Source organism: Streptomyces typhae, assembly GCF_009755605.1.
GTDB lineage: Bacteria > Actinomycetota > Actinomycetes > Streptomycetales > Streptomycetaceae > Streptomyces > Streptomyces typhae.
Window position 1 is genome coordinate 1 of sequence record NZ_WPNZ01000007.1, and the last position, 115343, is coordinate 115343.

Genomic DNA, 115343 nt, shown 5'->3' on the forward strand with positions numbered 1-115343 from the left:
CAACATATCTGGCGTTGACTTTTGGCACGCTGTTGAGTTCTCAAGGAACGGACGCTTCCTTTGTACTCACCCGAGAGACTCTCTCAGGCTTTCCTCCGGGCGCTTCCCTTCGGTGTTTCTTTTTGTTTCTCTTGTTCCTGCGTTTCCCACTCTACCAGATCCGTTTTCCGTTCCGTTCCCGGTTCGGATTTCATTTCCGGTGGCCGTTGGAGGGCCTTTTGCCTTTCGGCGGTTCCGACTTTATCAGAAGTTTTCGGCCGGTCTGACCGGCTCAACTTTCCGAGTGATCGGGAGTGGCTTCTCGATGAATGAAATTCAAGAAGCAGGCAGATGTTAACTGCCGCCGCTGGAGCTGTCCAGCTCTAGGCAACTGTTCGAATCTACCTCCCCGGATCGGTCGTGTCAACGACTTTTCTGGGGCGACGAGGAGACTAGCAGGTCAGATGCGTCGTGCGCACATCACGCAGCGGTGGGGACCGTGGCGCTGCGCTCGGACTCGTCGACGTCGCCGGTCTCACCGGCGCGTGCGGCCCTGCCGCCGAGGACGTACACGTACGCGAGAAACGCCAGTTCCGCGACGACGCCGATGCCGATGCGCGCCCAGGTGGGAAGGCCCGAAGGGGTCACGAAGCCTTCGATGGCGCCGGAGATCAGCAGGACGAGGGCCAGGCCGATCGCCATGCCCAGGGCGGCGCGACCCTCTTCCGCCATCGCCGTGCGTCGCGTGCGCGGGCCCGGGTCTATGAGGGTCCAGCCGAGGCGCAGGCCCGTACCGGCCGCCACGAAGACCGCGGTCAGTTCCAGGAGGCCGTGCGGAAGGACGAGCCCCAGGAAGGTGTCCAGGCGTCCCGCGGAGGACATCAGGCCGATGCCGACGCCCAGGTTCAGCATGTTCTGGAAGAGGATCCAGATGACCGGGAAGCAGAGGAAGGCGCCAAGGACCAGGCACATCGCCGCCGCTTGCGCGTTGTTCGTCCACACCTGGGCGGCGAACGAAGCCGCCGGGTTGCTGGAGTAGTACGTCTCGTACTCGCCCCCGGGGCGCGTGAGGTCGCGCAACTGGGAGGGGGCGGCTATGGAGGACTGGACCTCCGGGTGCGTGCCTATCCACCAGCCGAGCACGGCGGCCAGCACCGCGGACAGCAACGCCGTCGGCACCCACCAATGGCGGGAGCGGTAGACCGCCGCGGGGAAACCGTGCGTCAGGAAGCGCGTCGCGTCCCTCCAGGAGGCGCGGCGCGCCCCCGTCACGGCACTACGCGCGCGTGCCACCAGCTGGGTGAGCCGCCCGGTCAGCTGGGGGTCCGGAGCACTGGACTGGATCAGCGAGAGATGGGTGGCCGTGCGCTGGTAGAGGGTGACAAGCTCGTCGGCCTCCGGGCCGGTGAGCCGGCGCTGGCGGCGCAGCAGGGCGTCTAGACGGTCCCATTCGGCCCGGTGGGCGGTCACGAAGACGTCGAGGTCCATCAGGTCGGCTGCTCCTCGGCTTCTCGGCTTCTCGTACTGCTGCTGCGATTGCTGGAATGACGCGATCCGCGGTCATTTTGGGCACCATCCATAGTCAGCTTGGCAGACTGGCTGTTCCGGGGCGGCTATGAGGATGGGCGGCAGGCGTGAACGATCTGGTGACGGGCGAGGCGGTGGCCCTGGAACTGCGGCCGGCGAAACTGCCGAGCCGTGCCCTTGCCGTGCTCATCGACATGGTCGTCGCCTGGTCGGCCTACCTTGCCGTGACGCTCGGTCTCCTCGCCGCGGCGGGATCGCTCGACGACGCGGCCGTCGCCGCGATCGCGGTGTCGACGTTCGTTCTGGTCCTCGTGGGCGTGCCGATCGCGGTGGAGACGCTCAGCCACGGGCGTTCGCTCGGGAAGCTGGCGTGCGGGCTGCGGGTGGTGCGGGACGACGGCGGGCCGATCCGGTTCCGCCACGCACTGGTGCGCGGGGCCGTCGGGGTCGTCGAGATCCTGCTGACTTTCGGAGTCGTCGCCTGCATCGCCTCGCTGGTGTCGGCGCGCGGGCGACGGCTCGGGGACGTTTTCGCGGGCACGCTCGTCGTGCGGGAGCGGGTGCCCACGAGCCGGACCGAGTACGTGCCCGCGCCGCCGCCGTGGCTGGTCGGACGGTTCGCGGAACTGGACCTGTCCGCGGTGCCGGACGGATTGTGGCTGGCCGTACGGCAGTACCTGACCCGGATGGGGCAGCTGGATCCCCAGGTCGGCTGGGCGATGGCCGAGCGGCTCGCGAACGACCTGGTGGCACGGACCGGGGCCCCGGCACCGGAAGGCGTGCCCCCGGCCGCCTTCCTCGCCGCGGTCGTGCAGGAACGGCAGGCCCGCGAGGCACGGCGCGCTTTCGGCGCCACGGGTACGCCGGGATTCACGGCAGCGCCTGGCTATCCGGCCGACCCCGGTGCCCCCGGTGCCCCCGCACCGGCGCCCACTCCATTTCTGGCACCTCCAGCCCAGCAAGCAGCTCAAGCACCCCAGTCCCCACAGGCACCTCAGGCACCACAGTCACCTCAAGCACCTTCAGAGGCTGAGCATCCCGGCCGCCCCGCCACTGGGTTCGTGCCGCCCGCCTAGGCCCGGCCTCGGCGGACGTCAGGCGAAGACCGACGGTGGTGACTCGAGGTTCTCCAACTCGATGCCGGGGGCCGCGAGGACCACGTCGCCGGTGAGGTGGACGGTGTGCTGCTCCCCCGTGTCCAGGGCTGTGACCTGGTATTCGTCCACGGTCAGAGGGCCGTTGTCAGTGGCGTGTGCTTCTCTCTTCAGCAGGGCCCAGGACTGGTCGAGGGTGCGGGGGGCGAGGACCGGGTCCGTGAAGGCGACCAGGCGTACGCGGGTCGCGGGGGAAGCGGGGGCGAGCCGCAGCAGCCGTGCCGTGGCGACGAGAAAGGCGGGGGATGTGCCGGTGAACGCGTGGGCGGGGGCGCTGTTCTCGGTGGCGTGCGCGCCGGAGGGGTCGGTGCGGACCCAGGTCACGCCGTCGAGGGCGGCCGCGCGCACCTGCCAGTCACCGGCGTGCAGTTCGAGACGGATGGGACGGCCGAGTTCGTCGAGGGCCAGATCGACGGAGCCCTGGTGATCGCCGGAGGGGGTGGTGCGCCGGGCGACATAGCGCCAGCCGGAGGGGCCGGGGGCGCACTGGAAGTGTTCTTCACCGAGGGGGGTGTGATCATGCGGATCGTGCAGCGAATAACGGCCGCGGGGCATGGTGCGTGGTCCTTGTCGGGGGACGTGGCGTAGGGCAGCCGGAGCCGGGGCCGCTACGGAGGCAGGCCCCCGCCGAGGTGGGCGAGGGCCTGCCGGAGCGACGGGTACGTCACCGTTGCCGGTGCCGCCGTCGGATCAGTAGCGGTAGTGGTCCGGCTTGTACGGGCCTTCGACCTCGACGCCGATGTACGAGGCCTGCTCGGGGCGGAGCGTCGTCAGCTTCACACCGAGGGAGTCCAGGTGCAGTCGGGCAACCTTCTCGTCGAGGTGCTTGGGCAGCACGTAGACGCCGATCGGGTACTCCTCCTGCTTGGTGAACAGCTCGATCTGGGCCAGGGTCTGGTCCGCGAAGGAGTTGGACATCACGAAGGACGGGTGACCGGTGGCGTTGCCCAGGTTCAGCAGGCGGCCCTCGGACAGGACGATGAGGACCTTGCCCTCGGGGAACTTCCAGGTGTGGACCTGCGGCTTGACCTCGTCCTTGACGATGCCGGGGATGGCGGCCAGGCCGGCCATGTCGATCTCGTTGTCGAAGTGGCCGATGTTGCCCACGATCGCCTGGTGCTTCATCTTGGCCATGTCCGAGGCCATGATGATGTCCTTGTTGCCGGTCGTGGTGATGAAGATGTCGGCCGTCTCGACGACCTCGTCGAGCGTGGTGACCTGGTAGCCGTCCATCGCCGCCTGAAGGGCGCAGATCGGGTCGATCTCGGTGACGATCACGCGGGCGCCCTGGCCGCGCAGGGACTCCGCGCAGCCCTTGCCCACGTCGCCGTAGCCGCAGATGACCGCGGTCTTGCCGCCGATGAGGACGTCGGTGGCGCGGTTGATGCCGTCGACGAGCGAGTGGCGGCAGCCGTACTTGTTGTCGAACTTCGACTTGGTGACGGCGTCGTTGACGTTGATCGCCGGGAACAGGAGGGTGCCCTCGCGCTGCATCTCGTACAGACGGTGCACGCCGGTCGTGGTCTCTTCGGTGACGCCGCGGATCTCCGAGGAGAGCTGGGTCCACTTCTGCGGGTTCTCGCCCAGCGTGCGGTGCAGGGTCTGGAGGATGACGCGGTGCTCGTCGGACTCGGCGGTCTCGACGGCGGGGACCTTGCCGTCCTTCTCGTACTGCACACCCAGGTGGACGAGGAGGGTGGCGTCGCCACCGTCGTCCAGGATCATGTTCGGGCCGCCGGTGGGCGTGTTCGGCCAGGTCAGGGCCTGCTCCGTGCACCACCAGTACTCCTCCAGGGTCTCGCCCTTCCAGGCGAAGACCGGGATGCCCTGGGGGTTGTCCGGGGTGCCGTTCGGGCCGACGGCGATGGCCGCGGCGGCGTGGTCCTGGGTCGAGAAGATGTTGCAGGAGACCCAGCGGACCTCGGCGCCGAGGGCGACCAGGGTCTCGATGAGGACGGCGGTCTGCACGGTCATGTGCAGCGAGCCCATGATGCGGGCGCCGGCCAGCGGCTGGCTGGCGGCGAATTCCTTGCGGATCGCCATCAGGCCGGGCATCTCGTGCTCGGCGAGGGTGATCTCCTTGCGACCGAAGTCGGCGAGGGAGAGGTCGGCGACCTTGAAGTCTTGGCCGTTGGCGGCAGTCATTCTGAGCTGCTCCTCGTGGTAGATCGAGGGTGGGCATGGCTGACCTGCGGCGTCGGGGCACAGAGCAGCACCGGCGCGCGCAGTGCAGTCCGTCGGAGGCCCTCTCTCCCTCGGCCGGTCCAGGAGCGAACCGCCCGACCGCCATCAGCAGCGACGTCTGGCACTGTCACGAATCTACACCGATTGGCCCAGTGAGCCCCAGCCCGCCTCGGCGGGGAGTGCGGCCGGATCGAGGTCTGCGCGGCGGTACGGAGACCTTGATGGGCCGGGATCTGCGCGCGTTGGGACCTGCTTGTGTCTGCTGCGGGAGGCCTGGATGTCGTGGGCGTGTGCGCGGTGGTGTTCGGCCGAGGTGTGAGCAGATCCACGTGACCGCGTGACCTGTCGGGCCGGGAGCTGGTGCGGGCCGGAGGCTGCCGCGGAGGCCGTGCTGGGCCGTGTTGGGGCTTCTGCGCGAGGTTCGGTGAGGTCGGTCGGGCTCGCCGTGCGGGCGAAGGGTCCCGGGTTTGTCGTGCGTGCGAGGGGCCCCGCACCTGTCTTGTCCGGTGCGGGGCCCTTCGTCTCGTACAGATTCCGGTTGCCGGGCGTCGGGGCTGTGACCGCCCGTTCCGTCCCTGGCGGGCCGGGTGCCCACGGGGACGGCCGGAAGTGGTGCTAGTGGTCGGTCTGCGGGGAGCCGCCCGGGGTCTTCGCCGGGGAGCCGCCCGGGGTCTTCGCCGGGTTGGTGCCTGCTGCTGCCGCTTCCTCGCTGTATATGTCCGGCTCGAGGTAGATGACGCGGGCGATGGGGACTGCATCGCGGATGCGGGCCTCCGCGGCGTTGATGGCGTCGGCGATCTCGCGGGCCGTGTCGTCGTGCTGGACGGCGACCTTGGCGGCGACGAGGAGTTCCTCGGGGCCGAGGTGGAGCGTGCGCATGTGGATCACGCCGGTGACGGTGTCGCCGTCGACGAGGGCCTTCTCGATCTCGGCGACCTCTTCGGTGCCCGCGGATTCGCCGAGCAGCAGCGACTTGGTCTCGGCCGCGAGGACGACCGCGATGAGGATGAGCAGCACACCGATGCAGAGGGTGCCGATGCCGTCCCAGACTCCGTCACCCGTGGCGAGCGCGAGGCCGACGCCGCCGAGCGCCAGGACCAGGCCGACGAGCGCGCCGAGGTCCTCCAGGAGCACGACCGGCAGCTCGGGCGCCTTGGCCCGGCGCACGAACTGCGTCCAGGAGAGCTTGCCGCGCAGGGCGTTGGACTCCTTGATGGCCGTACGGAAGGAGAAGGACTCCGCGATGATCGCGAAGACCAGGACGCCGACCGGCCAGTACCAGTGTTCGAGCTCGTGCGGGTGCTTGATCTTCTCGTAGCCCTCGTAGATGGCGAACATGCCACCGACCGAGAACAGCACGATGGAGACCAGGAACGCGTAGATGTAGCGCTCGCGGCCGTAGCCGAAGGGGTGTTGCGGGGTCGCCTCGCGCTGTGCCTTCTTGCCGCCGAGGAGCAGCAGCCCCTGGTTGCCGGAGTCGGCGAGCGAGTGCACGCTCTCGGCGAGCATCGACGACGAGCCACTGAAGAGGAACGCCACGAACTTCGCCACCGCGATCGCGAGGTTGGCGGCCAGTGCCGCCACGATCGCCCTTGTTCCGCCTGACGCACTCATGTGTGCCCGAATTCCCTTCGCCTGCGTCACTACTACTCGTTGCGCGCGACTGGTCGTTGCGCACGGCTGCCCGTTGCGCACGACTACCCGTTGCGCGCGGCCTGGCACTGCTTTGCCGGGCCTTTGCGGTGGGTCATTGTTGCAGTACGGGACGCGTGCGGGGGTTCAGGCCACCACAGTGGCGCGGAAAACCGTGCCGGTACCGGATACTTCGGCCTTTTCGCCCGCGGGGACGAACGCGGACTGTCCGGGCGTCAGGGCGATGTCGCCCGCGCGCACCGTGCCCGCGGTGCAGAGCAGGATCTGCGGGGTCCCGGCGGTGAGGTCGTGGGCGGCGCCGCCCTCGGCGAGGACGAAGCGGGAGAGGCGGAACTCGTCGATCGGGGTGTCGTAGACCTCCTCGCCGTCCGGGGAGGCCTCCGGGCGGAGGATGCCGGGGTCGGTGGCCTCGAAGCGGACGATGCGCAGGAGTTCGGGTACGTCGACGTGCTTCGGGGTCAGGCCGCAGCGCAGCACGTTGTCGGAGTTGGCCATGATCTCCACACCGAGGCCTTCGAGGTAGGCGTGCGGGACGCCGGCGCCGAGGAACAGGGCCTCGCCGGGCTGCAGCCGGACGTGGTTGAGGAGCATCGCGGCGATGACGCCGGGGTCGCCCGGGTAGTCGCGCGCGATGGCGGCGTACGGGGCGTAGGTGCCGCCGATGCGCTCGGCGGCGGCCGCGGCGTCGGCGACCGTCTTCGCCATGTCGTCCGGGTCGGCGGTGAGCACGGCTGTCAGGACCTCGCGCAGCGCGCCCTCTTCGGGCTTGGCGCGCAGCAGGTCCACGTACGGTTCGAGGGAGTCGACACCGAGGCCCGAAAGCAGTTCGGCGGCGGCGGCGGGCGCGCGGAAGCCGCACAGTCCGTCGAAGGGCGTGAGCGCGCAGATCAGTTCGGGCTTGTGGTTGGCGTCCTTGTAGTTGCGGTGCGGGGCGTCGATGGGGACGCCGCGGCGCCGCTCGTCCTCGTACCCGTCCCCGGCCTCCTCGCGGTTCGGGTGCACCTGGAGGGAGAGCGGGGCGCCCGCGGCGAGGATCTTCAGGAGGAACGGGAGGCGCGGACCGAACTTGGCGACGGCGCGCGGGCCCAGCTCGCGCGCCGGGTCCTCGTCGATCACCTCGTCGAGCGGGCCGCGCTCGGTGCGCGAGGGTGCGCCCGGGTGGGCGCCCATCCACATCTCGGCCTGCGGCTCGCCGGTCGGCTCGGTGCCGAGGAGCTCCGCGATGGCGGTGGTGGAGCCCCAGGCGTAGGGGCGGATGGTGTTGGTGAGGCGGTCCACGGAGAGGGTCTCCCTTATGGATACGTGCGGGGGCGCGGGGTGCGCGGCGCGCGGCTGTGTGGGGTGCGCGGCGTGCGCGGCCCGCGGCTGTGTGGGGTGCGCGGCGTGCGCGGCCCGCGGCTGTGTGGGGTGCGCGGCGCGCGGCTGTGGGGGGCTCGGGCGCGCGGGGCTCGGGCGTCCGGGTGGTGCCGCTTGTGCGTGCCGGTGGCTGTGGCGGGGGTGACAGCCGTGGCGGCGGTGTCGGCAGGGGCGGTGCTCGTGTCCCTGCCGGCGCCGGAGTTCAGGCCGATGTCGGTACCCGGGCCTGCGGCGGTGCCTAGGCTGATGTCGGTACCCAGGCCTGCGGCGGTGCTGTTGTTTGCGGTGGTGCCGAGGCCGGGGGCGGTGGCCCGGCCTGCGGCGGTGTCCTGGTTTGCGGTGGTGCCGAGGTCGGGGGCGGCGCCTCGGTCCGTGGCAGTGCCCTCGTTTGCGGCGGTGCTCGAACCGGAGGCTGCGCCCCGGCCCATAGCAGTGCCCTCGTCTGCGACGATGCCCGAACCGCAGGCTGCGCCCCGGCCCATAGCAGTGCCCTCGGTTGCGACGATGCCCGAACCGGGGGCTGCGCCCCGGCCCACGGCACTGGCGGTGCCCGTACCCGTGCCTGCGCGCTCGTCGGGCGACGGCGTGCAGGCCGGGTGGTGCGGCGTCGGCGCGTGGGATGCGTCGGTGCCGCCGGGCGGCGTCGTCGTCATGATCCGTCTCCGGAGGCGAGCGCCAGGTAAACGGCCGCGAAATCCGTGATGGCGATCAGTTCGGCGAGGCGTTCCAGGTCGCTGCCCTCGGCCGGTTCCAGCTCGCTGAGCGCCACGTCGTGGCCGTGGGCGAGTTCGCGCGCGGCGGGAGCCGCGGTCAGGCCGCCGAGGTCGGCGGGCTGTTCCCGGAGCAGGACCACGCGGGCGCGCAGCCGGGCCGGTTCCTCGACGCGGTCGCGGAAGAAGTCGTCGCTGTCGGCGGCGCCCGCCGGGCCGCCCGCAAGGAGCGCGGCGTGCGCGGGCAGCGCCTCGGGCAGCTCCGCGGCGAGCGCCGGGTGCCCCGCGAGCTCGGCGAGCGCGGCGGCGAAGCGGCGGCCCGCCATGCCCGCGCTGTGGCCCTCGGTCCAGATCAGCGGCAGCGACTCGGAGAGTTCGGCGGCGAGGGTCTTCGCGGGGTTGCTGTACGTCGCGATGGCCGGGCCGCAGCGCTCGGCGGCGGCGTCCAGGCGGTCGGCGACCTTCTGCAGCGCCTCGACGGGGGCGGCGATCAGGCCGGTGCGGTCGAGGAGGACCAGCAGCGGCGTGAGCAGCGCCCACAGGGTCCCGGGGGCGGCCGCGGGGGCCTCCGGCGGGTCGTTGTGCGGGGAGGTCAGGGGGCCACGTTCGTCCGGCACACGGTGGGCCGCGCCGACCGTTGCGGGGCCTTGCGGGGCTGCGGGGTCCTGCCCGGGGCTGCCTGCCGGCGGGCTCTGCGGGGACTCCGGGCCCTGAGGGGACGCGGGGTCTCCCTGGGCGGAGCCTGCGGAGTCGTCGCGGGCGAGGAGGCGGCTGTCCGCTTCCCCGTACGTCGTCGTCCCTCCGTACGCCGTCACGCCCGGCGCCAGCGCCATCGGGACCGCCAGGCCGTGCGAACCGGTCACGCTCTCGGCCAGGGGCGAGCGGGCCGGGGCGATCGCGACGACGGTGCAGCCGCGGCGGTAGGCCTGCTCGGCGAGGAGCGTGAGCCCTGGTTCCGTGCCGTCCGGGGTGACGATGAGCAGCAGGTCCACGGGCCCCGTCCAGCCCGGCAGCGCCCAGCGCAGGGCGCCCGCGGCGGGGGCCACGCCCGTGGGGGCCAGGCGCACGACGGGACAGCCGGTGCCCGCGAGGGCGCCGACGAGGTCGGCGACGCCGGTGGCCGCGGTGCCCGGACCCGCGATCAGGACGGCGCGGGGGCGGCCGTCGGGCTTGAGCTCCGTGAGGCCGGACTCCGTGGCGTGCCGGACCGCGGTCCGTACGCGGGCGCCTGCTTCGGCGGCGCCGCGCAACAGGTCGTGCAGGTCCGCTCGGGCCAGGGCCTCGGGGGCGTCTAGGAGCGACTCGTCGAGCATGGGGCGGCCTCCGATCGCCGTGCGCGGCAGGGGTGTCCCTTCCAGGGTGCCCCTTCTCAGATCGTCATCCGGTTCTCCGGTCGGATCGACATCCGGTCCTCAGATCGACATCCGGTTCTCCGGTCGAATCGTCTTCCGGCTCTCAGACCGTCATCCGGTCCTCAGAGTCGTCATCCGGTTCAGAGCGTCATCCGGGGCGGCGGGCCTCGTCGACCAGGAGGACGGGGATGTCGTCGCGGATCGGGTAGGCCAGGCCGCACTCCGTGCCCTCAGCGGTGCAGATCAGCTCGGTGTCCGTCTCCTTCAGGGGGGCGTGGCAGGCCGGGCAGGCGAGGATCTCCAGGAGGCCGGCTTCGAGCGGCATGTGCGGGTCCCTTCGGGGTGGTGTGGGCGGGGGTTTGTGGCCTGGTCAGCGTACCGCCGGGGGCGGGGGTGGGCTCGGGTGAGGCCGGGCTGCGCCCTTGCCTGCCCCGGGGCGGGGCCGGGCCGGTGCGGCGGGTGCGGGCCGGTGGGTGTTTGTGCCCACCCGTTCCGCCGTGCGGAACGCCTGCCCACAAACGCGGCGGACAAGGGGTGCGCCCCAGCAGAACACGGGCCCACAAACACGGCGGACAAGGGGCGCCCCCAGCAGAACGCCCCCACAGCAGACATCCGGGCGTGCCCCAGCCCCTCTCGGGATCGGAGGTCAGCCCCTGATGATCTTCAGAGCCTCGTCGCGTACCCGGTGCATCGTGGGTTCGTCGCGGGCCTCGGCGTTGAGGCGGAGGAGGGGCTCCGTGTTCGAGGCGCGGACGTTGAACCACCAGTCGGTGGCGGTGACGGTGAGGCCGTCGAGTTCGTCGATGGTGACGCCGTCCTGGCCCTCGTACGCGGTCCTGATGGCGGCGAGGCGGGCCGTCTGGTCGTCGACCGTGGAGTTGATCTCGCCGGAGCCCGCGTACCGGTCGTACTGCTCGACGAGGGCGGAAAGCGGCCCCTCCTGACCGCCGAGCGCGGCCAGCACGTGCAGTGCCGCCAGCATGCCCGTGTCCGCGTTCCAGAAGTCGCGGAAGTAGTAGTGCGCGGAGTGCTCGCCGCCGAAGATGGCGCCCGTCTTGGCCATCTCCTCCTTGATGAAGGAGTGGCCCACGCGCGTGCGCACGGGCGTGCCGCCGTTCTCGCGGACGACCTCGGGCACCGACCAGGAGGTGATCAGGTTGTGGATGACCGTGCCCGAGCCGCCGTGCTTGGCGAGTTCGCGGGCGGCGACCAGGGCGGTGATCGCGGACGGCGAGACCGGGCCGCCGTCGCCGTCGACGACGAAGCAGCGGTCCGCGTCGCCGTCGAAGGCGATGCCGAGGTCGGCGCCCTCGGCGCGCACGCGCTCCTGGAGGTCGACGATGTTGGCCGGGTCGAGCGGGTTGGCCTCGTGGTTGGGGAAGGTGCCGTCGAGCTCGAAGTACATCGGTACGAGAGTGAGGGGCAGGCCTTCGAAGACCGTGGGTACGGTGTGGCCGCCCATGCCGTTGCCCGCGTCGACGACGACCTTCAGGGGGCGGATGGCGGTGAGGTCCACGAGGCCCCGCAGGTGCGCCGCGTAGTCCTGGAGGGTGTCGCGGCTGGTGAGCGTCCCCGCCGTCGCTGCGGGTGCGGGCGCGCCCTCCTCGGACCAGCGCTCCACCAGGGCGCGGATGTCCGCGAGACCGGTGTCCTGGCCGACCGGGGCGGCGCCCGCGCGGCACATCTTGATGCCGTTGTACTGGGCGGGGTTGTGCGACGCGGTGAACATCGCGCCCGGCAGGTCGAGGGCGCCGGAGGCGTAGTAGAGCTGGTCCGTCGAGCAGAGGCCGATCTCGGTGACGTCGACGCCGAGTGCCGCCGCTCCGCGCGCGAAGGCGCGGGACAGGCCGGGCGACGAGGGCCGCATGTCGTGGCCGACGACGATCGCCGTCGCGTCCGTCACCCGGACGAAGGCGGCGCCGAACAGTTCCGCGAGCGACTCGTCCCACTGGTCCGGGACCACCCCGCGCACGTCGTAGGCCTTCACGAGCTGGGACAGATCAGCAGTCACGGCCAACCCTCTCTGCAAAATTCTGGGAGCTCGGCAAGCCCTCGTCGATGGCAACGAACTTCGTCGGTGGCAACAAACTACCCGGAACACCGGAACGGAAGCCGCCCACCGGAACGGAAGCCGCCTCAGGGCAGCACCTTGCGCGGTACGTCGCCCTCCTTGCCGGCGAGTCCGACGGTCGCGCACCGCGCGAACTGCGTGAACTGCGCACACCGCGCGAACTACGTGAAATACGTGAACTACGCGAGGGAGGTAAGAGCACCGTACGCAGAGAGGGAGGAACGCCGTACGAGGCGTGTGAGGCGTGTGAGGCGTGTGCCTCAGTTGTCCGGTGAGCGCAGCACCCGCAGATGGCCGCGGCGCGCGACCTCCATGGGGTCCGCCCCGCGGGGCCCGCTCCCGCCGGCCTCCGCCGCCCGCTCCTGCGGACGCGCCGCCTCCCGCACCGCGTTGGCGAGTGCTTCGAGGTCGTCGCCGCTGGGGCGGGCGGGGCCCGAGCCGTCGGCGAGGCGGACGACCTCCCAGCCGCGCGGCGCGGTGAGGCGCTCGGAGTGCTCGGCGCACAGGTCGTAGCAGTGGGGTTCGGCGTAGGTGGCGAGCGGGCCGAGGACCGCGGTCGAGTCGGCGTAGACGTACGTCAGCGTCGCGACGGCGGGACGGCCGCAAGCGGTGCGCGAACAGCGACGTACAGGGCTCACGACGTTGGACGGTACCGCACTCTTGAGCGGGCCGCGACGACTCTCCCCGAGGTCACTCCCCCGTGTCGTGCTGTGATCCCGCACACAGGGACTTTCGAGGGTACGCCCGCTGACCTGCGCGGACGCAAGGGGCCAGAGGGGCGGGCGGTGTTGGACGCGATCACTACATGGTGCAAATCCTGCCAATCGGAGCGAGCTCGGCGGTCCCGGATAGATGCGCAATCGAGCCCGAGCTTGGCCGGAATGGTCAGGAAGCGACATGCCGCGCTCCGTACGGAAAGGGCGATCTCGGGGACTACGCTTCCCCAGTGATGGAAGACCCCGTACAACCCCGCCCCGCCGAGCCGAGGCCCCGCCGACGCGACCGCCACGGCAGGGGCATGCGCGGCCCCGTCGCGCCTCCCCAGGTGCCGCTGTCCGCGAGCCGCGCGGAGGCGTTCACGGACCTGGTGCAGGACTCCGTGGAGCGTCTTGAGCGGCGCTGGCCGCAGCTCACCGAGATCGACTTCCTGGTGCTCGACGTGCCGCCCACCGTGACCGAGGACTCCGGTGGCGCGGGTGCCGCCCCCGGCGACGAGGGCTGGGAGGCCGACGCCGTGCCGCTCGGCGGCACCATTTCGGCCTCCGACGGCAGGCCCGCGCGGGTCGTCATCTACCGGCGGCCCGTCGAGATCCGCACCAAGGGGCGCGACGAGCGCGCCGCCCTGGTCCACGAGGTGGTCGTGGAGCAGGTGGCGGAACTGCTCGGGCTCTCGCCGGAGTCGGTGGATCCGCGGTACGGCGAGGAGTAGGGCGGACCGGACCGCCCGTACCTGCTTCCGCCTTCTGTAAGACCCCGAAAAGACCCCGAAGCCCGCCTACTTCTGCAGCACCCCCAAGTCCTGCTCGGCCGTCGGCACCGACACCGTCCCCTTGTCGTCCGGCAGCGTCTGGACCGTGAACATGGGGATGCCGTTCTCTGGCAGCTCCAGCATGCGGGCGGCGTGCACCGGGCCGCCGGACTCCTGCTCAACAGTGAGGGCGTAGGACCCCTTGAGGCCGGACGGCACCGGCGGGTCGATGCCGAGCGTCGTGCCGCCCTTGACCGTGTACGACTTCGTGACGGGCTCCCCCGCCTCCGTGCCGGCCGACGCCGTGACCTTGACGCGGGCCGTCTCACCGGGGGCCACGAGGGAGAGCGTGGCGCCCTTGGCGCGGTTGTCGGCCGCGGTGGCCCGGTCGCCGACCGGGGCGGTCGCGGGGATGAACGCCGTCTCCTGCTTGTCGCCCTTGCCGCGGGTCACGCGCAGCGCGGCGACCACGGGGGCCGCCTCGTCGGCGGCGGTGGGCGTGAGGAGCAGCGAACCCGCCTCCCCCTTCGTGACGTCGTCCAGGTCGACGGCGGCCGTCATCCCGGCCTTCACATGCAGCGTCTCGTGCCCGGCCGGGGTGATCGGGCCCGTCGGCGAGGCCAGCCGCACCTTCAGGTCGGCGTCGGCCTCGCCGGGCGCGAAGGCGACCAGGCGCACGGACGTGGCGTCCTTGGGGATGCCGGGCAGGACCAGGTCGGGGGCGGGGTCGGCGGAGGCGGGCAGCCAGTCGCCGCCGAGATCGTCGTCCGCGGAGTGCACGGCGGCGGCCACGCGCCCGCTGCGCGCGACGACGTGCGTCGTGACGTCGTCGTACGGCTTGCCCGCGAGCGTGGAGAGCAGCACCGGGACGCTGGAGTGCGGCTGGATCTGGATGGACTGGCCGACGTCGGCCTTGATCGTGCCGTCGCGGCCGTACAGCTCGACGTCGACGACCGCCGCCGCGTCGTCCGGGTTGGTGAGGTGGATGTAGTCGCTGCGGCCCTTGGCGGTGCTGGTGCCGGGGAACCAGAACTCGCTGTCCGGGGCGACGCAGTGGGCGCCCAGGAGGCCGCGCCCGGCGCCGGCGCTCACCGTCGTGGTCTGCTGGACGGACCAGCCGGGCGCGAGGGCGCCGTCGGCGGCGCCGACGAGCGCGGGCGCGTCCGCCCCCGACTCCTCCCCGGTGACGGGCTTGCCCGGTGACTTCTGGGTCAGGAACGGCTTGACGTCCTTCGCCTTGCCCTCGTCGCCCTGGTGCGCGTCCGTCAGCGCCTTGGGAGCGGGGCGGAGCACGGCCGAACCGCCGCCCGCGGCACCCTGCGAGACGGGCGTGAAGGCCGTGTACGTGGTCTCGGCGAGGTCCGAGGTGCTGGGCTCGGGGCACAGCAGGCTGGTGCGCTCCACGGGTAGCCGCCTGGCCGTCTTCGCGGGGCCTTCGTCCTCGGAGCCGGTGACCGAGGCGAAGCCGGTGAGGGCGGCTAGGGCCGCCGCGACGGCGATCAGGGACACGGTGCTGCGGTTCACTGCCGGCTCCCGTCGGGGTGCTCACTGTCGGTGCCGTGCGGGGGCCGCTGCGGCATCGGCGGGGTCTCCTGCGTGTAGGGGGCGCCACCCGGGCTGCCGGGGGGCGCGGGAGGTACGGGCGGCACGGGAGCAGCAGGAGCCGAAGGAGTCCCAGGAGCGGCGGGGGCGCCCTGTCCGTAGGTCCCGGCCTCGTACGCCTGGCCGTAGCCCTGCTGGTCGCCGCCGTACATCCCGCCGTAGGCGTACGGGTCGTACTGGCCGCTGTGCGCCGGGCCGCCGGGGTCCGTGCGGTAGGGGTCGGCCTGGTACGGCTGCTGTCCGTAGGGGTCGTACTGGTCGGCCCCGCCGGGCTGGTCGGAGCCGTAGGGCTGGTCGGTGCCGTAGGGCTGGTCGGTGCCGTAGGGCTGGTCGGTGCCGTAGGGCTGGTCGGTGCCGTACGTGCCGTGGTCGGCGCCCGTCGGCGCGGGCTGCCACGGCTCGTGCCCCGGGGCCTCCGGGGTGTGCTGGGCGGGGACGGCGCTCACGCCGGGCTCATGGGAGTCCCCGCGCGCCCCATGCCCACGGTGTGCGCCGTGCGCCCCACGCCCTCCGTGCGCGCCGTGCGTCTCATGCGCCTCGTGTTCGCCGTACCCGCCGCCGTGTGCACCGGGCTCCCCGGGCTCCCCCGGTGTCCGGGGCGGGGCCTCCTGGGCGGCCTGCTCGCTCTGGGCGCGCAGCCTGCGGGCGCGGCGGCCCTCGCCCGCGACGGCCTGGGCGGGCACCACGGGCTCGTCGGGCAGGTCGTCGTCGACGTCGCGGCGGCGCCCCGGCAGGGCGAGGACCACCAGGACGACGGCGAGCGCGCCCTGCGCCCACAGCCAGGCCGTGTGCGCCATCGACCGCTCGTACGTGACGTCGAGGTGGCCGCCGGACGCGGGCAGCTCGAAGCCCTGGGCCCAGCCGTCCACGGTGGTGCGGGTCAGTGCGTGGCCGTCCAGGGTGGCCGTCCAGCCGGGGTCGGCCGCGTCGGCCAGGCGCAGGACGCGGCCCTCCTCGCCGTCAGGGATGGAGGTGTGCAGTTCGACCGGGCCCGCGGCGACCGGCTCCGGGTCGCCGGACTTCGGCACGACGGCGGCGCGCGCGACCTGCCGGTCCACGCGCCACAGGGCGCTGCCGTCCTCCTGGCTGAGCCGGGTCAGACCGGGGGTCGCGTCGAGGGTGCGGCTCAGGCCGCGCGCGGCTCCGTCGCGGACGAGGACGTAGCGCACCGCGTAGCCGCCGAGCTGGTCGGCCTGGTCGGCGCCGGAGCCCGCGAGGAGCCGGGCGACGATCCGGTCGAGCCGCCCGTGGGTGCCGTCCGCCGCGGCGATCTCGGCGTCGCCGAGGCGGGCGCCGGAGCCACGGACGAGCGTGTACGCCACCTCGGCGGGCGAGGCGCTGTCCAGGACGAGGGTGCGGGCCTGGTCCTCGGTGCCGCTCTCCTCGGCGACGAAGGCGGGCACCTGCACCGGGTCGCGCCGCTCCAGGGGCCCGTCGGCACCGGCGATCATCCACCCGGCGGCGGCGACCAGCGGTCCCAGGGCCGCGGCGAGGGCGATGAGCGCGGCCACCGGCTGCCGCCAGCCGAAGCTCAGCTCGGCCACGCGCGCGCGGGCACCGTCGGCGCCGAGCGCGGCGGCGGCGAGCAGTGCGATGCCGTACGCGAGCGTGGCGGGGCCCGCCCACACCGAGCCGTCGGCGAGGACCGCGAAGAGCAGGGCGACGAGGGCCGCCGCCCAGGCGGTGCGGACCGCCGTCTGCCGCTGGCCGCGGAGCAGCGCGCCGAGCGCGGCGAGGACGACGCCGAGAAGGAGCAGCCCGCTGACCGTGCCGGGCCCGCCGGGGCTGGCGCCGAGCAGGTCGAGCGGGGACGCGGCGCCCTTGCCGTACGCGAGTCCCGCCTCCTTGAAGAAGCCGGACGGCAGCAGGGAGAGCGACCAGGGCGCGAGGAGCAGCAACGGGGTACCGAGTGCGGCGAGGACCCGCAGGGCGTACGCGGTGATGTCGCGGCGCCGCACGGCGAGCAGGGCCAGGCCGAGGACGAGCGCGATGGGCCACACGATCGGCGTGAAGGCCGTGGCGACGGTCAGGAGCAGCGCGTACGCCCAGGTGGCGCGCCAGCTGCCGCGGGCGCCCTCCGGGGCGGCGAGGCCGCTTGCCGCGACGCCCGCGCGGGCGATGAGCGGCAGCAGGATCGCGAGCACGGCGGTGCCGATGTGCCCGCCCGCGAGCGCGCCGGTGGCTGCGGGCAGGAAGGCGTACGCGACGGCCGCCCAGGCGCGCAGCAGCCGGGACTCCACGAGCGGCCGGGAGGCGAAGTACGCGGCGATGCCCGCGAGCGGCACCGAGCCGACCAGGAGCACCGTGACGGCGAGTCCCGTGGACCCGAGGAGCAGGGAGGACAGGAGGGCGACGATCGCCACGTACGGCGGTGCGGCCTCGGTGCTTCCGATGCCGACCGGATGCCAGCCGTCCAGATGGCGCGACCAGAGCGCGGAGGCGTCGGCGGGCGCGGGGAGCAAGGCGCCGCCCGCGAGCGCGCCCCCGCCGAGCAGGGCGCGGCAGGCGACGAGGGAGATCAGGAGCAGGAGCAGGAAGAGCACGGGTCCCGGCTTGCGGGCGATGCGCTTCAGGCGGGCGAACTGCTCGATCTCCAGGAAGTCGGCGTCGTCGCCGCCGGGGCCCGACTCGACGGCGCCGTGCCGGCCCGCGGCGGACGCCTCGGTGTCGGAGTCGCCGACGAGATGGCCGGCGACCTGTTCCACGGTGGCGCGGACGGTGGCGCCGGGTGGCGGGAACAGCGGCCGCATCTCGCCCGCGTCGACGGCGGGCCTGCCGCGCTTCTTGCGTCCCACGAGGATCCGCTCGGGCCGCAGCAGCGTGCTGAAGAGGCCGGCGACTTCGTCGAGGGCCTGTCCGGGGGCCTTGCCGACGAGGTAGGCGAGCGTGCGCAGGACCGTGCCGACGACGAGTCTGACGAGGACCCAGGGGAGGACTGTCGTACGGGAGTTGACCAGGAGGGTGTAGGCCGCGCCTGCCTTGTCGACGCGGTGCGGCGAGGAGGCGGTGCGGCCGACGCAGTCGACGGTGCGGCGCTCGCGCGAGGCGGCCTCGGCGTGCCGGACGACGGCGTCGGGGGCGACCAGGACGCGGTACCCCTCGGCGTGCGCGCGCCAGCACAGGTCGACGTCGTCGCGCATGAGGGGCAGCCGCCGGTCGAAGCCGCCGAGCCGCTCGAAGGCCTCGCGCCGGATCAGCATGCCGGCCGTGGACACGGACAGGACGGGGCGCACGTGGTCGTGCTGGCCCTGGTCCTGCTCGCGCCGGTCGAGGCCGGTCCAGCGGCGGCCGGAGTGGGCGATGGAGACGCCCACTTCGAGCAGTTGCCTGCGGTCGTACCAGCCGCGGAGCTTGGGGCCGACGATGGCGATGTCCTGCGGGTCCTGGCCGAGTTCCCGCTCGTTCTCGACGGCGCGCAGGAGCTCGGCGAGGGCGCCGGGTTCGGGCGCGCAGTCGTCGTGGAGGAGCCACAGCCACTGCTCGGGCTCGCCGTGCGGCAGCTCCGGCATGTCGTACGTCTCGTCGCGCCAGCTGCGGCTCACCGGGTCCCAGCCGCTGGGGCGCTTGAGGTAGGGCAGGTCATCGGGCGTGAGCACGGCCGCCGTGCGGACGGCCTCGTCGACGGCGGTGCCGAAGCCGGAGCGGCGCGCGAGGTGCAGCACCCGGTCCTGGCCGAGGGCTTCGGTGAGCAGGCGGGCGGAGTCGTCCGCGCTGCCGGTGTCGGCCGCGACCGCGTTCTGGACGGGGCGGTCCTGGCCGAGGAGTCCGGCGACGGCGTCGGGCAGCCAGCGGGCACCGTCGTGGGAGACGAGCACGGCGGTCACGACATGCCGTGGGAACTCGGGCGGGTTCCCGGAGTCGAACCCGGCCGCGCGGGACGGGTCGAACCCGGCGGCAGCGCCTACGTGGCCTGCCGGGTGGCTGTGCACGGACATCGAGGTACGGGCCCCGGTTCGCTGGACTGCGGTGGACGCCCGCGCTCCGTGAGGAGGGTGTGGCGTCTCGGACGGGGCCCCACACTAACGGCTGGCACCACAACAGCCCGCCGCCTGTGGATAACCCTTGGGCGACGGGCTGTTCGTGGTGTGGGTGGTGCGGTGCTGCGGGGAAGGTGTGCTGTCGCGGGCCGGCCGTATGGTTTCCGGCCGAACGGCCCGCGGGCCGGGGGTCAGACCGCCGCCTTCTTCAGGCGGCGGCGTTCACGCTCCGACAGACCGCCCCAGATACCGAAGCGTTCGTCGTTCGCGAGTGCGTATTCAAGACATTCCGAGCGGACCTCGCAGGCGAGGCAGACCTTCTTGGCCTCGCGGGTGGAGCCGCCCTTTTCGGGAAAGAAGGACTCGGGGTCGGTCTGGGCGCACAGTGCGCGCTCCTGCCAGCCGAGTTCCTCGTCCGCGTCCTCGACCAGCAGTTCCTGAACCAGCTCGGTCATCTGCGCCCCTCGTCCGTCTTCGCGTCCCCGTCGTGCTGCCGTTACCGATTTCGGCTGAACGACACGAGTGAAATTACAAGTGCGCCGATCCGGGCCAGTCAAGCCGAGATCTGCTATTGGGCCCCTTATTCACTCTGCGGAACCAAGGCTTTGCGGAAAGTGTTCAAATCTACCTAAACCATGACATGCGTCGGCGACCCGTCCAGCACCTGCCCCGCAATGAGCTCTCCATGACAGGGACGCCACGACACTCACACCCGTTGCATCGGACGAAACCGAAGCGAACCGGATCACATTCGGATCACAGGATCACAACGGCGGTCGAGCGCCGGTTGACGCGCCGGTTGACGCGCCCGCGAGCGCCGGATCATGCGGCTTGTGTCCCCGGAACGACTGCACAAACCTTTCGCCGGGACGGGGAACCGGATGAGGTGAAACATGGTCCACATTTCGGACATAGAGTTGACAGCAGAGGTGTGAACCGCTGTCCTGGTGGGCATGCTCGCGAACTTGGCGCTTTCCGCGACCCGCCCCGGCGGGTCCTCCGGTGCTGCCCCCGCGCGCGGTCTGTGTAGCTGTCCCTGTATCTGCGCCTGTCCCAGCTGTTGAGGCCACCCGCCTCCGGCTGCTGAGCGCATCTCCTCCCTTTGCACCCCTCTGCTCCTCGCGCCCTCCACCGGGTCCTCGCGACCCCGCACAGGGCCCGTACGCCCCTTTCCTGCGACACCCCAGCACTCACACGTTGAGGAACCACCGCACCATGAACAGCGACAGCGACCTCCAGATCGCCGGCGACATCCTCGAGGTCCCGCACCTCCTCCAGCCCGCACGCGAGCACCCCGTCACCGTGGCCGAGTTCGTCGGCCTGGCCCGCGCCATCGCCGCCGACCGCTCCCAGTGGGAACACCTCGTCGAGTACGACGCCGCCAGCCGCTGGTACCACCGCCTGCGCAGCGGCCCCGGTTACGAGGTGTGGCTCCTGTCGTGGGTGCCCGGCCAGGGCAGCGGACGGCACGACCACGGGCGCTCCAGCGGCGTCCTCACCGTCCTCCAGGGCGAGTTGACGGAGCGTACGGACCGGGGCACGCGGGCGCTCGACGCCGGCGCGCAGCGCGTCTTCGCGCCCGGATACGTCCACGAGGTCGTCAACGACGCCCTGGAACCCGCCGTGAGCCTGCACGTGTACTACCCCGGCCTGACCGAAATGCCGATGCACACCGCCCGCTGCGAGGCGCGCGCGCCGCAGGATCCCGTGACCGCCTGACACGATGTCGTACCCGCCTGCGATGCTGGGCGCATGCGCATTGTGGTTCTGGCCGGCGGCATCGGCGGCGCCCGTTTCCTCCGCGGCCTCAAGAAGGCCGCGCCCGACGCGGCGATCACGGTCATCGGCAACACCGGTGACGACATCCACCTGTTCGGCCTGAAGGTCTGCCCCGACCTGGACACGGTGATGTACACGCTCGGGGGCGGCATCAACGAGGACCAGGGCTGGGGGCGGGCCGACGAGACCTTCAGGGTCAAGGAGGAACTCACGGCGTACGGCGTGGGACCCGGCTGGTTCGGGCTCGGGGACCGGGACTTCGCCACGCACATCGTGCGCACGCAGATGCTCGCGGCCGGCTATCCGCTGAGCGCCGTCACCGAGGCGCTGTGCGAGCGCTGGCAGCCCGGTGTGCGGCTCATCCCCATGTCCGACGACCGCGTCGAGACGCATGTCGCCGTCGAGGTCGACGGCGAGCGCAAGGCCGTGCACTTCCAGGAGTACTGGGTGCGGCTGCGGGCCTCCGTGGACGCGCACGCGATCGTGCCCGTCGGCGCCGAGCAGGCCAAGCCCGCGCCCGGCGTCCTGGAGGCCATCGCCGAGGCGGACATCGTGTTGTTCCCGCCGTCCAACCCCGTCGTGAGCGTCGGCACGATCCTCGCCGTCCCCGGCATCCGCGAGGCCATCGCCGAGGCCGGGGTGCCCGTCGTCGGCCTCTCTCCCATCGTCGGCGACGCGCCCGTGCGCGGCATGGCCGACAAGGTCCTCGCCGCCGTGGGCGTGGAGACCACCGCCGCCGCCGTCGCCGAGCACTACGGCAGCGGCCTCCTCGACGGCTGGCTCGTCGACACGGTCGACGCGGGCACCGTCGAGCGCATCGAGTCCGCCGGAATCCGGTGCCGTGCCATCCCCCTCCTGATGACGGACGAGGACACCGCCGCGGAGATGGCGCGCGAGGCGCTGACGCTGGCGGAGGAGGTACGGGCGTGAGCGGCGACGCGGGCGTTCCCGGCGACGCCCCGGCCCCGCGCGGGCGGCACGACGACGGGCCTCCCTCGTTCCGGGTGTGGGCGGTCGCGGGGATCCCCGAGGTGCGGCGCGGCGACGATCTCGCGAAGCTGATCGCCGCGGCCGAGCCCGGTCTCGCCGACGGCGACGTCGTGCTCGTCACCTCGAAGATAGTCAGCAAGGCCGAGGGGCGTGTCGTCGCCGCCGACGACCGGGAAGCGGCGATCGACGCGGAGACCGTGCGCGTGGTGGCCCGGCGCGGGACCCTGCGCATCGTCGAGAACCGGCAGGGCCTCGTCATGGCCGCGGCCGGCGTCGACGCCTCCAACACGCCCGCCGGGACGGTCCTGCTCCTCCCCGAGGATCCCGACGCGTCCGCCCGCGCCGTCCGCCAGGGGCTCAGGGACGCGCTCGGCGTGGACGTCGGCGTGCTCGTCACCGACACCTTCGGCCGCCCCTGGCGGGCCGGCCTCACGGATGTCGCCATCGGCGCCGCGGGGGTGCGGGTCCTCGACGACCTGCGCGGCGGCACGGACGCGTACGGCAACCCGCTGAGCGCGACGGTGGTCGCCACCGCCGACGAGCTGGCCGCCGCCGGCGATCTGGTGAAGGGGAAGGCCGCGGGGTTGCCGGTCGCCGTGGTGCGGGGGCTTCCGCATGTGGTCAGGGGCTTCGGCGGAGCGGGGGGTGGCACCGGTACTGGCTTCGCTGCCAGCACCAGAGCCGAAGCCAGTACCAGTACCGAAGCCAGTACCGGTGCCGCTGCCGGTACCGATGCCAATACCAGTACCGATGCCGGGGATCCGGGTGCGCGGGCCCTCGTGCGGGCGGCCCGGGACGACATGTTCCGGCTCGGGACCTCCGAGGCGGTGCGGGAGGCGCTGTCGCTGCGGCGGACCGTGCGCGAGTTCACCGACGAGCCCGTCGACCCCGGCGCCGTCCGGCGGGCCGTCGCGGCCGCCGTCACCGCGCCCGCGCCGCACCACACCACCCCCTGGCGCTTCGTCCTCCTGGAGTCCGCCGGGTCCCGCACCCGGCTGCTCGACGCCATGCGGGACGCGTGGGTCGCCGATCTGCGCCGGGACGGCAAGTCCGAGGAGTCGATCGCCCGGCGCGTGCGGCGCGGCGACGTCCTGCGCAACGCGCCCTACCTGGCCGTGCCCTGTCTCGTCATGGACGGCTCCCACACGTACGGGGACGAGCGGCGGGACGGCGCCGAGCGGGAGATGTTCGTCGTCGCCGCCGGGGCCGGGGTGCAGAACTTCCTCGTGGCGCTCGCCGGGGAGCGGCTCGGGTCCGCCTGGGTGTCGTCGACGATGTTCTGCCGGGATGTGGTGCGGGGCGTTCTCGGGCTGCCGCGGGAGTGGGATCCGATGGGGGCTGTGGCCGTCGGGCATCCGCTTGTGCCTCCGGCGGTTCGGGGGGAGCGGGAGGCGGAGGAGTTCCTGGTGGTGCGGTAGGGGGCGGTGGGGCCCTGCGCTCCGCGCCTCGTCCTCAAACGCCGGACGGGCTGAAACCCCCGCCGGGAGCGGTGCCGCACCGGTCTCGGCCTCACAGGAGGCCGATGTCCGTCCTCGGCATGCGTGGCTTGCGGCGCGGAGGGACCTGGCCGCTGAGGAGGATGAGGCGGGCCGCCCGGTGGCGCTGGCCCTCGTAGGGGGCGAGGAGTTCCAGCATGCGGGCGTCGTCGGCGGTGCGGTCGCCGTCCAGGGCGTAGCCGACGATGCCGGGGAGGTGGAGGTCCCCGACCGTCACCTCGTCGGGGGCGCCGTTGCTGCGCTGGACGGTCTCCGCGGAGGTCCAGGGGCCGATGCCGGGGATCACCTCCAGGCGGGCCCGCGCCGCCGGCGGGTCCATCGTCGCCGCTTCCTCCAGGCGGGCCGCCACCCGCACCGCCCGCAGGATCGTCGACGCGCGCTTGTTGTCGACGCCTGCCCTGTGCCACTCCCAGGACGGGATCAGGGACCACGTGCGCGGGTCGGGCATCACATGCATCCGGGCCTGCGCCGGGGTCGGCCCCGGGGCGGGCTCGCCGAACCCGCGGACCAGCAGCCGCCAGGCGCGGTACGCCTCGTCGGCGGTGACCTTCTGCTCCAGGACCGACGGGATCAGGGACTCCATGACCAGTCCCGTACGGGTCAGGCGCAGGCCGTGGCGGCGGCGCCAGGTGTGGGCGACCAGGCGGTGGCGGGGGGCGAAGTGCTCCGGGGTGTCGGTGGCGCCGAGGAGGTGCGGGAGGCGGTCCAGGAGCCAGTCGGCGCCCGCTCCCCAGGCCTCCGCCTCCGCTTCCGCCGTGCTCCGGCGGAGGGCTACGCGGAGGGTGGCCGGGCCTGCCGGGGTGCGGGTGGCTCGCCAGATCGCGCCGTCGGGGGTGGTGCGGAAGGTGGGGTCCGCGGGGCCCCTTCGCAGCGGGCCGAGGGTGAGGGCCAGGTCCACGGGGGCCTGGGGGGTCCATGTCCGGCGGATGCCCGTCGTGCGGGCGGTCGACCGGGGGGTTGCTGTCTCGCCGCCGCGCACGGTGGTGCGGGTGGGGCGGGGGGCGAAACGGGAGGACACCCCGTCGAGGGTACGGGGTGCCCTCGCGGGTGCGCCCCAGGCCCGCCCCTTTCCCGTAACCAGGGGCGCTGCGCCCCCTGGACCCCAGCTCTTGTCGGCGCTGCGCGCCTCGTCCTCAAACGCCGGACGGGCTGAAAACTTCGCCGGGGCGGGTGGGAGAGAAGGGTGGGTGGGTGGGGGAAGACCGCCGCGGAGTGGCGGCTCGTTGCGGGGTCTCCGCTGGGCGGCAAGGAACCCGGACGTGCGCTCAGAGCCGGTGCGGCGAGGGGAAGGGCGGGTGGGTGGGGAGAAAGGGTGCACCGGCAGGGTGCAGGGTGCGGGCTACTGGTCGGAGGAGAAGCGGACTGCCCCCGCCGGCAGTCTGGCTTCGCACCAGACCCGCGCCCCCGCCCGCAACTCGTTGTCGGCCCCGACCCGCGCCCCGTCGCCCACCACCGCGTCGGTGAGGACCGAGCGGGCGCCCACGGAGGCGCGGGCGCCGATGAGGGAGTCGGTGATGACGGCGCCGGGTTCGATGACCGCTCCGGACAGGACCGTGCTGCCGACCAGGCGGACGCCCTCGCCGACGACGGCGTCCTCGCCGACCACCGTGCCGCCGGTGAGCTTGGCGCCGGTGGCGACCCGGGCGGAGGGCAGGACGAGGCGGTCGCCGCAGCGGCCGGGGACCGCGGGGGACGGGGCGCGGCCGAGGACCAGGTCGGCGGAGCCGCGGACGAAGGCCTGGGGGGTGCCGAGGTCCAGCCAGTACGTCGAGTCGACCATGCCCTGGAGGTGGGCGCCGGAGGCGAGGAGGTCCGGGAACGTCTCGCGTTCCACGGAGACGGGGCGGCCCGCGGGGATGGTGTCGATGACCGAGCGGCGGAACACGTACGCGCCCGCGTTGATCTGGTCGGTGACGATCTCCGCGGGTGTCTGGGGCTTCTCCAGGAAGGCGGTGACGCGGCCGGTCGGATCGGTGGGGACCAGGCCGTACGCCCGCGGGTCGGACACCTTCGTCAGGTGCAGGGAGACGTCCGCGTCGACGCGCCGGTGCTCGGCGACCAGGGCGCGGATGTCCAGGCCCGTCAGGATGTCGCCGTTGAAGATCAGGACGGGGTCCTCGGGGCCCGAGTGCAGGCGGGCGGCGACGTTGCGGATGGCGCCGCCGGTGCCGAGGGGCTCCTCCTCGGTGACGTACTCGATGTGCAGGCCGAGCGCGGAGCCGTCGCCGAAGTACGGCTCGAAGACCTCGGCCAGATAGGACGTCGCGAGGACGATGTGGTCGACGCCCGCCGCCCGCGCGCGGGCCAGCTGGTGGGTGAGGAACGGGACGCCTGCCGCGGGGACCATCGGCTTGGGCGTGTTCACCGTGAGCGGCCGCAGCCGGGTGCCCTTGCCGCCGACCAGGAGGATCGCTTCTGTCACCTGTCGTCTCTGCTTCCTGCTGGGGCCGGCCGAGGTTTCGTTTCGGCCGGCCAGTGTATGCAGATGTCGTAGCGGACCGTGCAGGGCGACCGGACCTCAGCGGCCCTGGTAGCGAGCCGAAGCGGACCGAGCCGTTCCGAGCTTCTTGTACAGGCGGCGACCGGGGCACTCGGTACGGAAGCCGTCCCGGTGCCCGGAGATCACATTGAGCTTGACGGTGCTGCCCTTCTTGTACAGATTGCCACCGCCCGACTTCAAGTACGTCGTACCGCGCGGATTCGCTCCGAACAGGCCGAGCTTCCACGCGGTGAGTTTCGCCACGGCGGTCACCGCCGCCTTGGGCGGGACGGCGTTGGTGAACGACCCGAGGACGGCGATGCCCATGCTGTGGGAGTTGAAACCGAGAGTGTGCGCGCCCAGGACCGCCTTGGCCACACCGCCCGCGCGGCCTTCGTAGATGTTTCCGCACTTGTCGACGGCGAAGTTGTAGCCGAAGTCGCGCCAGCCGCTGCTCTTGACGTGGTAGCGGTAGATACTGCGCAGGACGGAGGGCGACTGGGAGCAGCGGTAGTTGTTGCCGGTGGCGCTGTGGTGCATGAAGGCCGCCTTGACGGTCCTGGTGTAGGCGAAGTTCCGCTCGCGCAGACTCTCGTCCGCGCCCCAGCCGCGCCGGGTGACGATGCGCGGGCGCGGGCCGATGTACGGCTTGGCCTTGGCGACGTCGGTGCCGTGGGCGGCCGGCAGGTCCGCCTGTGTCGCGGCCATGCTGAGCGCGGGGATGACGGCGGCACCCATCGGCGCCAGCTCGGCGTTCACCGCGGACGAGGCCGCGGCCTCCGCCGTCATCACGGTCGTACGGGCGGCCTCCGCGGACCCCGCCGGGGTGCCCGGTGCCGCGGCGTCGGCCTGGGCGCTCTGCAGGACGCCGTCGGCCGCCGCGTCGGCGGGCGGCGCCGGGTGCTCACCGGGGTCGACGAGTTCCAGGCGCAGACCCGTGGGCAGGTCGACGTCCTTGTCCACCTTGGTCACGGGCAGCGCGTGCGCCCCGTACGAGGGCAGCGCCCGCCCGGTGTCCGAGCGCACCCGCACCTCCACGCCGTCGGAGTCCCCCACCCACAGCGGCGCCGTCGAGCCGCGCACCCGGCCCGAGACGCGCTCGGCCGAGCCGGGGTCGGCCGCGTGCTCGTGGTTGTGGGTCTCGACCTCCTGCCAGGGGGACCAGGTGGTGGTGCCGGTGGCGCGGGTGCGGACCTGGACGCGCCCCTGCAGTTCGACGTCCGGGTCGTCCCAGACGACACCCACCAGGGAGAACGGCCGGACGTCGCGCCGGGTGAGCCCCTGGTCGCGCGACTCGGCCCGGCCGCCGCCGGCCCGGTCGCGGCCCGGACCGAGCGGCTCAAGGGGCAGTGACTCGGTGGAACCGGGCAGGGAGTCGGCCGCGGGCCGGGCGACGGCCGCGGAACCGGACGGCGTCAGGGCGAGGGGCAGGGCGAGCGCCGCGGCACAGGTGACACCGATCGACGAAGAAAGGAATCCACGCATACGACTGATAGTTGGCATACCGGTACATAGCTGTCCATCGGGAAAGTCCCTGACCTGACGGCCCGTCGACCGTTCCGCGGCCGAACCGGTGGCCCCAACTGGGCATCGCGCAGCGGCGGCACACCGTCGCCCGCGTACCCTTGCGGCCGTGAACGCCAACGACCGCACCCCTGCCGACCTGCTGCGATCCGCGCTGGCCGCGGACCCGGCCCGCCCGCTCGTCACGTACTACGACGACGCCACCGGTGAGCGCGTCGAATTGTCCGTGGCCACCTTCGCCAATTGGGTGGCCAAGACCGCCAATCTGCTCCAGGGCGAGCTGTCCGCCGAGCCCGGCGACCGGCTCGCGCTGCTCCTTCCCGCGCACTGGCAGACCGCGGTCTGGCTGCTCGCCTGCTCCTCGGTGGGCGTCGTCGCGGACGTCGGCGGCGACCCGGCGGCGGCCGACCTCGTCGTCAGCGGCCCCGAGACGCTGGCAGCGGCACGGTCCTGCTCCGGCGAGCGGGTCGCCCTCGCGCTGCGGCCCCTCGGCGGACGCTTCCCCCATGCTCCGGAGGGCTTCGCCGACTACGCCGTTGAGGTGCCGAGCCAGGGCGACCGGTTCGCCCCGTACGCGCCCGTGGACCCGGACGCGCCGGCGCTCGCCGTCGCCGGTCTGGAGCTGACCGGCGCCGCGCTGGTGGAGCGGGCCCGCGCCGACGCCGCCGAGCTCGGCCTCGCGCCCGGCTCCCGGCTGCTCTCCGGGCGCCCGTACGGCACCTGGGACGGCCTCAGCGCCGGTCTGTACGCGCCGCTGGCCGCGGGCGGTTCGGTGGTCCTGTGCCGCCACCTTGACCAGCTCGCCGAGGGCGGTCTGGCCAAGCGCATGGAGAGCGAGCGGGTCACGGCGACCGCCCGCTAGGGCCTGTCGTCAAACTCCCTTCGTCGCCCGGAGGGCGGCCACGTGGCGTCAGGTGCGTGCTCTCGGCGTGCCGGGCACAGGCCCTCGTACTGGACGTACTTGGGTCTGGGCCCGTGCGGCGAGAGGGGGCACCTCCCTGCTCGAGCGCAGCCGAGAGCTTGGGGGAGCGTGCATGGCGTCACGTGGCAGGGGGGAGTTTGACGACAGGCCCTAGGACGTGCCGGGCCGATCCGCCCGGGGGCCCCGGCCCCCGGGCCGGTCGTTCCCCCGTTCGGCCCAGCGCGGCCCCTGGCCCGCAGGCCCACCGGCGCGCGGCGGTCCATGGTCGTAGGAGCGAGCAGAGCGATCTGTGCACCGACCCGACCAGCCGTGAGGGGTGGACCGCCACGTGACCGACACCGCGCGCACGCCGTCCGAGCCGGGTGACCACCCGCGCTCGGACCCGTCCGGCGCGGCCGCGGACGCGGAAGCGCGGGACGGCACCGCAGAGGCTCCGGGCGGTACCGCGGAGGCGCCGGACGCTACCGCTGAGGCGCCGGACGGCACCGCGTACGCCCCGGGCGCGGGCGCGAGCCCCACGGGCCTCGGTTCGCGGCGGCGCAGGCTGCGCTGGCTGCGGTACGCGGCGGTGGTGACCGCCGTCCTGGTGCTCGCGGCGGGCGGCCTCGGCTGGGCCGCGTACACCAAGCTCCAGGGGAACATCACCAGGGACACCGGCACGGCCGCCGAGCTGGCCCGCTACGAGAAGGAGCGGCCGACGCCGCTGGTGCACGACGCGCAGAACATCCTGCTCATCGGCTCCGACTCGCGCTCGGGCCCCGGCAACCGCAAGTACGGCCGCGATCCCGGCACCCAGCGCTCGGACACCACGATCCTGCTGCACCTGGCCGCCGACCGGCAGAGCGCCACCGCGGTGTCGCTGCCGCGCGACCTGATGGTGGACATCCCCGGCTGCCGCCGTCCGGACGGCTCCCGCACCCGCGCCCAATTCGCCCAGTTCAACTGGGCGTTCGAATTCGGCGGCACGGCCTGCACGATCCGTACGGTGGAGAAGCTCACCGACATCCGCGTCGACCACCACATGGTGGTGGACTTCGCCGGGTTCAAGGGCATGGTGGACGCCGTCGACGGTGTCCAGGTCTGCCTGAAGGAGCCCATGGAGGACGCCGCCGCCAAGATCCGGCTGCCCGCCGGGCCGCAGACCCTCGACGGCGAGCAGGCCCTCGGCTACGTGCGCGCCCGCAAATCCCTCGGCGACGGCAGCGACACCGACCGCATGGACCGGCAGCAGGAGTTCCTGGCCGCGCTCGTCAACAAGGTGCGCAGCAATGACGTCCTGCTCAATCCGGCGAAGCTCTATCCCGTTCTCGACGCGGCCACGTCGTCCCTGACGACGGACCCCGGACTCGCGAGTTTGCGCGGTTTGTACGAACTGGTGCGCGGGATGCGCACTATCCCCACAGAGCGGGTGCAATTCCTCACCGTGCCCCGGCGTTCCTACACCTACGACGCGAATCGCGACGAGTTGGTCGAGCCCGCCGCCGACGCGCTGTTCTCCCGGCTGCGCAAGGACGAGCCGGTCGAGGTGGCGCGCGCGGCCGGCGCCGCGGACCGCGAGGGCGCGGCCGACGACCCGTACGGGGACGGCTCCGAAGACACGTACGAAGAAGGGGAGTCGGGCGCCGCGGACGGCGAGGACGGGGGCGGGTCCGGCGACTCGGGCGAGCCCGGCGACTCGGGCGACGACACGGACGAGAAGCCCGACGACCCCACCCATGTGCCGAGTCCGGCACCCACATTCCGGGGCAACACGGCCGACCGGTCCTCCTGCAAGTAAAGCGGGCATCTCCGGGGAAGGGCCGCTTCCCAAAGAAATTGCGTGGATTGCCCAGTTGTAGGGACCCGGATGGGCAGTGGAATTTGTCACCGGCGTCGTTGGACGCTGAACTGGGCGGATAGTGTGAGCCGATCCGGTGTTCCGGCCTCCTCGGCCGCGCACCGCTGTACGACTGACCGAGCGCCTTCTTGAGGGGGGTAAGGCGCCGCGTGGCCCTGACGGAGGACGCAAACAACCGTGGACGCGCAAGGCCGTGGGCGGGCCGATGACATCGACCCCGCAGACCAGTGGGTGCTCAACCCGCAGACCGGCGACTACGAACTGCGACTGAGTCCCTCCGCAGGGCAGTCGACGCCGCCCGGAGTTCCCGGCCCCCGTGGCCGCGGAGCGTCCCGTCCCGACCGGAACGGCGCGGGCCGCCCCGGTGGCAGGCGCGGCCGTGAGCCGGGCCCCGAGCAGGGGCGCGAGCGCGGTGGCGGCGCCCGTACCCGGGAGCAGGGTGGCGGGACCCGTGCCCGGGAGCAGGGCGGTGGCGGCCGGGGCCGGGAGCAGAGCCGCGGTCGTGAGCAGAGCGGCGGCCGGGAGCACGGTGGCCGGGGCCGCGAGCAGAGCGGCAGCCGGGAGCACGGTGGCCGGGAGCAGGTGCCGGGCCAGCGTCGGCGGCGAGCCGCGCCGCCGGAGGCGACGACGGGCGGGCGGCGCAAGCAGCGTCCCAAGAAGAAGACCACCGGAAAGCGGATCGCCGTCTGGTCGAGCGGCTCGGTGGCCTTCGTGGTCGTCGCCGCGGCCGTCGGTGGCTATCTGTACTACCAGCACCTCAACGGCAACATCACGTCCGTCTCCGACGACGGCGCCGGCACCGGCGGGTTCAGCAAGGACCGCGCCATCAACATCCTGCTCGTCGGTACGGACAAGCGCAGCGGCAAGGGCAACGCGGGCTACGGCGACGAGGGCAGCGCCGGGCACGCGGACACCACGCTCCTGCTGCACGTCTCCAAGGACCGCTCCAACGCGACCGCGCTGTCCATCCCGCGTGACATGATCACCGACATCCCGGACTGCCCCACCAAGCAGGACGACGGCTCCACCAAAGTCATCCCGGGCTCGCAGAACGTCCGCTTCAACGAGAGCCTCGGGCAGAACGACCGCACGCCGAGCTGCACGATGCGTACGGTCACGGAGATCACCGGCATAAAGCTGGACCACTTCATGGTGGCCGACTTCAACGCGGTCAAGACGCTGTCCAGCGCGGTCGACGGCGTGGACGTGTGTCTCGCCAAGGACATCGACGACCCTAAGTCGCATCTGAAGCTGCCCAAGGGCAAGCACACGATCGAGGGCGAGGAGGCGCTGGCGTTCGTCCGCACCCGGCACTCCGTGGGCACCGGCGGCGACCTGAGCCGGATCGAGCTGCAGCAGCAGTTCCTCAGCTCGCTGATGCGCAAGCTCAAGTCCGGGGGCACGCTGACCAGCCCGAAGAAGATGATAAGTCTGGCGGAGGCGGGCACGAAGGCGCTCACCGTCGACTCCAAGATCGCCGACATAATGAAACTCCGCGACCTGGGCATGGAGCTCGGCAAGCTCGACATGAAGAACCTGACCTTCGCGACCATGCCCGTGATCGACAACCCCGCCGAGAAGGTCCACACCACGGTCGTCCTGAACCAGTCCAAGGCCGACGAGCTGTTCTCGATGATGCGCGAGGACGTGTCGCTGACCGAGGTCAAGAAGAAGGCGAAGCAGGAGAAGGCGGCGGTGGCCGCCCGGCTCAAGGGGCCCAAGTCCGACCCCTCCGAGGTGCGTGTCGACATCTACAACGGCAGCGGGAAGACGGGTGCCGCTCAGGCAACTCTCAGCTGGCTGCAGAACAATGAAGGTGTGACGAAGTCCAGCCAGCAGGGGAATGCGCCGCAGAACCTGGGCAAGACGTCCCTGGAGTACGGCGCCGACCAGGCCGACCAGGCCCGGCGGCTCGCCGAACTCATGGGGTTGCCCGGGGCCGCGCTGAAACAGGGGGAGAGCGAGAAGAACGACCAGGGGCTGCCCGCGATGGTGCTGACCCTTGGTGCGGACTTCAAGGGCGCGGGGGTGCCCATCACCGCTCCGTCGAAGGCGCCGAACGGCATCCAGAAGGTCGAAGCCGACAAATCCGTATGCGCCAAGTGACCTGAGACAGTTGTTTCACGTCTCACATGACGCCCCGCGTGGCGGCGGACCGGCGACCGCCGCCGCGTGGGGCGGCGGCGCCACGCCGCACGTCGCCGCGGGGCGGCCGCACTCGGGAAGCAGGGCGGGGAGGGACTGGGATGGGGCAGAGCAGTGTCCAGGGGGAGGAGGCGTCCGGTGGGACGACGGCACCGCCAGGCGGGGCGAAGACACGTGACAGCGGGGGGACGCCGGGCCAGGGGGTAGCGGCGCCGCGCGACGGCCGCCGGAAGCGGGGCGTGGGCGCCGAGGCGCAGGCGGGCAGGGCGCAGGCCCGAGCCGGCAAGGCCGGAGCCAGGGCAAGCGGCACGGCCCGGCCCGACACGGCCCAGGCCGAGGCAGGCAACGCGCAGGCCCTGACAGGCGCGCCGCGAGCAGGCACGCCGCGAGCAGGCGCGGCCACCGCCGAGGCGAGCAGCGAGGCGCAGACGGGCAAAGCCGCAGCCAACACGAGCAGCAAGGCACAGACGAGCAAAGCCGCAGCCGAGGCGAGCAGCAAGGCACAGGCGGGCAAAGCCGCAGCCAACACGAGCAGCAAGGCACAGAGGCGCTTGGTCAAGGCCAAGGCCGGGAACGCGCAGGAGCAGGCCGACAAGCCCGACGCCCGGCCCGGAACCGCGCGGGACCACGTCGACAAGGCCCAGGCCGCGCCCGGTGAAGGCGGGCGGGCCGGTAAAGGGGGCCGGGCCGGGCCTCCCGGCGCGGGCGGAGGCGGCGGCGGGGGCGACGGCAAGCCGCAGCGGGGCCGCAAGCGCCGGATACTGCGGTGGTCGGCGACGGTCCTGTCGGTCCTGATACTCGGCACGGCCGCCGCCGGATACCTCTACTACCAGCACCTGAACGGCAACCTGGAGACGGACGACCTGAACCTGGGCGAGCACCGCGCGCCCGAGCCCACGCCGAACTCCGCCGGCCAGACCCCCCTGAACATCCTCCTGATCGGCTCCGACGCCCGCGACTCCAAGGAGAACCGGAAGCTCGGCGGCGCCAAGGACACCTTCGGCGGGCCCCCGCTCGCCGACGTGCAGATGCTCCTTCACCTCTCCGCGGACCGCAGCAACATGTCCGTCATCAGCATGCCGCGCGACACCCTCCTGACCATCCCCAAGTGCACGGACCCGGACGACGGCAAGGTCTACAAGGAGACCGGTCCGCGCATGATGACGAACGAGTCCCTGGGCCGCGGCGGCCCCGGCTGCACGGTCGCCACCTGGGAGAAGCTGACCAACATCCACATCAACCACTTCATGATGGTGGACTTCGCGGGCGTGGTGTCGATGGCGGACGCGATCGGCGGCGTACCCGTCTGCGTGGACAAGAACATCCACTCGCGCACCAGCGCGGGCAAGGGCTCGGGCCTGAAGCTGGAGAAGGGCACCACGAAGATCAAGGGCGAGCAGGCTCTGCAGTGGCTGCGCACCCGCTACGGCTTCGAGGACGGCAGCGACATAGCGCGCGCCAAGGCCCAGCACATGTACATGAACTCGCTGGTCCGCACGCTCCGCGAGAACACCGGCCTGACCAGCCCCAACCAGCTGCGCAAGCTCGCCGAGAACGCGACGCGGGCCCTGAAGGTCGACCCGGGTCTCGGCACCGTCATGAAGCTCTACGGCCTCGGCAACGAGCTGAAGAAGGTGTCGCCGGAGCGCACCACGATGACGACGATGCCGTTCGAGTACTCCGGTTCCCGGGTGGTGCCCAAGCCCGGCGACGCCGAGCAGCTCTTCCGTCTCGTACGGGACGACATCGCCCTGGACGGCAAGGACGAGCGCAAGCCCGCGAAGGAGAAGCTGTCGGACGACCCGGCGGCGCCGGACGACCGGATCGCGCTCCAGGTCCGCAACGGCACCCGCACGGCCACCGAGCCCCCGGTCAGCCGCCGTGCGAGCGATGTCGCCGAGCTGCTCGCCGAGAAGGGCTTCAAGCAGGCGGCCCCGGACCCGGCGTCGGCCCTGACCGAGGCCAGGACCGTCGTCCGCTATCCGAGCCTGGAGCTGGAGGGCGACGCGCAGCGCGTCGCCAAGTCCCTCGGGCTGCCGCTGAGCGCGGTGAAGAAGTCCACGGACGTCTCCGGCATCACGCTCGTCGTCGGCTCCGACTGGCGCGAGGGCGCCAAGCCGAAGAAGGCGAAGAAGGCGGACGACCGCACGCCCGAGTCGGCGGACGCCCTGAACGGCTCGGAGTCCAAGGCCTGCATGAAGGTGGATCCGAACTTCACCTGGTAGCCGAGCGGCTCAACCGGTGGCTGGGCGGCGCGGCGAGTGGCCGAGCGGCGCGGCGGCGCCCGGGAGGCCGTGCCGGTTCAGGCCTCCTGGGTCTCCCCCATGACCGCCGGGCGCCGCGAGGCGATGACCTTCCTGGCCAGCGAGCGCGGGCTGGTGAGGAAGCCCCAGCCCCACGACATGTGCATCGTCGCGAGTGCGAGGGGGATCTGGAACCGCGCCTTCAGGGGCAGCCCCCTGCCCGCGGGGACGGAGCCCGCGGCGATCGCGGCGAGATAGCCGCCGGGCACGACGAAGCCGAACGGCGTCACCAGGGCGCCGGCGACCACGCCCGCGGCGATCGCGCAGACGGCGACCGGCGGCGCGAGGTAGCGCAGGTTGATCGAGCCCTGGTGGTAGCGGGCCACGACGTGGCGCCAGCGGCCGTAGTCCTTGTACTGCTTGGCGAGCGCCTTGACGCTCGGCCGCGGCCGGTAGGAGACCTTCAGCTCGGGCGAGAACCAGATGAGGCCGCCGGCCTCCCTGATCCGGAAGTTCAGCTCCCAGTCCTGGGCGCGGATGAACTCCTCGTTGTACCCGCCCTGCTGTTCGAGGGCCTCGCGCCGGAACACGCCCAAATAGACCGTCTCGGCCTGCTGCGCGGCGCCGCCGGTGTGGAAGGCGGCGTTGCCCACGCCGATCTTCGACGTCATGGCGGCGGCGACCGCGTGCTCCCAGTCGTTCTGGCCCTCGGCGTGCATGATGCCGCCGACGTTCATCGCGCCGGTCTCCTGAAGGAGACGGACGGCGGTGGTGATGTAACCCGGCGAGAGCGCGGCGTGGCCGTCGACGCGTACCACGATCGGGTGACGTGAGGCCTTGATCGCGGCGTTCAGCGCGGCCGGTGTGCGGCCCGTGGGGTTGGGCACCGTGTGCACCCGGGAGTCCTCCGCGACCAGCGCGGCAGCGATCTCGTCCGTGCGGTCGGTGGAGGGGCCGAGCGCGACGACGACCTCCATCTCGCCCGCGTACTCCTGCTGGAGGATCGCGTGCACTGCTTCACGCAGGTGCCGCTCCTCGTTCAGGACCGGCATGATCACGGATACGGCGGGGGGATGCACGTCGGACTTCAACTGTGCGGCGTCCTTTTCATCGCTCGGCCGGGGGTCCAGGGGCTGTCTCCCGGGGAAATGCAGCACCGGGCGTCACGTTACCGCGAACGGGGGACATGGGCGCGCGCCGTCCTGGTCCTGCCCGGTGCGGAGATCGTATGGGCCTACGGTTCTGGGGTGCCCCGCCCAGGACGACGACCGCGGAGGTGTCCTCGCACGTGCCCACACCGCCCCGCCACCCCGCCGCCCCGCCGCGTCCTCCGCGCCCGCCGCAGCCTCAGGGCCCCCCGGCGGCTCAGCGGCCGGCGGGCCGGGTACGGCAGCGGCCGCGCTGGGCCTCGCGGGCCGTGACGGCGCTGTCCGTGGGGGTGCTCGCCGCCGCCGGCATCGGGCACTCCGTCGTCAACGGCCTGGAGACCGGCATCGGCCGTGTCGACGCCTTCAAGGACATGAAGAACAGGCCCGCGTCGGGCAACGGCATGAACGTCCTGCTCGTGGGCACCGACGGGCGCGAGAAGATCAGCCGCGAGGAGCGCGACAAGTACCGCCTGGGCGGCGCTCCCTGCCACTGCACGGACACGATCATGATCGTGCACATCTCGGAGGACCGGGACCGGGCGAGCGTCGTCAGCCTCCCCCGGGACAGCTACGCCGAGATGCCCGAGCACGTGGACCGCAACTCCCGCAAGCACCACCGGGCGCACCCCGTGAAGCTGAACGCGGCGTACGCGGAGGGCGGCCCGAATCTGACCGTGCGCACGGTCGAGAACATGACGAAGGTGAAGATCGACCACTATCTGGAGGTCGACTTCACCAGCTTCATGAAGACCGTGGACGTCCTCGGCGGTGTCGAGATCTGCACATCGCGCGCCCTGAAGGACCACAACACCGGCCTGGACCTGGCCGTCGGCACCCATGAGCTGAACGGCGGCCAGGCCCTCCAGTACGTGCGCTCTCGGTACGTCGACGCGGCCGCCGACCTGGGCCGGGTCCAGCGCCAGCAGCGCTTCCTCGCGGCGCTCATCGCGAAGACGACGAGCAGCGGCGTACTGCTGAATCCGGTCAAGTTCCGTGACGTCGCCGGGACCCTTCTGGAGTCGGTGCGGGCCGACGAGGGCTTCGGGACGACCGAGATGCTGACCCTCGGGCGTGCGATGCGGAACTTCTCGCCGTCGTCGTCGGAGTTCACGACCGTGCCGATCGGGAAGATGGGCTACCGCGTGCCGGGCATCGGCTCGACCCTGAAGTGGGACGAGGCGAAGTCCCGGAAGCTGTTCCAGGCGCTGCGCGACGACAAGCCGCTCGCCGGGCAGCGCGCCAGGCGCAAGGCCGTGAGCGTGCCGGTGTCGCCGCAGCAGATCCGGGTGCAGGTGGACAACGGGACGGCGACGCCGGACCTCGGCAAGCGGGTCGACGGGGCGCTGCGCGCCGCCGGGTTCCGTACGACGGGGACGCCGGGGCCCGTCGGGCTCGCGCCCGGGGCGCCGCCCGCCGCCCGGACCGTGGTCGCCTTCGACCCGCGCTGGGACCGCTCGGCGAAGTCCCTCGCGACGGCGCTCCCCGGCTGCGCGATGCGCCCTGTCTCCGGGCTCGGCCCGGTGCTCAAGGTCGTCGCCGGTACGGATTTCCGCTCCGTGCGGGCCGTACGCGCCGAGGACGCCTTCCAGGGGGAGTTCGGCGCCGTGACCGGCGACCAGGTGGTGTGCCCCTGACGGGGCGCCCCCCTGACGGGGCGGTCCGTCAGTCGTCGAAGCCCTCCGCGGCGCGGGACTCGCGGAGCTCCTTGATGGCGCGCCGCCTGGCAAGGCGGTGTGTGCGGCGGATCTGGGCCTCCTGGCTGCGCCGCCGGTCCCGGTCGGTCTCCGGCAGCACCGGCGGTACGAGCCGGGGCTTGCCGTCGGCGTCGACGGCGGCGAAGACCAGGTAGGCCGACCCCACCTGCTGGGCGGGCGTGGACTCGTTCCAGCGCTCGGCGAGGACCCGTACACCGACCTCCATGGAGGTCCGCCCGGTCCAGTTGACCTGGGCTTTCACATGGACGAGGTCACCCACGCGGACGGGCTCCAGGAAGGCCATCTCGTCCATGGAAGCGGTCACCGCGGGACCGCCGGAGTGGCGCCCGGCGACGGCTCCGGCCGCGTCGTCCACCAGTTTCATGATCACGCCGCCGTGCACCGTCCCGAGGAGGTTGGTGTCGGCGTGCGTCATGATGTGGCTCAAAGTGGTGCGGGACGCCGAGGTCGGCTTGCCCGGAATCGCTGATTCCGTGCCGGGGGCCAGGTCTGTCATGCACTCCACCTTATGTCGGCCCTTCCCCGAACCCCTGTCCGGCACTTTGCATCAGCTCTGCAACAGCACTGACCCGAAACAACGCCCTCCCTGTGAGGCGCGGGGTACGGCACTGCACACTAAGCCACATGAGCGATTGGCCAGACGCGCGGAACAGCAACGGCGACCGCCACGGGTACGGCAGCGGCAGCGCACAGCCCGAGGGCGCCCGTTCGATGCGCCATGTCCAGCGCGGCGGGCCCTCCGCTCCCGGACATCCCGGCTCGGTGCCGCGCCAGGGCGGCCCCTCGTACGACGACGACGTCTACGACGACCTGTACCGCGACCAGCGCGCCCAGGACCCCTACGCACAGCCCGGCGGCCAGGGGCACGGCCAGGACGGCTACGACAGCGGCTACAACACCGGCCAGGTCTACGGCACCCCGGGCGGCCCCGGCGGCCCCCAGGGCCGCCCGCCCGCGCCGCCGCGCGGGCCGAAGCCTCCGGTCAACTGGAAGAAGCGCGTCAAGTGGGGTCTGCTGACCTTCCTCGTGCTGCTGCTCGTGGTCTCCGTGAGCACGTACTTCTGGGCGGACTCCAAGCTCAAGCGCGAGGTCGACCTGTCGAAGGTCATCGAGCGGCCCGACGGCGGCAAGGGCACGAACTATCTGATCGTGGGCTCCGACAGCCGCGAGGGCATGTCCGACGAGGAGAAGAAGAAGCTCCACACCGGCTCCGCCGAGGGCAAGCGCACGGACTCGATGATGATCCTGCACGTCGCGGACGACGGCGGGAACACGATGGTCTCGCTGCCCCGCGACTCGAACGTCACGATCCCCTCCTTCAAGGGCGCGGACTCCGGCAAGCTCTACCCGGGCACGGGCCGCCAGACCAAGCTGAACGCCGCGTACGCCGAGGACGGCCCCGAGCTGCTCGTGCGGACCGTCGAGGCCAACACGGGCCTGCGCATCGACCACTACGCAGAAATCGGCTTCGGCGGCTTCGCCAAGATCGTGGACGCGGTCGGCGGCGTGGAGATGGACATCCCCAAGGCCTTCAAGGACAAGAAGTCCGGCGCCGACTTCGAGGCGGGCAAGCAGACGCTGAACGGCGAGGAGGCCCTGGCCTTCGTCCGTACGCGGTACGCGTTCGCGGGCAGCGACCTGGACCGCACCAAGAACCAGCAGAAGTTCCTCGCCGCGCTCGCCGGCCAGGCGGCGACGCCCGGGACGGTCATCAACCCGTTCAAGCTGTACCCGACGATGGGCGCCGGCCTGGACACGCTGATCGTCGACAAGGACATGGACCTGATGGACGTGGCGTCGATGTTCTGGGCCATGAAGGGCGTCACCGGTGGTGACGGCAAGTCCATGAACATGCCGATCTCGGGCACCGCGGGCGGCAACCTCGTCTGGGACAAGGCCAAGGTCAAGCAGTTGGTGTCGCAGCTCAACAACGACGAGAAGGTGACGGTGACCGGCAACTAGCCCGGTCCCCCGACCCCTGGGCGGCCCCGTCTCCCGCGCACCGGCGCGGGAGCCGGGGCCGCCGCCGTTCCCGCCGCCGTACGGGGCGGTGGCCGCGGTGTACCCCGAACGCCCCGTCCGCCGCGAAGCCGCGCGGGTGGCGTGGCACGGTGGTTCGACCACCACCGAGAAGCGCCCACCCGAAGAAGTTCCCCCGAGAAGCCCTTGAAGTGCCACCACGACCCGTGGAGCCCTGCCATGGCGGACCTGCAGGACGAACTCGACTCCCCCGCCGAAGCCGGGGAGAACGACGACGGGCACGTCGCCCCCCTGCCCCCGGGCGGCGGCCCCGCCCCGGGGGGCGCGGAGCCCGCGGAGCCGGAGCTCCGGGACGGCCCCGAGCGGGCCCGTGCCCTGCTCGCCGGGCACCCCGTCGCCGACGGCTACAGCGGTCTGCCAAACGCCCTGCGCGAACTCCCTTGGTACGACCTGGAGTTGGGGGACACCGGTCTGGAGACCGATCTGCCGCGGCTGCGGGCGGGCCGGGTCGGGGCGCAGTTCTGGTCGCTCCAGGTCCCGGACGACCGGCCCGCGGGCGATCGCTCCGTCAGTTCGGCCCTTGAGCAGCTCGACCTGGTCAAGCACGTCGTCGCCCGCTACTCGGGCGGTCTGCGGGTGACCCGCGACGCCTCCGAGACCACCGACGCCCGCAACTGCGGCCGCATCGCCACCCTGATCGGCCCGGCCGGCGCCCGCGCGATCGGCGACTCGCTGGGGGCACTGCGCTCGCTGCACGCCCTCGGCCTCAGCTGCCTCACGCTGTCCGGCACGTCATGGGCGGGCGAGAGGGGGCTCACCGCCTTCGGCGAGGAGGTGGTGCGGGAGATGAACCGGCTCGGTGTCCTCGCCGACCTGTCCGGCGCCTCGGCGGCCACCGCGCGCCGGGTCCTCGCCGTCTCCAAGGCGCCCGCGCTGTGGACCCGCTCCGGGGCCGCGGCCCTGCGCGAGCACCCGGCCAACCTCGACGACGGGCTCCTCGCGGCGGTGGGCGAGACGAAGGGCCTGTGCCTGGTGCCGCTCGCGGCGGACCGGACGGGGCCGACGCTCGGCGACGTCGCCGACCACCTGGAGCACGTGCGCCGGATCGCCGGGCCCGAGTGCGTCGGCCTCTCCGGGATGTACGACACCGGCTCCCCGCATCCCGGAGAGCTCGCCGACGCCTCGCGCTATCCGCGGCTGGTCGCCGAGCTGCTCGGACGCGGCTGGTCCGAGGCCGATGTCACCGCGCTCACCTGGGGAAACGTACAGCGCGTGCTGCGTGGCGCGGACTTCACCGCGCGGGCGGCGCGGGAGCGGCGCGGGGCCTCTACGGCGACGATCGCGCGGCTGGACGGCTGAGGCCCCCGGCGTCCGGGGCTCAGACGCACAGGCACAGGCAGAACGGGTGCCCGGCCGGGTCGGCGTACACCCGCCAGTCGCGCTTGCCGCCGTCGTCGTCCAGGTCGAGCGGGCGGGCGCCGAGGGCGAGCACGCGCTCGTGGGCCGCGTCCATCGCCTCCCAGGTCGAGCCGCCGTCGAGGTCCAGGTGGAACTGCTGGGGGTTGGTGTCGGCGCGGGGCCACTCGGGCGGGGTGTAGTCGGTGACGCGCTGGAAGGACACCTTCACGCGGCCGGGCGCGACCAGGTCGATCCACTCGCCGTCGCCCTCCTCGTCGTGGACGGTGCCGCCGATGACCTCGGCGTAGAACTCGGCGAGCAGACGGGGGTCGGGACAGTCGAGGACGACGCTGCGCAGGGGGGCGACGGGGGCGACGGGGGAAGTCATGGCCTCTCCTCACATGGGCTTCTTTTCACAACCTCTCCAGTTACCAGGTACCCCGTGAGCCCCTCCGGTACCGACACGCCGCGGAGCGCCCCCGGCGGCCGGGCGGGCAGGCGGCTGGACGGCTAGGCGGCCGGGCGCCCCATCGCCCGGTAGACCCACCCGGCGGCGCGCCACCGCTCCGGGTCCAGGGCGTTGCGGCCGTCCAGGATGACCCGGCGGCCGACCACCGCGCCGAGGGCCTCGGCGTCGAGCTCGCGGAACTCGCGCCACTCCGTGAGGTGCAGCACGACGTCGGCGCCGCGCACGGCCTCCTCGGCGGAGTCGGCGTACCCGAGGGTCGGGAAGAGGCGGCGGGCGTTGGCCATGCCCTTGGGGTCGTACACGGTGACTTGGCCGCCCTGGAGGTGGATCTGCCCGGCCACGTTCAGGGCGGGCGAGTCACGCACGTCGTCGGAGTCGGGCTTGAACGCGGCACCGAGCACCGCGACCCGCTTGCCGAGGAAGGAGCCGCCGCCCACGGCGTCGCGGGCCAGCTCCACCATGTGCCCGCGGCGCCGCATGTTGATCGAGTCGACCTCGCGCAGGAAGGTCAGGGCCTGGTCGGCGCCCAGCTCGCCGGCGCGGGCCATGAAGGCGCGGATGTCCTTGGGCAGGCAGCCGCCGCCGAAGCCGATCCCGGCGCGCAGGAACTTGGCGCCGATGCGGTCGTCGTACCCGAGGGCCTCCGCGAGCCGCACCACGTCGCCGCCCGCGGCCTCGCACACCTCGGCCATGGCGTTGATGAAGGAGATCTTCGTGGCCAGGAAGGAGTTCGCGGAGGTCTTGACCAGCTCGGCGGTCGGGAAGTCGGTGACGACGAAGGGCGAGCCCTCGGCGACCGGCGTCGCGTACACCTCGCGGAGGACCTTCTCGGCGTGCTCGCCGCGCACGCCGACCACGATCCGGTCGGGGTGCAGGGTGTCCTCGACGGCGAAGCCCTCGCGCAGGAACTCCGGGTTCCAGGCCAGCTCGACCGCCTCGCCCGCGGGCGCGAGCTCCCTGATCCTCGCGGCGATCCGGTCGGCGCTGCCCACCGGCACCGTCGACTTGCCGACGACCAGGGCGGGCCCGGTGAGGTGGACGGCGAGGGACTCCATGGCGGCGTCGACGTAGCTCATGTCGCAGGCGTACTCGCCGTGCTTCTGCGGGGTGTTCACGCACACGAAGTGCACGTCGCCGAAGTCGGCGGCCTCGGCGTAGTCCATGGTGAAGCGGAGCCGGCCGGTGGAGCCCTCGATGCCCGCGACGTGCCGGCGAAGGAGTTCCGCGAGGCCCGGCTCGTACATCGGCACCTCGCCGCGGCGGAGCAGCTCGATCTTCTCCGGCACCACGTCGAGGCCGAGGACCTCGAAACCGAGCTCGGCCATGGCCGCCGCGTGGGTGGCGCCGAGATAGCCGGTGCCGATCACGGTGATCTTGAGGGCCATGCGGTGCTCCAGTGCATCGGGGTCTGCCGCGAGCGTCGCCGCACGCGGTTGCCGAGCATAGTCCGGGCGTGACCGGGGCTTTCACCGGGCACGTCTTCCGCTGTCACCAAGCTCACCTATCCCTCGCGTGAGCGGGCCCCTAAAATTTGGGATATCCAACGGGTTACTTAACGGTAATTAGCATCTCTCAGCGTGCTTGGAGCGTGAGACATCTTGGCCGGATCGGCTGATTTCGACCTGTACCGCCCGTCCGAGGAGCACGACATGCTCCGCGACGCGATCCGCTCCCTCGCGGAGGCGAAGATCGCCCCGTTCGCCGCCGCGGTGGACGAGGAGGCCCGGTTCCCGCAGGAGGCCCTCGACGCCCTGGTCTCCTCGGACCTGCACGCGGTCCACGTCCCCGAGAGCTACGGCGGCGCGGGCGCGGACGCCCTCGCGACCGTCATCGTGATCGAGGAGGTCGCCCGCGCCTGCGCGTCCTCGTCCCTCATCCCGGCCGTGAACAAGCTCGGCTCGCTGCCGGTCATCCTCTCCGGCTCCGAGGAGCTGAAGAAGAAGTACATGACGCCGCTCGCCAAGGGCGACGCGATGTTCTCGTACTGTCTGAGCGAGCCGGACGCCGGTTCGGACGCGGCGGGCATGAAGACCAGGGCCGTGCGCGACGGCGACTTCTACGTCCTGAACGGCGTGAAGCGCTGGATCACCAACGCGGGCGTCTCGGAGTACTACACGGTGATGGCCGTCACCGACCCCGAGAAGCGCTCCAAGGGCATCTCCGCGTTCGTCGTGGAGAAGTCCGACGAGGGCGTGTCCTTCGGTGCCCCGGAGAAGAAGCTCGGCATCAAGGGCTCCCCCACCCGCGAGGTCTACCTCGACAACGTCCGCATCCCCGCCGACCGCATGATCGGCGCGGAGGGCACGGGCTTCGCCACGGCCATGAAGACCCTGGACCACACCCGCATCACCATCGCGGCCCAGGCCCTCGGCATCGCGCAGGGCGCCCTCGACTACGCCAAGGGCTACGTCCAGGAGCGCAAGCAGTTCGGCAAGCCGATCGCCGACTTCCAGGGCATCCAGTTCATGCTCGCCGACATGGCCATGAAGATCGAGGCCGCGCGGCAGCTGACGTACGCCGCCGCCGCCAAGTCCGAACGTGGCGACAGCGATCTCACCTTCCAGGGCGCCGCCGCCAAGTGCTTCGCCTCGGACGTCGCCATGGAGGTCACCACGGACGCCGTGCAGCTCCTCGGCGGCTACGGCTACACCCGTGACTACCCCGTCGAGCGGATGATGCGCGACGCGAAGATCACGCAGATCTACGAGGGCACGAACCAGGTCCAGCGCATCGTGATGGCGCGGAACCTGCCGTAAGCGGCGGCAGCGCGACCGTACGGCCGATGGGCGCCGTACCGTACGGGCGATGGCGCCGTACGGCCGATGGGCGCCGTACGGCCGGTGGGCGGTGAGTCCGCACACCGGCCGTACGTGTGCTCAGTTGAAGACGAGCACGTCCGTGCGCATCGGGATCGGGACGCCCGAGCCGATGTTGATCTTGAAGGTCACGACCCCGTTGCCGGGTGCCGTGTTCAGGACGTCGATCGGTGCCGGGCCGACGAACCTGTTGCCGTTGCCGTCGACCTGGGCAGCCGTGATGACGACGGTCGAGTTCGGGTTGATCACGTTCAAGGGGATCTGAAGGTCCCACGTCCCGTTCCCCGGGGTCCACGTCCTCCAGAACCGCCACGCCGCGACGAGGTTGCCGCCGATCTCCTGGGTCTCCTGACCGGCGCGGTCCGCTTCCTGCGCGGCCTCCTCGAGCTGCGGGACGACTATTTTTGCCGCATCGACTGTAGTCATTGCTGTTCTCCGCTTCGCACTTGTGATGCTTTCGCTACCAACGCCCCCGTACATCAGGCGAGTTGGGCCGCATGTGCCGTTCTGAATGCGACGCCTCCAGTGTTGCTCGCACTTTCCCGAACCCGCATATTCCGGTCCATCCAGCGGAACAACCGTGGAAATGCAGATATCAGGCCTTTCGAGCGCGGGGCAGCCGCGCCAGGTTGGCGCTGAGCATGCGGGCCGCGCGCCGGGCCGCGTCGGCAGCGGTGGCAGGCGGGTTGCGGTGGCCGGGGAAGCAGACGCCGATGGCCGCGACGGCCCTGCCGGTCGGGTCGTGGACCGGTGCCGCGAGACAGGACGTGGCCGCTCCGTTACCGCCGTCCCCGCCGTTGCCGTAGCGGTGCAGGTCCACCCCGCGTTCGCGCACCCTGCTCAGGCGCCGGGCCCACTCGGCCGCGGAGTACGCGGGCGGTGGCGCGGTCGCGGGACCCGACGCGGAGATGACGGCTTCGGCGCCGCTGCCGGGCGGCAGGATCAGCCCCGGCATCAGGGGGAACATCTCGTCCGAGGGACCGGGCAGGCCGCTGACGACCACCATGGAGCCTCCGACGGGGGCCACGACCGCCGCACTGGTCCCGGTCGCCGCCGAAAGGCCCCGCAGCGGCTGGGCGGCGGCCCTGCTCAGTGGGTGGGCGGTGCCCCACGACCGCGCCAGGTGGGCCACCGCGGCCCCGATGCGATAGCGGCCGGACCGGCGCTCCACCGCGCCGAGGGCGGCGAGCTGGTCGAGCAGGCGGTGTGCGGTGGCCTTGGGGAGGCCCGTGCCGGCCGCGAGGTCGGTCAGTCCGGCGTCGCCCCTGCGGGCGAGCTCCTCCAGGAGCAGGAACGCCCCCTCCAGTACGCTCCGGCCGGGCGGGGCCGCGGCCCCGCCCTCGTGCGGCGGCGTGTGTCCACGCTTCACGATGCCCCCCAACTCCCGCTGCCCGCGCGGTCGGCGTACGCTCCTCGATCCAGCCTGCACCACCGGACAGGTACGAGGATGTCCCGTAAATCAGAGGGTTTGCGCCGCCGGACAGGGCCGGCGGCGCCTAGTCGGCGTCAGCCGTCGAGCTGCTCCAGCGTGGCTATGGACGGGCCGCGGCGGCCCTGCTCGTCCCGGGCCACGTCCTCCGCTGCGCCCAGCACGCGCACCGCGTTCTGCCAGGTCAGCTTGGCGAGGTCGGCGTCCGACCAGCCGCGGTCCAGGAGCTCCGCGATCAGGTTCGGATAGCCCGCCACGTCGTCGAGGCCGTCGGGCGTGAACGCCGTGCCGTCGTAGTCGCCGCCGATGCCGATGTGGTCGATCCCGGCGGCCTCGCGCATGTGGTCGAGGTGGTCGGCGACCGTGGCGACGGTGGCGACCGGGCGCGGCCGGGACTCCTCGAAGGCGGCGTGCACCTTCATGGCGTCGGGGGTGGTGTCGAGGTGGTGGAAGCCGTGGGCGCGCATGTTCTCGTCGGCGGCCAGGGTCCAGTCGACCGCCTCCTGGAGGACGAACTTCGGTACGAAGGTCACCATCGCCACGCCGCCGTTCGCGGGCAGGCGCTCCAGGACGTCGTCCGGGATGTTGCGCGGGTGGTCGCACACCGCGCGCGCGGACGAGTGGGAGAAGATCACCGGCGCGACGGACGTGTCGAGCGCCGCCCGCATCGTCGTCGCCGCGACGTGGGAGAGGTCCACGAGCATGCCGAGGCGGTTCATCTCCCGGACCACCTCGTGGCCGAACGCCGAGAGCCCGCCGACGCCGGGCTCGTCCGTGGCAGAGTCGGCCCAGGCGATGTTGTCGTTGTGCGTGAGCGTCATATAGCGCACGCCCAGCGCGTACAGGGCCCGCAGGGTGGCCAGGGAGTTGTTGATCGAGTGGCCGCCCTCGGCGCCCATCAGGGAGGCGATGCGGCCCTCGCCCCGGGCCGCCGCCATGTCGGCGGCGGTCAGGGCGGCGCGCAGGTCCCCGGGGTAGCGGGCGAGCAACTGCCGTACGCAGTCGATCTGTTCGAGCGTGGCGCTGACCGCCGTGTCGCCCGCCATGTCCGTACGGACGTAGACCGACCAGAACTGCGCGCCGACCCCGCCCGCCCGCAGCCGCGCGATGTCCGTGTGCAGCAGACCGGTCTGGTCGGCGGCGATGTCGAGCCGGTCGATGTCGTATCCGGCCTTCTCGCGCAGCGCCCACGGCAGGTCGTTGTGACCGTCGACGACGGGGAACTCGGCGAGCAGGGCGCGGGCGCGGGCCAGGGAGTCGGGCAGCTTGGTCATGCGCTCACTTTCCCGAACCGAAGCCGAAACCGGAACCCGCGCCCTCGACCTTGGCGCGCAGCCGCTTGCCCTTCTCCGTCGCCTGGTCGTTCAGCTCCTGCTGGAACTCCCGCATCCGCGCGGCGAGTTCCTCGTCGTGCGCGGCCAGCATCCGGGTGGCGAGCAGGCCCGCGTTGCGCGCGCCGCCCACCGACACCGTGGCGACGGGCACGCCCGCGGGCATCTGCACGATGGACAGGAGGCTGTCCATGCCGTCGAGGTACTTCAGGGGTACGGGGACGCCGATCACCGGCAGCGTGGTGACCGAGGCGAGCATGCCGGGCAGGTGGGCGGCGCCGCCCGCGCCCGCGACGATCGCCTTCAGACCGCGGTCCGCGGCCTGCTCGCCGTACGCGATCATCTCGCGCGGCATGCGGTGCGCGGAGACCACGTCGACCTCGTAGGGCACCTCGAACTCGTCCAGGGCCTTGGCGGCGGCCTCCATCACGGGCCAGTCGGAGTCGGAGCCCATGACGATGCCGACCAGGGGCCCGGTCGCGGGAGAAGTCATTCGGTGATCGTCCCTCTGAGGTAGCCGGCCGCGTGACGGGCGCGCTCGAGCACGTCGTCAAGGTCGTCGCCGTAGGTGTTGACGTGACCGACCTTGCGGCCGGGCTTCACGTCCTTGCCGTACATGTGGATCTTCAGCTGCGGGTCACGGGCCATGCAGTGCAGGTACGCGCCGTACATGTCGGGGTAGTCGCCGCCCAGGACGTTCGCCATGACCGTCCACTTCGCGCGCGGGCGCGGGTCGCCGAGCGGCAGGTCGAGGACGGCGCGCACATGGTTGGCGAACTGGGAGGTGACCGCGCCGTCCTGGCTCCAGTGGCCGGAATTGTGCGGTCGCATGGCCAGCTCGTTGACCAGGACGCGGCCGTCGGCGGTCTCGAACAGCTCGACGGCGAGGTGCCCGACGACGTCCAGCTCCTTGGCGATGCGCAGGGCCAGCTCCTGGGCGTGGCCCGCGAGCTCCTCCGAGAGGCCGGGCGCGGGCGCGATCACCGTGTCGCAGACGCCGTCGACCTGGCGGGACTCCACGACCGGATACGCCACGGCCTGCCCGTGCGGGGAGCGGACGACGTTCGCCGCCAGCTCCCGTACGAAGGCGACCTTCTCCTCGGCGAGGACCGGCACCCCGGCGCGGAACGGCTCGGCGGCCTCCGCCGCGGAGCGCACCACCCACACGCCCTTGCCGTCGTACCCGCCGCGCACGGTCTTGAGGACGACGGGGAAGCCGTCACTGCCCGCGTCCGCGCCCGCCGCCGTCACCCCCTCGGCCGCGAAGGCGGCCACGTCGGCCGGGTCCGCCACGATCCGGTGGCGGGGGCAGGGCACCCCGAGCGCGTCGAGCCGCGCGCGCATCACCCCCTTGTCCTGGGCGTGCACCAGCGCGTCAGGCCCCGGGCGCACGGGGATGCCGTCCGCCTCCAGGGCCCGCAGATGCTCGGTGGGTACATGTTCGTGATCAAACGTGATCACGTCGCAGCCCCGCGCGAAGTCACGCAGCGTGTCCAGGTCGCGATAGTCGCCGATGACGACGTCGCCGACGACCTGCGCCGCGGAATCCTGCGGGGTGTCACTGAGGAGCTTGAACCTGATGCCGAGCGGGATGCCCGCCTCGTGTGTCATACGAGCGAGCTGCCCCCCGCCGACCATGCCGACTACCGGGAACGTCACACCCACAGGGTATCGGCCATCCGGAACGGACCCGGCGCCCCGCCCCGCCGCCGTTCCGTGCGGACACGGCGGAGCGGGACCGTGCACCGGTGTCACAGGGGCGCCACAGAGTTCCCGGCGCCCACGGGCGCCCACGGGGGCCGCTGGTTAGCATGGCTGGGTTGACGCGAGCGAAACGACGGATCCCGGGCAGCTACCGATACACATCGATTCACATCGATTCACCACACACCGCTCGATATCGATCATCGATCCCGTCGACGGGACCATACGAAATCGACGGGGGCTGGGGCGACCAACCATGACGGAACGCGGCGCACTGAGGGTGCGATTCGATCAAGTCGCGCGCGAAGTAGCCAAGTTCGGGGCCGTGGGGGCGGTCGGGACACTGGTGAACTTCGCCGTGTTCAACCTGGTCCGCCATGTCACGGACCTACAGGTGGTGCGGGCCAGCGTCATCGCCACGGCCGTCGCCATCTGCTGCAACTACCTGGGGTTCAGGTACTTCACCTACCGTGACCGCGACAAGAGCGGCCGCACCAAGGAGCTCACGCTCTTCCTGCTGTTCAGCCTGGTCGGCCTGGTGATCGAGAACGGCGTCCTGTACGTGGCGACGTACGGCTTCGACTGGGACAGCCGCCTCCAGTCCAACGTCTTCAAGTTCCTCGGCATGGCCATCGCCACGCTGTTCCGCTTCTGGTCCTACCGGACCTGGGTGTTCCGCGCGCTGCCCGCGCGGGAGACGGTGGCGCGTGCGGAATCGTTCCTGGACGGAGCCGAGGAACCCGGGGGCTCCGGGGGCTCCGGTGAGGGCTCCGTGCGCTCGGGGCGGGCGGCCTGAGGGAGGGCTGCTGCCGGGGCTGTGCGCTTGGGACTGCCGCAGTGGTCTCTGCTGCCGTGGTCTCTGCTGCCGTGGTCTAGCGGACCGTTTCCTCGTCCGCGCCGTCGTGGTCGCGGTCCCCGCCGTCCCGGTACGAGGGCGTACGTGACAGGAACAGGCCGAACACCGGGGGCTTCGCCTGGAGCATCTCCAGGCGGCCGCCGTCCGCCTCGGCCAGGTCCCGTGCCACCGCGAGGCCGATGCCCGTCGAGTTGCGGCCGGAGATGGCCCGCTCGAAGATCCGCGCCCCCAGGTCGGCGGGGACGCCGGGGCCGCTGTCGGTGACCTCGACGACGGCCTGGTTGCCGATGACGCGGGTGCGCAGGGCGACGGTGCCGCCGCCGTGCATGAGGGAGTTCTCGATCAGCGCGGCCAGGACCTGGGCGACCGCGCCCGGGGTCCCCACGGCGTGCAGATGCCGCTTGCCGGAGCTGACGATGGCACGGCCCGCGCTGCGGTAGGCCGGGCGCCACTCCTCCAGCTGCTGCTTGATCACCTCGTCCAGGTCGAAGGTGACCGCGGAGCCCGTGCTGGGGTCGCGGGAATTGGTGAGGAGCCGCTCGACGACGTCCGTGAGCCGCTCGACCTGTGTGAGCGCGACCGTGGCCTCCTCCTTCACGGTGTCCAGGTCCTCGGTGAGGGTGATCTCCTCCAGGCGCATGGACAGGGCCGTCAGGGGGGTGCGCAGCTGGTGGGAGGCGTCGGCGGCGAGGCGCCGCTCCGCGGTCAGCATCCGGGCGATGCGTTCGGCGCTGCCGTCCAGGACGTCGGCGACGCGGTCAAGCTCGGGGACGCCGTAGCGGCGGTGGCGGGGGCGCGGGTCGCCGGAGCCCAGGCGTTCGGCGGTCTCCGCGAGGTCGGTGAGGGGGGAGGCCAGACGGTTGGCCTGGCGTACGGCGAGCAGGACCGCCGCGACGATCGCGAGCAGGGCCACGCCGCCGATGATCAGGAGGGTGCGGCCGACCTCCTGGGTGACCGCGGTGCGCGGCTCCTCCACGGTGATCTTCTCGCCCTCGCCGCCGTCCCGGGTGGCGCGGATCACGTCGCCGCCGGGGCGGCTGCCGACCTCGATGGCGGGGCGGCCGGGGATCTCGATGCGGGCGTAGCGCTCGGTGTCGACCTGCTTGCGCAGTACGTCACCGCTGACGCGCTCGTCGCTGAGCAGCCTGCTGTCGACGATGCCGACCAGGCGGAGCGCCTCGGAGTCCACGCGTTCCTGGGCGCTGTTGCTGATCGTGCGGGTCTCGACGATCACCAGGGAGACGCCGAAGACGGCGATGACCACCAGGACTACGGCGAGGGTCGAGTTGATCAGGCGTCGGCGCATGTGCCCTCCGGGCGGGGTGTCGGACTCGACCAGTGTGCCCCCGGGCCGGGGTCCCGCACGCCCCGGCCGGCACCCGCCCCGCCGCTCCGCGGCAACATCCCCACCCGCCCGCCTGTGGCGGTCGGGCGGAGGGCGTCAGCTCTTCTCGAAGCGGAAACCCACACCCCGCACCGTGGCGATGTACCGAGGATTCGCGGCGTCGTCGCCGAGTTTCTTGCGCAGCCAGGAGATGTGCATGTCGAGGGTCTTGGTGGAGGACCACCAGGTGGTGTCCCAGACCTCGCGCATGAGCTGGTCCCGGGTCACGACGCGCCCCGCGTCGCGCACGAGGACCCGCAGGAGGTCGAACTCCTTGGCCGTGAGCTGGAGCTCCTCCTCCCCCATCCAGGCCCGGTGCGACTCCACGTCGATCCGCACCCCGTGCGTGGCGGGCGGCTGCGGCGGCTCCGAGGCGCCGCGCCGCAGCAGGGCCCGTACCCGGGCGAGCAGTTCGGCTAGGCGGAACGGCTTGGTCACATAGTCGTCGGCCCCGGCGTCGAGCCCGACCACCGTGTCCACCTCGTCGGCGCGGGCGGTCAGGATGAGGATCGGCACCGTGTGACCCTCCGCACGCAGCCGTCGGGCTACCTCCAGGCCGTCCATGCCGGGCAGGCCGAGGTCGAGCACGACGAGGTCCACGCTGCCCTGCAGTCCGGCGTCGAGGGCGGTGGGACCGTCCTCGCGCACTTCGACCTCGTAGCCCTCGCGGCGCAGTGCGCGGGCCAGCGGCTCCGAGATGGACGCGTCGTCCTCGGCGAGCAGTACACGGGTCATGAGGTGATGGTAGTCCGCACCGAACCAGCACAGGAGGCTGATCGCCGAGCGACCCACCGCCCTCGGCCACACCGGTCCCGCACCCGGGTCACACCCGACGCGCATCCGGGTCGCACCCGGGTCGCACCCGGGTCGCACCCGGGTCGCACCCGGGTCCCCGCCCGCCCCGCCGTCACCTCCACGTCACCGCCTCCCGGCGTTACGGGAACACGAACCCGGGTACCCAGGAGGTGCGATCCTCGGAATCACCGCGCGTACACCTTTGAATGTGCGAGATTGGTTCCAGCGTCACCTGTGATCCATCTCTCAAGTCCTTCCAAATCCCGCTCTGTCGTGGCGTATGGTGGCGAGACGCCTGTAGCACTACTCAAGGACCTTTGGCCCGCTATTGCGCGCCAAGGGTCTTTTCTGTGTGTCGGCCGGTGCTCGTTCACCGGCCTCGAAAGGAATGACCTGTGGTCGGGCCCCGCGCGCGAAGTTGCGTCCCGGGGTGTGGATCTCGGGGTCGTCGTCCCCGGTGCCCCACGGACCTCCGTGGCACCGCTCCCTCCTCAGGCGTGAGGGCCGGACGGCCGACACCGGTGCCGACCGCCCCCCACCGGGCGTGCCCGCGGCCCCCGCCGCCGGACGCGTCCCGAACCACGAGGATCGACCCATGGCGTCCAGCCTGACGAAGGACTCGGCCAGCACTCCTGGTTCCGAGAAGACCTTCTTCGGCCACCCCCGCGGCCTGGCCACTCTCTTCATGACCGAGATGTGGGAGCGCTTCAGCTTCTACGGCATGAAGGCCCTGCTCCCCCTGTATCTGGTCGCGCCCGGCGGCATGAACATGAATGCCGCGACCGCCACGGCGATCTTCTCGATCTACATGGCGATGGTGTACCTGCTCGCCATGCCGGGCGGCTGGTTCGCGGACCGCCTGTGGGGCCCGCGCAAGACGATCACGATCGCCGCACTGGTGATCATGGCAGGCCACGTGACGCTCGCCCTGCCCGGCAAGGGAGTCTTCTTCCTCGGCCTGGTCCTGGTGGCGATCGGCTCCGGCCTGCTGAAGGCCAACATCTCCACGATGGTCGGCCACCTCTACGACGGCCCGGACGACCCGCGCCGCGACGGTGGCTTCACGGTCTTCTACATCGGCATCAACCTCGGCGCCTTCTTCGCCCCGCTGGCCATCGGCACCGTCGGTGAGAAGGTCAACTGGCACCTGGGCTTCGCCCTCGCCGCGTTCGGCATGGCGCTCGGCCTGATCCAGTTCCTGCTCGGCGGCCGCCACCTGAGCGAGCGCAGCAACGTCGTCCCGAAGCCCGTGGACCGGCCGGAGCTGATGGGCCTGCTGCGCAAGGCCATGCTGTGGGTCATCGCCGCCGTGGTCTTCTACGGCGTCGCGATCGGCACCGGCGTCTACACCCTCAACTGGGCCATCGTCCCGATCACGGTCGCCGGTCTGGTCATCCCGATCTGGGTGCTCGCCCGCATCAAGCGGGACAAGGAGCTCGACCAGGTCGAGCAGTCCAGGATGACGGCCTACATCTGGTTCTTCGCAGCCGCCGCCGTCTTTTGGATGATCTACGACCAGGGCGCCTCCACCGTGGCCCTGTTCGGCAAGAACTCCACCGACACCTCGATCTTCGGCTTCGACTTCCCGGTCTCCTGGTACCAGTCGGTCAACCCGGTCCTGATCATGGCCCTGGCGCCGGTCGTCGCCGTCCTGTGGCTGGCGCTGAACCGCCGCGACAAGGAGCCGACCACGGTCGTGAAGTTCGCCGTGGGTCTGGTCATCACCGGTGCGTCCTTCTTCGTCTTCCTGATCCCGCTGGGCATGGCGAGCGGCGGCGAGAAGGTCGGCGCGTACTGGATGGTCGCGATCTACTTCATGCACACCGTCGGTGAGCTGTGCGTCTCCCCGGTCGGCCTGTCGGTCACCACGAAGATGGCGCCGGCGAAGTACGCCTCGCAGATGCTCGGTGTCTGGTTCCTCGCCGTCACCGCCGGTGACTGCACCACGGGCCTGCTGTCCATCGCGGGCGTCGACCTGAACAAGACCGGCGTGGTCGCGGCGGAGGCAGCCCTGGCCGTCTTCGCGGGCTTCGCGGTCTACATGTACCGCAAGAAGGTCAAGTCGCTCATGGGCGAGGTCAACTGACCCCCGCCCCCGCCTGACGCGTACGCCACGTACTCCTCGTACGCCACGTACTCCTCGTACGCCAAGTACGCCTTGTACGGACCGAGGGCCGCCGCACCACGAACGGTGCGGCGGCCCTCGGCGTTGCGGCGGGCACGGCGCCCGCGCCCGGCGTGACGTCAGGTGTCGCGGCTGTCACGGCGCCACCTCGGCCCCCGGCCCCCGAACCAGGGGAGCGACCGTGCGGGCGGCGCGGCGGGCGGGTCCGGTTCCTGCGGCAGGCGCGGCTTCGTCAGGGGCCGCTTCAGCCGGGACCGCTTCAGCCGGGACCGATTCGGCAGGGACCGATTCGGCAGGCGTACGGTCAGTGCGCGGACGCGGTCGGTGCGGTGGCGGCCCGGGGTGCGGCGGGCCCGGTCCCGGTCCGGGCGCAACCGGTCGACGATCACCATGCCGACGCGGAAGACGGCCGCGGGTACGACGACGCAGAGCAGCACCCAGAACAGCGTGACGCCCCAGGGTCGGCCCACGCCCCAGGGCTGCTCGGCGAGGACCTTCTCGCCGTACCGCAGCGAGACGAGGTAGTCGCCGTGTGCGCCCGCGGACAGCTCGACCGGCAGTTCGATCCGGGCCTTCCTGCCCGGCGCGATGGTGCCGCGCCACTGCTGTTCCTCCCACTGCGGGGCGAACACGCCGTGGGAGGCGCCCACTTGGAAGACCGGGTCCTTGACCGGGGTGGTGCCGACGTTGCCGACGGTGAAGGCGAGTCTGCGGGACGGCGGGGCGCCGAACCAGGTGAGGAGGCCGCTTGAACCGTCGAGCCGGGTGTCGGTCAGGACGGCGAGCCTGCTGCCCGTGCGCCGCGCGGGCAGCGGTTTCACGGGGTGCCCGGCGACCTCGAACTCCACGTCCGCGGCGGCCTTCGCGCCGGTCACCGTGGCGACGTGCACGACGCACGGGCACGGCTCCGGGGGTTCGGCGACGGGCAGCGCCTTGCGGAACGCGCCGTCGCCGTCGGCGGTGACGGCGCGCCCCTGGGAGTTGGCGCAGGAGTTGCTACCGCCAGGAACCCCGACGGCGGCCGTGGCCTGCCCGCAGACGAGCACCATCAGCAGGGCACCTGGCCGCCACCCCTTCCCCGTAACGGTGACGGAGCCGCCTGCTCCGGCTTGGCGGGTGGACAGGGTGAGGGTGGGCTTGCCGGCGGCGCGGGCGGCGGCGGGCGGCGTGAGGGCGCCGCCCGGGGATGCGGCGAAGGACCCGCCCCGAGGCGCGGCGGAGGGCCCGCCCGGGGGTGCGGCGGAGGCGGCGAGAGGTGTGGCGAGGGCGCCGCCGAGCAGGGCGACCAGGACCGCGAAGGCGAGGGCGGCTGCCAGGAAGGGGCCGCAGCGGCCTGCGCGCGGGCCCTGGGAGCGTGGACCCCAGACCTGTGAACCCCAAGCACATGAACCCCCAGCGGACAACCGGCACCCACATCCGCACACGCACACGCACCCGCAGTCGCACACGCACACCCCAACCGACCCACCCTTCACAGCTGACCTCCGCCCGCCGACGCCGACGTACCGCGACAACGCCTCCCGCGGTGAGGGCGGCTCACACGTCGGCCGTCAGCGGGGCCGCGCCGCCTGGTTCCGCCGGGTCAGCCAGAGCACGCCTGCCGCCCCCGCGAGCAGCACGGTGCCGCCGAGGGTGCCGAGGGCGATGGCGGAGTCCGCGGGCCCGGTCTGCGGCAGCTCGGCGCCGCCGCCACCGGAGCCCTGCGACCCGGCGGACGCGCCACCGGTTCCGGACCCGGTTCCGGTGCCGGAGTCGGACCCGGAACCCGAGTCGCCACCCGCCCCCTTGACGTCGAGCGTCAGGGACGGCTCGGGATTGTTCGCGGGCGTACACGTCGTGGTGGTGCCGAGCGCCTTGATGGTGAGCATTCCGGCCGTGAAGGTGACCTTCCCCGTCTTCTTCGGCGTGTACGTACCCGACAGGTCACTGATCTTGATGGGGGTGTTGGCCGGAATCGCCGCCGAGTTGGTGGGCCCGGAGACGGGAGCCGTTCCGCTCTCCGCGCCCCCGAGCTCGATCAGCGCGCTGGGCTTCATCGCACCCTTGCCGAGCTCGACGGGGCTGGAGGAGACGCCCTTCTGGAAGGACATGGTGAGCTTGTAGCCGCTGCCGCTCTTGACGCTCTTGATGTCGATCGGGGAGACCGCCCCCTTGTTGCCGATGGGCGTCTTGCACTCGTAGTCCACGTCCTGGACATCGGCCTGGGCGACGGGTGCGGCAAGGAGCAGAGCCGATCCGGCAAGGGCCGTGGCGAGGACGAGCGCGGCCGTCTGTTTCTGGTACGACACCTCGTTTTCCCCTCATGCCGTGGTGCGGGCGAGTCCGTGCCGCACATGCACTTTTACTGACGGCACATCAGATTGGGCGCTCAAGGTACGCCCGGGACCTTGGAGAGGGAAGACAAAGGACGCGCCGGATCCGTGGTGATCCGACGCGTGTGAGGTGGGTGGACCCTTCGACCGGGCGAGCACGGGGAAAGCCAAGCCTGTCCGGCGCTTGAGGGCGAGCGCGCAGCGAGAGCCTTGCCCACTCACGGTTGGGCACGGCGGAAATCAAGCCCGTCCGGCGCTTGAGGACGAGCGCGCAGCGCGATCGACGGCCCCACGCCCCCGGCGAGATGGAACCCCCGGCCGGAGAGGCCAAAGCGGCCAGGACCCCGGCCTAGCTGGGGGCGCCCAGTTCCGCCCAGACGGTCTTGCCCGCAGAATCGGACGTCCGTACGACACCCCAGTCGAGGCAGAGCCGCTGCACGATGAACATGCCGTGCCCGCCGGGCCGCCCCGCACGGTGCGGGGTTCGGGGGGCGGGCTGACCGGCGCCGCGGTCGGAGACCTCGACGCGCAGGACCTTCCCGTCACTGGAGAGCCACAGCTCGTCGGGGCCCTCCGCGTGCAGGCACGCGTTGGTGACCAGCTCGGAGACCACGAGCAGTACGTCCTCGGCGGCGGCGCGCCGGTCGGCACCCGACGCGGGCAGCCAGCCCCAGGCGTGCAGCGCCTCCCGGGTGAAGTCGCGTGAGAGCGGCACGACGCCGCTCTCCCCGTTCAGGCTCAGCCTGCGGACCTGACGGGCCCCGGACTCCGGGGCGGTCGCGGGCGCGGGAGCAGCGGCGACCGCGGCCTCCGGCTCCGGGCCACGATCGCCCGGCGAGCAAGGCCGGGTGGTGCTCATCAGCACTTCACCTCACCGACAAGAGGACTGGACAAAAGACGAGGGTGCGGGATCCCGGTGGGCCCCCGCCCACCGGCTGCCTCCTGGCCGCTTGCCGTTCCGACTTTTACTTTGCTGACTTTCTGGCTTACTGGCTTACTGGCCTACTGACGTACCGACTTGCTCACGTACTGCCGTACTGCCGAACCGACGTACCGACTCACTGCCGCACTCGCCGACCGACCACTGCCGCCACTGTTGCCGCTGCTGTTGCCTCTTCCGCTGCTGCTGCCGCGACCTGAACGCCGACAGATTCAGGGTGACTCCTGCCCGGCCGTTCCGTACGAACACCCATGGATTCGGCAGGAACCGTGTGACGCTGGTAACGCGTCGATCACACAGTGACAACTGACGCGTAACTCTTCGCGCCGCACGCGGGCCGCACACGGAGAGTCACCCGGCCTATTCGGCGAGTGCCGCTTCGAGCGTCTCGTGGACGGTGAAGACGGCGTCGGCGCCGGTGATCTCGAACACCCGGGCCACCACCGGCAGCATCCCGGCGAGATGAACTCCGCCTCCTGCGGCCTCGGCCTTGAGCCGTGCTCCGAGGAGCACATTCAGCCCCGTCGAGTCACAGAACTCCAGGCGCGAGCAGTCGACTACGAGCCGTGTGAAGCCGTCGTCGACGCAGGCCTCCAGCGGCTCGCGCAACAAATCGGCGGTGTGGTGATCCAACTCACCCGCCGGAGTCACGACGGCACTGCGGCCCTCTTTCCGGACTTCGACCAGAAGCCGGCCCCTATGTGCGCTGCCGACCGTCCCGCGGTCCATGCCGTCACTCTCTTCCCGACAAGTCGTGGGCTGTTCCTTGCGCGCTGTGAGGCGCGATGACGCCCCTGAACACTACGCCTTCCCTACGCCCAGGGGTACCCGAACATCCCCCCGAATTCGGACATTTCGGAACGGAACGCACTTGCGACTCCGACGCGGAAGCGGGTAGGGGTAGAAGAGACACCAATCGACACGGACGGCCATGGAGGCGCCGCACACCGCAGTGCACGTAGTGGCATCGGCAGCCATATGCCGAGAACGATGGAGGAGACCATGTCACCCCGGCTCGACGAATCGCATACTGACCAGGCGACGTCGACACCCCCGCCGCACCGCACCGAGACCGAGACCACAGTGGCCCCTGCGACCACGGTGATCCCGGCGCCCTCGGTCCCCGCCGACGAAGCCGTGCCGACCACGCAGGCCGACCCCCTGTTCGCCGGCGCCGGCGAGCTGCACGAGAGCCTGACCGGGCTCCCCGAGATCCCCCCTTACGACGAGGTGGGGCCGCTGGACGCGCGGGCCCTGTCGAAGACGCTCTTCGAACGGCTCGAGTCCCTCGAAGAGGGCACGCACGAGCACGCGTACGTCCGCAACACCCTCGTCGAACTCAACCTGGCCCTGGTCAAGTTCGCCGCCTCCCGGTTCCGCTCCCGCAGCGAGCCGATGGAGGACATCATCCAGGTCGGCACCATCGGCCTGATCAAAGCGATCGACCGGTTCGAACTCAGCCGCGGCGTCGAGTTCCCCACCTTCGCGATGCCGACGATCGTCGGCGAGATCAAGCGCTTCTTCCGCGACACGTCGTGGTCGGTGCGGGTGCCGCGCCGACTCCAGGAGCTCCGTCTCGACCTCGCGAAGGCGGGCGACGAGCTCGCCCAGCAGTTCGACCGCGCGCCGACAGTGGCCGAACTCGCCGAACGCCTCGGCATCACGAACGACGAGGTCGTCGAGGGCATGGCGGCGTCCAACGCCTACACCGCCAGCTCGCTGGACGCCCAGCCGGAGGAGGACGACTCCGAGGGCGCCCTCGCCGACCGCATCGGTTACGAGGACCACGGCCTGGAGGGCATCGAGTACGTCGAGTCCCTCAAGCCGCTGATCGCCGAGCTGCCGCCCCGGGACCGCAAGATCCTTTCGCTGCGCTTCGTCGCCAACATGACGCAGTCGGAGATAGGCGAGGAGCTCGGCATCTCGCAGATGCACGTGTCCCGCCTGCTGTCGCGCACCCTCGTACGCCTGCGCAAGGGCCTGACCCTGGAGGAGTAGGCCGACCACCGCGCCCGCGTTCCGCCCTTGTTCCTGTTCCTGTTCTTCGGGTGCCCAGACGCTCCGCGCGCAAACGACCGGAACGGTGCCGCATGCCGGAGACCGCCCGCCCGCAGCGGGTCGGCCCCCGACATGCGGCACCGCCGTCTCCTCCGTCTCCCCCAGTGCCGTACGACGACTCGTTAGCCTCGGACGATGATTACTTGCGTGGTCGAGTACGTGATCGACCCGGCGAAGACCGAGTCGTTCGAGCGTTTCGGGCGCCGCTGGATGGAGCTGGTGGACCGGCACGGCGGCACCCACCACGGGTACTTCCTCCCGGCGGAGGGCGCGAGCGACAAGGCGCTGGCCCTGTTCAGCTTCCCGAGCCTCGCCGCGTACGAGGAGTACAGGACGCTGTTCGGCAAGGACGCCGAGTTCATCGAGGCGGACCGGATCAGGGACGAGAGCGGGTGCGTGCTGCGCTACGAGCGCACGTTCATGCGCCCCCTGCTGCCTGGAACTCCCCCGTCAGCCCCGGCGGCCCCGACAGCCCCCTCTGACTAACCCTCAAGCTCGCACCACACCGTCTTGCTGTCGGCGCCCTGCTCCACGCCCCACCGCAGCGAGACGGCATCGACGAGAGCGAGCCCGCGCCCCGCCTCCTCGTCACGACCCGCTTCCCGGAGCACCGGCCAGACCCGCGGATCGGGGTCGGTGACGGCGACCCGGGTCCGCCCACCGCCCGCCCGAGTGAGGCGGACGGTGACGGGGGTCCCCTCCCCCAGGTGCCGGATCACGTTGCTGAGCAGCTCGGTGACGCAGAGCTGTACGTCGGGACGACCGCCCAGGCTCCGGCGCAGTTCGGGGACCGCTTTGGGTACGGCGAGGAGGGCCACCTCAAAGGTGGGGTACGAGTCCTGGTCGTGCATGGGGGTACGCCTTCTTCCGTGCGCTCTGTGACGTTCTGGTTCCACAGTGACGCTCGGGTGACGTAGCGTGACAGGGGTTCGGGTTCCACAGTGCGAAGCGTGGAAGGCGGTCACCACCTGTGGCAGCGCGCAAGGACATCGACGGTTCGGCGAGCGTTCCCGCCTTTTACGGCAAGGAGCTGCGCTGGAAGCGGGAGGCGGCGGGCCGCACGCTTCAGGAGACGGTGGAGGGGAGCTACTTCGGGGCGACATACCTCAGCGAAATCGAGCGGGGGCAGCGGCGCATCCCGCTGGAACTGGCCCGCCACGTGGACCGGCTCCTCGCGACTGACGGATTCTTCGAGCGGCGCTGCGCGGACGTACACAAGGCACGAAGGGTCAAGCACGCCGAGTACTTCGCCCACGTCGTGGAGCTGGAAGCGCGAGCGAAGGAGATCGAGGAGTGGAACCCCACCCTGATCCCGGGGCCCCTCCAACTGGAGCCGTACATCCGTGCAGTTGTTCATGCCGCATACCCTCGTGAGGCCGAAGAAACGGTCAAGGCGAAGGTCGAAGACCGGCGGGAGCGGGCATGGCTCTTCGAAGACGCGAAGGGGCCCGAGTGCTGGCTCGTGATGCACGAGTCGATCCTGCGGCAACCGATCATCGGCAATGCCGAGATGGCGGAGCAGCTCGCCCATATCGTCACCGTCATCGAACGGCGGCGCGTCATTCCACAGATCCTTCCGTGGAATGGGCAGGCGCACCCCTTCATGATGGGCGCGACCTGGCTCATGACCTTCGATGATTCCCCGCCGCTCATGTACACGGAGGGCATGTACAGCGGACAGGTCATCGACGAACCGGAACTCGTAGCGCAGTACACGAGCGCGTACGGTCGACTCAGAGCTGCGGCACTGCCGCCGGAGGACTCACTGAGGATGATCAAGAAAGCAGCGGAGGAATACGAGAATGGCATGTACGAGCGCTGACTTGGCCCTGCTCATCTGGCACAAGAGCAGCTACAGCAACGGCTCCGAGGGACTCTGCCTGGAGGTCGCCACCGGCCTCCCCGGCACCGTCCCCGTCCGGGACTCCAAGGCCCCGGACGGCCCCGCCCTGCTCGTCAACGCGACCGCGTGGGCACCCTTCATCGCCGCCGTCGCGGCAGGCGACCTGACCCTCTGAGAGAGGCACCCCGTGCTTCTGGACGGTGACAACTGGCGTCGCCTCTTCGACGCCTCCGAGCGGGAAGCGTGGCGCTTCGAGGCGCAGCCCACGTACACCATGCCCAAGGAGCGGGAGAACGTGGCCCGCTTCCTGCGGGGCGAGGCCAAGCCCGCCGAGCACAACGCACGTTGGCACGAGCGGGTGCGGGGGTACGTCGAGTCCGGCAGACGCATCGGCCGCGTCCGTGTCGTACGCCAGCCGCTCACTGACTACCAGCGGTACCAGTTCGCGTGGGGCATCCCGGGGAACATCGCGGCCGGGGAGGACATCCGCGTCCTGGACGTGACGCGGGACGACCACGGCCTGCCGCTCACCGGACGTGACTGGTGGATGTTCGACGAATCCCGCATCGCACACCTGAACTTCCGGCCGGACGGGACACAGATCAACCGCGAGGCGTACGAGGGCGATCCGGCACGCTACGTGACGTGGAAGCGCGTGGCTCTGGCGCACGCGGTGCCTTTCGAAGAGTACGCGGCAGACCTGGACGCCTGACCCGGTAGTTGCATGCCCCACAAAACACCCTTGAGGAGGTGGCCTGTGGCCCTGCACGGCACCCGCCCCGTACTGCTCGACGGCGACGCCTGGCAGGCGTACCTGCACGGCTTCGAGCGCTCCGCCTTCCGGCTCGAAGTGCACCAGACGTACACCATGCCCACCGAGACCGAGACGGTCCGTGGCTTCCTCGCCGGAGCCAGGAAGCCCGACGGATTCAACGCGTCATGGCACCGGACGATCAGGGACCACGCTGCCCGGGGCCGGACGATGACGCGCGCCAAGGTCGTGCGCCGACCTCTCACGCCGTACAGCAGATACCTGTTCGAGTGGTGCATCCCCGGAAATGTGGAGGCCGGGGAGAACTATCACATCGTGGAGCTGGGCGATCGACCGAACCCCGGACTGCCCGAACAGGATTTCTGGCTGTTCGACGAATCGACGGTCGTCCACCTCAATTACCGCCCTGACGGGACACAGATCAATCGTGAGCTGATCCAGGAACCGGACATGGACACGTATCTGGCGTGGCGGGATCTCGCCTTGCAAAACGCCACGCCCTTCAGAGCCTGAGGACAGTCTAGGCAGTTTCCCGTTCTCTCAACTCTGCCACCTTGACCCCTTGCCTCAGGGTCGCAAGGATCGAACAGGGAACGGGGCGAAGCCCCTACCGCCAACCTGAGCCAGGGGGTCAGCCGGTGAAACTCAAACAGCTTGCGAGCGAGTGCGACGAGGGGCCTTGTCCGACCGTTTGGGAGATCGACGGCACGGAGAACGTCCTGGTGCAGGGCTTCAAGGTGGACGACACGCAAGCACTGGCCACCATGCAGCTGCCGGTCGACGAAACCGCCGTCCGCATCCCTATGTCACTGATTCTGAAGGTGGCCCGTGAACATCTCGCCTGAGGAATTCGGAAAGCTCTTCTCGGGGTTTCGGCGCGAGGCCTTCCGGCTCGAAACCCTGGACGACTACAGCAAGTCGGGCGGGGTCGACGCCTACCGCGCGTTCTTGGCCGGCAGGCCACAGCCGGAAGAGTACAAGGCGGCCGGCTGGGTCACGACCGTACGGGACGCCACACAGGCCGGCAAGCGCATGTACCGCGTGCACATCCTGGCCCGCCCCTTGAGTGATTACCTGCGCTTCGAACTCGGATGGGGCTACGTCCGGAACCAGGAAGCCGGGGAAGAATTCTTCATTCTCGATACCACCGACCGGTCGAACCCACTGGCGGGTGTGCCGGACTTCTGGGCCTTCGATGAACGCTCGGTCGTGACCATGCAGTACGGCAACGGCGGAGAGTTCTTGGGCGCGGAGCTGATCCCCGAGGAACAGGCGCAGGAGTGGCTGAAGCTCCGAGACGTAGCCCTGGGTAGCGCTGTCCCTTTCCGCGGCTGGTGGGAGCGGCACAAGCCGCGGAGGACTAGCGAATTGTGAATGTGCGACGAGCAGACAGTCGCTCACTGCAGAGAAACAGAAGGAACCGGCGGAGACCCTCTGGGGGCCCCGCCGCGCTGCCGGGTCCTTCCCACGCTCATCGACGCATTGTTCCCGCGCAGTGCTGGGGATAGCGCGTGTGCTTGACCGAGAGCTGCGCGGACGTGAGAGCGGGCACAGCCATATCACCCGTGATCAGCACGTCATGATGTGCCCAGCTGGCGAGGCCGGCTCGGCGGCCGCCACCCTGTAGCTGCCACTTCTCGTCAGGCATCTTCACGACGAGGTCGGCCCCCACGATGACGGCACGTGTTGCCTGAGTCACGATCCAACGCGCTTTCTCGATGTCCTGTGCCGACAAGCGGCAACATCGATCCGCCATCTGCCAAAGGGTTTGCCATGGGACGCCCCGCGTCACCGGGCCGATGTAGGCGATCTGCTGATTCTCTACAAGCTTCGACGCATAGCCGAACGCAGGGCCGAACAGTCTGAAGACTGCGACTCGTCCCTGCCCTCCGTGGGCAGCTTCCGGCATGAGACTCTCCTATGGAGCCGACGGCGCCCGCAACTGCGGGCCCGGGGCACTGTCGAGCGATCGGCTAGCAGCAAGGGCCGTCGCCACAGCAGGTCGGTTCGTTGCACGCGGCGGACATCTGCCACAGCCGCCGGTCCACCTCGAATCCAGCCTTTTCGATGTGGTCCACGACCGAGACCATCAGGCCCCGAGTGCGCACCTTCGAGTTGGGCCTGTGATGCAGGAAGCGCCCGAAGTTCACACGGCACCATTCGGTGTACTCGACGCTGTGCAGCATGAAGGTGTGCCAGGCGGGATCGACTTCCTTGGACGGAGCGAGAATGCCTTCCGTGCGGGTCGTCCCCATGGTCCACAGGAACGCCAGACCCTGATCCATGATCCGGTCCGCCATGCTTCGCTCGTATCCGTATTCATCGGCGCAAAAATCCACCAAGCGCCGGAACAGATCCTGCGGAACAAGGTCCCGCCCGTGCCGTGTACCGACCGGGTGCCTCAGAGCGTAAGTCACGATGCTCCTTCTCTTCTGCGAATTCGGAGGGAGAGACATGTAGAGCATCGGGCCGCGTCGTCACGGGGCTCAACGAGTGTGCCGGAACTTGCCAATGATCACCCGAGCGCGTCAGTCGCCTTACTGATGAGCGCATGTGCGGCAGGACCGTACACAGCCATCCCCGCCAGCATGGCGAACGTCTCGGCGTACAGAGCGATCTCGTGCGGCTGGACGACGGTCAGGTGCGCCGAGACCAGTTCGACGTTTGCCTGTGCGTCGTCGAAGAGGAAGAACCCCTCGACGGGCCACAGAGCGGAGCGGTCGGCGTCGAGCGGAATGATTCCGAGGCTGACCGACGGCAGTGTGGAGACAGAGAGAAGATGCCGGAGCTGACCGGACATGGTCTCGGAGCCACCGATACGGTACTTGAGCGCCGCCTCTTCCAGGATCACCGAGAAACGGTGGTTACCCTCGTACACGATGTGCTGCTTGGCGACTCGGACGAGCACGGCTTCGTCCACGTCGTCGACGAGCCGCCGCCGGTCACGGATCGAGGACAGCAGCGCTCTGATGTACGCCTCTGTCTGCAGGGGACCTGGGACGAGCCACGAGGAATAGATGCGGTACCGAAGAGTGCGCTCCCAGATCGGGATCACTGATTCCTGAACCCGTCGAAGCCCAGAGCGTTCGATGCGACGCCATTCGACATACATGCCTTCGATGCCACGTGCGGTGGCGATCAGATCCTCAGCGAGTTGTGCTGCTCCGCAATGGCGCGTGTAGGCACGGATGTCTTCGAATGATGGAGTCCTGGAACCATTCTCGAGCCGCGAACACTTGGATTCGTGCCAGCCCGTAAGCACGGCGAGCGCCCGCGCGGAGAGTCCGGAGTCCTTCCGGATCTCGCGCAGGCGCCGTCCGAACGCAACACGCGCCTCCTGAACCGAGGAGGATGGCGTAGACATCGGGGATCAGCCTGTCCTGCCGGTCACACCAATCGGTACTGGTTGTGCGGCACCGTCTTCTCCCACACCGACTCGAAGGCCGCCGCGAGGAAGGACACGAGCTGCGTGTCCTCGGTGTACTCGTGCTCCAACGAGTCGCCGTCCCCGTCGAAGTGGTTGATCAGCGCGACCCGCCGGTCGAAGACCCAGAAATCGTTGCCCGGCAGGGCCAGAGAGGTCGCCTGCCGTCGCGGCAGCCAGCCGACTTCCTCCCCGGCCGCGATGTTGAGTCCCTCGGTGACCGAGTGCTCGAAGCGGATGTAGTCCGAGACCGGTTCGGAGACGATGCGCGCACGTCGTACGACGACGCCCCGGCCGGTGGCCTCCTGCACAGTGTTGAGCCAGTCGCTCCAACGTTCGACGGGTTCGATGGTCTTGCCCGCGCTCCAGTCGATGAACGCCGGGTCCGATCGCATGTAGCCGTCACGCGTCTCCAAGTGGACTGCTGCCTCTTGGCTGTGCTGGAACAGCTCGTCAAACGTCGGAGTCTTCGCCACGCTGCACCTCCAGGAAGAACCGCACCATCCGCCGCGGGATCTCGACGACCGTTTCGTGGTCGGGCAGCTCCATCACGGACAGACGCTCCGCGTCACCGACCTTCAGTCCTTGGACGAGGTAGGTGTCCTTGACGTCGTCGAGGTAGATCGTTGGAGACCCCCCGCTGGGGCTCTCGGGATCCTTGCCGAGCTTGCGCAGGGCCATGGTGTCCTCCTCGGTCAGAACCGACGATCTGTGTGCCCAACCGTGCACCGGTCCGCCCCTTCGGCACATCGAACTTGCCGAAACTTGCCCGCAGGTCCGCCCGACCACGCGGGGAGCGGTCCTCGTATCTCACCGGTTCACGCGGACACCCCGGCGCCACACCTCCGACACCAGCGGCACCCCCGGCCGGTACGCCAGATGCACATGGCTCGGCGCGTCCAGGAGGGCCAGGTCCGCGCGGGCGCCAGGGCCGAGGCGGCCCACGTCCGTGCGGCGCAGGGCCGCCGCGCCGCCCGCCGTCGCCGACCAGAGGGCTTCGTCCGGGGTCATGCCCATGTCGCGTACGGCGAGGGCGATGCAGAACGGGACCGAGGACGTGAAGGACGAGCCCGGGTTGCAGTCCGTGGACAGGGCCACCGTCGCGCCCGCGTCCAGGAGGCGGCGGGCGTCCGGCCACTCGGCGCGGGTGGAGAACTCCGCGCCCGGGAGGAGCGTTGCCACCGTGTCGCTGTTCGCGAGGGCGTCGACGTCCGCGTCGGTGAGGTGCGTGCAGTGGTCGGCCGACGCCGCGTCCAGTTCCACGGCCAGTTGGACGCCGGGGCCGTACGAGAGCTGGTTGGCGTGCACCCGGGGGTGCAGGCCCTTCGCCTTGCCCGCCGTCAGGATCGCCCGCGCCTGGTCGCCGTCGAAGGCCCCCTTCTCGCAGAACACGTCCACCCAGCGGGCGTGCGGCGCGCACGCCTCCAGCATCTCGCCGGTGACGAGGTCCACGTACGCCGCCGGGTCGTCGGCGAAGTCCGGGGACACGATGTGGGCGCCGAGGAACGTCACCTCGTCGGTGTGGCGGGCCGCGATGCGCAGGGCGCGGGCCTCGTCCCGCGTCGTCAGGCCGTAGCCCGACTTCGTCTCGAAGGTGGTGGTGCCCTGGCGCAGGGCCTCCCTGAGGTAGCGGGTGACATTCGCTTCGAGTTCTGCGTCCGTCGCCGCGCGCGTCGCCGCGACCGTGGTGCGGATGCCTCCCGCCTCGTACGGGCGGCCCTCCATGCGGGCGTTGAACTCCTTCGTGCGGTCGCCCGCGAAGAGCAGGTGGCTGTGGGAGTCCACGAAGCCCGGGACGGCCGCGCGGCCCGCCGCGTCGTACGTCTCGTCCGCCGCCGGGGCCTTGGCCGTCGGGCCCGCCCAGGCGACTGTCTCGCCCTCCAGGACGAGGGCCGCGTTCTCGACGATGCCGAGGGGGCCCTCTCCGAGGGCGGGGTCGTTGGTGACCAGGGTGGCGATGTTCGTGATGGCGGTCGTGGTGGTGGTCATCGTCCTGTCCGGGGGGGTGGGTGGGGGTGCGGGCCGGGGGCCTTGCCGGGGGCTCCCCAATCCCGCCCCTTCCCGAAACCAGGGGGCTCCGCCCCCTGGACCCCCGTATCGGCGCTTCGCGCCTCGTCCTCAAACGCCGGACGGGCTGAACACGTGCCGGTGAGTTCCAGCCCCTCCGGCGTTTGAGGAGCGGGGTCTGGGGCGGAGCCCCAGTTTCGGAGAAGGGGCGGGCCTGGGGCGCCCCGCGAGGGCAGCAGCAGGTCAGCGCAACGCCGCCACCGCCTCCCCCAGCGCCGCCCCCACATCCCCGATCACCGCGTGCGCCCCGTCGCGTACGACATGGCGGCCGCCGACCACGGTGTCCCGGACATCCGCGGCCGAGGCGGCGAAGACGGCCACCTCCGCGCCGAGCCGGGGCACCGCGCCCGCCGTGCGGACGGAGTCGAGGGCGATGGTGGTGAAGTCGGCGAGGGCGCCGGGTTCGAGGGTGCCGGCGTCGGGCCAGCCGAGGGCGGCGTGGCCGTCGGGGGAGGCGGCGCGCAGGAGGGCAGCGGCCGTCCAGTGGCCCCGGGTGTGGGACCGCAGGCGCTCGTCGAGCTCCATGGCGCGGGCCTCTTCGAAGAGGTCGATCACGGCGTGGCTGTCGCTGCCCAGGGAGAGCGGGCTGCCCGCGCGCTGGAGGGCGGGGGCCGGGCCGATGCCGTCGGCCAGGTCCCGTTCCGTGGTCGGGCACATGCAGGTGCCGGTGCCGGAGCCGCCGATGAGGGCGATGTCCTCGTCGGTGAGGTGCGTGGCGTGCACGGCGGTCGTGCGCGGGCCGAGGACGCCGTGGTCGGCGAGGAGCCGGGTGGGCGTGCGGCCGTGGGCGGCGACGCAGGCCTCGTTCTCCGCCTTCTGCTCGGAGAGGTGGACGTGCAGCGGCGCGCCGCGTACGGCGGCCCACTCGGCGACGGTCGGCAGCTGCCGTGCGGGGACGGCCCGTACGGAGTGGACCGCCGCGCCGACGCGGGCGTGGTCACGGTCCTTCAGCAGTGCGGCACGCTCGGCCCACGCCTCCGCCGTGCCGTCGGAGAAGCGGAGCTGGTGGCGGTTGGGGGCCACGCCCCGCGAGGCGTCGATGAGGCCCGCGGCCACGTACGCCGTGTCGAGGAGCGTAATGCGGATGCCCGCATCGGCCGCGGCGGCGATCAGCGCCTCGCCCATCGCGTTCGGGTCGGCGTAGGGGGTGCCGCCGGGCGCGTGGTGGAGGTAGTGGAACTCTCCCACTGCCGTGATCCCGGCCAGCGCCATCTCCGCGTACACCGCCCGTGCGAGCGCGTGGTACGTCTCCGGGGTGAGGCGGTCGGCCATGGAGTACATGACCTCCCGCCACGTCCAGAACGTGCCGCTGCCGACCTGGACGGTGGAGCGCAGCGCCCGGTGGAAGGCGTGCGAGTGGGCGTTGGCGAGGCCCGGCAGGGTCAGGCCGCGCAGGACGGTGGCGCCCGGGGGCGGGGACTCGACTCCCCTCCGGACGGCGACGATCCGGCCGTCCGCGCCGACGTCCAGGGCCACCCCGGGCTCGACGGTCGGGTCCAGCCAGGCGTGCTCCAGCCAGAACGTGGCCTTCGGCAGTTGCCGCGCCAGCGGCGCCTGCTGCGGCTCCTTCGGCTGCTGCGGCTGCGGCTGCTGCGTCATCGGCACGCCAGACCTTCCAGTACGTCCGCCAGTGCGCGCACCCCGGCCAGGCAGTCGTCCTCGTCCGCGTGCTCGGCGGGCGAGTGCGAGACGCCTGTGGGGTTGCGTACGAACAGCATGGCGGTCGGGATCGACTCGGACAAAATACCCGCGTCGTGTCCCGCGCCCGTGCCGAGCACCGGGAGCGTGCCGCCGGTGCGCTCCCGCAGGATCTCGCCCATCTCGTCGCGCAGCGCGTGCTGGAACTCGACGACCGGGGTGAAGGACTCCCGGACGACGTCGAGGTCGATGCCGTGGGCCTCCGCGTACTCGCGGGCCGCCTTCTCGATCGCCGTCACCACCGTGTCCAGGGTGTCCTGGTCGGCCGCGCGGGAGTCCAGCCAGCCGCGGACCAGGGACGGGATGGCGTTGACGCCGTTCGGCTCGACGGCGATCTTGCCGAACGTGGCGAGCGCGCCCGCGAGTTCGGCCTCACGGCGGGCGGCGAGCACCGTCTCGGCGTACGACAGCATCGGGTCCCTGCGGTCCACCAGACGGGTGGTGCCCGCGTGGTTGGCCTCGCCGCGGAAGTCGAAGCGCCAGCGGCCGTGCGGCCAGATGGCGCTGGCGATGCCCACCGGATCGCCGGACAGGTCGAGGGCCCGGCCCTGTTCCACGTGCAGTTCGACGAACGCGCCGACGCGGGCGAGGCGTTCGGGGTCGGGGCCGATGGCCTCCGGGTCGTACCCGGCCCGCTCCATGGCCTGCGGGAGGGTGACGCCGTCCGCGTCCCGCAGCTCGTACGCCGCCTCGCGGGTCAGCCTGCCCGCGGTGAGGCGGGAGCCCACGCAGGCCAGGCCGAAGCGGGCGCCCTCCTCGTCGCCGAAGTTGGTGAGGGCCAGGGGGCGGGTGAACTCCGCTCCCCTGGCGCGGAGTTCGTCGAGCGCCGCGAACGACGACACCACGCCCAGGGGGCCGTCGAACGCGCCGCCGTCGGGTACGGAGTCCAGGTGCGAGCCGGTGACGACGGCGTCCCCGGCGGCCGGGTCGCCGAGCCACGCCCACTGGTTGCCGTTGCGGTCCGTCTCGTACGTCAGGCCGCGGGCCTCCGCCTGCTCCTGGAACCAGGTCCGGCAGTCGGCGTCCGCGCCCGTCCAGGCGTAGCGGCGGTAGCCGCCGGTGTCGGCGTTCCGCCCGATGGGGCGCAGGTCGTGCCACATCTTTGTGAAGGAGGAAGGGTGCGTCGGCGACTGCCGCGCCGCCGTGGCCGGGCGCGCGGTTCCCCGCGTCCCGTCGGGGCGCTTCACTCGCCCTCCCGCATCGGGACGCGCACGCCCCGCTCGGCGGCGACCGCGTCCGCCGACTCGTACCCGGCGTCGACGTGCCGGACGACCCCCATCCCGGGGTCGTTCGTGAGCACGCGCCGCACCTTCTCGCCCGCGAGCTTCGTGCCGTCGGCCACCGACACCTGGCCCGCGTGGATCGAGCGGCCCATGCCGACGCCGCCGCCGTGGTGCAGGGACACCCACGAGGCGCCCGAGGCGACGTTCACCATGGCGTTGAGCAGGGGCCAGTCGGCGATCGCGTCGGAGCCGTCGAGCATGGCCTCGGTCTCGCGGTACGGAGAGGCGACGGAGCCGCAGTCCAGGTGGTCGCGGCCGATGGCGAGGGGGGCCTGGAGCTCGCCGGAGGCCACCATGTCGTTGAAGCGCTCGCCCGCGCGGTCGCGCTCGCCGTAGCCGAGCCAGCAGATGCGGGCGGGCAGGCCCTGGAAGTGGACGCGCTCCCCGGCCATCTTGATCCAGCGGGCCAGGGACTCGTTCTCCGGGAAGAGGTCGAGGATCGCCTTGTCCGTCTTGTGGATGTCGGAGGCCTCACCGGACAGGGCCGCCCAGCGGAAGGGGCCCTTGCCCTCGCAGAACAGGGGGCGGATGTAGGCGGGGACGAAGCCGGGGAACGCGAAGGCCCGGTCGTATCCGGCCAGTTGCGCCTCGCCGCGGATGGAGTTGCCGTAGTCGAAGACCTCGGCGCCCGCGTCCATGAAGCCGACCATGGCCTCGACGTGCGTGGCCATGGACTCGCGGGCGCGGGTGGTGAAGCCCGCCGGGTCCTTGGCCGCGTACGCGGCCATGTCGTCGAAGTCGACGCCCGACGGCAGATACGCCAGCGGGTCGTGGGCGGAGGTCTGGTCCGTCACGATGTCGATCGGGGCGCCCTCGGCGAGCATCCGCGGAAGGAGGTCGGCGGCGTTGCCGAGCAGGCCGATGGAGAGCGGGCGGCGGGCGTCACGGGCCTCGACGGCGAGCTGGAGGGCGTGCTCCAGGGAGTCGGCCCGCACGTCCAGGTACTTGTGCTCGATGCGGCGCTCGATGGCGCGCGGGTCGACGTCGATACAGATCGCGACGCCGTCGTTCATCGTCACGGCGAGGGGCTGGGCGCCGCCCATGCCGCCGAGCCCGGCGGTGAGGGTGATCGTGCCCGCCAGCGTGCCGCCGAACTTCTTCGCGGCCACCGCCGCGAAGGTCTCGTAGGTGCCCTGGAGGATGCCCTGGGTGCCGATGTAGATCCAGGAGCCCGCGGTCATCTGGCCGTACATGGTGAGGCCGAGCGCCTCCAGGCGGCGGAACTCCTCCCAGTTCGCCCAGTCGCCGACCAGGTTGGAGTTGGCGATGAGCACGCGCGGCGCCCACTCGTGGGTCTGCATGACGCCCACGGGGCGGCCGGACTGGACGAGCATCGTCTCGTCCTGCTTGAGCGTCCTCAGGGTGCGCACCATCGCGTCGAAGGAGCGCCAGTCGCGGGCCGCCTTGCCCGTGCCGCCGTAGACGACGAGTTTGTCGGGGTGCTCGGCGACCTCCGGGTCGAGGTTGTTCTGGAGCATGCGCAGGGCCGCTTCCTGCTGCCATCCCAGGGCGCTCAGTTCGGTGCCGCGCGGGGCCCTTACGGGGCGGGGTCCTGACATGGGGTGCCTCCTCGCACGCTGTCCTGCTGTGGCAGTTCGCCACTGTGACCTTGTTATTCACATCCTGCTTCCATGAATAGAGCTAGTCAATAGCGTCGGGTGGCAGCGGTCGCCGCGTGCGGGTGATTGTCTGGATCACATGGGCCCTGAAACGATTCCTTCCGCCGACTCCGCCGACTCCCCCGGCTCCGCCGCCCGCCGCGACCAGGCGGTCCGCGCCGCCGTCGAGCAGGGCCTCGTCGGCCCCGACCTGCCGCTCGCCGGGCTGCTCGACGTGGCCGGGATACGGGCCTCGGCCGCCGCGCTGCACGCCGCCTTCGACGAGGTCACCGCGGACGGCACCCCCGTCCTGCACGCCTTCGCGGTGAAGGCCGCCCCGCTGGTGCCGGTGCTCCGGCTGCTCGGCTCCGCCGGGGTCGGCGCCGAGGTGGCGAGCCCGGGTGAGCTGGCCCTCGCGCGCGCCGCGGGCACACCGCCGTCCCGCACCGTCCTCGACTCCCCCGCCAAGACCCCGGTCGAACTGCGCGAGGCCCTCGCGCTCGGCATCGCCGTCAACGCCGACAACGCGCAGGAACTCGACCGCATCGACGCCATGGTGCGCTCGGCGCCCACCCGCTCACCCCTCGGGATCCGGGTGAACCCGCAGGTCGGCGGCGGCACCATCGAGGCGCTCTCGACAGCGACCGCCACCTCCAAGTTCGGGGTGCCGCTGCGGGACGAGGGCGCGCGGGAGTGGCTCGTACGGGCCTACGTGGACCGCCCGTGGCTGACCCGGCTGCACACCCACTCCGGCTCGCAGGGCATGCCCCTGGAGCTGATGGCGAGCGGCGTCGCGGCGACGTACGCGCTCGCGGAGGAGATCAACGCCCGCGCCGGCCGCCAGCAGGTCGACACCCTCGACATCGGCGGCGGGCTGCCCCTCAACTTCTCCTCGGACGAACAGACACCGACGTACGCCGACTACGCGCGGCTGCTGCGGCGCGAGGTCCCCGGGCTCTTCGACGGGCGCTACGGCCTGGTCACCGAGTTCGGCCGGTCGCTGCTCGGCAAGCACGGGATGCTCCTTGCCCGCGTGGAGTACGTGAAGACGGCGGGCGGCCGGGGCATCGCGCTGACGCACGCGGGCGTGCAGGTGGCGACGCGCACGGTGTACATGCCCGAGTCCTGGCCGCTCAGGATCGCCGCGTACGACGCCAAGGGGCGCCCCAAGTCGGGCCCCGGCACCCGCCAGGACGTCGCGGGCCCGGCCTGCTTCGCCGGTGACCTGCTCGCCAGGGACCGGGAGTTGCCACCCCTCGAACAGGGCGACTACGTGGCCGTCCTGGACACCGGCGCCTACTACTTCGCTCACCACTACTCGTACAACAGCCTGGTCAGGCCCGGCATCCACGGCTACGTGGCCGATCCGCGGGAGGCGGGCGGCGCGGTGCGGTTCGGGGTGGTGCGGGAGCCGCAGAGCGTGGCGGAGGTCGTCGCGGAGGCGGGCGGCGGGGTGCGGGACGTCCTGGACGAGCTCTGAGATTGCTCAACTCCCGCTTCACCCGCGCCCGCGGCGGGCAGAAGGTCCTCCCCAGCCGGAAGCGGCTCACCGTCATCCTCGGGGGAGGCTCCTTTGACGACGTCAGGCACGAGCGGCACGAGCGGACCGAACGGCGCGAGCGGTCCGGGTGGAGCGCGCGGACCGAGCGGAACCACCGCGCCACCGGCCGCCGAGGATCCGGGCCTGCGGCGCGTGCTCGGCCCGAAGCTCCTCATTCTCTTCGTGATCGGCGACATCCTCGGCACCGGCATCTACGCCACCACGGGCAAGGTCGCGGGGAAGGTCGGCGGCGCGCTGTGGCTGCCGTTCGCGATCGGGTTCGTCGTGGCGATCCTGACGGCCGCGTCGTACGTCGAACTCGTCGGCAAGTACCCGAGGGCGGCGGGCGCGGCCCTCTACACGCAGAAGGCGTTCAAGGTCCCCTTCCTCACCTTCATCGTCGCGTTCATGGTGATGGCCTCCGGGCTCTCGTCGGCGAGCGCGGCGGCCCGCGCCTTCAGCGGGGACTACCTGGCCGAGCTGACCGGTGACGCGCTGCCGCCGACGCTGGTCGCCATCGCGTTCATCCTGGTGCTCGCGGCGCTGAACCTGCGCGGCGTCTCGGAGTCGGTGAAGACCAACGTCGTCCTGACACTGGTCGAGGTCACCGGCCTGGTGATCATCCTCGCCATCGGCGCGTGGGCGGTCCTCAACGGGGACGGCGAGGCGTCCCGGCTCACCGAGTTCGAGACCGACGGCTCCGGCTACGCCCTGATGACGGGGGTGCTCGGGGCCACGGCGCTCGGCTTCTTCGCCTTCGTCGGCTTCGAGGACTCGGTCAACATGGCCGAGGAGACCAAGGACCCGACGCGCACGTTCCCCAAGGCGATCTTCATCGGGGTCGCCGTCACCGGCACCGTCTACGTCCTGGTGGCCCTGGTCTCCTCCCTGCTCGTCGACCACAAGACCCTCGCCGGGTTCAGCGGGCCGCTCCTGGAGGTGGTGAAGGCAGGCGGCGTGGACTTCCCGCACAAGCTCTTCGCGCTCATCGCCCTGTTCGCGGTCACCAACTCGGCCCTCATCAACATCATGATGGCCTCGCGCCTCTGCTACGGCATGGCCAACGAACGCATCCTGCCGCGCGCGATGGCCCGTGTCCTGCCGCGCCGCCGCACCCCGATCGTCGGCATCGTCTTCGTCTCCCTGCTCGCCGTCGGCCTGGTCTCCACCGGCGAGATCGAGGGCCTCGGCGACACCACGGCGTTCCTGCTCCTGTGTGTGTTCGCGGTGGTCAACGTCGCGGTCCTGGTCCTGCGCCGCGACCCCGTCGACCACCACCACTTCCGCACCCCGACCGTCCTGCCGGTCCTCGGCGCCGTCACCGCCCTCGTCCTGGCCAGCCCCCTCGCCGACCGCCCGGCGGACGTCTACATCCGCGCGGGTGTGCTCGTCCTGATCGGCATCGGCCTGTGGGCGGTGAACAAGGTGGTCCTGCGGACTCGCGGCGAGGAGTGAGCCCCGGGGACGCCTCGACGACTCCGGGGACACCACGGCGACTCGGGGAACGCCCGGCGACTCGGGGGCCCCGGCGACTCGGGGGACGCCTCGATCATATGCCCGATACATACGGTCAGTGATGAGCCGTTCCCGAAGCCTCCAGCGCACCGATCTTGTCGAGCCAGGACATGTTCCCCTGGGAAATGCCCATTCGACACAGGGCCTCGGCTTTCCTGCGTAACTTCCTCCCACCGGGCGGCGGGGACCGCCCGGTGGGGTGGTGGGGACCACCCCGTTCCGCCCTGGGGAAGGGGAACCGCGTGCCCGGTATCGACGAGTGTCTGCTGGAGGCCATGACACTGCCCGGTGCACGCGGAGCAGCGATCGTCGACTGGACCAGCGGGCTCGCCCTCGGTGCGGTCGGCGACTCGCCGAACAAGGACCACGAGGCGACCGCCGCGGAGACCGCGGAGGTGGCCCGCGCCGCCGCCGAGTACCGGGCGTTCGCCGACGCGGACGACTCCTTCGACGCCTGCGGGTCCCACGGGTCGTACGGCTCCCTCGGCGCCGCGGACGGTACGGACGGCGCCGCCCGCGAGGGGCTCCCCGTCGAGGACCTCATGCTCAGCACCCGCAACGGATTCCACGTGATCCGCTTCGTGGAGACGACCTTCGACAGCAGCGTCTTCCTGTACCTCTGGCTCGACCGGCACACGGGCAATCTCGCTCTCGCCCGCATCCGGCTGCGGGACCTGTCCGAGCGGCTGGTGCTCGTGTGACGACCGCATCGGCGAGCGCGCGGGCCCCGTACGCGGCGCCCGCCACCTCACCCATGCTGATGCGCCTCGCCGACGAGCGGGCCACCGGGGCGTTCCTGCGCGACCAGGGCGTCCTCTATCTCGCCGAGGGCCGCGTCGTGCACGCGGAGAGCCCGTGCGCGCCCGGCCTCGAAGTGCTCCTGACGGTCGGCGGCGCGCTGCCCGAGTGCGGCTGGCAGGAGGCCCTGACGCGGGCGGGGGCCCGCCACGAGGTGGGCCGGGACCTGGTGGGAAGCGGCCGGCTCGCCGCGGGCGAGCTGGAGCTGTGCCACCTCGGCGCGGTGTTCGACGCCGCGTTCTTCGTCCTCGGCCCGGCGGGCGGGCCCGCGCACTTCCGCTACGGCGTCACGCACTGGTTCGGCCGGGTCAGGCCGGTGCCCGCGGCCGCCGTGGAGCGCGAGACCCGGCGGCGCAGAGCCCTCCTCGACAGCGTCTGGCCCTGCGCCGACGTGGACGCCGCCCCGGTGGTGCCCCGGACGCCGACGGCCGACCAGGCGGTGACCGGGCGTCAGCGCGCGCTGCTGCGGCTCGCCGACGGGATCCGTACGCCGACGGCCATCGCCTGGGCGCTCGGCCGGCCCGCCTTCCACACCCTGGTGGAGATCAGACGCATGGCCGCGGCCGGGCTCGTGGAGACGCCGAGGACGCCACGGACCCCGGCCGCGGCCCCGGCGGCCGCCCTGCCCGGACCCGCCGTGACGGACTGCGCGGAACCGGACATCGCCCTGCTGCGCCGGTTGCGCGACGCGCTGGAGGCCTCGCTGTGACGCCGACCGCCGCCCGCCGGACCCCCGCCGCCTGTCGGACCCGCCCCCCGATCCCATGAAGTTCACCGCTCTGTGGAAGCGCTCCGGAAGGACACAGCTGATGGCTGCCGAAGCCGATGTACTCGGCGAACTGAGACGACTGCGGACCCGGATACCCCAGCTCAGGGGCGCGCTGACCGCGAGCGTCGACGGTCTGGTGCTGGCCCAGGACGCCTCCGACGTCGAGCCGGAGGGCGTCTGCGCGCTCACCGCTGCGGCGCTCGGGGTGGCCCTGCGGCTGTCCGACGCGACCCACCAGGGCGACTTCAAGGAACTGCTCATCCGCGGCGAACAGGGCTATGTGGCCACGTACACGGCCGGTTCCACGGCAGTGCTCACCCTGCTCGCCGAGCCCCGCGTCAACGTGGGCCGCCTCCATCTGGAGGGCCGCCGTTCCAGCGTGCTCATCGGCGAGCTGGTCGACGCCGCCACCACGGGGGTGGCCACCACCGTACGGACGGAGGACCTCTGAGCATGCCCCCCACCACACCCTCGTCGCCCGTGTCCCGGGCGGCCGGCAGACGGAAAGGAAGTGCAGCAACCATGGCCAACACGGAGACAGCGCTCAAGGAAGCGAGCACCTCGATCGAAGGTGTCATCGGCGCCGCCCTGGTCGACTACACGAGCGGCATGGCCCTCGGCACGCTCGGAGGCAGCAAGGACCTGGACCTCTCGGTGGCCGCCGCGGGCAACACGGACGTCGTCCGCGCCAAGCTGCGCACGATGGAGATGCTGGGCCTGAAGGACGAGATCGAGGACATCCTGATCTCGCTCGGCTCCCAGTACCACCTCATCCGGCTGATCAAGGGCCGCAACAACAACGGCCTCTTCCTCTATCTGGCGCTCGACAAGGGCCGCGCCAACCTGGCCATGGCCCGCCACCAGCTCGCCCGCATCGAGGCGAACCTGGACGTGTGACCCGGCCCCCCGCTCCCCGGCCCCCGGGCGCTCCCCCCGGGGGCCGGGGTCACTCCACGAAGAGTCCGCGCTCCGCCGCCCCCACGTCGAACTCCTCCAGGCGGGCCTGGGCGTCCGGGAGGCCGTCGCACAGCGCTTCGAGGAGGACGCGGCCGAGGAGCATGGGGGCGCAGGCCGTGTCGAAGGCGAGGCCGGTGCCGACCGCCGCGGGCAGCAGCAGATCGGAGTGGGCGGCGACCGGGGCGAACGCGGAGTCCGCGACGGTGACCACGGTCAGCCCCGCCGCCCTGGCGTACTCCAGGGCCTCGACGACCTCGCGCGGATGGCGGGGCAGCGCGAAGCAGAGCAGGGCCGTGGCGCCCGCCCGCACCGCGGCGTCGATCCGGTCGGCCAGCATGGTGCCGCCCTCGTCGAGCAGGCGGACGTCGGGGTGGACCTTGGCGGCGAAGTACGAGAAGCCGTACGCCTGGGACGCGGCGGCCCGCAGGCCGAGCACGGGCAGCGGCCGGGAGGCGGCGAGCAGATGGCCCGCGCGCTCCACAGGACCGGGGTCGGCGAGCAGTTCCGCCAGGTGCCGCAGGTTCTCGATCTCCGCCTCGACCGCCTGCTGGTACTCGTTCAGATCGGCCTCGGTGCCCGGCTCCGCGGGGGTCACCTCGCGCAGGTGCCGGCGCAGCGCCGGATAGCCGTCGAAGCCGAGCGCGACCGCGAAGCGGGTGACGGAGGGCTGGCTGACGCCGGCCAGTTCGGCCAGCTCGACGCTGGAGAGGAAGGGGGCGTCGGCGGCCCGCCGCACCATGCAGTGCGCGATGCGCCGCTGGGTCGGCGTCAGCCGGTGCCCCTCGAAGAGCACCTGAAGCCGCGCCGCGGGACTGTCACTCATGCCGCACTCCTCATGACCCTCTTGACTCCTCACGGCTCCTCGTGCCGCCGCCAGAGATGTACGCCGAGGCATTGACAAATTATTCATGCAAGGAGAACTCTGCATGAGCATATACAGCCCGGCAAGGGACGCGCTCAAGGTCCGCGCCCACGGTACGGCCGACGCGGGTGACCCGTGTGTCCTGGAGGCAGCGCACGTAAGGGGTAGGCATGGCAGATTCCCTGGTGGAGCGGCGCTCCATCGACGTCGTCCCCGATGCGGAGCGGCACGGCACGGCGTTCAGCCAGTTCACGCTCTGGCTGGGCGCGAACCTCCAGATCACGGCCGTGGTCACGGGCGCCCTCTCGGTCGTGTTCGGCGGGGACGTGGTGTGGTCGGTCGTCGGGCTCGTGCTCGGCAACGTCCTCGGCGGCGCGGTGATGGCACTGCACTCCGCGCAGGGGCCCAAGCTGGGCCTGCCGCAGATGATCCAGTCCCGGGCGCAGTTCGGGGTGCGCGGCGCCGTGGTCCCGCTGCTCCTCGTCGTCCTCATGTACGTGGGCTTCTTCGCGAGCGGCAGCGTGCTCGCGGGCCAGGCGACGGCCGAGCTGACACACACCGACGACACCACCGGGATCGTGCTGTTCGCCGCGGTGACGGCGGTGACGGCGGCGGTCGGCTACCGCGTCATCCACGCGCTCGGCCGGGTCGCCAGCGTGATCTGCGCGGCCGCCTTCGTCTACCTCGGCATCCGTCTCCTGGACCGCGTCGACCTGTCCGCCCTGGTCTCCGACGCCCACTTCGACCTGCCGATGTTCCTCCTGGCGGTCTCCCTGTCGGCGTCGTGGCAGCTCGCCTTCGGCCCGTACGTCGCGGACTACTCGCGCTATCTGCCGCGGACGACCTCGGGGAAGGCCACGTTCTGGTGGACGCTCTCGGGTTCGGCGCTCGGCGCGCAGTGGTCGATGACGTTCGGGGTCCTGGTGGCGGCGAGCGCGGGCGGGGCGTTCATGGGCGACCAGGTCGCGTACGTGGTCGGGCTCGGCGGCACCGGCCTGGTCGCGTCCTTCCTGTACTTCGTGATCGCGCTCGGCAAGCTGACCATCAACGTCCTGAACACCTACGGCGGGTTCATGTCGATGGTGACGAGCGTCAGCGGCTTCCGCGGCCAGAAGGAGCTGTCGCCGCGCGGGCGGGCGGCGTACATCGCTCTGATCATGGTCGCGGGCACGGCCGTGGCGCTCCTCGGCAAGGACAGCTTCCTGTCCTCGTTCAAGGACTTCCTGCTCTTCCTGCTGACCTTCTTCACCCCCTGGTCGGCGATCAACCTCGTCGACTACTACCTGATCTCCAAGGAGCGGTACGACATCCCGGCGCTGTCCGACCCCCACGGCCGGTACGGGGCGTGGCGCTGGGACGCCCTGGCCGTGTACGCCGTCGGCCTGCTGGCCCAGCTGCCCTTCCTGGTCACGCACTTCTACACCGGCCCGCTGGTGGATCCGCTCGGTGGTGCGGACGTCTCCTGGATCGTGGGGCTCGTGGTGCCCGCTGCTTTGTACTGGACGCTGGCGCGCCGCAACACGGCGCACATCCCTTCCGAGACGATCCTCGCCCCTGCCCCCGAAGCCCTGGGGACCCCGGAGGCCCCGGAGGCGCCGGGGGGTCTGACCCAAGCAGGAATGGGGGGCTAGCCCCACTGTCGGCGGGCGTGGGGCTGCGTACCGTATGGGCTATGGAAGCCCCACGTGACGCCGAACTCAAGAAGGAACTCGACGCCGCCTTGCACGCGCGCAAGGACCTCGGCGAGGAGTACGAGTCCGCGCTGGTCGACTCCTTCCTGGAAAAGGTCGAACAGCGTCTGGACGGCACGATCGACCGGCGCATGCGCCGGCACATGGCGGAGCAGCAGATGGTCGTGGCGCGCGGCGCCCGCACGCCCGACAGCGGGGTCGACTCGTGGGGCGAGCGGTTCGGCTTCGGCATCGTCTCGTTGATCCTCGCCATCCCGCTGTCCGCGATCGGCGTGGTCAACGCGGGGCTCTCGGGGCTCTTCGTCACCTGGTTCGGCATCGTGGGCGTCAACGCGGTGCATGCCGCGCGGGGCACGGGAGTTCTCGCCGCCCTCCGCTCCCGCGACCGCAAACCCACCGCCTGGGACGACTGACCCCGCCCCCACCGGGCGCCACCCTCCATCACCGGCCGGGCTCTTCCCCCACCCACCCACCCGTTCCGCACTGCACGCGGCTTGCCCCTGCCCCGGGCCGGGGCACTGTGCCCGCCCCTGCGCGGCGGAGCATCCCCCGCCAGGCGGGGTATATCAGCCCGTCCGGCGGGGTATATCAGCCCGTCCGGCGTTTGAGGACGAGCGCGCCAGCGCGACAAACCACCCACCGGCCCGTGGTTCGATCCCGACCGGCGAGCGAGGACGAACGCGCCGGCGCGACAGTCCCCACAGCCGACGCCCCAGCCCACCCGGCGGCACCTCTCAGGCCGCCCCGCGGCCACCCCTCAACCCGCCCCGCGGGGCATATCAGCCCGTCCGGCGCTTGAGGACGAGCGCGCCAGCGCGACAAACCACCCACCGGCCCGTGGTCCAAGCCCGTCCGGCGAGCGAGGACGAACGCGCCGGCGCGACGACCCACCCACCAGCCGGTGGGGAAGGACCTGCGGGCCCGGTGGGTGGGCGCGGGGACCGCCAACACCTGCGGAGGGGGAACCCCCGGAGGGCGGGACGACGGCGGTCCCCGCGAGGGGCGCGGGCCGGGTCAGGGCCGGGCATCCGCGTCCACGGCGCCGGGGGAAGTCCGGGAGCCGCTCCGGAAGTTCCTGACGCCAACACCCCAACGCTCCCAGGCGAGTGTTAAGCAGGTACTGCGCGAACGTGTCACGTTCGTACCGCTTCCGCGAAGTTCCGCTTCCGCTTCCCCGCTCCGGCTTCCGTGGATCTCAGATCTCAGATCTCAGATCTCAGAAGCTCCGGCGATCCGGAAGTCCGGAGGCCCGGGGGCCGGGGAGCCCGGAGGCCCGAAACCCCCGGAGGCCCGGCGGCCCGCACCGGGGCGCAAGGCAGCGTCAGCGCCCCGCCTGCGGGGCCCCACCCTGCTGCACGGCCAGGAACGCCAGCAGGTCCTGACGGCTCACCACCCCGGTGGGCTTGCCATCGACCAGGACGATCGCCGCGTCGGCGCCGCCGAGGACGGACATCAGGTCACCGACGGGCTCGCCGGAGCCGACCTGCGGCAGCGGGTCGGACATGTGCTTCTCCAGCGGGTCACCGAGCGAGGCCCGCTGGGTGAACAGCGCGTCGAGCAGCTCGCGCTCCACGACGGAGCCGATGACCTCGGCGGCCATCACGTCGGGGTGCCCGGCGCCCGGCTTCACGATGGGCATCTGCGAGACGCCGTACTCGCGCAGGACCTCGATGGCCTCCCCGACGGTCTCCTCGGGGTGCATGTGGACGAGCGAGGGCAGCTCGCCGCCCTCCTTGGGGCGCAGCACGTCACCGACGCGCGGCTGATCCCCGGCCTCCTCCAGGAAGCCGTAGTCGTTCATCCACTCGTCGCTGAAGATCTTGCTCATGTAACCGCGGCCGGAGTCCGGCAGCAGGACGACCACCACGTCGTCGGGCCCGAGCCCCTCGGCGACCCGCAGCGCCGCGACGACCGCCATGCCGCAGGAGCCGCCGACGAGCAGCCCCTCCTCCTTGGCGAGGCGCCGCGTCATCTGGAAGGAGTCCTTGTCCGAGACGGCGACGATCTCGTCCGTCACGTTCCGGTCGTAGGCCGTCGGCCAGAAGTCCTCACCGACGCCCTCGACGAGGTAGGGCCGCCCGGAGCCCCCGGAGTACACCGACCCCTCCGGGTCGGCCCCGACGACCTTGACCTTGCCGCCGGAGATCTCCTTCAGATAGCCGCCGGTGCCGGAGATCGTGCCGCCGGTACCGATGCCCGTCACGAAGTGGGTGATCCGGCCCTCCGTCTGCTCCCACAGCTCGGGGCCGGTGGAGTGATAGTGCGACAGGGGGTTGTTGGGGTTCGAGTACTGGTCCGGCTTCCAGGCGTCGGGGATCTCCCGTACGAGCCGGTCGGAGACGTTGTAGTACGAGTCCGGGTGCTCCGGGTCGACGGCGGTCGGGCAGACGACCACCTCGGCGCCGTACGCGCGCAGCACATTGATCTTGTCCGTGGACACCTTGTCAGGGCAGACGAAGACGCACTTGTAGCCCTTCTGCTGGGCCACGATGGCCAGGCCGACGCCGGTGTTGCCGCTGGTCGGCTCGACGATCGTGCCGCCGGGGACGAGTGCGCCGCTCTCCTCCGCGGCTTCGATCATGCGCACCGCGATACGGTCCTTCACCGAGCCGCCCGGGTTGAAGTACTCGACCTTGGCAAGGACCGTGGCCTTGAGGCCCTTGGTCACGTTGTTGAGCCGCACCAGCGGGGTGTTGCCGACGAGGCTGATCATCGAGTCGTGGAAATGCACCGTTGTCTCCGTGTCTCCGGGCTGCGATGTCGTGGATGTCCCAGGAAGGGACGTCGTACGAGATATATGGGTGCGGTCAGACTACGGCTCCATCTCGCCGGTTCACCTCCCGTTGCGATTGGCCGCCCCGTCCGACGGGGCAATGAGTGGGTGTACGGGGCGTACGCCGGATGTGCGCCCGCTTGTACGGCTCAGGACGACGATGTACGGCTCGGGACGACTTTGCTGAGGTGACCACGGGGTGTCGAGGGCGAGGGTGGCGCGGCGCATCGCCGCGGGCGCGGCGTACGGCGGCGGAAGCATCGGGCTGCTCGGCGCGGCCACGGTAGGGCTCGTCCTCGCCGAGGTGCAGCTGGCCAAGCGATCGGTGGGCAACGGCGGTGTCGGGGCGCCGCCACGGGCGGACGGGCGGTACGGCGCCTCGCTCGCGGACCGCGCGGGCGGCGCCGAGCCGCTGCGGTTCGCGGTGCTCGGCGACTCCACGGCCGCGGGGCAGGGGGTGCGCCGGGTCCAGCAGACCCCGGCCGCGCTGCTCGCGTCCGGGCTCGCGGCGGTGGCGGAGCGGCCGGTGGACGTGCGGGTGGTCGCACAGCCCGGGGCGCAGTCGGACGACCTGGAGCGGCAGGTCTCGCTGGTCCTGTCGGACGAGACAGGCCCGGCGCCCGACGTCTGCGTGGTGATGATCGGGGCGAACGACGTGACGCACCGGATGCCGCCGACGCGGTCGGTGCGGATGCTGTCCGCCGCGGTGCGCAGGCTGCGGACCGCCGGGGCGGAGGTCGTGGTGGGCACGTGTCCCGACCTCGGCACCATCGAGCCCGTCTACCAGCCGCTGCGGTGGCTGGCCCGGCGCGTCTCGCGGCAGCTCGCCGCCGCGCAGACGATCGGCGTGGTGGAGCAGGGCGGGCGTACGGTGTCGCTCGGCGACCTGCTCGGCCCCGAGTTCCTCGCGAACCCCCGGGAGTTGTTCGGACCCGACAACTACCACCCCTCGGCGGAGGGGTACGCCACCGCGGCGATGGCCCTGCTGCCGACGCTGTGCGCGGCGCTCGGCCTGTGGCCGGAGGAGGAGCGTCCGGATGTCTCCCGGCGCGAGGGCTTCCTGCCCGTGGCGCGGGCGGCGGCGCAGGCGGCGGCGGAGGGCGGCACGGAGGTCACCGGCGCCATGCCCACGGGCCCCAGGGGGCCGTGGGCCCTGCTCAAGCGCCGCCGCCGCCGGCGCATCCAGGAACCGAACCCGTCACCGATCAGCTGAGGGCGCCCCGTCAGGGGCGCGAGGAACTGCGCGCGCAACCCACGAAAAGCCGCAGACGCACCCGGCGGGTCGGCGAGCAGTCGCGACCGCGGGTGCGTCGCGGCTGGCCGCGCAGTTCCCCGCGCCCCTACCGGGGCCCCCTCAGGGGCGCGAGGAACTGCGCGCGCAACCCACAAAAACCCGCAGCCGCGACCGGCAGGCCACCCAGCACACGCGACCGCAGGTACGCCGTGGCTGATCGCGCCGTTCCCCGCGCCCCTGACGGGGCCCCTCAGGGGCGCGGGGAACGGCGCGCGCAACCCACGAAAACCCGCAGCCGCGACCGGCGGGACGGCGAGCAGTCGCGACCGCGGGTGCGTCGCGGCTGGCCGCGCAGTTCCCCGCGCCCCTGACGGGGCGGAGCCCCGAGCACCCGGCCTGAGCACCCGCTTAGAAATGCGGCCCGCATCACAGCCCCCACCCGATGACCAACGCCGTTACGGGCAGGTAACTTCCAGGGAGTCCTGCCCTGCCGAGGGCGCCCCCGCCAGTAGGAGCCCGTGATGCCCGAAGCCGTGATCGTCTCCGCCGCCCGCTCCCCCATCGGCCGTGCGGGCAAGGGCTCCCTGAAGGAGCTGCGCCCCGACGACCTGACCGCCACGATCATCCAGGCCGCCCTGGCCAAGGTCCCGCAACTGGACCCGAAGGACATCGACGACCTGATGCTGGGCTGCGGCCTGCCCGGCGGCGAGCAGGGCCACAACCTCGGCCGGATCGTGGCCGTGCAGATGGGCATGGACCACCTCCCCGGCTGTACGGTCACGCGGTACTGCTCCTCGTCGCTCCAGACGTCCCGCATGGCCCTGCACGCCATCAAGGCGGGCGAGGGCGACGTCTTCATCTCGGCGGGCGTCGAGATGGTCTCGCGCTTCGGCAAGGGTTCGAGCGACGGCCTGCCCGACACCCACAACCCCCTGTTCGCCGACGCCGAGGCCCGCACCGCCGCCGTCGCCGGGTCCGAGGGCGCCGGGTGGCACGACCCGCGCGAGGACGGCCTGCTGCCCGACCCGTACATCGCGATGGGCCAGACCGCCGAGAACCTCGCCCGCCTCAAGGGCGTCACCCGCCAGGACATGGACGAGTTCGGCGTCCGCTCGCAGAACCTCGCCGAGGAAGCCCTCAAGAACGGCTTCTGGGAGCGCGAGATCACCCCGGTCACCACCCCCGACGGCACCGTCGTCAGCAAGGACGACGGCCCCCGCGCGGGCGTCACGATGGAGGGCGTCGCGGGCCTCAAGCCCGTCTTCCGCCCCGACGGCCTGGTCACGGCGGGCAACTGCTGCCCCCTGAACGACGGCGCAGCCGCCCTGGTGATCATGAGCGACACCAAGGCCCGCGAGCTCGGCCTGACCCCGCTGGCCCGGATCGTGTCCACCGGTGTCTCCGGCCTGTCCCCCGAGATCATGGGCTACGGCCCGGTCGAGGCCAGCAACCAGGCCCTGAAGCGCGCCGGGCTCACCATCGGGGACATCGACCTCGCCGAGATCAACGAGGCCTTCGCCGCCCAGGTGATCCCCTCCTACCGCGACCTCGGCATCCCGCTGGAGAAGCTGAACGTCAACGGCGGCGCGATCGCCGTCGGCCACCCCTTCGGCATGACCGGCGCCCGCATCACCGGCACGCTGATCAACAGCCTCCAGTTCCACGACAAGCAGTTCGGCCTGGAGACGATGTGCGTCGGCGGCGGCCAGGGCATGGCGATGGTCGTCGAGCGCCTGAGCTGACCGGGCTCCGAGCCTGCCGGTGTCCTGTCCGGCACCCTGAGTGGCCGCCCGTCTCGCACCGCGGGAGAACGGCGGCCTCTCAGGGCCCGCCACCCATTCGTGACCCAATCTCCCCCAGGATGTGACCAATCCCCTGAGAGAAGGGCAAGTGCCCAGGTCAGCGCGGTTCCACTGGTAAACACCGGGCCGAAAGTCCTGTCCAATTCGTGACGTAATGCACTGACAGCCGAATCGTGCAGGCTTCAAGCTGATGTAGGAAGTCGGGGGTCGACTTGAAACCGGGAGTACGTCAGTGAGCGCCACGCATCTTGCCTTGCTGCTCTGCGCGGCCGCCGCCACGGCCGCGGGCGCCGCCGCCCTGCACTCCGTGCGGGGCCTGCGGAAGCAGATCACCGACCTGCGCACCGAACTCGCCGAGAGCCGCCATGCCGCGGTCGGCCGCGCCTGCGTACCCGCCGCCCGCACCGCGGTGGACACCGAGGAGATACGCACGGCGGTCGCGGAGGCCCTCGCCGAGGAGCGGGAGCGCGAGCTCGCCGAGGCGCGCGCCTTCTGGGCCGCCCAGGAGGCGCGGGACATCGCCGACACGCCCTCGCTCCTGAGCGGGCTGCCCGAGGGCATGGCGGACGAGCTGTTCCTGCCGCGCCAGGCGGACCTCGCGGGCCTGGAGTCCGAGAGCCTGGAGCCGGTCGTCGAGCCGTTCGCCGACCAGGGCGGCGCCCCGGACGAGTTCGCCGCGGACTCCCCGGAGCTGGCCGCGGCCCGCCGCCGCCACCCCTCCCACCCCGACTTCGTCCCCGTGCAGTCCCCCGCGCACGCCGACCACGAGCGCACCGTGGCCTGCCTGGAGGAGCTCGCCGACGCCCGCACCGCGCTCGCCGACGTCCGCCCGGGACCGCTCGGCACCCTGGACGTCTACGTCTTCACGGACGGCACCACGCTGTGCATGACCCCGGGCCACCGCGAGACCGCGGAGCTCCTCGCGGCCGCCCTGCGCGACGGCGAGGCGCCGGTCCTGCTCGGCGGCTCCGGCGTCTCGGGCGCTTACGCCCTGACGTTCGCCTGCGGCAGCGAGAACGTCTACATCCTGGCGGACCGCGTCATCGCGTCGGTCTGAGCCCGGCCGCCGGGTCCGGGTCCTGCGATACGCGGATCCGCCCCGGCGCACTCACACCCCGGCTCGCGCCAGCGACTCCTCCACCAGGCGCACCGCCTCCTCCAGGTCCTTCTCGTCGCGCAGCACGACCGCCAAGTCCCGCCCCGCGACGGTGACCTGGTCGGCGGCGGCGAACATGCCCGCGTCGGGCATCAGGTGCGGTTCCGCTCCCGGGGCCTCCCGCTCCTGCGCACGCACGGCCAAGTCCCTGGCGAGCTCAAGGGCTTCGGCCGCCGCGCCGCGCTGGAGGCGGGACTGCGGGGCGGCGCGCAACCGGTCCGCGAAACGGTCAACTGCCGTGATCAAAGGCGTCGTATCGAGCACTGTGCGACCCTACGCGCCGAGCCGGGACTGTTGCCAATACCCGAACCCTCAGGCACGGTGGCGTGAAGGACTGACCACATCGAACGCGTCCGGAGGCGCCGATGTCCCAAGTCTTCTCCGAGGAGACCCACCGCAATCTGCTCGCCCGCATCCCCCATTGCACAGGTCGCGAAGTCTCCGACTGGCTGCGCACCGTCGACGAGGGCCCCTCTCTCTTCCGATTCGAGGAGAAGGTCAGCTGGCTCCGCGGCGAACACGACCTCGCGTACGGCCACGCCAAAGCGATCATCCACGAGTACGACCTCCGTCGTGCCGCACGCAAGCTGCTCTGACCCCGACCCCCGTTCCCCCGCAGAGACCAGACACACGGATCAGCCAGTACCCCGGCAACGGCGAAGGGCCCGCGGAATGGTTTCCGCGGGCCCTTCGGCCGTGATCGGGACGTCAGCCGCCCGGGGGCGGTCGTCAGTCGTTGCCCTGGAGGATCGCGATGATCCGCAGGAACTCCATGTAGATCCACACCAGCGTCATCGTGAGGCCGAAGGCGGCGAGCCAGGCCTCCTCGCGCGGGGCGCCGTACGCGATGCCGTCCTCGACCTGCTTGAAGTCCAGGGCCAGGAAGCAGGCACCGAGCAGGATGCCGATGATGCCGAACATGATGCCGAGGCCACCGCTGCGGAAGCCGAGGCCGTCACCGCCGCCGAAGGCCGCGAACAGCAGGTTCACGCCCATCAGCAGGATGAAGCCGAGGGCGGCCGCCATCACGAAGCCGTAGAAACGGCGGTTGACGCGGATCCAGCCCGCCTTGTACGCCACGAGGACGCCGAGGAAGACGGCCATCGTGCCGAGCACCGCCTGCATGGCGGCGCCGCTCGCGATGCGGTTGTCGACGACGCTGGAGACGACGCCGAGGAAGACACCTTCGAGCGCGGCGTACGCCAGGATCAGCGGCGGCGAGGCCTTGCGCTTGAAGGCCTGCACGAAGCCGAGGATCATCGCGATCAGACCGGCGCCGATCGCGATGCCGTACGACTTGCCGATGTTGGCGTCGTCCACCGGGAGCAGCGCCCAGGCGAGCGCCGCCGTCACGACGAGCGTGCCGAGCGTGGTGGCCGTGCGCATGACGACGTCGTCCATCGTCATGCGGCCGGTGGTCACCGGGGTCTGCGGCGGGGCGCCCTGGAGGTCCTGCTGGGCGTACGGATTGTTGGCGTAGGGGTTGGTGGGGGCCTGCTGGCCCGCGCCCGCGTACGGGTTGCCCTGCGCGTACGGATTGGCCTGCTGCGTCCCGACGGCGGCTCCCCCGGCCTGCGGCTGCGCGTTGAAGCCCGCATAGCCGTTGTCGCGGCTGAACCCCCGTCGCGAGAAGACCGGGTTACTGCTCCTCATCTCACTCCTCCATGGCCACCGTCATGGCCACCGTGTGTGGCTTTGGTACAAGAGTAATGGGCTGGCAAAGATCCGGCCCTAGTGCTCAGGGAGGATCTTTCCCCATTTGTGGAAAGAACGCGCAGGGAGCTCCGGGTGTTCCGTCCCGGCCCGCGCGCCCCGGGGGGAACGAATCGCCTCAGGGGAACGGAACCCCCGTATATCCCTCGGCGAGGTCGGTCTCGGCGGCCGCGCAGGTGGCGATCCGGTCGAGGCGGGCCCGGCGCAGCCGGTCGTCGAAGGGGGTGGCGTCGGGGTGGCGGTGCAGCAGGTCCGTCATCGCGTACGAGAAGTGCTCGGCCCCCCAGACCCGGCGCAGGCAGTCCGCGGAGTAGGCGTCGATCCCCGCGGGATCGCCGGTGTCACGGTGTGTGACAAGGGCACGGGCGAGAGTGACGACGTCGCCGACGGCGAGGTTGAGGCCCTTGGCGCCGGTGGGCGGCACGATGTGAGCGGCGTCCCCGGCGAGGAAGAGCCGGCCGTGCCGCATCGGCTCGTGGACCCAGGAGCGCATCGGGGTGACGGCCTTGGCCGTGATCGCCCCGCGTTCCAGGGGCCGCCCGCCGTCGGTCTCCACCCGCCGGTCCAGCTCGTCCCAGATCTCGGTGTCGCTCCAGGAGGCGGCTTCGGTGCTCGGCGGTACCTGGAGGTAGAGCCGGGAGACCGGGGCGTCCGCGCCCTCGGCCGGCGGCCTCATGCTTAGCAGGGCGAAGCCGCGGTCGTGGCGGGCGTACACCAGCTCGTGGTGCGAGGGCGGCGCGTCGGCGAGGATCCCGAGCCAGGCGTAGGGCCACGTGCGCTCGTAGGTCCGGGCGAGCGCGGGCGGCACCGCGGCCCGCGAGATCCCCCAGTAGCCGTCGCACCCGGCGACGTAGGAGCACTCCAGGACCTCCTCGCGGCCCCCGTGGCGGTAGCGCACCCGGGGCCGGTCGGTGTCGGCGTCCTCGACGGCCAGGGCGCGGGCGCCGAAGAGCAGCGGGCCGCCGGTGCGGAACCGCAGGGCGATCAGGTCCTTGCACACCTCGGTCTGGGCGTAGACGAGCACCGAGCGGCCGCCGGTGCGCGAGGGGAAGTCGACGCGGTGCCCGCGGCGGTCGAAGCGCAGCTCGATGCCGGTGTGCGGCAGGCCCTCGCGGTCCATGCGGGCGCCCGCGCCCGCCGCGCGCAGGGCGTCCGCCGTGCTCTGCTCCAGGATGCCGGCGCGCTGGCGCTGCTCGACGTGGGCCCGGTCGCGGCTCTCCAGGACGACGGAGTCGATGCCCGCCTCGTCGAGCAGGCGGGCGAGCAGCAGGCCCGCGGGCCCGGCTCCGATGATCGCTACAGTCGTCCGCATTCACGGGAGTGTCCGGGCGCCCCGGGCGGGTGTCAACGGGCGGCCGGTATTCGCGGGCACCGTTGTCGGTGACCGCTGCCATGCTGGGGGATGCGCACGTACACCGGGATCCGGGGTGCCGAGCCCGGATCCGGCACGGACCGAGGCCCGCCCCCGCCCCGGCGTGGCAGGCCCGGCCGCCGACCCTCGAAGGAAGGGCAGGGCAGGACCATGCTTTCCACCGACTTCGTCCCGGGCGCCCCGAACTGGCTGGACCTGGGGGTGCCGGACGCCGACGCGGCGGTGACCTACTACTCCGCCGTCTTCGGCTGGCAGTACCGTCCTGCCGGACCCGAGGGCGGGTACGGCTCCTTCGTCCAGGACGGCAGGAACGTGGCCGGGGTCGGCCCGCTGACCGAGGAGGGCGCGTCCGCCGCCTGGACGCTGTACTTCCACACGCCGGACGCGGACGCCTCCGCCAAGACCGTCGAGCAGGCGGGCGGCAGCGTCCGGGTGGAGCCGGGCGACGTGTTCGACTTCGGCCGCATGGGCCAGTTCACCGACCCGGCGGGCGCGGACTTCGCGGTCTGGCAGCCGACCGGCAGCAAGGGCGTGGAAGTGGCCGGTGCGCCGGGCTCGCTCGCGTGGGTGGAGCTGTTCACCACGGACGCCGCGATGGCGAAGGCGTTCTACCGCACGGTCTTCGACTGGCAGTGCACCGACGTGCCGATGGACCCCGGCCTGACGTACACCGTGTTGACACCGGCGGGCCGCGGCGAGGAGCACGCCCACGGCGGCCTGACGGAGCTGTCCCCGCAGAACGTGGCCGAGGGCGCGCGGCCGGAGTGGCACCCCTACTTCGAGGTGGCCGACTGCGACGCCTCACACGCGAAGGCCGTGGAGGCCGGGGGCGCGGCGCTCGTGCCGCCCACCGACGTCGAGGGCATCGGCAGGCTCGCGATCCTGGCGGACCCGTGGGGAGCGCCTTTCGCGGTCATCAAGAGCGTTGCCCCCGGGGCGAGTTGACCATCATTGGTTGAATGGTCGATGAACGTCTCGTACGGGGAACCGTGCGGGAGACGAGGCGGCGGAGGTGCCCGGAACCGGACTTGAACCGGTACGCCCGCTAGGGGCAGCGAGGTTTAAGCTCGCCGTGTCTGCATTCCACCATCCGGGCAGGCCGTGGGCTCCGCATCAAGGCTTCGACCCTATCGGGAGGCATCCCCCGAACAGCGGAACAACAGCCCGACGTTGTCTTATTTTATTGACGTCTGAGGGTGCATCAGCACCTGGTACGCGCCGGTGGTACATGCCATGGGCCTTGTGGGCCGGGCCCCTCGAAGGTGAGGGAATTGACGGAATTTAGCCGTCCCGGGCGAGACGTCCGCGCCCGGAGGTCTCCGGTGGGGTCCGGCGGGCCTGTGGTGGACCTCCGGTGGGGTTCCGGTGAGGGTCCGGTGCGGTCCGGCCCCGGCGGGCACACCCCCTACTTCGCGTAGGGGCACCCCCTCATCCCCAGGTATGACATGACCCCACCGAGTCCGACCCGAGTCGCCCCCAGGAACCGGAACAGCGGCTGACTCCACGGGACCGATCGGCCGCGACGATGGAGTACGTCCCCACTCGTCGTCCCGACAGGAGCACCCTCCCGTGACCACCCACACCAGCTACGCCGCCCGGTCGACCGCCGTGGCCGCGCGTGCCGCGGATCTCTCCAAGGTGTACGGCCAGGGCGAGACTCAGGTCGTCGCGCTCGACCGTGTCTCCGTGGACTTCGGGCAGGGCGAGTTCACCGCGATCATGGGCCCCTCCGGCTCCGGCAAGTCCACGCTGATGCACTGCGTGGCGGGCCTGGACAGCTTCAGCGGCGGCTCCGTGCGCATCGGTGACACCGAGCTGTCGACCCTCAAGGACAAGCAGCTCACCAAGCTCCGCCGGGACAAGATCGGTTTCATCTTCCAGGCGTTCAACCTGCTGCCGACACTGACCGCCCTTGAGAACATCACGCTTCCCATGGACATCGCGGGCCGCAAGCCCGACAAGCAGTGGCTGGAGCAGGTCATCTCCATGGTGGGCCTCGCGGGCCGCCTGTCGCACCGGCCCACCGAGCTCTCCGGCGGCCAGCAGCAGCGCGTCGCCGTGGCCCGCGCCCTCGCCTCCCGGCCGGAGATCATCTTCGGTGACGAGCCGACCGGCAACCTGGACTCGCGCTCGGGCGCCGAGGTCCTCGGCTTCCTGCGCAACTCGGTGCGGGAGCTGGGCCAGACCGTCGTGATGGTCACCCACGACCCGGTGGCCGCCTCGTACGCGGACCGCGTGATCTTCCTTGCCGACGGGCGGATCGTGGACGAGATGCATCAGCCGACGGCTGACGGGGTTCTGGACCGCATGAAGGACTTCGACGCGAAGGGCCGGACCAGCTAGCGCTGGTCGGCCCCGTTGTGGGCGGCCCCCCTCCTGCGCCGCTTCGGCTGAACACCCCCCGGGTCCACCGGACCGGCTGTGGCTGGTCGCGCAGTTCCCCGCGCCCCTGACGGGGCGCCCGCACCCGGGGCGGACCAGCTAGGGCTGGTCGGCCCCGCTGTGGGCGGCCCCCCTCCTGCGCCGCTTCGGCTGAACACTCCCCGGGCCCACCGGACCGGCTGTGGCTGGTCGCGCAGTTCCCCGCGCCCCTGACGGGGCGCCCGCACCCGGGCCCACCAGTTCTCGCCCGACCCTCACCCTGGACTGACTCCCATGTTCCGTACCGCCCTGCGCAACGTACTCGCGCACAAGGCCCGGCTGTTGATGACCGTGCTCGCCGTCATGCTCGGCGTCGCGTTCGTCTCCGGCACGCTGGTCTTCACCGACACCTTCGGCTCCGCCTACAAGAACAAATCGGCCAAGAGCTTCGACCACGTCTCCGTCGCCATCACTCCCGAAGGTGACGCCGACGACAGCGACACCAAGCGGCCGCCGCTGACGGACGGGCTGCTCGCCGAGGCCAGGAAGCTGCCCGGCGCCGAGTCCGCGCTCGGCAGCGTCTCCGGCTTCACCGCGCTCGCCGACAAGGACGGCAAGCTGGTCGGCGGCGAGTGGGGCACCACCGGCGCCAACTTCTTCCCGGGCAAGGACGGCAAGGACCCGCGTTACGACTTCACCGACGGCGCCGCCCCCAAGTCGGCCCGTGACATCGCCCTGGACAGCCGTACCGCCGACCGCACGGGCTACAAGGTGGGCGACACGGTCCGCTACTCCACCGACGGACCGGTGCGCACCGCCAAGGTCACCGGCATCTTCGACACCGACGACGGCAGCGTCGTCGCGGGCGGCAGCCTGGTCGTGTTCGACAACGACACGGCGCGCGAGGCCCTCGGCAAGAAGAACATGTCGTACGACGAGATCGACGTGAAGGCCGCCGCGGGCACCTCCGAGGGCGCCCTGAAGGCCTCCGTCGAGAAGATCCTGCCGAAGGACGCCGAGGCGGAGACCGGCGCCTCGCTCAAGGACGAGCAGGACCGCATGATCGAGCAGAACACCAGCTCCATGAGCCAGGTGCTGCTGATCTTCGCCGGCATCGCCCTGTTCGTCGGCATCTTCATCATCGCCAACACCTTCACGATGCTGGTCGCCCAGCGCACCAAGGAACTGGCCCTGATGCGCGCCGTCGGCGCCTCCCGCCGCCAGGTCACCCGCTCCGTGCTGATCGAGGCGTTCCTCGTGGGCCTCGTCGCCGCCGTCGCGGGCTTCGCGCTCGGCATCGGCGTGGCCGTCGGCCTGGAGGCCCTGATGAACGCGGGCGGCGCCTCGCTGCCCGACGGGCCCCTCGTCATCGCCCCGGCGACGATCGCCACCGCGCTGCTCATCGGCGTGGTCGTGACCATGCTCGCCGCCTGGCTGCCCGGTCGCCGCGCCGCGAAGATCCCGCCGGTCGCCGCGATGAACAGCGTGCACGCCACACCCACCACACGCGGCCTGGTCGTCCGCAACACCATCGGCTCGCTGATCGTCGCGCTCGGCGTGGTCATGATGTTCATGGAGGACAACTACGTGAAGTCCGGGGGCGCCGGGGTCATCCTCGTCGGCGTCATCGTCCTCACGCCGCTGCTGTCCCGTCCCTTCATCGCCGCCGCGGGACCGCTCCTGAAGCCGTTCGGGGTCACCGGCAAGCTGGCCCGACTGAACTCGGTCCGCAACCCGCGCCGCACCGCCTCCACCGCCTCGGCCCTGATGATCGGTCTGACCCTCATCACCGCCATGACCGTCGTGGCCGTCTCCATGGGCAACGCCATCAACAAGATGGCGACGGACTCCCTGAAGGCCGACTACGCCGTCTCCATGGCGAACTTCCAGCCCCTGACCCCCAAGGTCCACGACACGCTGGCGAAGCTGCCCGAGGTCGAGGCCAGCTCCGCCCTGCGCACCGCCTCCGGCAAGGCCGACGGCAGCTACACCGACATCACCGGCGTCGACGCGAAGTCCTTCGGCAAGCTCGTCGACCTGGACTTCACCAGCGGCTCCCTGGCCGGTCTGCACGGCAGGGCCACAGTGATCGACAAGGAGCTCGCCGACAACCAGGGCATCAAGACCGGTGACACCGTCCCGGTGAAGTTCGACCAGGACGACAAGACCGTGCGGCTGAAGGTCGTCGGCGTCTACCAGCAGAACGAGATGATCAACGGTCTGTTCACGCCGACCGCCAACGTCACCCCGCACCTGTCGAAGGTCGTCGACCAGCAGCTCCTCCTGAAGATGAAGGGCGGTACGTCCGACAAGGCCGAGGACGCCGTCGTGAAGGCGCTCGGCGACAACCCCGCCATCAAGATCCAGGACAAGGACGACATCAGCAACGAGGTCGGCGGCGCCATCAACATGCTCCTGAACATGCTGTACGGGCTGCTCGCCATGGCCATACTCGTCGCCGTCCTCGGGGTCATCAACACCCTGGCGATGTCCGTCTTCGAGCGGAAGCACGAGATCGGCATGCTCCGCGCGATCGGCCTGGACCGCGCGAAGATCAAGCAGATGGTGCGCCTGGAGTCGGTCGTCATCTCGCTGTTCGGCGCGGCGCTCGGGGTGGGACTCGGCCTCTTCCTCGGGTGGATCGCCGGTGACAGCATCGCCGACACCGTGCAGACGTACACCATGGAGGTCCCCGTGGGCCGGATCGTGGTCTTCCTCGCGATCGCGGCGGTGGTCGGTGTCCTCGCGGCCGTCTGGCCGGCGCGGTCCGCTGCGCGGCTCAACCCTTTGCAGGCGATCAAGTCGGAGTAACGCTTGCGCTGTGCTGAGCGGGGGGCTGGGGCCCGGGGTGCTGGTGCGCCCCGGGCCCCGTTCGTTTGGGGCTGCGCCCCTTGCCCCCCTGTCGCCGCTTCGCGGCTCGTCCTCAAACGCCGGACGGGCTGAGTTTCTCGTCCCCCGGGCTGAAATCCTCGCCGCCAGGCGGACCGGAGAGCCACTTCCTGGCGCGCAGGGGAAGGCCCGACGTCCCCTCCTCCGGGGTGCGGATCGCCAGGACCTGGTTGACGCCGATGCGGTTGTGTTCGAAGGCCAGGGCGCTCGCGGCCATGTAGAGGCGCCAGACGCGGGCGCGGCCGGGGCTGGTGAGGCGGACGCCCTCGGGCCAGTGGGCCTCCAGGTTGGCGACCCAGCGGCGCAGGGTGAGGGCGTAGTGCTCGCGGATGGACTCCACGTCGCGGACCTCGAAGCCGGCCCGCTCCAGGAGGCCGACGGTGGTGCCGAGGGGGGCGAGCTCGCCGTCGGGGAAGACATAGGCGTCGATGAACTCGTCGACCGTGTACGCGGACTCGTCGGCCTGCGGGCGGCGCGCGATCTGGTGGTTCAGGAGGCGCCCGCCGGGCTTCAGGAGTGCGCGCAGGTCGTTCGCGTACTCCAGGTACCGGTCGGCGCCCACGTGTTCGGCCATGCCGATGGAGGAGATCGCGTCGTAGGGGCCATCGCGCACGTCGCGGTAGTCCTGTACGCGGATCTCGATGCGGTCGGTGAGCCCTTCCTGGGCGATGCGCTTCCTCGCGTACGCGGCCTGCTCCTGCGAGAGCGTCACGCCGACGACGCTCACGCCGTGCTCGCGGGCGGCGTGCACGGCCATGGAGCCCCAGCCGCAGCCGACGTCGAGCAGCCGCATGCCGGGGCGCAGGCCGAGCTTGCGGGCGACGAGTTCGAGCTTGTCGCGCTGGGCGTCCTCCAGGGTCGCGTCCGGGGACTCCCAGTAGGCGCACGAGTAGACCATCGACGGGCCGAGGACCAGTTCGTAGAAGTCGTTGCCGACGTCGTAGTGGTGGCTGACGGCCTTCTTGTCGCTGCCCCTGGTGTGCCGGTGCAGCCTGCTCTGCCTGCGCGTCTCCTCGCGGGGCGCGGGCGGCGGCACGAAGGGCGCGGCGAGCCGGAACAGGGACCTGGCCGCGGATCTGACCTCCGGGTCGCGCAGGTTGTCGGCGAGGGTCCTGGCGTCCTCGCCGCGCTCCCAGATGTACTCGGCGAGCAGGTCGAGCACCACGTACAGATCGCCGTCGACATCGATGTCCCCCGCCACCCAGGCGCGGGCGAGGCCCAGCTCCCCCGGCTTCCACAACAGGCGGCGCAGGGCTCGGCGGTGGCGCACGACGAGGGTGGGCGCGCCGGGCGGTCCGGCCTCGGAACCGTCCCAGGCGCGGACTCGGATCGGCAGCTCGGCTCCCGTGAGCTGCTCGGCGAGGTTCTTGAGCCGCACCGCGGCATCCTGCATGGCGCACACCTCCGTGATCGCGTCGCGGAACGGAACGTCCGACACCACGTAAACACCAACGGAGTGCGTGCGCAGTCCCGTTGCCCCGTCACGAATGGGCAAAATACATGTACTGAGCACTAAGGGGATAGCGGGAACGCGGGAAACGCCGAAAGGGCCCCCGCACCACGGATGGCGGGGGCCCTTTCGGCGTACTGCGAGCGGTACCGGAGGTATCCGGCCTCAGGAAGCGTCGGTCTCCGTCAGGAGGCCTTGGCCTTCTCCTCGGTCTTCTCCGCGGCCGGAGCGGCCGCGGCGGCGGGCTTCGGGGCCGGCTTGGCGGCCTCGTAGAACTCCTCGCGGGGAGTCTCCATGGCGCCGAGCGAGACGACCTCGCGCTTGAGGAACATGCCGAGCGTCCAGTCCGCGAAGACACGGATCTTGCGGTTGAACGTCGGCATCGCCATGCCGTGGTACGCGCGGTGCATGTACCAGGCGAGACGGCCCTTGAGCTTGATCTTCATCTTGCCCATGACGATCATCGCGACGCCCTTGTGCAGGCCGAGGCCCGCGACCGCGCCCTTGTTGGCGTGGCTGTACTCCTTCTGCGGGAAGCCCCGCATGCCGGAGATCACGTTGTCGCCGAGGACCTTGGCCTGGCGCAGCGCGTGCTGGGCGTTGGGCGGGCACCAGGCGTTCTCGTTGCCGGCCTTGCGGCCGACGACGTCCGGCACCTGGGCGTTGTCGCCCGCGGCCCAGATGTAGTCGGTGCCCTGCACCTGGAGGGTCGTCCGGGTGTCCACGTGGCCGCGCGGGCCGAGCGGCAGACCGAAGCGCGCGAGGGCCGGGTTCGGCTTGACGCCCGCGGTCCACACGATGGTGTTGGAGTCGACCTCCAGGCCGTTGTTCAGGACCACGTGGCCGTCCACGCAGGAGTCCATGCCGGTCTTGAGGTAGACCTCGACGCCACGGCCCTCCAGGTGCTCCTTGCCGTAGGCACCGAGCTTGGGGCCGACCTCGGGGAGGATCTTGTCGGCGACGTCGACGAGGACGAAGCGCATGTCCTCGCGCTTGACGCTCTTGTAGTACTTGGCCGCGTCGCGGGCCATGTCCTCGACCTCGCCGATGGTCTCGGCACCGGCGAAGCCACCGCCGACGAAGACGAAGGTGAGTGCCTTGCGGCGGACTTCCTCGTCCGTCGTGGAGTCGGCCTTGTCGAGCTGCTCGAGCACGTGGTTGCGCAGGCCGATGGCCTCCTCGATGCCCTTCATGCCGATGCCCTGCTCGGCGAGGCCGGGGATCGGGAAGGTGCGGGAGACCGCGCCCATCGCGATGACCAGGTAGTCGAACGGCAGCTCGTACGCCTCGCCGACGAGCGGCGCGATCGTGGCGACCTTGCGGTCCTGGTCGATGGTGGTGACCCGGCCGGTGAGGACTTCCGCCTTGGGCAGCACGCGTCGCAGCGGGACGACGACGTGCCGAGGCGAGATGCTGCCGGCCGCGGCTTCGGGGAGGAAGGGCTGGTACGTCATGTACGAGCGCGGGTCGACGACCGTGACGGTCGCCTCTCCGTAGCGCATCTTCTTCAGAATGCGTCGAGCTGCGTACAGGCCTACGTACCCACCGCCTACTACGAGGATCCTGGGACGCTCCGTGGTGCTCATGCCATCGAGTATCCACCCCCTTCGCGGGGGTCGCTCGTGCGCCCCTTCACAAGCATGGGCAGGGCCTCTGCTACACTTCGCCGCCCACGTGACGGAGGTCATGGCGGTCCGGGGGAACCAGTACGCCTCACGAGTCGTTGTCAACCCCTCGTGAGCTGCCGCTCCTGTCGCCAGGACCCAGTGAACCACCCTCCTGTTCATACGGCCGAAACGCGCCGGAACCCCTCGGCGGACCTACCCCGCCCGGCTCTGATCGCTCCCGGACGGCCCCAAGACCGCAAAACCGCGCCCAACTGGGCCGATTTCCTTGTGAAGAACTTCACGAACTTTCCCGCCGGGCTGCCTCCGGGAGGCCTCCTAGCCCCTCTTTCGGCCGCTCAAACGTCTCTTTCGACGCTCAGGCGATCGCTCCGGCGATCGCTCGGGCGGCGCCGTCGAGCAGGCTCTCGGGGCCCGTGGCGCGACCGAGGTGCTGGGGCGGCTTCCGCGTCACAAGTCCCACGGCGTTCCGGGAGCGCGGAGCTGCTCCTCCCGGAGCGTGTGCCGGACATCCAGCCATGCGTCGTAGAGCACGGCCTCCTCCTCGGTGGCGACGCCGTCGATGAGCCTGTCCCGCCAGTGGTGGAGTTCGTGCTCGGGCATGAGGGCGACCCACTCGCAGTAACTGTGCAGAGTCTGCCCACTCTTGTGCGCGGCTGCTTCGAGGGTCGGCCTGTGCTGGGTCACGACGGACGAGTCGACCCTGTCCATGCGGAGTCGCCACCGGTGCTCCATTCCGTCTCCGTCGCCGGTGCCGCGCTCGACCCTCCAGCCGGCCTCGTCCTCATCCTTCTTGCGCTTGAACAGCCCCATCCGCGCCCCCTCCAAACACTGTCGTCGTCGGCAACGACGACAGTGTGACGCGGCACCTCTGTCGCCTTGCGCCGTTCCACAGGCTCTTCACGGCCGCAGGCTCTTCATGGCCGCAGGCTCTTCATGGCCGCAGGCTCTTGACGGCCGCAGGCTCTTCACGGCCGCAGGCTCTTCACGGCCGCAGGCTCTTGACGGCCGCAGGGCCGAAGCGGCGGTCAGGCGATGGAGACGCTGGCGCCGAATTCGAAGGTTCCGGTGTCTCCAGGCGCGACTTCCCCGATGACGCTTCCGCTGCAATCGGGGCCGTCGTGGACGACGGCGACGGTGTCGGTGCCGTTCTGCACGATCAGGGGCCAGATCTGGCCGTTGTAACAGCCACTGGGGTTCTCGTAGACCGTGGGCACGATGGTGAGCGTCCCCTGGGCAGCGACGGCGAAGCCGGGCACGGAGAGAGCCAGCACCCCGGCCGCCGCCAGGGATCCGAGTGTCAGTGCGATGCGCCGCATGCGTATTCCTCCTGTTCGCGGGAGCCGCCGAGCACGCCTCCTCACTTACAGAAAGTTCCCTTACGGACACACAACGTAGCGAGCGTACGGAAGTACACGCCCCGGCCACGGCGCGCGACGCGCTCCGTGACCACGCCACCGCGCACACAGCACGCCCTCCCCTTCCGCCTCCGCCCATGCGGACGGCCGTGGCGGGGCACCGAGCGAGCCGCCGGAGGGGCGCCCCGCCCGGAAACGGAGGGGCGGTGCCTTCCCGTCGTCGTCGATGATCCGCAGCCAAGACGAGCGGGTACCGTTCAGACGTCGAGTCGGACAGGAGCCTCCTCCGCGGACGCCTGCCCGATCAGGTCGTCGAGCAGGGTCGGCGCTGCGCCGCACCGACCAGGCAGGATCAAGCTGACGCATGCGCCCCCGCTCACCGGCACAAGCCGGTGAGCGGGGACAACTTGCGTTTCAACGACTACGCTGCGGCGACCAGTTCACGGGCCCGGTCGTTGAAGTCGGCGACCAGTCGATGCCCGCCGAACGGCTGCATGCGCTTCCGCAGATCCTGCACCGCCTCGACCGCCCGTGACGACTTGACCCGGCTCGACAGCTTGAGCGTCCGGATCCCCGCCGAGTACGCGGCCTCGAGGTCGCGACGCTGGAGGTGGGACACCGCGAGAGCGGCTTGCGACATCGCACCGCGACGGGCCCGTTTCTGGCCGGCGGCATGCTCGATGGACCGGCGGGCGTGCTCTTCGGCCGCCTCGGCATCGCCCAGGTCACGGAAGGTGTTCGCGTGCTCTCCGTGCAGGTACGCCGGGTCGATGAACGCCGCCCACTCCGGTTCACTGTCGAGGTCGACCCGTGCGTACTCCCGTTCCGAGCGGGTGACCGCGTGGGCTGCGGCCGACTTGTCACCCAGCAGCGCGAGCGCCCGGGCTTCGAGGCACCACAGGTCGGCCATGCAGGCCGACGACGCGGACCTCGGCAGCCCCTGACGGCCCGCCTGTGCCAGTCGGCGCCCCTCGACCGGGTCCCCGAGCAGGGTGGCTTGATCGGCCATTCCCGCGAGCACATGGGCGCCGAGCGCCGGATTCCGCGACTCCTCGGCCAGGCGCAGCGACTGGATCAAGTAGCGCTGCGCGATGCTCTGTTCGCCGTTGTCGTAGGCCATCCAGCCCAGCAGGTACGTCTGTTCCGCGGCGGCCTCGCACAGCGGGCGCCGCACGTCCTCGCTGTGGGCGCGGCGCAGGAGTGGATAGACGTGGGCGTTCATGTAGTCGGCCAGCACCAGTCGGCCCGAACCTCCGCCCTGGAAGATGTCCATGCGCTGGAAGGTCGTGAACATGTTGCGCACAGCGGTCACGTCCTCAAGACGCACCCGCGGCCCCGGTTCGGGTTCCTGATCGAGCGTGTTCAACAGCCAGTCCCGCGAGGGTCCGACCCCCGCGACGGCCACAAACGGTGCGGCTGCAAGGAACTTTCGTCGGTCCACGTCAGCTCTCCCCAAGTCTGCGACGACCTCCACCGTAGTTGCGTACGAGGAGTTGTACACGAGCGCAGCATCGGCCGCCCCGCCGTCGCCGAGCCCGAGATCGTACGTCGTGACCCGGAATCCGAGATGGTCGGAGAACACGGCGGCGATGATGTCCGGCAGCGGCGCACGCGGCGTCTCACCTTGGAGCCAGCACCGAACACGGGTCGCGTCCGGTGAGATATGTGGCTGCTTCCACTGGAGAGCCTTGGATCTCACGCGCCGCGCCAACTCACCCCGGCTCATCTTCGACTGGTCCAACCGCTGCGCGAGCTTGCCGTTCGGCGCCTTCATTTTCAGCCTTCCGCTACGGGGGGTAGCGAAAACAACACGCTTCGACACCCCTCCCGACGGTACCCCCCTTCTCCCCTCGCGTGTTGCCTGGTTCGAGGAACCACACGGTCCGCGAGCCGGGCCGTAACAGTCCGCCCTAAGGGGAGACGCATGATCGAACGACGGCGGGGCACCACATCCTCCTGCTGTGCCCCTCCCATCGGCCCGCCTCCTGTCCTGCTGTTGGAAGGCGAGCCCGCATCGGCCGGCGCGGCGCGCGCGTTCGTGCGCGAGTTCATCCGGCACCACGTCCCGGTTGCGTCCGGGGATCACATGGAGACGGTCGTCCTGGTGGCGTGCGAGCTGGTCACCAACGCGATCCGGTACGGCACGGAGCCCGGCGACTCGCTGCGGCTCACGCTCGAAGCCGACCACACCAGGACGAGGGTCGAGGTGCAGGACCCCGTGAGGCGCCGTCCGCGGCCCCGCCCGGAGTCCAGCGAACGCGACCGTGGTCGCGGGCTGATCATTCTTGACGCCTTGTGCCTGGAGTGGGGCGTGGCCGACGCACCGCTCGGCAAAACCGTGTGGGCGGAGGTGCCACGGTGACCATCCACCCCGTGTCACCGAACACGGTCCTCGCGAACGCACTCCACCACGCCGAGGACGTGCTCACGCCCCGAGTCCTCGACGCTGCGCCCGAACGGATCGTGTCCACCGGGGGGACGCAGATCAACGGGGCCCCACACATCGGGACCTCTCTCGTGCAGACCCTTGCGTTCGTCACCGCCGCCCGTCTCCGGGACAAGTTCGGCGTACCCGTCGAAGTCCGGTTCAGCGCCCTCGACAACGCTCCGTACACCATCGTCACCGACAACAAGTCCGGCCACCGCTATCAGCGGGCATACGCGCACGCCCTGGGTGAGCGGGGCATCGCCGATCAGGTCGACTCGCTGTACCGCCCCATGTTCACCGCGATGTCCGAGCGGTTGCGCGTCCCCCACTCCGTCGAGACCTACAGCCGACAGCAGGCGGCCGAGCACTTTCGCCGCACGTGGCTGCGGGTGCTGCCCCGCATGGACGCCGCCCGATGGCGGCTCGCGCCGTCCTTGAGCAGGACGCACCTCCGCGTTCCCTGCCCCCAGCCCGGTTGCGGGTGGGCCGAGAAATACGCCGAGCGCACCTATGTCCAGCACGTCAGCGCGGAGCGGGCGGTCGTGTCGGCGGTCTGCCTGCACCACGACTACTACGAGGTCGCCATCGCCCCCGTGGGTGCGAGGTACCTCGACCTCTCCACGCTGTATCGGAACCTGGTCACGGAAATCGCCGCTACCGGCACCCAGAAGACGACGGAGGTGCGGGTCAAGTGCCCGCATCTCGCCGACCTCGCCCCGGGCAACGTGATCCGCTTCCGGGTCAAGGGCACCGACGAGACCTGCGACGTGCGCGTACGCCAGGTGACGGACTATCCGGATTTCGGAGCCCTGCTCGACGGCGAGGGGGCGGCGAAGGTCAACCCGGTGGCGACTCGCGAGGAGCAGCTCGCCAGTATCCGCGCCATCTACCCGCCCGAGAAGGAGGCACTCGGCGTGCTGGCAGTCAGGATCGAACTACTCTGCCCCTGACCCTGCCTGCGCCTCTTCCGCCACGCTGAAGGCAATCCCGTCCAGGATGTCGTGCTCGCTCACGACGACCTCGTGGGCGCCCGTGCGTTCCATGATCGCGAGGAGTACGAGGGCGCCCGCGGCGATCACGTCGACGCGGCCCGGGTGCATCACGGAGATCGCCGCGCGTTCGGCGTGCGTGGAGTGCGCGAGGCGGTCGGTGATGTCCCGGACCCGCTCGTACGGGATGCGGGCGTGGTGGATCGCGGTCGAGTCGTAGGTGTCGAGGCCGAGGGCGATGGCGGCGACCGTGGTGACGGAGCCCGCGAGGCCCACCAGGGTGCGGGCCTCGCGCAGCGGGACCGTCTTCTCCGCGAGGTCGAGCGCCGCCGCCACGTCCGCGCGGACCGCGGCGAGCTGCGCCTCGGTGGGCGGGTCGGTGACGACGCCGTCGTGCACGAGGTGCCGCTCGGTCATCCGCACGCAGCCGACGTCCACGGAGCGGGCGGCGCGCACGTGGCCGTCGCCGACGACGAACTCCGTGGAGCCGCCACCGATGTCCACCACCAGGTACGGGCCTGGGACGTCGGCGCGGCCCGTGAGTTCCTTCGTGGCGCCGGTGAAGGAGAACTCGGCCTCCTGGTCGCCGCTGATCACCTCCGGCTCGACACCGAGGATGTCGAGGACCCCGCGGACGAACTCGTCGCGGTTCTCGGCGTCGCGCGAGGCGGAGGTGGCGACGAAGCGGAGGCGTTCGGCGCCGTGCTCCTTGATGATCGCCGCGTAGTCGCGGCAGGCCGCGAAGGTGCGGTCCAGGGCCTCCTGGGCGAGGCGGCCCGTCTTGTCGACGCCCTGGCCCAGGCGGACGATCTGCATCCGGCGGTCGAGGTCGACGAGTTCGCCCGTCACCGGGTCGGCGTCCGCCACCAGCAGGCGGATCGAGTTGGTGCCACAGTCGATGGCGGCCACGCGGGTCATGGTTCTCCTTGCTGCGGCAGGTGCGGAAGGCGGGGCGGGCCGCGTCGGCCCTGTGCCGGGTCGGGCCGGGTCAGGCGCGGTCGGCCGGGCTCACGCACGGGCCCTTGCGCCACCACTCCGGGAGCATCGCGATGGCCTCGTCGCCGAGGGGGTTCACACCGGGGCCCGCGGCCAGGGAGTGGGCCACCAGGACGTGCAGGCACTTCACGCGGTCCGGCATGCCCCCGGCCGAGGGGAAGTTCTCCAGGACCTCGATGGCGTCACGGCGCGCGAGGTAGTCCTCGTGCGCGGCCCGGTACGCGGCGGCGAGCTCGGGGTCGGAGGCGAGACGCTCCGTCATCTCCTTCATGACGCCGTTGGCTTCCAGAGTGCCGATCGCGGACGCCGCACGCGGGCAGCTCAGGTAGTACGTCGTCGGGAACGGCGTACCGTCGGGCAGCCGCGGCGCCGTCTCCACCACGTCCGGGTTGCCGCAGGGGCAGCGGTGCGCGATGGCGCGGAGCCCGCGCGGCGGGCGCCCGAGCTGCTCCTGGAACGCGGCGATGTCGGCGTCCGTGGGCGCGGTGGGCTCGGTCTGGGGCGGGGGCGTTTCCATGCCTGTCTTTCGGTTCGTGCGGAGAGGAGATGAGGAGATGACGGAAGGGAGACGGATGTACGGGGGCGAGTCGTGCACAGGGGACAGGGGACAGGGGACAGCGTGCGGCGTGGTCAGTCGTCGTCGGGCGTGTCCGCCCTGTCGGCCTTGTCGACGCCGTCCAGGACGTTGGCGTACCAGGGGCGGTCCGCCGCGCCCTCGTCACCGCGGTGGTCGTCGCCGGCCGCGGGGTCGATCACGGTGAACCCGGTCTCGCCCGGCAGGACGTAGTGAAGGCGGTCCCGGATGCGCTGCTCGGCGTACGCGTCGTCCTGCCAGCGGGCCTTCTCGTCGCGAAGGCGTTCGACGTTGTCCCGGTGCTCGGCCTGCTTCTGCCGCTGCTCGGCGATCTCGGCGCGCTGGGACACGTACTGCCGCATCGGATAGGCGAGCGCCACCACCAGCGTGCAGACGACGAGGACGAGCAGCGCGGCCCGGCCGGTCAGCCGGGAGCGGCGCGCCTGGCGCTTGGTCTGCGAGCGGTAGACGCGCTCCGCCGTCTGCTCGCCGAACAGCCGCAGCCGGGTCGCCGTGGAGAACCGGTCCTTGTTGTCCCGGACTTTCCCGGCCATGTGTCTCGCCTCCCCAGTACGCGCGTACGTCCCCGCACACGGTACGGGACCGAGTACGGGGACGTACGTACGACTGGCTAGGGCCCAGCCCATTGACCCCCGAGGGGGCCCGGTGCCTCAGCCCTCGAAGCGCCTCAGCCCTTGAAGCGGGGGAACGCGCTGCGGCCCGCGTACACGGCCGCGTCGTCGAGGATCTCCTCGATGCGCAGGAGCTGGTTGTACTTGGCGACGCGGTCCGAGCGGGCCGGGGCGCCGGTCTTGATCTGGCCGCAGTTCACGGCGACGGCGAGGTCGGCGATGGTGACGTCCTCGGTCTCGCCGGAGCGGTGCGACATCATGCACTTGAAGCCGTTGCGCTGGGCCAGCTCGACGGCGTCCAGGGTCTCGGTCAGCGAACCGATCTGGTTGACCTTCACCAGGAGGGCGTTGGCGGCGCTGTCGTCGATGCCGCGCTGCAGGCGCTCCGGGTTGGTGACGAACAGGTCGTCGCCGACGATCTGGACCTTCTCGCCCAGCTTCTCGGTGATGATCTGCCAGCCGTCCCAGTCGTCCTCGTACAGCGGGTCCTCGATGGAGACCAGCGGGTACGCGGAGACCAGCTCGGAGTAGTACTCGGTCATCTCGGCGGCCGAGCGGGACTTGCCCTCGAACTCGTAGCTGCCGTCCTTGTAGAACTCCGACGCGGCGACGTCGAGGGCGAGCGCGATCTGCTCACCGGGGACGTAACCGGCCTGCTTGATGGCCTCGACGATGAGGTCGAGGGCCGCGCGGTTCGACTCCAGGTTCGGCGCGAAGCCGCCCTCGTCGCCGAGGCCGGTGGACAGTCCCTTGGTCTTCAGGACCTTCTTCAGCGTGTGGTAGACCTCGGCGCCCCAGCGCAGCGCCTCGGAGAAGGACTCCGCGCCGATCGGGGCGATCATGAACTCCTGGATGTCGACGTTGGAGTCCGCGTGGGACCCGCCGTTCAGGATGTTCATCATGGGGACCGGCAGCAGGTGCGCGTTCGGGCCGCCCAGGTAGCGGAAGAGGGGGAGGTCGGAGGCCTCGGACGCGGCGTGCGCGACGGCGAGGGAGACGCCGAGGATGGCGTTCGCGCCGAGCGAGCCCTTGTTGTCGGTGGCGTCGAGGTCGAACATCGCCTGGTCGATCAGGCGCTGCTCGGTGGCGTCGTACCCGACGAGCTCCGGGCCGATCTGCTCGATGACGGCGAGAACGGCCTTCTCGACGCCCTTGCCGCCGTAGCGGTTGGCGTCTCCGTCACGCAGTTCGATGGCCTCGAAGGCGCCGGTGGAGGCGCCGGACGGAACCGCGGCGCGGCCGGTGGACCCGTCGTCGAGGCCGACCTCGACCTCGACCGTGGGGTTGCCTCGGGAGTCCAGGATTTCCCGGGCTACGACGACGTCGATGGACGGCACGAGCATCTCCTTCTGGGATGTGACGCTAGGGGCGCATGGCGTGCACCACTGTGGGCGCGGGCTTGCGCATGGCTTGCATGGTCTTCATCGGCCCTGCGTCTCCTGAGCCTAACGGGCCCGGGAGCTTCGGCCAGCCGACTGCCCGGACCGTGGGACGGGCGGAGCGCCGTTTCCCCGGCAATCAGGACGCGAGCCCGGCTCCTACTCGGCGGTAGCTTCGCGCTCGGCGTAGCCCGGTGGCATCCGGTGGCATCCGATGGCACCCGTACAGCACCTCGCCCCGGTGCGTACGGGGGATACGCGCACCGGGGCGAGGGGACCCGTGGGGACGGGGGCGCTCCGCGGGACCGGAGCGAGGCGCCCTGTCCGGACAGGGCGGGGGCCGTGGGTCAGCTGAGGTGCAGCTGCTGGCCCGGGTAGATGAAGTCGGCGTCGTCGATGATGTCGCCGTTGAGCTTGTAGACCTTCTGCCAGCCGCCCTTGACCTCGTGCGAGTCGGCGATCTTGGACAGGGTGTCGCCCGTCTTGACCTTGTACTCGCCGTCGCCCTTCTTCACGACCTTGCCGGTCGGGGTCTCGACGGTCTTCTTCTGCTCGGTCTGCGGAGCGGCCTGCGGGGCGGCCTGCGGCTTCGGCTGCGCCTGCTGCTGGGGCTGCGCCTGCTGGCGCGGCTGCTGCTGCGGCTTGGCCTGCTGCTGCGGCTTGGCCTGCTGGGTCTGGTGCTGCGGCTGCGACTGCTCGCCGCCGCCACCGCCACCGCCGCCGTTGTACGACGCGCCGGTCAGGCCCACGCCGCAGCTCGGCCAGGCACCCTTGCCCTGGCCCGCGAGGACCTTCTCGCCGATCGCGATCTGCTGCGACTTGGAGGCCTTGTCGGCGGTGGAGGCGTACTGCGTGCCGCCGTACGCGGCCCAGGTGGACGCCGAGAACTGCAGGCCGCCGTAGTAGCCGTTGCCGGTGTTGATGGACCAGTTGCCGCCGGCCTCGCACTGCGCGACGCGGTCCCACTGGTCGGCCGTGGCGGCGCTGGCCGTGCCGGTCGCCATCAGCGGGGCGGCGACAGCGGCGCCGGTGACGCCGACGACGGTGGCCGCGCGAGTGGCCTTGGACGGACGACGGTGCTTGCCCTTGCCGGAAAACAGCATGGATGGATCCCCTCACCGACGCCTGCGAGGTGAGCTGTCGGGTTCGGGCGGGTGAGTGCCCGGCCGCACAGACTGCGTGCGACTTAACCCCTAGCCGCTCCTGCCCCTCGCGCAACATCTCGCTGCGCAACGGACGGGCCCGGCGCTTACCTTGGGTCCCCCGCTCCTGCCTTCGGCGCTCGAAGCGACGACTGTTCCCGTCCGGCCGTTGGCAGGATTCGGCGTACCGACCGGCGGGGCCCGCTGTGGCGAGCGGTCACGACCGTAGACGGGCAATCAGCGGAATTTCAAAGACGATCAGGGCTTCTGAGACCCATCTCTCACTTGCCTCTCACCGTCTTTAAACCGGACATTCACCGCGAACTGCCGCTCAACTCTCGGCGTGTCGCGGCTATTTCCCGTCCGCTTCCGCGGCCTGCTTCTCCTTCAGCTCAAGCTCCTGACCGGGGAGAATGAGGTCCGGGTCGGCGCCGACGGTCTTCTTGTTGCCCGCGTAGAGGGAGGACCAGCCGCCGTCAAGGTCGTGTCGGTCCGCGATCCGCGAGAGGTTGTCGCCGGAGCGGACCGTGTAGGTGTCCGCGGCGCTGCCGGGGCCACGCGAGTCGCGGTCTCCCCCACGAGAGGCGTGCCGCCCCGCGGAGCCCGCGGCGGAGTCGCCGGCGGCGTCCTCGTCCGCGCTGGGGCCGCGGTGGCGTCCTGAGGTGCCTTCAGAGGATTCAGCGGCGTCCCCCGAGGCGTCGTCCGTCCCTTCGGAGCCCGAAGGCGTGCCGTCGGCGCCGGAGTCGTCCCCGGCACCGGGCGAAGTGGAGTCGCGGCCCTCGGACTTGCCGTCCCGGCCCGCGTCCTGACCGTCCTGGTCGCCGCCCTCGCCGCCCTCGCCGTTCCGCCCGTCGCTCTTCTCACCGCTCGGGCCCGAGGTGCCGGCCTCGCCGGTCGCGTCGCCGCTGCCCGGCTTGCGGTGCTTGCCGGTTCTCTCGTCCGAGGCACCCTCGCCGCTCTTGCCGTCGGCGTGGTCCTTGTCCCGGGCGTCGGTGGAACCCTTGGAGTCGGATGAGCCCTTGCCGTCCCGGCCCGTCCCGTCCGCGTCGTCGGAGGAGCCGGAGGAGCCCGAGGAGCCCGAGGGCTTGCTCGGCGTCACCGGCAGGCCCGGGTCGACATCGGCGGCCGCGTCGTCCTTGCTGAGGCCCGCGGCCGGGCCGCAGTTCGGCCAGGCGGCGGGGCCCTGGTCGGCGAGGACCGCGTCGGCGACGGCTATCTGCTGGGAGCGGCTGGCCTCGTCGGCGCTCGGCGCGTAGGCGAGGCCGCCGTAGTCCTCCCAGGTCTCCTGCGTCATCTGTAGTCCGCCGTAGTACCCGTCACCCTTGGCGCTCCAGGCGCCGCCGCTCTCGCACTCCGCGACCTTGTCCCACGTCGTGGCGTCCGCGGCGCTCGCGCCGGTGGCGCCGAGCAGCGGGATCGCGATGGCGGATCCGGTGACGCCGGCCGCGACGACGATCGCAGGGGCCTGGCGGGGGCGGCGGTGACGGCCTTGGCCGGAGAGCATGCACGTGCCTTTCGAGTGACGGCAGGGACTGCTGCGGCACGTGGTGCGCTGGGGTGCCGAGCCGTCGTGAAAGTAGCCGCAGTCGAACGTCAGTCACAAGTCGATGCAGCGCAGATCACGTGAAAGTCACAGCCTTGACGGGCCGTCAGTCACGTACCTGTCCGGCTGTCGGATCCGGGCGGCGTGAAGCGCACCGGCAGACTCCGCAGGCCACGCATGATGAGGCCGCCGCGCCACCGCAACTCCCCCGGCTGGGCGCCTAGTTGAAGGTCCGGCAGACGGCGCAGCAAAGTCGCGAGTGCCGTCTGTCCCTCCAGGCGGGCGAGCGGGGCACCGAGGCAGTAGTGAATGCCGTGCCCGTACCCGAGGTGCTGATTGTCGCGCCGGGACAGATCGAGGAGGTCGGGCTCCGCGAAACGGGCGGGGTCGCGGTCGGCGGCGGCGAGGACGACGAGCACCGGGTCGCCGGCGGCGATGTCCTGGCCGCCGATGCGCAGCGGCTCGGTGGCGAAGCGCCAGGTGGCCAGCTCGACGGGGCCGTCGTAGCGGAGCAGTTCCTCGACGCCCGTCTCCAGGAGGGCGGTGTCCCCCGCCGCGAGGGAGCGTTGCAGCCGCTCGCGCTGTTCGGGGTGGGTGAGCAGGGCGTAGGTACCGTTGCCGATCAGGTTCACGGTCGTCTCGAACCCGGCGAACAGCAGGATGAAGGCCATGGCGGCGGCCTCGTTCTCGGTGAGGTGCTCGCCGTGGTCGGAGGCGCGGATCAGGCCGGAGATCAGGTCGTCGCCGGGGTCGGCCCGCTTGCGGTGGATGAGCTCGGCGAGATAGCCGCGCATCTTCTTCACCGACCGCGCGACGCCGCCCCGGGGGCCTCCCCCGTGCCGGATCATCATGCCCGCCCAGTCCCGGAAGTCGTCCTGGTCCTCGCGGGGTACGCCGAGCAGGTCGCAGATGGCGTAGATGGGGAGCGGGAAGGCGAACTCGTGGATGAGGTCGGCTTCGCCCTTCTCCGCGAACCGGTCGATGAGCTGGTCCGTCAGCTCCTGCACGCGCGGCGCGAACGCGGCCACCCGGCGTGGGGTGAACGCCTTCGACACCAGGCGGCGCAGCCGGGTGTGGTCCGGCGGGTCGATGTTGAGCAGATGCGTCATCAGCTCGGCCTTGCGCTCGCCCGGGATCCCGGTCCTGCCCCTGGCGTGCGCGGGCTCGTCGTGGTGCGCCGGGTTCTTGCTCAGCCGCTGCTCGGCGAGCGCCTCCCGCGCGTCCGCGTACCGCGTCACCAGCCAGGCCTCCACCCCGCTCGGCAACTCGGTCCACCGCACCGGCGCGTACTCCCGCAGCCAGGCGTAGGCCGGATAGGGGTCGCTGGCGAACTCCCAGGTGAAGAGGTCGGGCTCGGGGGGTCGGGGTGGGGTGGGGGTGCTGTGGGGGCAGGCGGGGGGTGGCTGGTCTTGCATGGGTCGACGGTATCCGGGGCCGGGGCGGAGTTCTGCGTCCAGGGCCGAGCCCAGGGGGCGGGGCGGAGCCCCGGGGGCGGGGCGGAGCCCCGGGGGCGGGGCGGAGCCCCGGGGGCGGGGCGGAGCCCCGGGGGCGGGGCGGAGCCCCGGGGGCGGGGCGGAGCCCCGGGGGCGGGGCGGAGCCCCGGGGCAGCCCGGGTTCAGGAGGTGCCGGGTGGCGGGATCATCGACTGCGGCGACAGCGGGCCCTTGAGCCGGCTCAGGGCTTCGGGCTCACCCCGGTCGGCCGCCACCCACAGCCAGTGCGCGCAGCGGCGCTGGTAGAGGTCGGCGAGGACCGACGCGGCACCGTGCAGGCCCTTCGCGGCTGCGGCCTCCAGGTACGGGATCGCCTCGACCTCCGAGCGGTGCTCGGCCAGCAGCATGCCCAGCTCGAAGCCCGCCCGCGCGTCGCCGAGCCGGGCGGCCGCGCCGTACCACTCCATGGCCGCTTCCACGTCCTCCAGGTCCAGGGCGAGGGCGGCGAGCGCCGTCATCGCGTCGACGTCCCCTCTCTCCGCGCGCGCGAGGAGGATCCCGCGGAACGCCTCCGCCAGCGCGGTGAAGGGCAGCCCGGGGTCGCTCTTCGCCGCGTCGATGGCGAGGATCCACACGTCGTCGGGCACCGGCTCGCTCTCTGGCGACCGCGCCGCGTCCGCGACGAGGGAGCCGTACGGCCGCCATCTGGTGCTCGTGCTGCCGCGCACCAGGAGCCCGGTGACGTCGTGGCGCTTCTTGTACGCCCACAGCAGAGCCTCCCCGAACGGCTTCCCGGTGGGGACGGCCCCGTACACCTCGATCACGCCCCGCAGCAGTGACTGCGGGATGTCACCCTCGATGCCGCACCGGGCGAGGTCGACGGCTGCGCGCACGAGCCGGTGGCCGTGCGGGTGGGCCGCCGCGCGGCGTGCGCGGCGCCACTCGTCCCACAGCTCCGGGCCGAGCGCCAGGAACTCGGTGACGCCGCTGTCGCCGCGCCACCGCACCGCGTCCACCAGACGCGGGTCGTCGGCCGCCGCGAGCCGCGTGCGTTCGGCCTCGCTCCAGAGGCTGGTGAGCTCCACGGTGTCGGCTCCGCCGAGCAGTCTCGACGCCGGGTGGCGTCCGAAGCGGTGGGTGTCGTAGACCTCGTCGCGCATCGTGGCGATCACCGGTACGTGCAACGCCGTGAGCTGCGCGAGGAGGTTCACGTCGAGACCGTTCTCACCGATGTGCCCATCGAGTTCGTCCAGCCAGAGGGCGTACGACGACTTGTCTTCGGCGGCGCGCAGCAGGGCGGGCAGGGCCCGTAGGTCGGTGCCCGGCGACGGGGCGAAGATCCGGGTGTCCGTGGGGGTGTTGCGACGGACGGCCTCCCACGCGGTGCGGCTGGTGCCCGAGAGGGCGGGGCCGGTGACCACGAGGAGGCCGCCCATGACGTCCGCCGTGATGACAAGGGCGTCCAGCTTGCTGTCGACGTCCCGCCGCACGTACGGCGGCAGCCCCGTCTCGTTCCCGAACCGCCGTGAACGCCGCACCCCGAGGGCGACGGGGTCGACCTGGTCGGCGCGGGGCCAGTCGTGCGGAGCGGGCAGGGAGCCCGCGTGCGCCGGGTGGCCCGCGTGCAGGGTGAGGGAGTGCACCGTGCCGGTCTGGATGAGGTGGTGGACGGTGCCGCCTGCCATGGAGTTGTGGGTGGGGGCGGGGGTGGCACGCGGCGCCTCACCGGACGGTTCCTGGGGTGCCGGAGGGGGCCGGCTCCCGGGCGTCTCGGCGGACGCGCCCCCGGGAGCCCTGCTGGGCCGGCCTTGCAAAGTCCGGGGCACCCGAGGCGCGGTGGCCGCGGTGGGCCACCTTCCGGGCCTTGCCGGGGGCCACTCCTCGGACGCCGCGGTGGGCCGGCCTCCGGGCGACCCCGCCGGCAGGGGCGAAGCAGCCTGCGCGGGCGCCGTCGGTCCGGGCTCCGCGGTGGGGTCGGCCGGGTGATCGGCAAGCCAGCGCATCGACCAGTCGACGACGTTCCGCAGGGGGGTGGCAGCCGCCGAGTCGTGCTGAAGCACGTCGTCCAAGCGATGGATCCACCAAGTGTGGTACTGGACCAGGGACGCCGAAGCGGCAGGAGGTCTGTCGTCCTCCGCGAGATGCGTCTGCTGAGCCAGGAACGTGAGGAACCGGGGCTCGACCGTCTTCAGCTGTCCCAGGCGTGCCGCCGCCACCAGGACGCGCACTCCGGCCTTCGCCAGGTCCGTCTTCGCCAGGTCCGACAACTCCCGTACCACGCAAGCCCCCACCGGTCGTCCCGCCTGAGAGCAACGGTACTAACTCCGCCCCGCCCTCGCGGCCTCAGCGACCAGCACCGCGTCCCGATAGGCCCGCGCCGCCGCCCGCAGCGCCGCCTCCGGGTCCGTGCCCTCGGACTCCGCGCGGGCGGCGAGCGCGAGGAGTTCGTACCCGGGTCCGTCGCCCGTCGGGAGCGGCACCTCCAGGCCCGCCGTGCGGACGCGGGACGCCAGCTTGGCGGTGAGGGCGAGGGCGGGCTGACCGAGGGGGATGCCTTCGGTGACGGAGGTGCGCTGTTTCTCCTGGGCCTTGGTGCGCAGCCAGTGCGCCTTGACCTCCTCCGGAGTGGACGCGGTGTCCTCGCCGAAGACGTGCGGATGGCGGTGGATGAGCTTGTCGACGATGCCTGCGGCGACGTCGTCCACGGAGAAGGCGCCGTCCTCGGCCTCCTCCGCGATGCGTGCGTGGAAGACGACCTGGAGGAGGACGTCGCCCAGCTCCTCGCGCAGCTCGTCCGTGTCGCCCTCCTCGATGGCCTCGACGAGTTCGTACGCCTCCTCGATGGCGTACTTCGCGAGGCCCCGGTGGGTCTGACGCGAGGACCAGGGGCACTCGGCGCGGATGCGGTCCATGACCTGGACCAGGTCGAGGAGGCGGGCGCCCGGCAGGTCGTACGAGCCGGGGAGCAGCTCCAGGTCCGGCATCGGGACGCGGCCGGAACCCGCGAGCCGGGCCAGGCCGTCGGTGAGGGGGCGGTCGCCCTCGGCGGTGGCGACGACGAGCACCGTGCGGTCCCCGGCACACGCCCGCACCAGCTCCTCGGCGGTGGGCGCGGCCTGCTTGACGTCGACGCCCGCTTCCCGCAGATAGGGGAGCTGGGGGTGCGTGGCGTCGGCGCACAGGACCTCGTCCGCGCCGTGCAGCGCCTGCCAGGCCGGCCAGGACAGGAGTCCGGGCGCGACGCGGTGGCTGGTCGTGAGCAGGACGACTCGGCCCACGCCGTCCCCGCCGGTCTCGATCTCGTTCACACCCCGAACGTAGCTCACCCCCGCACACCGCCGGGACGCGCACCCGCCCCTGACGGGGCACCCCCCCAGACAACGGCGCCCCGCCAGACGGGGCGCCCCCCTCACATCTGCGTGGGCGCCGCCCCGCCCGGTGAAGACTCCCGGACCCAGGGAGTCCGCACGTCCGCGCGCTTGCTCCCCTTGACGTCCCAGGTGCCGTACCGCGGGTTCAGGTCGACGTCCAGCTTCTTGGAGGCCTTGGACATGGCGGCCCAGAAGGTGTTCTGGCCCTCGGGAGCGTTCATGTCGGCGCCGAGCGCGCGGGCGATCTTCTGTGCCTCGATCTCCGTGCGGATGCTGTCGTCGAGGCGGCCGGGCGCGACGCTGTAGCGCTGGAGCCACTCCGTCTCCAGGGCCTTGGGGCCGCCCGCCTGCTCCTCCAGGCCCGCGCGCATGGTCTGGATCTCCTTGCGCGTGACGCTCACGTCGGCGTCCCGCGCCGCCTGGTGCAGGACCTTGTCGAGCACCATCGTGTGCAGCGTGCTGCGGGCCAGGCCGCCGCTCTTGGCGATGACCTGCTCGTACTGCGTGTCGTCCGGGACGGCGGCCCGCTGGGCGGAGCGCACCTCGTTCACCCTGTTCTCCAGCTGGGCGACCGTGATGCGCTGGTCGCCGACGACGGCCGCGGCACCGGGATGCGCGTCGTTGCCGCAGCCGGTCAGGAGCGGCGCCGCGACGAGGGCGGCTGCGGAGAGGATGAGCGCGGAGCGACGGCGGCTGCTGCGGCGGTGCAAGTGGACCTCCCGGTGGAGAGATTGTGCTTCGCTGCACAAAGTCTTGCGGTGATCGATGGTAGGCAGTGGTGGTCGGCTCGGCCACCCATTCGACCAACGATTCGCGAGGAGTTCGGGCACTGCGGGATCACTGGCCCCGCATCTGTCCCAGCCAGTGCAGGGTGCGCCGGATCTCCGCGGGGAAGGGGTGGCCGACGCCGTGCACCCGCTCGGCGTCGAGGAGGAGGCGCCCCAGGATGTCGTGGGCGGCGGGGCGGTCACCGAGGGCGAGCAGGAGCTGGCCGACGCGGCGCCGGATCTCCAGGGACTGGCGGATGTCGGCGGTGGCGTACTGGTTCTCGTAATAGGGGAGGAGGGACCGGTACTCGGCGAGCGCCGCGGCCGGTTCGCCGAGCTGCTCCAGGCACTGCGCGGCCTCGTAGCGGAACTGGAGCGACTGCGGGTCGGCGTGCCCGGACTCGGCGGCGCGCTGGTCGGCGAGGCGGCGCAGCTCCGGCAGGGCGCGGCGGTACTGGCCGTCGTCCATGAGCGTGGCCGCGTACTGCTTGCGCAGGGTGCGGACGACGGGTGAGTGCTCGCCGTGCCGGGCGGCGGCGTCGGGCAGGATCGCGCCGAGGATGTCCACGGCCTGGGTGATGCGGCCCTCGCCGAGCAGCCGCTTGACCTCGTCGACGGCGGCGGCGACGCC

The 115343-nt window shown here is 71.5% G+C and carries 101 protein-coding genes, 1 tRNA gene, 2 pseudogenes and 1 riboswitch (1 of these 105 running past the window's edge); of the genes and pseudogenes, 41 read left to right on the forward strand and 63 right to left on the reverse strand.

All coding sequences use genetic code 11. The features are described 5' to 3' along the window. Positions 1–266, forward strand: a 266-nt coding sequence (locus GPA10_RS42065; protein ID WP_214660348.1) for a hypothetical protein, incomplete at its 5' end; no start/stop codon positions are given. 193 nt (positions 267–459) lie between these two features. Here the strand turns inward: GPA10_RS42065 and GPA10_RS13980 are convergent. After that, positions 460–1467: a stage II sporulation protein M gene (locus GPA10_RS13980; RefSeq protein WP_157165844.1), complete on the reverse strand. Its 1008-nt coding sequence runs from the start codon at positions 1465–1467 to the stop codon at positions 460–462. Positions 1468–1613: 146 nt separating this feature from the next. Here GPA10_RS13980 and GPA10_RS13985 point away from each other — a divergent pair, with 146 nt between their 5' ends. After that, a complete protein-coding gene (locus GPA10_RS13985) occupies positions 1614–2582 on the forward strand; it encodes an RDD family protein (protein ID WP_343040807.1) in 969 nt (322 codons plus the stop codon). An 18-nt stretch (positions 2583–2600) separates the two neighbouring features. Here the strand turns inward: GPA10_RS13985 and GPA10_RS13990 are convergent, their stop codons facing one another. From GPA10_RS13990 to GPA10_RS14025, 8 genes are all read right to left on the reverse strand, one after another. Next, complete coding sequence (locus tag GPA10_RS13990) at positions 2601–3215, reverse strand: hypothetical protein (RefSeq protein ID WP_157165845.1); 615 nt, start codon at positions 3213–3215, stop codon at positions 2601–2603. A gap of 135 nt (positions 3216–3350) precedes the next feature. Continuing rightward, entirely contained in the window at positions 3351–4805 is a 1455-nt protein-coding gene (gene ahcY / locus GPA10_RS13995; RefSeq protein WP_058845937.1) for an adenosylhomocysteinase, read from the reverse strand. Positions 4806–5459: 654 nt separating this feature from the next. Then, entirely contained in the window at positions 5460–6458 is a 999-nt protein-coding gene (locus tag GPA10_RS14000) for a cation diffusion facilitator family transporter (RefSeq protein WP_058845938.1), read from the reverse strand. Positions 6459–6623: 165 nt separating this feature from the next. Then, positions 6624–7775 (reverse strand): mannose-6-phosphate isomerase, class I, encoded by a 1152-nt coding sequence (gene manA, locus GPA10_RS14005; RefSeq protein ID WP_343040808.1) that lies wholly within the window; start codon positions 7773–7775, stop codon positions 6624–6626. 727 nt (positions 7776–8502) lie between these two features. Further along, positions 8503–9876 (reverse strand): SIS domain-containing protein, encoded by a 1374-nt coding sequence (locus tag GPA10_RS14010; protein WP_157165846.1) that lies wholly within the window; start codon positions 9874–9876, stop codon positions 8503–8505. A 187-nt stretch (positions 9877–10063) separates the two neighbouring features. Next, positions 10064–10240 carry a Trm112 family protein gene (locus GPA10_RS14015; protein WP_079085956.1) on the reverse strand — a complete coding sequence of 59 codons (177 nt, stop codon included), beginning with the start codon at positions 10238–10240 and terminating at the stop codon, positions 10064–10066. Between the two features lie 321 nt (positions 10241–10561). Then, positions 10562–11926: a phosphomannomutase/phosphoglucomutase gene (locus GPA10_RS14020; protein WP_058846382.1), complete on the reverse strand. Its 1365-nt coding sequence runs from the start codon at positions 11924–11926 to the stop codon at positions 10562–10564. A gap of 320 nt (positions 11927–12246) precedes the next feature. Then, positions 12247–12624 carry a DUF3499 domain-containing protein gene (locus GPA10_RS14025; protein ID WP_030572613.1) on the reverse strand — a complete coding sequence of 126 codons (378 nt, stop codon included), beginning with the start codon at positions 12622–12624 and terminating at the stop codon, positions 12247–12249. A gap of 311 nt (positions 12625–12935) precedes the next feature. On the opposite strand from GPA10_RS14025, the gene GPA10_RS14030 reads away from it, so the two are divergent. Then, a complete protein-coding gene (locus GPA10_RS14030) occupies positions 12936–13415 on the forward strand; it encodes a metallopeptidase family protein (protein WP_058845942.1) in 480 nt (159 codons plus the stop codon). A 66-nt stretch (positions 13416–13481) separates the two neighbouring features. Here GPA10_RS14030 and GPA10_RS14035 read toward each other — a convergent pair whose 3' ends face one another. The 3 genes from GPA10_RS14035 to GPA10_RS14045 form a co-directional block, all read right to left on the reverse strand. Beyond that, positions 13482–14978 (reverse strand): DUF5719 family protein, encoded by a 1497-nt coding sequence (locus tag GPA10_RS14035; RefSeq protein WP_343040809.1) that lies wholly within the window; start codon positions 14976–14978, stop codon positions 13482–13484. After that, on the reverse strand, positions 14975–18991 hold the full coding sequence (locus GPA10_RS14040) for a glycosyltransferase family 2 protein (protein WP_157165848.1): 4017 nt from the start codon (positions 18989–18991) through the stop codon (positions 14975–14977). The genes GPA10_RS14035 and GPA10_RS14040 overlap by 4 nt, the downstream gene beginning before the upstream one ends. A gap of 233 nt (positions 18992–19224) precedes the next feature. Continuing rightward, positions 19225–19488, reverse strand: a complete 264-nt coding sequence (locus tag GPA10_RS14045; RefSeq protein ID WP_016642094.1) for a WhiB family transcriptional regulator — start codon at positions 19486–19488, stop codon at positions 19225–19227. A 760-nt stretch (positions 19489–20248) separates the two neighbouring features. Between GPA10_RS14045 and GPA10_RS14050 the strand changes: the two genes are divergently transcribed. The 3 genes from GPA10_RS14050 to GPA10_RS14060 are packed head-to-tail and all read left to right on the forward strand — an operon-like array spanning position 20249 to position 23220. Further along, a complete protein-coding gene (locus GPA10_RS14050) occupies positions 20249–20752 on the forward strand; it encodes a cysteine dioxygenase (protein ID WP_058845944.1) in 504 nt (167 codons plus the stop codon). 33 nt (positions 20753–20785) lie between these two features. After that, complete coding sequence (cofD, locus tag GPA10_RS14055; protein ID WP_058845945.1) at positions 20786–21742, forward strand: 2-phospho-L-lactate transferase; 957 nt, start codon at positions 20786–20788, stop codon at positions 21740–21742. Then, complete coding sequence (locus GPA10_RS14060) at positions 21739–23220, forward strand: coenzyme F420-0:L-glutamate ligase (protein WP_425505740.1); 1482 nt, start codon at positions 21739–21741, stop codon at positions 23218–23220. Before cofD ends, GPA10_RS14060 begins: the two co-directional genes overlap by 4 nt. 91 nt (positions 23221–23311) lie before the next feature. On the opposite strand, the gene GPA10_RS14065 is transcribed toward GPA10_RS14060, so the two are convergent. The 3 genes from GPA10_RS14065 to GPA10_RS14075 form a co-directional block, all read right to left on the reverse strand. Beyond that, a complete protein-coding gene (locus GPA10_RS14065) occupies positions 23312–24316 on the reverse strand; it encodes a DNA-3-methyladenine glycosylase family protein (protein WP_343040810.1) in 1005 nt (334 codons plus the stop codon). Between the two features lie 321 nt (positions 24317–24637). Beyond that, complete coding sequence (gene manB / locus GPA10_RS14070) at positions 24638–25720, reverse strand: mannose-1-phosphate guanylyltransferase (RefSeq protein WP_343040811.1); 1083 nt, start codon at positions 25718–25720, stop codon at positions 24638–24640. A 96-nt stretch (positions 25721–25816) separates the two neighbouring features. Then, entirely contained in the window at positions 25817–27262 is a 1446-nt protein-coding gene (locus tag GPA10_RS14075; RefSeq protein WP_058845948.1) for a peptidoglycan recognition protein family protein, read from the reverse strand. Positions 27263–27410: 148 nt separating this feature from the next. On the opposite strand from GPA10_RS14075, the gene GPA10_RS14080 reads away from it, so the two are divergent. The 4 genes from GPA10_RS14080 (at position 27411) to GPA10_RS14095 (ending at position 34430) form a co-directional block, all read left to right on the forward strand. After that, positions 27411–28163 carry a TIGR03089 family protein gene (locus GPA10_RS14080; protein WP_058845949.1) on the forward strand — a complete coding sequence of 251 codons (753 nt, stop codon included), beginning with the start codon at positions 27411–27413 and terminating at the stop codon, positions 28161–28163. Between the two features lie 388 nt (positions 28164–28551). Next, positions 28552–30000 carry an LCP family protein gene (locus GPA10_RS14085; RefSeq protein WP_425505741.1) on the forward strand — a complete coding sequence of 483 codons (1449 nt, stop codon included), beginning with the start codon at positions 28552–28554 and terminating at the stop codon, positions 29998–30000. 237 nt (positions 30001–30237) lie between these two features. Further along, complete coding sequence (locus GPA10_RS14090) at positions 30238–32166, forward strand: LCP family protein (RefSeq protein WP_343040813.1); 1929 nt, start codon at positions 30238–30240, stop codon at positions 32164–32166. Between the two features lie 590 nt (positions 32167–32756). Next, positions 32757–34430, forward strand: a complete 1674-nt coding sequence (locus tag GPA10_RS14095) for an LCP family protein (protein WP_198351610.1) — start codon at positions 32757–32759, stop codon at positions 34428–34430. 77 nt (positions 34431–34507) lie between these two features. Here the strand turns inward: GPA10_RS14095 and GPA10_RS14100 are convergent, their stop codons facing one another. Next, positions 34508–35539, reverse strand: a complete 1032-nt coding sequence (locus GPA10_RS14100) for a glycosyltransferase family 2 protein (protein ID WP_281364796.1) — start codon at positions 35537–35539, stop codon at positions 34508–34510. Positions 35540–35736: 197 nt separating this feature from the next. On the opposite strand from GPA10_RS14100, the gene GPA10_RS14105 reads away from it, so the two are divergent. Further along, a complete protein-coding gene (locus tag GPA10_RS14105) occupies positions 35737–37230 on the forward strand; it encodes an LCP family protein (RefSeq protein WP_484600346.1) in 1494 nt (497 codons plus the stop codon). Between the two features lie 28 nt (positions 37231–37258). Here the strand turns inward: GPA10_RS14105 and GPA10_RS14110 are convergent, their stop codons facing one another. After that, positions 37259–37807 (reverse strand): acyl-CoA thioesterase, encoded by a 549-nt coding sequence (locus tag GPA10_RS14110; protein WP_058845952.1) that lies wholly within the window; start codon positions 37805–37807, stop codon positions 37259–37261. Between the two features lie 128 nt (positions 37808–37935). Here GPA10_RS14110 and GPA10_RS14115 point away from each other — a divergent pair, with 128 nt between their 5' ends. Both GPA10_RS14115 and GPA10_RS14120 read left to right on the forward strand, forming a co-directional pair. Then, entirely contained in the window at positions 37936–39273 is a 1338-nt protein-coding gene (locus GPA10_RS14115) for an LCP family protein (RefSeq protein WP_157165850.1), read from the forward strand. Positions 39274–39510: 237 nt separating this feature from the next. Then, entirely contained in the window at positions 39511–40650 is a 1140-nt protein-coding gene (locus GPA10_RS14120; RefSeq protein ID WP_157165851.1) for a dipeptidase, read from the forward strand. Between the two features lie 19 nt (positions 40651–40669). Here the strand turns inward: GPA10_RS14120 and GPA10_RS14125 are convergent, their stop codons facing one another. Together GPA10_RS14125 and GPA10_RS14130 are read right to left on the reverse strand one after the other, a co-directional pair. Beyond that, positions 40670–41077, reverse strand: a complete 408-nt coding sequence (locus GPA10_RS14125; RefSeq protein ID WP_058845954.1) for a VOC family protein — start codon at positions 41075–41077, stop codon at positions 40670–40672. A gap of 122 nt (positions 41078–41199) precedes the next feature. Beyond that, the gene (locus tag GPA10_RS14130; RefSeq protein ID WP_157165852.1) at positions 41200–42543 is read right to left on the reverse strand and encodes a UDP-glucose dehydrogenase family protein; all 1344 of its coding nucleotides are present in this window, start codon (positions 42541–42543) and stop codon (positions 41200–41202) included. Positions 42544–42756: 213 nt separating this feature from the next. Here GPA10_RS14130 and GPA10_RS14135 point away from each other — a divergent pair, with 213 nt between their 5' ends. Beyond that, positions 42757–43914: an acyl-CoA dehydrogenase gene (locus tag GPA10_RS14135; protein ID WP_058845956.1), complete on the forward strand. Its 1158-nt coding sequence runs from the start codon at positions 42757–42759 to the stop codon at positions 43912–43914. Between the two features lie 120 nt (positions 43915–44034). Here GPA10_RS14135 and GPA10_RS14140 read toward each other — a convergent pair whose 3' ends face one another. The 5 genes from GPA10_RS14140 to GPA10_RS14160 all read right to left on the reverse strand — a co-directional run bounded on the left by GPA10_RS14140 (position 44035) and on the right by GPA10_RS14160 (position 48393). Continuing rightward, positions 44035–44400 (reverse strand): hypothetical protein, encoded by a 366-nt coding sequence (locus GPA10_RS14140; protein ID WP_157165853.1) that lies wholly within the window; start codon positions 44398–44400, stop codon positions 44035–44037. 169 nt (positions 44401–44569) lie between these two features. Further along, entirely contained in the window at positions 44570–45343 is a 774-nt protein-coding gene (locus GPA10_RS14145) for a helix-turn-helix domain-containing protein (RefSeq protein ID WP_198351603.1), read from the reverse strand. A gap of 137 nt (positions 45344–45480) precedes the next feature. After that, positions 45481–46677 carry a dipeptidase gene (locus GPA10_RS14150; protein WP_157165855.1) on the reverse strand — a complete coding sequence of 399 codons (1197 nt, stop codon included), beginning with the start codon at positions 46675–46677 and terminating at the stop codon, positions 45481–45483. A 4-nt stretch (positions 46678–46681) separates the two neighbouring features. Further along, on the reverse strand, positions 46682–47227 hold the full coding sequence (purE, locus tag GPA10_RS14155) for a 5-(carboxyamino)imidazole ribonucleotide mutase (RefSeq protein ID WP_157165856.1): 546 nt from the start codon (positions 47225–47227) through the stop codon (positions 46682–46684). After that, on the reverse strand, positions 47224–48393 hold the full coding sequence (locus tag GPA10_RS14160; RefSeq protein WP_343040817.1) for a 5-(carboxyamino)imidazole ribonucleotide synthase: 1170 nt from the start codon (positions 48391–48393) through the stop codon (positions 47224–47226). Before GPA10_RS14160 ends, purE begins: the two co-directional genes overlap by 4 nt. A gap of 301 nt (positions 48394–48694) precedes the next feature. Between GPA10_RS14160 and GPA10_RS14165 the strand changes: the two genes are divergently transcribed. Continuing rightward, positions 48695–49234 (forward strand): GtrA family protein, encoded by a 540-nt coding sequence (locus GPA10_RS14165; protein WP_157165857.1) that lies wholly within the window; start codon positions 48695–48697, stop codon positions 49232–49234. Positions 49235–49310: 76 nt separating this feature from the next. Here the strand turns inward: GPA10_RS14165 and GPA10_RS14170 are convergent, their stop codons facing one another. After that, positions 49311–50600, reverse strand: a complete 1290-nt coding sequence (locus tag GPA10_RS14170) for an ATP-binding protein (RefSeq protein ID WP_157165858.1) — start codon at positions 50598–50600, stop codon at positions 49311–49313. Between the two features lie 135 nt (positions 50601–50735). Beyond that, entirely contained in the window at positions 50736–51413 is a 678-nt protein-coding gene (locus GPA10_RS14175) for a response regulator transcription factor (RefSeq protein ID WP_058846390.1), read from the reverse strand. Positions 51414–52068: 655 nt separating this feature from the next. Between GPA10_RS14175 and GPA10_RS14180 the strand changes: the two genes are divergently transcribed. Next, a complete protein-coding gene (locus GPA10_RS14180) occupies positions 52069–53559 on the forward strand; it encodes a peptide MFS transporter (RefSeq protein WP_157165859.1) in 1491 nt (496 codons plus the stop codon). A gap of 158 nt (positions 53560–53717) precedes the next feature. On the opposite strand, the gene GPA10_RS14185 is transcribed toward GPA10_RS14180, so the two are convergent. From GPA10_RS14185 to GPA10_RS14200, 4 genes are all read right to left on the reverse strand, one after another. Further along, positions 53718–54878: a hypothetical protein gene (locus tag GPA10_RS14185; protein ID WP_425505750.1), complete on the reverse strand. Its 1161-nt coding sequence runs from the start codon at positions 54876–54878 to the stop codon at positions 53718–53720. Between the two features lie 270 nt (positions 54879–55148). Further along, positions 55149–55886: an LPXTG cell wall anchor domain-containing protein gene (locus GPA10_RS14190; protein ID WP_343040818.1), complete on the reverse strand. Its 738-nt coding sequence runs from the start codon at positions 55884–55886 to the stop codon at positions 55149–55151. A 373-nt stretch (positions 55887–56259) separates the two neighbouring features. Further along, positions 56260–56769: an ATP-binding protein gene (locus GPA10_RS14195; protein ID WP_058846392.1), complete on the reverse strand. Its 510-nt coding sequence runs from the start codon at positions 56767–56769 to the stop codon at positions 56260–56262. A 441-nt stretch (positions 56770–57210) separates the two neighbouring features. After that, positions 57211–57579, reverse strand: coding sequence for an STAS domain-containing protein (locus tag GPA10_RS14200; protein ID WP_058845965.1), 369 nt, complete (start codon positions 57577–57579; stop codon positions 57211–57213). 261 nt (positions 57580–57840) lie between these two features. On the opposite strand from GPA10_RS14200, the gene GPA10_RS14205 reads away from it, so the two are divergent. Both GPA10_RS14205 and GPA10_RS14210 read left to right on the forward strand, forming a co-directional pair. Next, on the forward strand, positions 57841–58848 hold the full coding sequence (locus tag GPA10_RS14205) for an RNA polymerase sigma factor SigF (RefSeq protein ID WP_157165860.1): 1008 nt from the start codon (positions 57841–57843) through the stop codon (positions 58846–58848). A gap of 195 nt (positions 58849–59043) precedes the next feature. Continuing rightward, positions 59044–59394, forward strand: coding sequence for an NIPSNAP family protein (locus GPA10_RS14210; protein ID WP_058845967.1), 351 nt, complete (start codon positions 59044–59046; stop codon positions 59392–59394). Here the strand turns inward: GPA10_RS14210 and GPA10_RS14215 are convergent. Next, entirely contained in the window at positions 59391–59759 is a 369-nt protein-coding gene (locus GPA10_RS14215) for an ATP-binding protein (protein ID WP_157165861.1), read from the reverse strand. The genes GPA10_RS14210 and GPA10_RS14215 overlap by 4 nt on opposite strands. Before the next feature lie 119 nt (positions 59760–59878). Between GPA10_RS14215 and GPA10_RS14220 the strand changes: the two genes are divergently transcribed. The 6 genes from GPA10_RS14220 to GPA10_RS14245 all read left to right on the forward strand — a co-directional run bounded on the left by GPA10_RS14220 (position 59879) and on the right by GPA10_RS14245 (position 62897). Next, on the forward strand, positions 59879–60730 hold the full coding sequence (locus tag GPA10_RS14220) for a helix-turn-helix domain-containing protein (RefSeq protein ID WP_343040820.1): 852 nt from the start codon (positions 59879–59881) through the stop codon (positions 60728–60730). After that, entirely contained in the window at positions 60711–60926 is a 216-nt protein-coding gene (locus GPA10_RS14225; RefSeq protein ID WP_157165862.1) for a DUF397 domain-containing protein, read from the forward strand. The genes GPA10_RS14220 and GPA10_RS14225 overlap by 20 nt, the downstream gene beginning before the upstream one ends. Positions 60927–60938: 12 nt before the next feature. Next, positions 60939–61463, forward strand: coding sequence for a DUF6879 family protein (locus GPA10_RS14230; protein WP_343040821.1), 525 nt, complete (start codon positions 60939–60941; stop codon positions 61461–61463). A gap of 45 nt (positions 61464–61508) precedes the next feature. Then, a complete protein-coding gene (locus GPA10_RS14235; protein ID WP_343040822.1) occupies positions 61509–62036 on the forward strand; it encodes a DUF6879 family protein in 528 nt (175 codons plus the stop codon). Positions 62037–62161: 125 nt separating this feature from the next. Beyond that, positions 62162–62368 (forward strand): hypothetical protein, encoded by a 207-nt coding sequence (locus GPA10_RS14240; protein WP_198351604.1) that lies wholly within the window; start codon positions 62162–62164, stop codon positions 62366–62368. Further along, positions 62352–62897, forward strand: coding sequence for a DUF6879 family protein (locus GPA10_RS14245; protein ID WP_343040823.1), 546 nt, complete (start codon positions 62352–62354; stop codon positions 62895–62897). Before GPA10_RS14240 ends, GPA10_RS14245 begins: the two co-directional genes overlap by 17 nt. A gap of 97 nt (positions 62898–62994) precedes the next feature. Here GPA10_RS14245 and GPA10_RS14250 read toward each other — a convergent pair whose 3' ends face one another. The 9 genes from GPA10_RS14250 to hutU form a co-directional block, all read right to left on the reverse strand. After that, the gene (locus GPA10_RS14250) at positions 62995–63432 is read right to left on the reverse strand and encodes a hypothetical protein (RefSeq protein ID WP_157165864.1); all 438 of its coding nucleotides are present in this window, start codon (positions 63430–63432) and stop codon (positions 62995–62997) included. 64 nt (positions 63433–63496) lie between these two features. Continuing rightward, positions 63497–63940: a glycine-rich domain-containing protein gene (locus GPA10_RS14255; protein WP_063803451.1), complete on the reverse strand. Its 444-nt coding sequence runs from the start codon at positions 63938–63940 to the stop codon at positions 63497–63499. Between the two features lie 98 nt (positions 63941–64038). Further along, positions 64039–64887: a helix-turn-helix domain-containing protein gene (locus GPA10_RS14260; RefSeq protein ID WP_157165865.1), complete on the reverse strand. Its 849-nt coding sequence runs from the start codon at positions 64885–64887 to the stop codon at positions 64039–64041. Positions 64888–64910: 23 nt separating this feature from the next. Continuing rightward, the gene (locus tag GPA10_RS14265; protein WP_343040824.1) at positions 64911–65423 is read right to left on the reverse strand and encodes a DUF6879 family protein; all 513 of its coding nucleotides are present in this window, start codon (positions 65421–65423) and stop codon (positions 64911–64913) included. Beyond that, positions 65401–65628 carry a hypothetical protein gene (locus GPA10_RS14270; RefSeq protein WP_058845976.1) on the reverse strand — a complete coding sequence of 76 codons (228 nt, stop codon included), beginning with the start codon at positions 65626–65628 and terminating at the stop codon, positions 65401–65403. Before GPA10_RS14270 ends, GPA10_RS14265 begins: the two co-directional genes overlap by 23 nt. Before the next feature lie 129 nt (positions 65629–65757). Next, positions 65758–66936, reverse strand: a complete 1179-nt coding sequence (hutI, locus tag GPA10_RS14275; protein ID WP_157165866.1) for an imidazolonepropionase — start codon at positions 66934–66936, stop codon at positions 65758–65760. A gap of 261 nt (positions 66937–67197) precedes the next feature. Continuing rightward, positions 67198–68613, reverse strand: a complete 1416-nt coding sequence (locus tag GPA10_RS14280; protein WP_198351605.1) for a formimidoylglutamate deiminase — start codon at positions 68611–68613, stop codon at positions 67198–67200. Further along, on the reverse strand, positions 68610–69812 hold the full coding sequence (locus tag GPA10_RS14285) for an allantoate amidohydrolase (protein WP_157165867.1): 1203 nt from the start codon (positions 69810–69812) through the stop codon (positions 68610–68612). The genes GPA10_RS14280 and GPA10_RS14285 overlap by 4 nt, the downstream gene beginning before the upstream one ends. A gap of 83 nt (positions 69813–69895) precedes the next feature. Further along, a complete protein-coding gene (hutU, locus tag GPA10_RS14290; protein WP_157165868.1) occupies positions 69896–71554 on the reverse strand; it encodes a urocanate hydratase in 1659 nt (552 codons plus the stop codon). A gap of 139 nt (positions 71555–71693) precedes the next feature. On the opposite strand from hutU, the gene GPA10_RS14295 reads away from it, so the two are divergent. From GPA10_RS14295 to GPA10_RS14320, 6 genes are all read left to right on the forward strand, one after another. Then, positions 71694–73073: a type III PLP-dependent enzyme domain-containing protein gene (locus GPA10_RS14295; RefSeq protein ID WP_157165869.1), complete on the forward strand. Its 1380-nt coding sequence runs from the start codon at positions 71694–71696 to the stop codon at positions 73071–73073. A gap of 93 nt (positions 73074–73166) precedes the next feature. Continuing rightward, a complete protein-coding gene (locus GPA10_RS14300) occupies positions 73167–74588 on the forward strand; it encodes an APC family permease (protein WP_425505742.1) in 1422 nt (473 codons plus the stop codon). 302 nt (positions 74589–74890) lie between these two features. Further along, positions 74891–75349: a hypothetical protein gene (locus tag GPA10_RS14305; RefSeq protein WP_343040826.1), complete on the forward strand. Its 459-nt coding sequence runs from the start codon at positions 74891–74893 to the stop codon at positions 75347–75349. A gap of 53 nt (positions 75350–75402) precedes the next feature. Continuing rightward, a complete protein-coding gene (locus GPA10_RS14310) occupies positions 75403–76155 on the forward strand; it encodes a hypothetical protein (RefSeq protein ID WP_058846396.1) in 753 nt (250 codons plus the stop codon). Positions 76156–76255: 100 nt separating this feature from the next. Next, entirely contained in the window at positions 76256–76666 is a 411-nt protein-coding gene (locus GPA10_RS14315; protein WP_157165870.1) for a roadblock/LC7 domain-containing protein, read from the forward strand. A 71-nt stretch (positions 76667–76737) separates the two neighbouring features. Then, entirely contained in the window at positions 76738–77112 is a 375-nt protein-coding gene (locus tag GPA10_RS14320) for a hypothetical protein (protein ID WP_157165871.1), read from the forward strand. A gap of 49 nt (positions 77113–77161) precedes the next feature. Here GPA10_RS14320 and GPA10_RS14325 read toward each other — a convergent pair whose 3' ends face one another. Then, positions 77162–77995: a MurR/RpiR family transcriptional regulator gene (locus GPA10_RS14325; protein ID WP_157165872.1), complete on the reverse strand. Its 834-nt coding sequence runs from the start codon at positions 77993–77995 to the stop codon at positions 77162–77164. Between the two features lie 209 nt (positions 77996–78204). Between GPA10_RS14325 and GPA10_RS14330 the strand changes: the two genes are divergently transcribed. Both GPA10_RS14330 and GPA10_RS14335 read left to right on the forward strand, forming a co-directional pair. Next, a complete protein-coding gene (locus GPA10_RS14330; RefSeq protein ID WP_246259100.1) occupies positions 78205–79665 on the forward strand; it encodes a purine-cytosine permease family protein in 1461 nt (486 codons plus the stop codon). Positions 79666–79706: 41 nt separating this feature from the next. Then, positions 79707–80138, forward strand: coding sequence for a hypothetical protein (locus GPA10_RS14335; protein WP_157165873.1), 432 nt, complete (start codon positions 79707–79709; stop codon positions 80136–80138). Positions 80139–81046: 908 nt separating this feature from the next. Here GPA10_RS14335 and GPA10_RS14340 read toward each other — a convergent pair. Then, the gene (locus tag GPA10_RS14340; protein WP_343040827.1) at positions 81047–82456 is read right to left on the reverse strand and encodes a cystathionine beta-synthase; all 1410 of its coding nucleotides are present in this window, start codon (positions 82454–82456) and stop codon (positions 81047–81049) included. Between the two features lie 256 nt (positions 82457–82712). Between GPA10_RS14340 and GPA10_RS14345 the strand changes: the two genes are divergently transcribed. From GPA10_RS14345 to GPA10_RS14355, 3 genes are all read left to right on the forward strand, one after another. Further along, a complete protein-coding gene (locus GPA10_RS14345) occupies positions 82713–83711 on the forward strand; it encodes an SGNH/GDSL hydrolase family protein (protein ID WP_343040919.1) in 999 nt (332 codons plus the stop codon). 542 nt (positions 83712–84253) lie between these two features. Next, positions 84254–85474: an acetyl-CoA C-acetyltransferase gene (locus GPA10_RS14350; RefSeq protein ID WP_058845990.1), complete on the forward strand. Its 1221-nt coding sequence runs from the start codon at positions 84254–84256 to the stop codon at positions 85472–85474. Positions 85475–85766: 292 nt separating this feature from the next. Continuing rightward, complete coding sequence (locus tag GPA10_RS14355) at positions 85767–86591, forward strand: hypothetical protein (protein WP_343040828.1); 825 nt, start codon at positions 85767–85769, stop codon at positions 86589–86591. Positions 86592–86642: 51 nt separating this feature from the next. Here GPA10_RS14355 and GPA10_RS14360 read toward each other — a convergent pair whose 3' ends face one another. Beyond that, the gene (locus GPA10_RS14360) at positions 86643–86954 is read right to left on the reverse strand and encodes a hypothetical protein (protein WP_058845992.1); all 312 of its coding nucleotides are present in this window, start codon (positions 86952–86954) and stop codon (positions 86643–86645) included. A 101-nt stretch (positions 86955–87055) separates the two neighbouring features. Here GPA10_RS14360 and GPA10_RS14365 point away from each other — a divergent pair, with 101 nt between their 5' ends. Beyond that, complete coding sequence (locus tag GPA10_RS14365; RefSeq protein WP_058845993.1) at positions 87056–87286, forward strand: DUF4287 domain-containing protein; 231 nt, start codon at positions 87056–87058, stop codon at positions 87284–87286. 133 nt (positions 87287–87419) lie between these two features. On the opposite strand, the gene GPA10_RS14370 is transcribed toward GPA10_RS14365, so the two are convergent. Together GPA10_RS14370 and GPA10_RS14375 are read right to left on the reverse strand one after the other, a co-directional pair. Beyond that, positions 87420–88343 (reverse strand): Bax inhibitor-1/YccA family protein, encoded by a 924-nt coding sequence (locus GPA10_RS14370; protein WP_058845994.1) that lies wholly within the window; start codon positions 88341–88343, stop codon positions 87420–87422. Positions 88344–88521: 178 nt separating this feature from the next. Next, complete coding sequence (locus GPA10_RS14375; RefSeq protein WP_157165874.1) at positions 88522–89715, reverse strand: 4-hydroxybenzoate 3-monooxygenase; 1194 nt, start codon at positions 89713–89715, stop codon at positions 88522–88524. Between the two features lie 210 nt (positions 89716–89925). Here GPA10_RS14375 and GPA10_RS14380 point away from each other — a divergent pair, with 210 nt between their 5' ends. Next, positions 89926–90720 (forward strand): VOC family protein, encoded by a 795-nt coding sequence (locus GPA10_RS14380; RefSeq protein WP_157165875.1) that lies wholly within the window; start codon positions 89926–89928, stop codon positions 90718–90720. 68 nt (positions 90721–90788) lie between these two features. Here the strand turns inward: GPA10_RS14380 and GPA10_RS14385 are convergent. Next, positions 90789–90871: transfer RNA gene (locus tag GPA10_RS14385), tRNA-Leu, on the reverse strand. 473 nt (positions 90872–91344) lie between these two features. Between GPA10_RS14385 and GPA10_RS14390 the strand changes: the two genes are divergently transcribed. Together GPA10_RS14390 and GPA10_RS14395 are read left to right on the forward strand one after the other, a co-directional pair. Then, positions 91345–92118 (forward strand): ABC transporter ATP-binding protein, encoded by a 774-nt coding sequence (locus tag GPA10_RS14390; protein WP_058845997.1) that lies wholly within the window; start codon positions 91345–91347, stop codon positions 92116–92118. 312 nt (positions 92119–92430) lie between these two features. After that, entirely contained in the window at positions 92431–94947 is a 2517-nt protein-coding gene (locus GPA10_RS14395) for an ABC transporter permease (RefSeq protein ID WP_157165876.1), read from the forward strand. A 112-nt stretch (positions 94948–95059) separates the two neighbouring features. Here the strand turns inward: GPA10_RS14395 and GPA10_RS14400 are convergent, their stop codons facing one another. From GPA10_RS14400 to GPA10_RS14420, 5 genes are all read right to left on the reverse strand, one after another. Continuing rightward, positions 95060–96418, reverse strand: a complete 1359-nt coding sequence (locus GPA10_RS14400) for an SAM-dependent methyltransferase (protein WP_157165877.1) — start codon at positions 96416–96418, stop codon at positions 95060–95062. A 242-nt stretch (positions 96419–96660) separates the two neighbouring features. After that, complete coding sequence (locus GPA10_RS14405) at positions 96661–98061, reverse strand: NAD(P)/FAD-dependent oxidoreductase (protein WP_079085961.1); 1401 nt, start codon at positions 98059–98061, stop codon at positions 96661–96663. A gap of 489 nt (positions 98062–98550) precedes the next feature. After that, a complete protein-coding gene (locus tag GPA10_RS14410; RefSeq protein ID WP_157165878.1) occupies positions 98551–98913 on the reverse strand; it encodes a hypothetical protein in 363 nt (120 codons plus the stop codon). A gap of 215 nt (positions 98914–99128) precedes the next feature. Further along, positions 99129–99419: a hypothetical protein gene (locus GPA10_RS14415; RefSeq protein ID WP_157165879.1), complete on the reverse strand. Its 291-nt coding sequence runs from the start codon at positions 99417–99419 to the stop codon at positions 99129–99131. A gap of 460 nt (positions 99420–99879) precedes the next feature. Beyond that, positions 99880–101232, reverse strand: coding sequence for an NsdA family TPR-like regulatory protein (locus GPA10_RS14420; RefSeq protein WP_157165880.1), 1353 nt, complete (start codon positions 101230–101232; stop codon positions 99880–99882). A 150-nt stretch (positions 101233–101382) separates the two neighbouring features. Between GPA10_RS14420 and GPA10_RS14425 the strand changes: the two genes are divergently transcribed. Together GPA10_RS14425 and GPA10_RS41710 are read left to right on the forward strand one after the other, a co-directional pair. Beyond that, positions 101383–101820, forward strand: coding sequence for an ATP-binding protein (locus tag GPA10_RS14425; RefSeq protein WP_157165881.1), 438 nt, complete (start codon positions 101383–101385; stop codon positions 101818–101820). A 650-nt stretch (positions 101821–102470) separates the two neighbouring features. Beyond that, a complete protein-coding gene (locus tag GPA10_RS41710; protein WP_425505751.1) occupies positions 102471–102836 on the forward strand; it encodes an ASCH domain-containing protein in 366 nt (121 codons plus the stop codon). On the opposite strand, the gene GPA10_RS14435 is transcribed toward GPA10_RS41710, so the two are convergent. The 12 genes and pseudogenes from GPA10_RS14435 to GPA10_RS14485 form a co-directional block, all read right to left on the reverse strand. After that, a complete protein-coding gene (locus tag GPA10_RS14435; RefSeq protein ID WP_157165882.1) occupies positions 102822–103793 on the reverse strand; it encodes a Ppx/GppA phosphatase family protein in 972 nt (323 codons plus the stop codon). The two genes, GPA10_RS41710 and GPA10_RS14435, sit on opposite strands and share 15 nt — an antisense overlap. A 70-nt stretch (positions 103794–103863) precedes the next feature. Beyond that, positions 103864–104388 carry a DUF501 domain-containing protein gene (locus tag GPA10_RS14440; protein ID WP_157165883.1) on the reverse strand — a complete coding sequence of 175 codons (525 nt, stop codon included), beginning with the start codon at positions 104386–104388 and terminating at the stop codon, positions 103864–103866. A 113-nt stretch (positions 104389–104501) separates the two neighbouring features. Then, positions 104502–104999, reverse strand: a complete 498-nt coding sequence (locus GPA10_RS14445; protein WP_058846009.1) for an FtsB family cell division protein — start codon at positions 104997–104999, stop codon at positions 104502–104504. 134 nt (positions 105000–105133) lie between these two features. Next, positions 105134–106414, reverse strand: a complete 1281-nt coding sequence (gene eno, locus GPA10_RS14450; RefSeq protein ID WP_198550210.1) for a phosphopyruvate hydratase — start codon at positions 106412–106414, stop codon at positions 105134–105136. A 389-nt stretch (positions 106415–106803) separates the two neighbouring features. Then, positions 106804–107007, reverse strand: a pseudogene (locus GPA10_RS44045) (LysM peptidoglycan-binding domain-containing protein); the annotation flags it as partial. A 152-nt stretch (positions 107008–107159) separates the two neighbouring features. Continuing rightward, positions 107160–107559: pseudogene (locus tag GPA10_RS44050) on the reverse strand (transglycosylase family protein); the annotation flags it as partial. Positions 107560–107563: 4 nt separating this feature from the next. Further along, positions 107564–107747: riboswitch (cyclic di-AMP (ydaO/yuaA leader) on the reverse strand. A 203-nt stretch (positions 107748–107950) separates the two neighbouring features. Further along, the gene (locus GPA10_RS14460; RefSeq protein WP_157165885.1) at positions 107951–109102 is read right to left on the reverse strand and encodes a transglycosylase family protein; all 1152 of its coding nucleotides are present in this window, start codon (positions 109100–109102) and stop codon (positions 107951–107953) included. 149 nt (positions 109103–109251) lie between these two features. After that, a complete protein-coding gene (locus GPA10_RS14465) occupies positions 109252–110556 on the reverse strand; it encodes a cytochrome P450 family protein (protein ID WP_157165886.1) in 1305 nt (434 codons plus the stop codon). Positions 110557–110756: 200 nt separating this feature from the next. Then, positions 110757–112259: a tetratricopeptide repeat protein gene (locus GPA10_RS14470; RefSeq protein ID WP_157165887.1), complete on the reverse strand. Its 1503-nt coding sequence runs from the start codon at positions 112257–112259 to the stop codon at positions 110757–110759. A gap of 633 nt (positions 112260–112892) precedes the next feature. After that, positions 112893–113882 carry a nucleoside triphosphate pyrophosphohydrolase gene (locus tag GPA10_RS14475; protein ID WP_343040831.1) on the reverse strand — a complete coding sequence of 330 codons (990 nt, stop codon included), beginning with the start codon at positions 113880–113882 and terminating at the stop codon, positions 112893–112895. A 101-nt stretch (positions 113883–113983) separates the two neighbouring features. Beyond that, positions 113984–114655, reverse strand: a complete 672-nt coding sequence (locus tag GPA10_RS14480; protein WP_058846015.1) for a SurA N-terminal domain-containing protein — start codon at positions 114653–114655, stop codon at positions 113984–113986. A 127-nt stretch (positions 114656–114782) separates the two neighbouring features. Then, positions 114783–115343 carry the final stretch of a serine/threonine-protein kinase gene (locus tag GPA10_RS14485; protein WP_058846399.1) on the reverse strand. 981 nt of this gene lie beyond the right edge of the window, so 561 of the gene's 1542 nt are visible here — the last part of the coding sequence; the start codon falls outside the window, past its right edge; its stop codon occupies positions 114783–114785.

Coding starts and splice junctions, on each gene's coding strand:
- GPA10_RS14045 (WP_016642094.1), bottom strand. CDS start 19,488: ATGACCGAGCTGGTTCAGGAACTGCTGGTCGAGGACGCGGACGAGGAA.
- GPA10_RS14195 (WP_058846392.1), bottom strand. CDS start 56,769: ATGAGCACCACCCGGCCTTGCTCGCCGGGCGATCGTGGCCCGGAGCCG.
- GPA10_RS14110 (WP_058845952.1), bottom strand. CDS start 37,807: ATGACAGACCTGGCCCCCGGCACGGAATCAGCGATTCCGGGCAAGCCG.
- GPA10_RS14375 (WP_157165874.1), bottom strand. CDS start 89,715: ATGCGGACGACTGTAGCGATCATCGGAGCCGGGCCCGCGGGCCTGCTG.
- GPA10_RS13980 (WP_157165844.1), bottom strand. CDS start 1,467: ATGGACCTCGACGTCTTCGTGACCGCCCACCGGGCCGAATGGGACCGT.
- GPA10_RS14425 (WP_157165881.1), top strand. CDS start 101,383: ATGATCGAACGACGGCGGGGCACCACATCCTCCTGCTGTGCCCCTCCC.
- GPA10_RS14000 (WP_058845938.1), bottom strand. CDS start 6,458: ATGAGTGCGTCAGGCGGAACAAGGGCGATCGTGGCGGCACTGGCCGCC.
- GPA10_RS14445 (WP_058846009.1), bottom strand. CDS start 104,999: ATGGCCGGGAAAGTCCGGGACAACAAGGACCGGTTCTCCACGGCGACC.
- GPA10_RS14295 (WP_157165869.1), top strand. CDS start 71,694: ATGGGCCCTGAAACGATTCCTTCCGCCGACTCCGCCGACTCCCCCGGC.
- GPA10_RS14050 (WP_058845944.1), top strand. CDS start 20,249: ATGAACAGCGACAGCGACCTCCAGATCGCCGGCGACATCCTCGAGGTC.
- GPA10_RS14465 (WP_157165886.1), bottom strand. CDS start 110,556: ATGCAAGACCAGCCACCCCCCGCCTGCCCCCACAGCACCCCCACCCCA.
- GPA10_RS14115 (WP_157165850.1), top strand. CDS start 37,936: ATGAGCGATTGGCCAGACGCGCGGAACAGCAACGGCGACCGCCACGGG.
- GPA10_RS14215 (WP_157165861.1), bottom strand. CDS start 59,759: ATGCACGACCAGGACTCGTACCCCACCTTTGAGGTGGCCCTCCTCGCC.
- GPA10_RS14350 (WP_058845990.1), top strand. CDS start 84,254: ATGCCCGAAGCCGTGATCGTCTCCGCCGCCCGCTCCCCCATCGGCCGT.
- GPA10_RS14435 (WP_157165882.1), bottom strand. CDS start 103,793: ATGACCCGCGTGGCCGCCATCGACTGTGGCACCAACTCGATCCGCCTG.
- GPA10_RS14010 (WP_157165846.1), bottom strand. CDS start 9,876: ATGCTCGACGAGTCGCTCCTAGACGCCCCCGAGGCCCTGGCCCGAGCG.
- GPA10_RS14210 (WP_058845967.1), top strand. CDS start 59,044: ATGATTACTTGCGTGGTCGAGTACGTGATCGACCCGGCGAAGACCGAG.
- cofD (WP_058845945.1), top strand. CDS start 20,786: ATGCGCATTGTGGTTCTGGCCGGCGGCATCGGCGGCGCCCGTTTCCTC.
- GPA10_RS14280 (WP_198351605.1), bottom strand. CDS start 68,613: ATGACGCAGCAGCCGCAGCCGCAGCAGCCGAAGGAGCCGCAGCAGGCG.
- GPA10_RS14175 (WP_058846390.1), bottom strand. CDS start 51,413: ATGACCCGTGTACTGCTCGCCGAGGACGACGCGTCCATCTCGGAGCCG.
- GPA10_RS14270 (WP_058845976.1), bottom strand. CDS start 65,628: ATGGCCCTGCGCAAGCTCGGCAAGGATCCCGAGAGCCCCAGCGGGGGG.
- GPA10_RS14260 (WP_157165865.1), bottom strand. CDS start 64,887: ATGTCTACGCCATCCTCCTCGGTTCAGGAGGCGCGTGTTGCGTTCGGA.
- GPA10_RS14470 (WP_157165887.1), bottom strand. CDS start 112,259: ATGGCAGGCGGCACCGTCCACCACCTCATCCAGACCGGCACGGTGCAC.
- hutU (WP_157165868.1), bottom strand. CDS start 71,554: ATGTCAGGACCCCGCCCCGTAAGGGCCCCGCGCGGCACCGAACTGAGC.
- GPA10_RS14130 (WP_157165852.1), bottom strand. CDS start 42,543: ATGGCCCTCAAGATCACCGTGATCGGCACCGGCTATCTCGGCGCCACC.
- GPA10_RS14320 (WP_157165871.1), top strand. CDS start 76,738: ATGGCCAACACGGAGACAGCGCTCAAGGAAGCGAGCACCTCGATCGAA.
- GPA10_RS14015 (WP_079085956.1), bottom strand. CDS start 10,240: ATGCCGCTCGAAGCCGGCCTCCTGGAGATCCTCGCCTGCCCGGCCTGC.
- GPA10_RS14440 (WP_157165883.1), bottom strand. CDS start 104,388: ATGGAAACGCCCCCGCCCCAGACCGAGCCCACCGCGCCCACGGACGCC.
- GPA10_RS14380 (WP_157165875.1), top strand. CDS start 89,926: ATGCTTTCCACCGACTTCGTCCCGGGCGCCCCGAACTGGCTGGACCTG.
- GPA10_RS14165 (WP_157165857.1), top strand. CDS start 48,695: ATGACGGAACGCGGCGCACTGAGGGTGCGATTCGATCAAGTCGCGCGC.
- GPA10_RS14420 (WP_157165880.1), bottom strand. CDS start 101,232: ATGAAGGCGCCGAACGGCAAGCTCGCGCAGCGGTTGGACCAGTCGAAG.
- GPA10_RS14250 (WP_157165864.1), bottom strand. CDS start 63,432: ATGCCGGAAGCTGCCCACGGAGGGCAGGGACGAGTCGCAGTCTTCAGA.
- GPA10_RS14325 (WP_157165872.1), bottom strand. CDS start 77,995: ATGAGTGACAGTCCCGCGGCGCGGCTTCAGGTGCTCTTCGAGGGGCAC.
- GPA10_RS14075 (WP_058845948.1), bottom strand. CDS start 27,262: ATGCGTGGATTCCTTTCTTCGTCGATCGGTGTCACCTGTGCCGCGGCG.
- GPA10_RS14150 (WP_157165855.1), bottom strand. CDS start 46,677: ATGACCAAGCTGCCCGACTCCCTGGCCCGCGCCCGCGCCCTGCTCGCC.
- GPA10_RS14140 (WP_157165853.1), bottom strand. CDS start 44,400: ATGACTACAGTCGATGCGGCAAAAATAGTCGTCCCGCAGCTCGAGGAG.
- GPA10_RS14225 (WP_157165862.1), top strand. CDS start 60,711: ATGGCATGTACGAGCGCTGACTTGGCCCTGCTCATCTGGCACAAGAGC.
- GPA10_RS14315 (WP_157165870.1), top strand. CDS start 76,256: ATGGCTGCCGAAGCCGATGTACTCGGCGAACTGAGACGACTGCGGACC.
- GPA10_RS14370 (WP_058845994.1), bottom strand. CDS start 88,343: ATGAGGAGCAGTAACCCGGTCTTCTCGCGACGGGGGTTCAGCCGCGAC.
- ahcY (WP_058845937.1), bottom strand. CDS start 4,805: ATGACTGCCGCCAACGGCCAAGACTTCAAGGTCGCCGACCTCTCCCTC.
- GPA10_RS13990 (WP_157165845.1), bottom strand. CDS start 3,215: ATGCCCCGCGGCCGTTATTCGCTGCACGATCCGCATGATCACACCCCC.
- GPA10_RS14415 (WP_157165879.1), bottom strand. CDS start 99,419: ATGCGGCGCATCGCACTGACACTCGGATCCCTGGCGGCGGCCGGGGTG.
- GPA10_RS14285 (WP_157165867.1), bottom strand. CDS start 69,812: ATGTGGCACGACCTGCGCCCCATCGGGCGGAACGCCGACACCGGCGGC.
- GPA10_RS14030 (WP_058845942.1), top strand. CDS start 12,936: ATGGAAGACCCCGTACAACCCCGCCCCGCCGAGCCGAGGCCCCGCCGA.
- GPA10_RS14180 (WP_157165859.1), top strand. CDS start 52,069: ATGGCGTCCAGCCTGACGAAGGACTCGGCCAGCACTCCTGGTTCCGAG.
- GPA10_RS14200 (WP_058845965.1), bottom strand. CDS start 57,579: ATGGACCGCGGGACGGTCGGCAGCGCACATAGGGGCCGGCTTCTGGTC.
- GPA10_RS14205 (WP_157165860.1), top strand. CDS start 57,841: ATGGAGGAGACCATGTCACCCCGGCTCGACGAATCGCATACTGACCAG.
- GPA10_RS14335 (WP_157165873.1), top strand. CDS start 79,707: ATGGAAGCCCCACGTGACGCCGAACTCAAGAAGGAACTCGACGCCGCC.
- GPA10_RS14120 (WP_157165851.1), top strand. CDS start 39,511: ATGGCGGACCTGCAGGACGAACTCGACTCCCCCGCCGAAGCCGGGGAG.
- GPA10_RS14170 (WP_157165858.1), bottom strand. CDS start 50,600: ATGCGCCGACGCCTGATCAACTCGACCCTCGCCGTAGTCCTGGTGGTC.
- GPA10_RS14040 (WP_157165848.1), bottom strand. CDS start 18,991: ATGTCCGTGCACAGCCACCCGGCAGGCCACGTAGGCGCTGCCGCCGGG.
- GPA10_RS14460 (WP_157165885.1), bottom strand. CDS start 109,102: ATGCTCTCCGGCCAAGGCCGTCACCGCCGCCCCCGCCAGGCCCCTGCG.
- GPA10_RS14125 (WP_058845954.1), bottom strand. CDS start 41,077: ATGACTTCCCCCGTCGCCCCCGTCGCCCCCCTGCGCAGCGTCGTCCTC.
- hutI (WP_157165866.1), bottom strand. CDS start 66,936: ATGACCACCACCACGACCGCCATCACGAACATCGCCACCCTGGTCACC.
- GPA10_RS14400 (WP_157165877.1), bottom strand. CDS start 96,418: ATGCAGGATGCCGCGGTGCGGCTCAAGAACCTCGCCGAGCAGCTCACG.
- GPA10_RS14410 (WP_157165878.1), bottom strand. CDS start 98,913: ATGGGGCTGTTCAAGCGCAAGAAGGATGAGGACGAGGCCGGCTGGAGG.
- purE (WP_157165856.1), bottom strand. CDS start 47,227: ATGACTTCTCCCGCGACCGGGCCCCTGGTCGGCATCGTCATGGGCTCC.
- GPA10_RS14310 (WP_058846396.1), top strand. CDS start 75,403: ATGCTGATGCGCCTCGCCGACGAGCGGGCCACCGGGGCGTTCCTGCGC.
- GPA10_RS14395 (WP_157165876.1), top strand. CDS start 92,431: ATGTTCCGTACCGCCCTGCGCAACGTACTCGCGCACAAGGCCCGGCTG.
- GPA10_RS14330 (WP_246259100.1), top strand. CDS start 78,205: ATGGCAGATTCCCTGGTGGAGCGGCGCTCCATCGACGTCGTCCCCGAT.
- GPA10_RS14365 (WP_058845993.1), top strand. CDS start 87,056: ATGTCCCAAGTCTTCTCCGAGGAGACCCACCGCAATCTGCTCGCCCGC.
- GPA10_RS14405 (WP_079085961.1), bottom strand. CDS start 98,061: ATGAGCACCACGGAGCGTCCCAGGATCCTCGTAGTAGGCGGTGGGTAC.